Source organism: Pseudomonas sp. SWI36 (genome assembly GCF_002948105.1).
Lineage (GTDB): Bacteria > Pseudomonadota > Gammaproteobacteria > Pseudomonadales > Pseudomonadaceae > Aquipseudomonas > Aquipseudomonas alloputida.
In genome coordinates, this window is record NZ_CP026675.1 from 1 (window position 1) to 107765 (window position 107765).

115 protein-coding genes, 1 tRNA gene and 10 pseudogenes (1 of these 126 running past the window's edge) are annotated in these 107765 nt (G+C 61.1%); 76 read left to right on the forward strand and 50 right to left on the reverse strand.

What is annotated here, in order from left to right; genetic code table 11:
* Positions 1 to 79 precede the first annotated feature (79 nt).
* Both C4Q27_RS29910 and C4Q27_RS29915 read right to left on the reverse strand, forming a co-directional pair.
* Positions 80 to 466, reverse strand: a pseudogene (locus tag C4Q27_RS29910) (MFS transporter); the annotation flags it as partial.
* 8 nt (positions 467 to 474) lie between these two features.
* The gene (locus C4Q27_RS29915; protein ID WP_371919361.1) at positions 475 to 858 is read right to left on the reverse strand and encodes an MFS transporter; all 384 of its coding nucleotides are present in this window, start codon (positions 856 to 858) and stop codon (positions 475 to 477) included.
* A gap of 553 nt (positions 859 to 1411) precedes the next feature.
* On the opposite strand from C4Q27_RS29915, the gene C4Q27_RS29540 reads away from it, so the two are divergent.
* From C4Q27_RS29540 to C4Q27_RS29560, 5 genes are all read left to right on the forward strand, one after another.
* Positions 1412 to 1621, forward strand: coding sequence for a hypothetical protein (locus C4Q27_RS29540; RefSeq protein ID WP_256600137.1), 210 nt, complete (start codon positions 1412 to 1414; stop codon positions 1619 to 1621).
* Positions 1621 to 1680: a hypothetical protein gene (locus C4Q27_RS29545; protein ID WP_256600132.1), complete on the forward strand. Its 60-nt coding sequence runs from the start codon at positions 1621 to 1623 to the stop codon at positions 1678 to 1680. Before C4Q27_RS29540 ends, C4Q27_RS29545 begins: the two co-directional genes overlap by 1 nt.
* A gap of 267 nt (positions 1681 to 1947) precedes the next feature.
* Positions 1948 to 2151 carry a hypothetical protein gene (locus tag C4Q27_RS29550; protein ID WP_256599911.1) on the forward strand — a complete coding sequence of 68 codons (204 nt, stop codon included), beginning with the start codon at positions 1948 to 1950 and terminating at the stop codon, positions 2149 to 2151.
* Positions 2152 to 2171: 20 nt separating this feature from the next.
* A complete protein-coding gene (locus C4Q27_RS29555) occupies positions 2172 to 2828 on the forward strand; it encodes a penicillin-binding transpeptidase domain-containing protein (protein ID WP_256599912.1) in 657 nt (218 codons plus the stop codon).
* Positions 2803 to 3099 (forward strand): hypothetical protein, encoded by a 297-nt coding sequence (locus tag C4Q27_RS29560; protein WP_256599913.1) that lies wholly within the window; start codon positions 2803 to 2805, stop codon positions 3097 to 3099. Before C4Q27_RS29555 ends, C4Q27_RS29560 begins: the two co-directional genes overlap by 26 nt.
* A 221-nt stretch (positions 3100 to 3320) precedes the next feature.
* On the opposite strand, the pseudogene C4Q27_RS00020 reads toward C4Q27_RS29560, so the two are convergent.
* A pseudogene (locus C4Q27_RS00020) lies at positions 3321 to 3900 on the reverse strand (glutathione S-transferase family protein); the annotation flags it as partial.
* A gap of 287 nt (positions 3901 to 4187) precedes the next feature.
* Between C4Q27_RS00020 and C4Q27_RS00025 the strand changes: the two are divergent.
* Positions 4188 to 4499, forward strand: a pseudogene (locus tag C4Q27_RS00025) (DUF2388 domain-containing protein).
* Positions 4500 to 4559: 60 nt separating this feature from the next.
* Here C4Q27_RS00025 and glcC read toward each other — a convergent pair.
* A pseudogene (glcC, locus tag C4Q27_RS29565) lies at positions 4560 to 5317 on the reverse strand (transcriptional regulator GlcC); the annotation flags it as partial.
* Positions 5318 to 5511: 194 nt separating this feature from the next.
* Between glcC and glcD the strand changes: the two are divergent.
* The 6 genes and pseudogenes from glcD (at position 5512) to C4Q27_RS00060 (ending at position 11700) form a co-directional block, all read left to right on the forward strand.
* Positions 5512 to 7009 (forward strand): annotated as a pseudogene (gene glcD, locus C4Q27_RS00035) (glycolate oxidase subunit GlcD).
* Positions 7009 to 8061, forward strand: a complete 1053-nt coding sequence (gene glcE, locus C4Q27_RS00040) for a glycolate oxidase subunit GlcE (RefSeq protein WP_104886199.1) — start codon at positions 7009 to 7011, stop codon at positions 8059 to 8061. Before glcD ends, glcE begins: the two are co-directional and overlap by 1 nt.
* 9 nt (positions 8062 to 8070) lie before the next feature.
* Positions 8071 to 9306, forward strand: coding sequence for a glycolate oxidase subunit GlcF (gene glcF, locus C4Q27_RS00045; RefSeq protein ID WP_104886200.1), 1236 nt, complete (start codon positions 8071 to 8073; stop codon positions 9304 to 9306).
* Positions 9299 to 9697: a heme-binding protein gene (locus C4Q27_RS00050; RefSeq protein WP_064493040.1), complete on the forward strand. Its 399-nt coding sequence runs from the start codon at positions 9299 to 9301 to the stop codon at positions 9695 to 9697. Before glcF ends, C4Q27_RS00050 begins: the two co-directional genes overlap by 8 nt.
* A 139-nt stretch (positions 9698 to 9836) precedes the next feature.
* Complete coding sequence (locus C4Q27_RS00055; protein ID WP_012051955.1) at positions 9837 to 10175, forward strand: hypothetical protein; 339 nt, start codon at positions 9837 to 9839, stop codon at positions 10173 to 10175.
* 91 nt (positions 10176 to 10266) lie between these two features.
* Positions 10267 to 11700, forward strand: coding sequence for a PLP-dependent aminotransferase family protein (locus C4Q27_RS00060; RefSeq protein ID WP_104886201.1), 1434 nt, complete (start codon positions 10267 to 10269; stop codon positions 11698 to 11700).
* Here the strand turns inward: C4Q27_RS00060 and C4Q27_RS00065 are convergent.
* Complete coding sequence (locus C4Q27_RS00065; RefSeq protein WP_104886202.1) at positions 11693 to 12889, reverse strand: CynX/NimT family MFS transporter; 1197 nt, start codon at positions 12887 to 12889, stop codon at positions 11693 to 11695. The two genes, C4Q27_RS00060 and C4Q27_RS00065, sit on opposite strands and share 8 nt — an antisense overlap.
* A gap of 200 nt (positions 12890 to 13089) precedes the next feature.
* Here C4Q27_RS00065 and C4Q27_RS00070 point away from each other — a divergent pair, with 200 nt between their 5' ends.
* A complete protein-coding gene (locus C4Q27_RS00070; protein WP_064493037.1) occupies positions 13090 to 13527 on the forward strand; it encodes a carboxymuconolactone decarboxylase family protein in 438 nt (145 codons plus the stop codon).
* A gap of 280 nt (positions 13528 to 13807) precedes the next feature.
* Here C4Q27_RS00070 and C4Q27_RS00080 read toward each other — a convergent pair whose 3' ends face one another.
* A complete protein-coding gene (locus C4Q27_RS00080; RefSeq protein WP_104886204.1) occupies positions 13808 to 14896 on the reverse strand; it encodes an AraC family transcriptional regulator in 1089 nt (362 codons plus the stop codon).
* Between the two features lie 168 nt (positions 14897 to 15064).
* Here C4Q27_RS00080 and C4Q27_RS00085 point away from each other — a divergent pair, with 168 nt between their 5' ends.
* Genes C4Q27_RS00085 through C4Q27_RS00095 form a run of 3 tightly spaced genes read left to right on the forward strand, consistent with a single transcriptional unit; the run spans position 15065 to position 17705 of the window.
* A complete protein-coding gene (locus tag C4Q27_RS00085) occupies positions 15065 to 16249 on the forward strand; it encodes an acetyl-CoA C-acyltransferase family protein (protein ID WP_064493035.1) in 1185 nt (394 codons plus the stop codon).
* Between the two features lie 13 nt (positions 16250 to 16262).
* A complete protein-coding gene (locus C4Q27_RS00090) occupies positions 16263 to 17111 on the forward strand; it encodes a 3-hydroxybutyryl-CoA dehydrogenase (protein WP_104886205.1) in 849 nt (282 codons plus the stop codon).
* 12 nt (positions 17112 to 17123) lie between these two features.
* Positions 17124 to 17705, forward strand: a complete 582-nt coding sequence (locus tag C4Q27_RS00095; protein WP_010954588.1) for a TetR/AcrR family transcriptional regulator — start codon at positions 17124 to 17126, stop codon at positions 17703 to 17705.
* A 48-nt stretch (positions 17706 to 17753) separates the two neighbouring features.
* Here the strand turns inward: C4Q27_RS00095 and C4Q27_RS00100 are convergent, their stop codons facing one another.
* The 5 genes from C4Q27_RS00100 to C4Q27_RS00120 are packed head-to-tail and all read right to left on the reverse strand — an operon-like array spanning position 17754 to position 24253.
* Complete coding sequence (locus C4Q27_RS00100) at positions 17754 to 18131, reverse strand: response regulator (protein ID WP_003256176.1); 378 nt, start codon at positions 18129 to 18131, stop codon at positions 17754 to 17756.
* 44 nt (positions 18132 to 18175) lie between these two features.
* The gene (locus tag C4Q27_RS00105) at positions 18176 to 19402 is read right to left on the reverse strand and encodes a hybrid sensor histidine kinase/response regulator (protein WP_010954589.1); all 1227 of its coding nucleotides are present in this window, start codon (positions 19400 to 19402) and stop codon (positions 18176 to 18178) included.
* Positions 19396 to 19971, reverse strand: coding sequence for a chemotaxis protein CheB (locus C4Q27_RS00110; RefSeq protein ID WP_014590523.1), 576 nt, complete (start codon positions 19969 to 19971; stop codon positions 19396 to 19398). Before C4Q27_RS00110 ends, C4Q27_RS00105 begins: the two co-directional genes overlap by 7 nt.
* Positions 19968 to 20789, reverse strand: a complete 822-nt coding sequence (locus C4Q27_RS00115; protein WP_010954591.1) for a protein-glutamate O-methyltransferase CheR — start codon at positions 20787 to 20789, stop codon at positions 19968 to 19970. Before C4Q27_RS00115 ends, C4Q27_RS00110 begins: the two co-directional genes overlap by 4 nt.
* Complete coding sequence (locus tag C4Q27_RS00120; RefSeq protein ID WP_104886206.1) at positions 20786 to 24253, reverse strand: response regulator; 3468 nt, start codon at positions 24251 to 24253, stop codon at positions 20786 to 20788. The genes C4Q27_RS00115 and C4Q27_RS00120 overlap by 4 nt, the downstream gene beginning before the upstream one ends.
* Before the next feature lie 247 nt (positions 24254 to 24500).
* Here C4Q27_RS00120 and C4Q27_RS00125 point away from each other — a divergent pair, with 247 nt between their 5' ends.
* Positions 24501 to 24851 carry a response regulator gene (locus C4Q27_RS00125; protein ID WP_010954593.1) on the forward strand — a complete coding sequence of 117 codons (351 nt, stop codon included), beginning with the start codon at positions 24501 to 24503 and terminating at the stop codon, positions 24849 to 24851.
* Between the two features lie 69 nt (positions 24852 to 24920).
* Here C4Q27_RS00125 and cobF read toward each other — a convergent pair whose 3' ends face one another.
* Together cobF and C4Q27_RS00135 are read right to left on the reverse strand one after the other, a co-directional pair.
* Positions 24921 to 25670 carry a precorrin-6A synthase (deacetylating) gene (gene cobF / locus C4Q27_RS00130; protein WP_064493032.1) on the reverse strand — a complete coding sequence of 250 codons (750 nt, stop codon included), beginning with the start codon at positions 25668 to 25670 and terminating at the stop codon, positions 24921 to 24923.
* 67 nt (positions 25671 to 25737) lie between these two features.
* Positions 25738 to 27027 carry an OprD family porin gene (locus tag C4Q27_RS00135; protein ID WP_064493031.1) on the reverse strand — a complete coding sequence of 430 codons (1290 nt, stop codon included), beginning with the start codon at positions 27025 to 27027 and terminating at the stop codon, positions 25738 to 25740.
* 361 nt (positions 27028 to 27388) lie between these two features.
* Between C4Q27_RS00135 and C4Q27_RS00140 the strand changes: the two genes are divergently transcribed.
* The 3 genes from C4Q27_RS00140 (at position 27389) to C4Q27_RS00150 (ending at position 28840) form a co-directional block, all read left to right on the forward strand.
* On the forward strand, positions 27389 to 27748 hold the full coding sequence (locus C4Q27_RS00140) for a histone-like nucleoid-structuring protein, MvaT/MvaU family (RefSeq protein ID WP_010954596.1): 360 nt from the start codon (positions 27389 to 27391) through the stop codon (positions 27746 to 27748).
* A 224-nt stretch (positions 27749 to 27972) separates the two neighbouring features.
* A complete protein-coding gene (gloA, locus tag C4Q27_RS00145; protein WP_020192077.1) occupies positions 27973 to 28500 on the forward strand; it encodes a lactoylglutathione lyase in 528 nt (175 codons plus the stop codon).
* A 97-nt stretch (positions 28501 to 28597) separates the two neighbouring features.
* Positions 28598 to 28840 (forward strand): hypothetical protein, encoded by a 243-nt coding sequence (locus tag C4Q27_RS00150; RefSeq protein WP_003256190.1) that lies wholly within the window; start codon positions 28598 to 28600, stop codon positions 28838 to 28840.
* 62 nt (positions 28841 to 28902) lie between these two features.
* On the opposite strand, the gene C4Q27_RS00155 is transcribed toward C4Q27_RS00150, so the two are convergent.
* Positions 28903 to 29724 (reverse strand): shikimate 5-dehydrogenase, encoded by an 822-nt coding sequence (locus C4Q27_RS00155; RefSeq protein WP_064493030.1) that lies wholly within the window; start codon positions 29722 to 29724, stop codon positions 28903 to 28905.
* A 161-nt stretch (positions 29725 to 29885) separates the two neighbouring features.
* Here C4Q27_RS00155 and C4Q27_RS00160 point away from each other — a divergent pair, with 161 nt between their 5' ends.
* Together C4Q27_RS00160 and C4Q27_RS00165 are read left to right on the forward strand one after the other, a co-directional pair.
* A complete protein-coding gene (locus C4Q27_RS00160; RefSeq protein WP_003256193.1) occupies positions 29886 to 30239 on the forward strand; it encodes a hypothetical protein in 354 nt (117 codons plus the stop codon).
* 94 nt (positions 30240 to 30333) lie between these two features.
* Positions 30334 to 30516: a hypothetical protein gene (locus C4Q27_RS00165; RefSeq protein WP_010954600.1), complete on the forward strand. Its 183-nt coding sequence runs from the start codon at positions 30334 to 30336 to the stop codon at positions 30514 to 30516.
* A gap of 90 nt (positions 30517 to 30606) precedes the next feature.
* Here C4Q27_RS00165 and C4Q27_RS00170 read toward each other — a convergent pair whose 3' ends face one another.
* Positions 30607 to 30921 (reverse strand): hypothetical protein, encoded by a 315-nt coding sequence (locus C4Q27_RS00170; protein ID WP_014590512.1) that lies wholly within the window; start codon positions 30919 to 30921, stop codon positions 30607 to 30609.
* Between the two features lie 164 nt (positions 30922 to 31085).
* Here C4Q27_RS00170 and C4Q27_RS00175 point away from each other — a divergent pair, with 164 nt between their 5' ends.
* On the forward strand, positions 31086 to 31910 hold the full coding sequence (locus tag C4Q27_RS00175; protein ID WP_064493029.1) for a S24 family peptidase: 825 nt from the start codon (positions 31086 to 31088) through the stop codon (positions 31908 to 31910).
* Positions 31911 to 31948: 38 nt separating this feature from the next.
* Here the strand turns inward: C4Q27_RS00175 and C4Q27_RS00180 are convergent, their stop codons facing one another.
* A complete protein-coding gene (locus C4Q27_RS00180) occupies positions 31949 to 32272 on the reverse strand; it encodes a DUF1654 domain-containing protein (RefSeq protein WP_064493028.1) in 324 nt (107 codons plus the stop codon).
* 234 nt (positions 32273 to 32506) lie between these two features.
* Between C4Q27_RS00180 and C4Q27_RS00185 the strand changes: the two genes are divergently transcribed.
* Positions 32507 to 33181, forward strand: coding sequence for a polysaccharide lyase family 7 protein (locus C4Q27_RS00185; RefSeq protein ID WP_064493027.1), 675 nt, complete (start codon positions 32507 to 32509; stop codon positions 33179 to 33181).
* 860 nt (positions 33182 to 34041) lie between these two features.
* On the opposite strand, the gene C4Q27_RS00195 is transcribed toward C4Q27_RS00185, so the two are convergent.
* Entirely contained in the window at positions 34042 to 34485 is a 444-nt protein-coding gene (locus C4Q27_RS00195; RefSeq protein ID WP_064493026.1) for a MarR family winged helix-turn-helix transcriptional regulator, read from the reverse strand.
* An 80-nt stretch (positions 34486 to 34565) separates the two neighbouring features.
* Here C4Q27_RS00195 and C4Q27_RS00200 point away from each other — a divergent pair, with 80 nt between their 5' ends.
* The 7 genes and pseudogenes from C4Q27_RS00200 to C4Q27_RS29570 all read left to right on the forward strand — a co-directional run.
* On the forward strand, positions 34566 to 35732 hold the full coding sequence (locus C4Q27_RS00200; protein ID WP_012051938.1) for a PLP-dependent aminotransferase family protein: 1167 nt from the start codon (positions 34566 to 34568) through the stop codon (positions 35730 to 35732).
* A 355-nt stretch (positions 35733 to 36087) separates the two neighbouring features.
* Positions 36088 to 37104 (forward strand): IS30 family transposase, encoded by a 1017-nt coding sequence (locus C4Q27_RS00205; RefSeq protein WP_008435491.1) that lies wholly within the window; start codon positions 36088 to 36090, stop codon positions 37102 to 37104.
* A 639-nt stretch (positions 37105 to 37743) separates the two neighbouring features.
* Positions 37744 to 38286, forward strand: coding sequence for a redoxin domain-containing protein (locus tag C4Q27_RS00210; RefSeq protein WP_019751018.1), 543 nt, complete (start codon positions 37744 to 37746; stop codon positions 38284 to 38286).
* 11 nt (positions 38287 to 38297) lie between these two features.
* Complete coding sequence (locus C4Q27_RS00215) at positions 38298 to 38837, forward strand: DsbA family protein (protein WP_019751019.1); 540 nt, start codon at positions 38298 to 38300, stop codon at positions 38835 to 38837.
* A gap of 98 nt (positions 38838 to 38935) precedes the next feature.
* Positions 38936 to 40036, forward strand: coding sequence for a low temperature requirement protein A (locus tag C4Q27_RS00220; RefSeq protein WP_064493025.1), 1101 nt, complete (start codon positions 38936 to 38938; stop codon positions 40034 to 40036).
* A 228-nt stretch (positions 40037 to 40264) separates the two neighbouring features.
* Positions 40265 to 40567, forward strand: coding sequence for a putative quinol monooxygenase (locus tag C4Q27_RS00225; RefSeq protein WP_104886207.1), 303 nt, complete (start codon positions 40265 to 40267; stop codon positions 40565 to 40567).
* A gap of 194 nt (positions 40568 to 40761) precedes the next feature.
* Positions 40762 to 40944 (forward strand): annotated as a pseudogene (locus tag C4Q27_RS29570) (potassium transporter); the annotation flags it as partial.
* A gap of 38 nt (positions 40945 to 40982) precedes the next feature.
* Here the strand turns inward: C4Q27_RS29570 and C4Q27_RS00235 are convergent.
* The 3 genes from C4Q27_RS00235 to C4Q27_RS00245 all read right to left on the reverse strand — a co-directional run bounded on the left by C4Q27_RS00235 (position 40983) and on the right by C4Q27_RS00245 (position 44101).
* Positions 40983 to 41966 (reverse strand): LLM class oxidoreductase, encoded by a 984-nt coding sequence (locus tag C4Q27_RS00235; protein ID WP_064493024.1) that lies wholly within the window; start codon positions 41964 to 41966, stop codon positions 40983 to 40985.
* Between the two features lie 516 nt (positions 41967 to 42482).
* Positions 42483 to 43403: a helix-turn-helix domain-containing GNAT family N-acetyltransferase gene (locus C4Q27_RS00240; protein ID WP_064493023.1), complete on the reverse strand. Its 921-nt coding sequence runs from the start codon at positions 43401 to 43403 to the stop codon at positions 42483 to 42485.
* Between the two features lie 266 nt (positions 43404 to 43669).
* Complete coding sequence (locus C4Q27_RS00245) at positions 43670 to 44101, reverse strand: GFA family protein (protein ID WP_012051932.1); 432 nt, start codon at positions 44099 to 44101, stop codon at positions 43670 to 43672.
* Positions 44102 to 44142: 41 nt separating this feature from the next.
* Between C4Q27_RS00245 and C4Q27_RS00250 the strand changes: the two genes are divergently transcribed.
* Complete coding sequence (locus C4Q27_RS00250) at positions 44143 to 45099, forward strand: LysR family transcriptional regulator (RefSeq protein WP_104886208.1); 957 nt, start codon at positions 44143 to 44145, stop codon at positions 45097 to 45099.
* A gap of 90 nt (positions 45100 to 45189) precedes the next feature.
* Here the strand turns inward: C4Q27_RS00250 and C4Q27_RS00255 are convergent, their stop codons facing one another.
* A complete protein-coding gene (locus C4Q27_RS00255) occupies positions 45190 to 45810 on the reverse strand; it encodes a tyrosine-type recombinase/integrase (RefSeq protein ID WP_104886209.1) in 621 nt (206 codons plus the stop codon).
* 417 nt (positions 45811 to 46227) lie between these two features.
* On the opposite strand from C4Q27_RS00255, the gene C4Q27_RS00260 reads away from it, so the two are divergent.
* Positions 46228 to 46797 carry a DJ-1/PfpI family protein gene (locus tag C4Q27_RS00260; protein ID WP_081273290.1) on the forward strand — a complete coding sequence of 190 codons (570 nt, stop codon included), beginning with the start codon at positions 46228 to 46230 and terminating at the stop codon, positions 46795 to 46797.
* A 107-nt stretch (positions 46798 to 46904) separates the two neighbouring features.
* On the opposite strand, the pseudogene C4Q27_RS29575 reads toward C4Q27_RS00260, so the two are convergent.
* Positions 46905 to 47060, reverse strand: a pseudogene (locus C4Q27_RS29575) (DNA polymerase V subunit UmuC); the annotation flags it as partial.
* 17 nt (positions 47061 to 47077) lie between these two features.
* Here C4Q27_RS29575 and C4Q27_RS29580 point away from each other — a divergent pair.
* Both C4Q27_RS29580 and pbpG read left to right on the forward strand, forming a co-directional pair.
* Positions 47078 to 47392, forward strand: coding sequence for a hypothetical protein (locus C4Q27_RS29580; protein WP_231114308.1), 315 nt, complete (start codon positions 47078 to 47080; stop codon positions 47390 to 47392).
* Positions 47393 to 47585: 193 nt separating this feature from the next.
* Positions 47586 to 48512 (forward strand): D-alanyl-D-alanine endopeptidase, encoded by a 927-nt coding sequence (pbpG, locus tag C4Q27_RS00270; RefSeq protein ID WP_010954624.1) that lies wholly within the window; start codon positions 47586 to 47588, stop codon positions 48510 to 48512.
* Between the two features lie 384 nt (positions 48513 to 48896).
* Here the strand turns inward: pbpG and C4Q27_RS00280 are convergent, their stop codons facing one another.
* Positions 48897 to 49343 carry a hypothetical protein gene (locus C4Q27_RS00280; RefSeq protein ID WP_020192949.1) on the reverse strand — a complete coding sequence of 149 codons (447 nt, stop codon included), beginning with the start codon at positions 49341 to 49343 and terminating at the stop codon, positions 48897 to 48899.
* A gap of 174 nt (positions 49344 to 49517) precedes the next feature.
* On the opposite strand from C4Q27_RS00280, the gene C4Q27_RS00285 reads away from it, so the two are divergent.
* From C4Q27_RS00285 to C4Q27_RS00325, 9 genes are all read left to right on the forward strand, one after another.
* The gene (locus tag C4Q27_RS00285) at positions 49518 to 50852 is read left to right on the forward strand and encodes a lysine N(6)-hydroxylase/L-ornithine N(5)-oxygenase family protein (protein WP_010954626.1); all 1335 of its coding nucleotides are present in this window, start codon (positions 49518 to 49520) and stop codon (positions 50850 to 50852) included.
* Between the two features lie 175 nt (positions 50853 to 51027).
* Positions 51028 to 52221 carry a PepSY domain-containing protein gene (locus C4Q27_RS00290; protein WP_064491483.1) on the forward strand — a complete coding sequence of 398 codons (1194 nt, stop codon included), beginning with the start codon at positions 51028 to 51030 and terminating at the stop codon, positions 52219 to 52221.
* Positions 52218 to 52751: a hypothetical protein gene (locus C4Q27_RS00295; RefSeq protein WP_014590504.1), complete on the forward strand. Its 534-nt coding sequence runs from the start codon at positions 52218 to 52220 to the stop codon at positions 52749 to 52751. The genes C4Q27_RS00290 and C4Q27_RS00295 overlap by 4 nt, the downstream gene beginning before the upstream one ends.
* Positions 52748 to 53068 (forward strand): hypothetical protein, encoded by a 321-nt coding sequence (locus C4Q27_RS00300; protein ID WP_020192951.1) that lies wholly within the window; start codon positions 52748 to 52750, stop codon positions 53066 to 53068. The genes C4Q27_RS00295 and C4Q27_RS00300 overlap by 4 nt, the downstream gene beginning before the upstream one ends.
* On the forward strand, positions 53065 to 53634 hold the full coding sequence (locus C4Q27_RS00305) for a DUF6162 family protein (RefSeq protein WP_064491485.1): 570 nt from the start codon (positions 53065 to 53067) through the stop codon (positions 53632 to 53634). The genes C4Q27_RS00300 and C4Q27_RS00305 overlap by 4 nt, the downstream gene beginning before the upstream one ends.
* Before the next feature lie 16 nt (positions 53635 to 53650).
* Entirely contained in the window at positions 53651 to 54553 is a 903-nt protein-coding gene (locus C4Q27_RS00310; RefSeq protein ID WP_020192953.1) for a metal ABC transporter substrate-binding protein, read from the forward strand.
* Positions 54550 to 55296: a metal ABC transporter ATP-binding protein gene (locus C4Q27_RS00315; protein ID WP_020192954.1), complete on the forward strand. Its 747-nt coding sequence runs from the start codon at positions 54550 to 54552 to the stop codon at positions 55294 to 55296. The genes C4Q27_RS00310 and C4Q27_RS00315 overlap by 4 nt, the downstream gene beginning before the upstream one ends.
* Entirely contained in the window at positions 55296 to 56195 is a 900-nt protein-coding gene (locus C4Q27_RS00320; RefSeq protein WP_064491487.1) for a metal ABC transporter permease, read from the forward strand. The genes C4Q27_RS00315 and C4Q27_RS00320 overlap by 1 nt, the downstream gene beginning before the upstream one ends.
* Positions 56192 to 57055 carry a metal ABC transporter solute-binding protein, Zn/Mn family gene (locus tag C4Q27_RS00325; protein ID WP_104886210.1) on the forward strand — a complete coding sequence of 288 codons (864 nt, stop codon included), beginning with the start codon at positions 56192 to 56194 and terminating at the stop codon, positions 57053 to 57055. The genes C4Q27_RS00320 and C4Q27_RS00325 overlap by 4 nt, the downstream gene beginning before the upstream one ends.
* Before the next feature lie 400 nt (positions 57056 to 57455).
* On the opposite strand, the gene C4Q27_RS00330 is transcribed toward C4Q27_RS00325, so the two are convergent.
* The 7 genes from C4Q27_RS00330 to C4Q27_RS00370 form a co-directional block, all read right to left on the reverse strand.
* Positions 57456 to 58514 carry an IS110-like element ISPpu11 family transposase gene (locus C4Q27_RS00330; RefSeq protein ID WP_104887826.1) on the reverse strand — a complete coding sequence of 353 codons (1059 nt, stop codon included), beginning with the start codon at positions 58512 to 58514 and terminating at the stop codon, positions 57456 to 57458.
* A gap of 502 nt (positions 58515 to 59016) precedes the next feature.
* On the reverse strand, positions 59017 to 60069 hold the full coding sequence (locus tag C4Q27_RS00345) for a DUF1615 domain-containing protein (protein ID WP_104886212.1): 1053 nt from the start codon (positions 60067 to 60069) through the stop codon (positions 59017 to 59019).
* A 26-nt stretch (positions 60070 to 60095) separates the two neighbouring features.
* Positions 60096 to 60647, reverse strand: a complete 552-nt coding sequence (locus C4Q27_RS00350) for a hydrolase (protein WP_064490969.1) — start codon at positions 60645 to 60647, stop codon at positions 60096 to 60098.
* 56 nt (positions 60648 to 60703) lie between these two features.
* Complete coding sequence (locus C4Q27_RS00355) at positions 60704 to 61423, reverse strand: thioesterase II family protein (RefSeq protein WP_104886213.1); 720 nt, start codon at positions 61421 to 61423, stop codon at positions 60704 to 60706.
* Positions 61420 to 61641 carry an MbtH family protein gene (locus tag C4Q27_RS00360; protein ID WP_016711157.1) on the reverse strand — a complete coding sequence of 74 codons (222 nt, stop codon included), beginning with the start codon at positions 61639 to 61641 and terminating at the stop codon, positions 61420 to 61422. Before C4Q27_RS00360 ends, C4Q27_RS00355 begins: the two co-directional genes overlap by 4 nt.
* A gap of 133 nt (positions 61642 to 61774) precedes the next feature.
* Entirely contained in the window at positions 61775 to 62176 is a 402-nt protein-coding gene (locus tag C4Q27_RS00365; protein ID WP_010954639.1) for a hypothetical protein, read from the reverse strand.
* Between the two features lie 26 nt (positions 62177 to 62202).
* Positions 62203 to 63087, reverse strand: coding sequence for a LysR family transcriptional regulator (locus C4Q27_RS00370; protein WP_010954640.1), 885 nt, complete (start codon positions 63085 to 63087; stop codon positions 62203 to 62205).
* 146 nt (positions 63088 to 63233) lie between these two features.
* Between C4Q27_RS00370 and C4Q27_RS00375 the strand changes: the two genes are divergently transcribed.
* On the forward strand, positions 63234 to 64253 hold the full coding sequence (locus C4Q27_RS00375; protein WP_104886214.1) for an alpha/beta hydrolase: 1020 nt from the start codon (positions 63234 to 63236) through the stop codon (positions 64251 to 64253).
* 204 nt (positions 64254 to 64457) lie between these two features.
* On the opposite strand, the gene C4Q27_RS00380 is transcribed toward C4Q27_RS00375, so the two are convergent.
* Positions 64458 to 64751: a DUF1330 domain-containing protein gene (locus C4Q27_RS00380; protein ID WP_104886215.1), complete on the reverse strand. Its 294-nt coding sequence runs from the start codon at positions 64749 to 64751 to the stop codon at positions 64458 to 64460.
* A 78-nt stretch (positions 64752 to 64829) separates the two neighbouring features.
* Between C4Q27_RS00380 and ribBA the strand changes: the two genes are divergently transcribed.
* From ribBA to C4Q27_RS00410, 6 genes are all read left to right on the forward strand, one after another.
* Positions 64830 to 65951 (forward strand): bifunctional 3,4-dihydroxy-2-butanone-4-phosphate synthase/GTP cyclohydrolase II, encoded by a 1122-nt coding sequence (gene ribBA, locus C4Q27_RS00385; protein WP_020193491.1) that lies wholly within the window; start codon positions 64830 to 64832, stop codon positions 65949 to 65951.
* A gap of 331 nt (positions 65952 to 66282) precedes the next feature.
* A complete protein-coding gene (locus tag C4Q27_RS00390) occupies positions 66283 to 67308 on the forward strand; it encodes a polyamine ABC transporter substrate-binding protein (protein WP_020190567.1) in 1026 nt (341 codons plus the stop codon).
* Entirely contained in the window at positions 67305 to 68222 is a 918-nt protein-coding gene (locus C4Q27_RS00395) for an ABC transporter permease (protein ID WP_010954644.1), read from the forward strand. Before C4Q27_RS00390 ends, C4Q27_RS00395 begins: the two co-directional genes overlap by 4 nt.
* Positions 68223 to 68228: 6 nt before the next feature.
* Positions 68229 to 69035, forward strand: coding sequence for an ABC transporter permease (locus tag C4Q27_RS00400; protein WP_003256236.1), 807 nt, complete (start codon positions 68229 to 68231; stop codon positions 69033 to 69035).
* A 17-nt stretch (positions 69036 to 69052) separates the two neighbouring features.
* Positions 69053 to 70201: an ABC transporter ATP-binding protein gene (locus C4Q27_RS00405; protein WP_064490966.1), complete on the forward strand. Its 1149-nt coding sequence runs from the start codon at positions 69053 to 69055 to the stop codon at positions 70199 to 70201.
* 155 nt (positions 70202 to 70356) lie between these two features.
* Entirely contained in the window at positions 70357 to 71664 is a 1308-nt protein-coding gene (locus C4Q27_RS00410) for a substrate-binding domain-containing protein (protein ID WP_064490965.1), read from the forward strand.
* A gap of 132 nt (positions 71665 to 71796) precedes the next feature.
* Here the strand turns inward: C4Q27_RS00410 and gorA are convergent, their stop codons facing one another.
* The 5 genes from gorA to C4Q27_RS00435 form a co-directional block, all read right to left on the reverse strand.
* Entirely contained in the window at positions 71797 to 73152 is a 1356-nt protein-coding gene (gene gorA, locus C4Q27_RS00415; RefSeq protein WP_064490964.1) for a glutathione-disulfide reductase, read from the reverse strand.
* A gap of 97 nt (positions 73153 to 73249) precedes the next feature.
* Entirely contained in the window at positions 73250 to 74089 is an 840-nt protein-coding gene (galU, locus tag C4Q27_RS00420) for a UTP--glucose-1-phosphate uridylyltransferase GalU (protein WP_010954649.1), read from the reverse strand.
* A 236-nt stretch (positions 74090 to 74325) separates the two neighbouring features.
* Positions 74326 to 75240, reverse strand: coding sequence for a c-type cytochrome (locus C4Q27_RS00425; RefSeq protein WP_012051913.1), 915 nt, complete (start codon positions 75238 to 75240; stop codon positions 74326 to 74328).
* A complete protein-coding gene (locus C4Q27_RS00430) occupies positions 75237 to 75887 on the reverse strand; it encodes a cytochrome c (RefSeq protein WP_004576587.1) in 651 nt (216 codons plus the stop codon). The genes C4Q27_RS00425 and C4Q27_RS00430 overlap by 4 nt, the downstream gene beginning before the upstream one ends.
* A gap of 77 nt (positions 75888 to 75964) precedes the next feature.
* The gene (locus C4Q27_RS00435) at positions 75965 to 76324 is read right to left on the reverse strand and encodes a hypothetical protein (RefSeq protein ID WP_019438771.1); all 360 of its coding nucleotides are present in this window, start codon (positions 76322 to 76324) and stop codon (positions 75965 to 75967) included.
* Between the two features lie 159 nt (positions 76325 to 76483).
* On the opposite strand from C4Q27_RS00435, the gene C4Q27_RS00440 reads away from it, so the two are divergent.
* From C4Q27_RS00440 to csrA, 8 genes are all read left to right on the forward strand, one after another.
* Entirely contained in the window at positions 76484 to 76786 is a 303-nt protein-coding gene (locus C4Q27_RS00440; protein ID WP_003250918.1) for a DUF1883 domain-containing protein, read from the forward strand.
* Positions 76787 to 76793: 7 nt separating this feature from the next.
* On the forward strand, positions 76794 to 76964 hold the full coding sequence (locus C4Q27_RS29360) for a hypothetical protein (RefSeq protein ID WP_012051910.1): 171 nt from the start codon (positions 76794 to 76796) through the stop codon (positions 76962 to 76964).
* Between the two features lie 51 nt (positions 76965 to 77015).
* Entirely contained in the window at positions 77016 to 78101 is a 1086-nt protein-coding gene (locus C4Q27_RS00445; protein ID WP_104886216.1) for a nitronate monooxygenase family protein, read from the forward strand.
* Positions 78102 to 78183: 82 nt separating this feature from the next.
* On the forward strand, positions 78184 to 78942 hold the full coding sequence (modA, locus tag C4Q27_RS00450; protein ID WP_064492598.1) for a molybdate ABC transporter substrate-binding protein: 759 nt from the start codon (positions 78184 to 78186) through the stop codon (positions 78940 to 78942).
* Positions 78942 to 79622: a molybdate ABC transporter permease subunit gene (gene modB, locus C4Q27_RS00455; protein WP_010954656.1), complete on the forward strand. Its 681-nt coding sequence runs from the start codon at positions 78942 to 78944 to the stop codon at positions 79620 to 79622. Before modA ends, modB begins: the two co-directional genes overlap by 1 nt.
* A 1-nt stretch (position 79623) precedes the next feature.
* Positions 79624 to 80715 carry a molybdenum ABC transporter ATP-binding protein gene (modC, locus tag C4Q27_RS00460; protein WP_104886217.1) on the forward strand — a complete coding sequence of 364 codons (1092 nt, stop codon included), beginning with the start codon at positions 79624 to 79626 and terminating at the stop codon, positions 80713 to 80715.
* A 57-nt stretch (positions 80716 to 80772) separates the two neighbouring features.
* Positions 80773 to 81795: a DNA topoisomerase IB gene (locus tag C4Q27_RS00465; RefSeq protein WP_104886218.1), complete on the forward strand. Its 1023-nt coding sequence runs from the start codon at positions 80773 to 80775 to the stop codon at positions 81793 to 81795.
* A gap of 253 nt (positions 81796 to 82048) precedes the next feature.
* Positions 82049 to 82246 carry a carbon storage regulator CsrA gene (gene csrA / locus C4Q27_RS00470; RefSeq protein ID WP_012051904.1) on the forward strand — a complete coding sequence of 66 codons (198 nt, stop codon included), beginning with the start codon at positions 82049 to 82051 and terminating at the stop codon, positions 82244 to 82246.
* 39 nt (positions 82247 to 82285) lie between these two features.
* On the opposite strand, the gene C4Q27_RS00475 is transcribed toward csrA, so the two are convergent.
* The 4 genes from C4Q27_RS00475 to C4Q27_RS00490 form a co-directional block, all read right to left on the reverse strand.
* On the reverse strand, positions 82286 to 82639 hold the full coding sequence (locus C4Q27_RS00475) for a response regulator (RefSeq protein WP_010954660.1): 354 nt from the start codon (positions 82637 to 82639) through the stop codon (positions 82286 to 82288).
* An 11-nt stretch (positions 82640 to 82650) separates the two neighbouring features.
* Complete coding sequence (locus tag C4Q27_RS00480; RefSeq protein ID WP_064492601.1) at positions 82651 to 84096, reverse strand: ATPase domain-containing protein; 1446 nt, start codon at positions 84094 to 84096, stop codon at positions 82651 to 82653.
* A 5-nt stretch (positions 84097 to 84101) separates the two neighbouring features.
* Positions 84102 to 85262, reverse strand: a complete 1161-nt coding sequence (locus tag C4Q27_RS00485) for a nitrogen regulation protein NR(II) (RefSeq protein WP_104886219.1) — start codon at positions 85260 to 85262, stop codon at positions 84102 to 84104.
* An 84-nt stretch (positions 85263 to 85346) separates the two neighbouring features.
* Positions 85347 to 85622, reverse strand: coding sequence for a hypothetical protein (locus tag C4Q27_RS00490; protein ID WP_064492603.1), 276 nt, complete (start codon positions 85620 to 85622; stop codon positions 85347 to 85349).
* Between the two features lie 199 nt (positions 85623 to 85821).
* On the opposite strand from C4Q27_RS00490, the gene C4Q27_RS00495 reads away from it, so the two are divergent.
* Both C4Q27_RS00495 and C4Q27_RS00500 read left to right on the forward strand, forming a co-directional pair.
* Positions 85822 to 85906: transfer RNA gene (locus C4Q27_RS00495), tRNA-Leu, on the forward strand.
* Positions 85907 to 86010: 104 nt separating this feature from the next.
* Positions 86011 to 86424 (forward strand): DoxX family protein, encoded by a 414-nt coding sequence (locus C4Q27_RS00500; RefSeq protein ID WP_010954664.1) that lies wholly within the window; start codon positions 86011 to 86013, stop codon positions 86422 to 86424.
* A gap of 1 nt (position 86425) precedes the next feature.
* On the opposite strand, the gene C4Q27_RS00505 is transcribed toward C4Q27_RS00500, so the two are convergent.
* Entirely contained in the window at positions 86426 to 86620 is a 195-nt protein-coding gene (locus C4Q27_RS00505) for a hypothetical protein (RefSeq protein ID WP_020191346.1), read from the reverse strand.
* Positions 86621 to 87055: 435 nt separating this feature from the next.
* Here C4Q27_RS00505 and adhP point away from each other — a divergent pair, with 435 nt between their 5' ends.
* The 3 genes from adhP (at position 87056) to C4Q27_RS00520 (ending at position 88877) form a co-directional block, all read left to right on the forward strand.
* Positions 87056 to 88066 (forward strand): alcohol dehydrogenase AdhP, encoded by a 1011-nt coding sequence (gene adhP, locus C4Q27_RS00510; RefSeq protein WP_064492604.1) that lies wholly within the window; start codon positions 87056 to 87058, stop codon positions 88064 to 88066.
* A gap of 91 nt (positions 88067 to 88157) precedes the next feature.
* Entirely contained in the window at positions 88158 to 88364 is a 207-nt protein-coding gene (locus C4Q27_RS00515) for a DUF6434 domain-containing protein (RefSeq protein WP_104886220.1), read from the forward strand.
* 276 nt (positions 88365 to 88640) lie between these two features.
* On the forward strand, positions 88641 to 88877 hold the full coding sequence (locus C4Q27_RS00520) for a hypothetical protein (RefSeq protein ID WP_104886221.1): 237 nt from the start codon (positions 88641 to 88643) through the stop codon (positions 88875 to 88877).
* A 31-nt stretch (positions 88878 to 88908) separates the two neighbouring features.
* Here the strand turns inward: C4Q27_RS00520 and C4Q27_RS00525 are convergent, their stop codons facing one another.
* Positions 88909 to 89280: a MerR family transcriptional regulator gene (locus tag C4Q27_RS00525; RefSeq protein ID WP_104886222.1), complete on the reverse strand. Its 372-nt coding sequence runs from the start codon at positions 89278 to 89280 to the stop codon at positions 88909 to 88911.
* Positions 89281 to 89352: 72 nt separating this feature from the next.
* Between C4Q27_RS00525 and C4Q27_RS00530 the strand changes: the two genes are divergently transcribed.
* Positions 89353 to 90450 carry an SDR family oxidoreductase gene (locus C4Q27_RS00530; RefSeq protein WP_104886223.1) on the forward strand — a complete coding sequence of 366 codons (1098 nt, stop codon included), beginning with the start codon at positions 89353 to 89355 and terminating at the stop codon, positions 90448 to 90450.
* 125 nt (positions 90451 to 90575) lie between these two features.
* On the opposite strand, the gene C4Q27_RS29585 is transcribed toward C4Q27_RS00530, so the two are convergent.
* The 3 genes and pseudogenes from C4Q27_RS29585 to C4Q27_RS00550 all read right to left on the reverse strand — a co-directional run.
* The gene (locus tag C4Q27_RS29585; RefSeq protein WP_010954670.1) at positions 90576 to 90875 is read right to left on the reverse strand and encodes a hypothetical protein; all 300 of its coding nucleotides are present in this window, start codon (positions 90873 to 90875) and stop codon (positions 90576 to 90578) included.
* Positions 90876 to 91594: 719 nt separating this feature from the next.
* A complete protein-coding gene (locus C4Q27_RS00545) occupies positions 91595 to 92113 on the reverse strand; it encodes a cysteine hydrolase family protein (RefSeq protein WP_104886224.1) in 519 nt (172 codons plus the stop codon).
* Between the two features lie 472 nt (positions 92114 to 92585).
* Positions 92586 to 92867: pseudogene (locus tag C4Q27_RS00550) on the reverse strand (IS5/IS1182 family transposase); the annotation flags it as partial.
* Positions 92868 to 93344: 477 nt separating this feature from the next.
* Between C4Q27_RS00550 and C4Q27_RS29920 the strand changes: the two are divergent.
* Together C4Q27_RS29920 and C4Q27_RS29925 are read left to right on the forward strand one after the other, a co-directional pair.
* Positions 93345 to 94214 (forward strand): annotated as a pseudogene (locus C4Q27_RS29920) (chemotaxis protein); the annotation flags it as partial.
* Positions 94215 to 94526: 312 nt separating this feature from the next.
* Positions 94527 to 95120 (forward strand): annotated as a pseudogene (locus tag C4Q27_RS29925) (methyl-accepting chemotaxis protein); the annotation flags it as partial.
* A 9-nt stretch (positions 95121 to 95129) separates the two neighbouring features.
* On the opposite strand, the gene C4Q27_RS00560 reads toward C4Q27_RS29925, so the two are convergent.
* Positions 95130 to 96332, reverse strand: a complete 1203-nt coding sequence (locus tag C4Q27_RS00560; RefSeq protein ID WP_104886226.1) for a Bcr/CflA family multidrug efflux MFS transporter — start codon at positions 96330 to 96332, stop codon at positions 95130 to 95132.
* Positions 96333 to 96344: 12 nt separating this feature from the next.
* On the opposite strand from C4Q27_RS00560, the gene C4Q27_RS00565 reads away from it, so the two are divergent.
* Positions 96345 to 97445 (forward strand): MsnO8 family LLM class oxidoreductase, encoded by a 1101-nt coding sequence (locus tag C4Q27_RS00565; RefSeq protein WP_198748039.1) that lies wholly within the window; start codon positions 96345 to 96347, stop codon positions 97443 to 97445.
* Positions 97446 to 97473: 28 nt separating this feature from the next.
* Here the strand turns inward: C4Q27_RS00565 and hpaR are convergent, their stop codons facing one another.
* Together hpaR and hpaA are read right to left on the reverse strand one after the other, a co-directional pair.
* Positions 97474 to 97896 (reverse strand): homoprotocatechuate degradation operon regulator HpaR, encoded by a 423-nt coding sequence (gene hpaR, locus C4Q27_RS00570; protein WP_104886228.1) that lies wholly within the window; start codon positions 97894 to 97896, stop codon positions 97474 to 97476.
* Positions 97897 to 98080: 184 nt separating this feature from the next.
* Positions 98081 to 98986 (reverse strand): 4-hydroxyphenylacetate catabolism regulatory protein HpaA, encoded by a 906-nt coding sequence (gene hpaA, locus C4Q27_RS00575; protein WP_104886229.1) that lies wholly within the window; start codon positions 98984 to 98986, stop codon positions 98081 to 98083.
* A gap of 169 nt (positions 98987 to 99155) precedes the next feature.
* Between hpaA and C4Q27_RS00580 the strand changes: the two genes are divergently transcribed.
* From C4Q27_RS00580 to hpaI, 8 genes are all read left to right on the forward strand, one after another.
* Positions 99156 to 99827 (forward strand): fumarylacetoacetate hydrolase family protein, encoded by a 672-nt coding sequence (locus tag C4Q27_RS00580; RefSeq protein WP_104886230.1) that lies wholly within the window; start codon positions 99156 to 99158, stop codon positions 99825 to 99827.
* Entirely contained in the window at positions 99824 to 100591 is a 768-nt protein-coding gene (locus C4Q27_RS00585; RefSeq protein ID WP_104886231.1) for a fumarylacetoacetate hydrolase family protein, read from the forward strand. The genes C4Q27_RS00580 and C4Q27_RS00585 overlap by 4 nt, the downstream gene beginning before the upstream one ends.
* A gap of 5 nt (positions 100592 to 100596) precedes the next feature.
* Positions 100597 to 102057 carry a 5-carboxymethyl-2-hydroxymuconate semialdehyde dehydrogenase gene (hpaE, locus tag C4Q27_RS00590; RefSeq protein ID WP_104887828.1) on the forward strand — a complete coding sequence of 487 codons (1461 nt, stop codon included), beginning with the start codon at positions 100597 to 100599 and terminating at the stop codon, positions 102055 to 102057.
* A gap of 91 nt (positions 102058 to 102148) precedes the next feature.
* Positions 102149 to 103072 carry a 3,4-dihydroxyphenylacetate 2,3-dioxygenase gene (gene hpaD, locus C4Q27_RS00595; RefSeq protein ID WP_104886232.1) on the forward strand — a complete coding sequence of 308 codons (924 nt, stop codon included), beginning with the start codon at positions 102149 to 102151 and terminating at the stop codon, positions 103070 to 103072.
* Between the two features lie 57 nt (positions 103073 to 103129).
* Complete coding sequence (locus tag C4Q27_RS00600; protein WP_104886233.1) at positions 103130 to 103540, forward strand: 5-carboxymethyl-2-hydroxymuconate Delta-isomerase; 411 nt, start codon at positions 103130 to 103132, stop codon at positions 103538 to 103540.
* 44 nt (positions 103541 to 103584) lie between these two features.
* On the forward strand, positions 103585 to 104892 hold the full coding sequence (locus tag C4Q27_RS00605; protein ID WP_104886234.1) for an MFS transporter: 1308 nt from the start codon (positions 103585 to 103587) through the stop codon (positions 104890 to 104892).
* A 17-nt stretch (positions 104893 to 104909) separates the two neighbouring features.
* Positions 104910 to 105713, forward strand: coding sequence for a 2-oxo-hept-4-ene-1,7-dioate hydratase (gene hpaH, locus C4Q27_RS00610; protein ID WP_104886235.1), 804 nt, complete (start codon positions 104910 to 104912; stop codon positions 105711 to 105713).
* A gap of 9 nt (positions 105714 to 105722) precedes the next feature.
* Positions 105723 to 106526, forward strand: coding sequence for a 4-hydroxy-2-oxoheptanedioate aldolase (gene hpaI, locus C4Q27_RS00615; RefSeq protein ID WP_104886236.1), 804 nt, complete (start codon positions 105723 to 105725; stop codon positions 106524 to 106526).
* A 64-nt stretch (positions 106527 to 106590) separates the two neighbouring features.
* Here the strand turns inward: hpaI and C4Q27_RS00620 are convergent, their stop codons facing one another.
* Both C4Q27_RS00620 and C4Q27_RS00625 read right to left on the reverse strand, forming a co-directional pair.
* Positions 106591 to 107532: a p-hydroxyphenylacetate 3-hydroxylase reductase component gene (locus C4Q27_RS00620; RefSeq protein WP_104886237.1), complete on the reverse strand. Its 942-nt coding sequence runs from the start codon at positions 107530 to 107532 to the stop codon at positions 106591 to 106593.
* A 78-nt stretch (positions 107533 to 107610) separates the two neighbouring features.
* A protein-coding gene (locus tag C4Q27_RS00625) for a p-hydroxyphenylacetate 3-hydroxylase oxygenase component (RefSeq protein WP_104886238.1) crosses the window boundary here: on the reverse strand, positions 107611 to 107765 show its 3' end. It continues 1015 nt past the right edge of the window; 155 of the gene's 1170 nt are visible here — the last part of the coding sequence; its start codon lies off the right edge, out of view; the stop codon is at positions 107611 to 107613.

Sequence of the window (107765 nt, forward strand, 5' to 3'; positions counted from 1 at the left end):
CGGTGATGCCTTGCTGGGCCGACAAGCCGGCGGCCACCAACAGTTTCGGCGTCCAGCTCATCACGAAGTAGAAGCCGAACATGACCAGGAAGAACAGCAACCAGATCACCAGCGTGGTGCGACGCATGGCCGGCGCCAGCAGCTGCCTGAACCCGGTTTTGGCACCCTCTGCCCTTGCGGCAAACAGCCGGCAGTTGCGCCAATGCCGGCTGGCCGAGGCGCACGGCCAGGCGGTTGACCCGGGCCAGAGCATTGGCCGGCCGGCGCGTGCCAGCAGAAAGTCCAGCGACTCTGGCAACCACAGCAGTACCAGCGGGATCACCAGTACGGTGACGATGCCGCCAAACAGAAATACCGAGCGCCAGCCCCAATGCCCAGCAGCCATACCGCCAGCAAACCGCCCAGGGTCGCACCCAGCGCATAGCCAGTGGACTGCACACCGCCAAGCCGCGCCGTTTGCTGGCATTCTGGCAATCACATTGCTGCTGGCCAGGATGCCACCGATGCCCAGCCCGTCAGGCCACAGCCAGCAGCCAGCCAACGGGCTGGCTCAGAGAGCAGCATGCCGATACCGGACAGCGCCAGGCACAGCAGGATCAGCGGGCGTCGGCCAAAACGGTCAGCCCACGGCGCGATAAACAGTGACCCGGCCGCCATACCGAACAAGCCGGCACTGAGCAGAAGCCCTACCTGCGCCCCGTTCAGGTTCCACTCGGCAGACACCGAGGCAGCGGTGAAGGCCATGACCAGCACGTCGAAGCCATCGATCATGTTGAGGATGATGCAAATACCAATGGCCAGGCACTGAAAGCGACCCATCGGGTCGTTGTCCAGACGTTGCTTGAGATCGGTATTCATGGGTCACCTGCCGGCCAGGCTTGGCCAAAGGCGAGAGGAACGATGCGCACGCGCAGGCGCAACGGGAGGAACCCTGACGGTTCAGTGCCGCTGGATAGCCATTCATGACTGGACCCTTTTTGTAATTGTTATCGCATACGGCAGGAGGGCTCCGGCCGTTGTCAGACGCTAATCAACCAGATAATGGATCCACAGACAACGTGACGAAACCACTGCCTATCAATCAGGCGCGAGCAATTTCAGTTCATCGCTAGCAAAAAGCAATTTTTTATAATAAATTCAATAGCTTATAAATTACAACCAACGAAACTTGATTTCGGTTACCGAACAGAATCGATTGTGGATCCACAAATCATCAAAAACCACCCCTGACTCGCCATTATGACTCCGCAATGAACAAATCTTCATATTCCCCCTCAGCGCCCTGATCATGGGGCACAACAGCCGATGCCAGCCAGCGGGCAGCCGGGGCTCGTCTTGAGGGGGCAGTACGGGTTGCGTAGCATCCGCGGCCCGATCGCGCGTATTGCCACCCCTCAGGATCGATTCACAGATGCCGCAACCCATCCCACTAAAGGACCACGAAAAGGAAAAGCACCTGGTCAACCGTCGGCTTCTGGCCTGCGCTGCCATGGTGTTCGGCCTGTGTGCTGTCCTGGTAGGCCGGCTCTATGTGCTGCAAGTGCTGCAGCACGACCAACAAACGGCCGTGTCGGAAAACAACCGCGTGCACGTGCTGCCCATCGCCCCGAACGCGGGCTGATCTACGACCGCAACGGCGTGGTACTGGCCGACAACAAGCCCAGCTTCGACCTGACATGACCCGGGAGCGGGCCGGCGCGACTCGGCCAAGGTGCTCGACACCCTGACGCAGGTGCTGGGCCTGACCGAAGACGACCGTAAGCAGTTCGACAAGGACCTGCGCCGTGGCCGCAAACCGTTCGAGCCCGTGACCCTTATGGTGGGCCTGAGCGAGGAGCAGATCGCCCTGGTAGCGGTGAACCAGTTCCGCCTGCCGGGCCTGGAGGTGGAGCCGCAGTTCATCGCGAGTACCCACTGGCCGGGCATTTCGCGCATTCAGTGGGCTATGTGGGGCGCATCAACGAGAAAGAAGCCAAGACGCTCGACAGCACTGAGTACCGCGGCACCCAATCGATTGGCAAAACCGGCATCGAGCGCTTCTACGAAAGCCAGCTGCATGGCCACGTGGGCTACGAAGAGGTCGAGACCAACGCTCAGGGGCGGGTGATGCGCGTGCTCAACCACAAGGACCCGACCCTGGGCAGGATATAGTCCTCACCCTGGACGCCCATTTGCAGATAGCCGCAGAAAAAGCGCTGGGTGACCGCCGTGGCTCGGTGGTGGTATTGGACCCGGCCAATGGGGTACTGGGCGATGGTCAGCCCAGCTTCCCCAACTGTTCGTCAAGGCATCAGCTTCAAGCAGTATGCCGCGCTGCGCCTCCATCGACCCCACTGTTCAACCGTCCTGCGCGCCTGTATGCGCCCGGCTCGACCGTGAAGCCTGAAGTGGCCATCGCTGGCCTCGACAGCGGGGTGATCACCCCTGGCAGCCGGGTGTTCGACCCGGGCTACTACGAACTGCCCAACTATGACCACAAGTACCGCAACTGGAACCGCAGCGGCGACGGCTGGGTGGACATGTACACCGCCATCATGCGCTCCAACGACACCTACTTCTACGACCTGGCGCACAAGCTGGGCATCGACCGCCTGCACGACTACATGGCCGAGTTCGCTGGGCCAGAAGGTGTCGCTGGACATGTTCGAGGAAGCTCCGGGCTGATGCCTCGGCCGAGTGGAAGCGCGCCACACACGCCAGGCTGGTTCCCGGGCGAGACGCTGATCCTTGGCATTGGCCAGGGTTACATCAGGTCACCCCCCTGCAGCTGGCCAGCCACCAGCTGCTGGCAAGCAAGGGCGTGTGGCACCGCCCGCACCTGGCCATGACCGTGGTGGCGATACGCCGATCGACCCAAACCCCATGCCCGACATCGTGCTGCACGACAAGCATGCCTGGGACAGGTCAGCCAGGGCATGCAGATGGTCATGCACGACCCGCGCCATTGCCCGCGCCGCAGCAGCAGGCGCGCAGTATCGGATCGCCGGCAAGAGTTGGTACGCGCAGGTGGTGGCGATCAAACAGGGTGAGCGTTACAACCGCAACAAGACCCTGGAGCGCCACCGCGACAACGCCCTGTTGTCGGCTTTGCTCCGCTGAGCACCCCAGTGTGGTGGTGGCGTCATGATCGAGAACGTGAGGCTGGAGGCCGGGTCGGCAGGGCCGGTGGTGCGGGAAGTGATGGATGCTTATCTGCTGGACGAGCAGGGCACTGAGCCGGAGTATGCGGGCGGCGCCCACTCGGGGTGTGCCACACACATGATTTCGCCGGGCCCGGTGGTGGCGGTTTTAGCCGCGAATGGGTCAGGATGCCGTGCGCGCATCAGCTCATACGGGTGTTTCCACCCCGGCAGCGCCTGGATACGGGCTTTCCAGGCCTCGATGTGCGTGAACGCTGCCAACGGATACCGGTGTCTTCCGGATGAACACATACCCGGCCAACGACAGGTCGGCGATGGTCAACCGGCCACCGACCATGAATGGCGTCTTCGCCAGGTGCGCGTCGACAATACGGTAAGCCGCCGTGGCACGCTCGCGCAGGAACCGCGTCACATCGGTTTCGCCGGGTGTTCCAGGCAGAACAGAAGCGCAGCGCAGCGTAATAGCTGGTGAACTTATGTTGTCGAACAGCATCCAGCGCCAGATCTCACGCTTTCATCTTCATCGCGAGGCCCGAACTGGCCGGTCTGTTCGGCAAGTATTCGAGGATCAGCGCAGACTGGTGATGCGCTTGCCAGCGTGTTCATCACCGGCACCTCGCCTGCTCGTTCACCTCATCGCGCAGGTTTGCTCACGCGTCGGCCATGGAAGAAGTCGACGAACACCGGCTGCCAGTTCTGCCGGTGAGTTCAAGCATGAGCGCAGCCTTGTAGGCGTTACCGGATTCGGCAAGCAGTGCAGCTTGTAGTCGACATGGGCGAACCTTCAGTTTCCTTTGAATGATCGGCAGGGCCTCTGCGGATTTGCCCGCGAAGCACCATCCACCCAAGCAAATCACGCGCGTCCCGACGCGGTCAATCCATGACACGCTCCGTCGCCAGCTTGAAAACCGCCAGTTCAGCCACATCGTCAGCGGCAGGTGCACCTTATCCCGACACCCTCCAGCCAGGATAAGGAACTACCCAACGCCTCCGCCTCTAGACACTGAGTGTTTATTCCCTGTGCTTCACGTTACTGGAGAACACGACATGCGCCACCTACTCCTCGCCCTGCGCTGCTGCTCCTGATGCCTGCCGGTGCTGCCCTGGCCCGCGTCGATGCGGGCGACGTCGCCACCTCGGCCGGTATCTCCGCTTCGCTGTATTCGACCTTCAAGGACGACAACGGATCATCCCGGCCGTGACGAACTTTCAGCGTTCGTCGCCAGCGGCGGTGCCATCCGCGGCCCTATGTGGAGTCGGCGCTTGAACAGGCCGCAAGGACCATCCAGGGCTGCAGGCCAATGATGAAGAGCTGGCCGGGCCATCCTGTCGCAAGATGACCCTGTGGCTGACCATTGAGTAGACCTTTACCGGCCCTCTCGCGGCGCCCAGACGCGAGAGGCCGCTACAGGCCGCTTCACCCCAGCCATCCATACGCATGGTCGCCCTGACCAGGCGCTGCTCTTCCTGCTCGATCTCCCGCAACTGTCGCGTATGCCATTGATATGCTCACGCGCTGCCCGCTGCGCCTGCTCGGGCAGTTGCTCCATGACCGCGCGATACAAGCGCGCATGCTGCCGATCAATCTGGCGTTTCTGCGCTGGCCGGCAATACAGGTTGTTGACCGAAGCAAACACAGTGCCACGTCAGGTCACTGAGCGATTGCAGGGTATGCACCAGCACCGGGTTATGCGACGCCTCACTGATCGCCCGGTGAAAGGCATGGTCACGGCGGGCATGCTCACGGGCATCGAGCGCCTGCGCAGCCTCGTGCGCAGCCAGCATTTCTTCGTAGCGCCGGCGGATCAGCAGGCGGTCGACGTCGGTAGCCCGCAACGCCGCCAGCCGCGCCGACTCAGCCTCCAGCAACGCCCGGACCTCCAGCAGGTCGAACAGCGTGCGCGGTTGCGAACTGAACAGGTGCATCAAAGGCGTAGCACCCGCCTGCCCGGTGAGATCGGCGACGAACGAACCCCGCCCCTGTTCGGTGTCGATGATGCCGCGCCCACGCAGAACGCGCAGGCCCTCGCGCAAGGCCGAACGTGAACAGCCAAGCTTTTCCACCAGCCGCCGCTCCGACGGCAGTGCCTGGCCACCTTGAGCACGCCTTCGACGATAAGCCGCTCGACCCGTTCGGCCACCTGGTCGGCGACCTTGGCCTTGCCTTCAGTACCCACTGCGCACACTCCTGCTGGTAGGACCACTTTGACTTATAGCGCCAATCTAGCCAGACAGAACCGTGAATAGACAGTACTGCCCGAAGAAACTGGTAGGACCAGTCAACATCTCACTCGACCCCGAACGCTAGCACGCGCACGCTGCATCGGTGACCGCTTCGCCAACAACAACAAAAACCGTTGCGAGTGAGCCAATGAATATCCTGTATGACGAACGCGTCGATGGCGCGCTGCCCAACGTGGACCTGGCCGCCCTGTTGCAGGCGCTGCGCGATGCACTGCCGGACCTTGAAATCCTGCACCGCGACGAAGACCTCAAACCGTACGAATGCGACGGCCTGTCGGCCTACCGCACCGTGCCACTGCTGGTGGTACTGCCCGAGCGCCTGGAACAGGTGCAGACGCTGCTGAAGCTTTGCCACCAGCGCGGCGTACCGGTGGTTGCGCGTGGCGCCGGTACCGGCCTGTCCGGTGGTGCCCTGCCGCTGGCCAAGGGCATCCTGCTGGTGATGGCGCGCTTCAACCGTATCCTCGAGGTCAACCCGCAGGGGCGCTACGCCCGCGTGCAGCCGGGCGTACGCAACCTGGCCATTTCCCAGGCCGCCGCACCCCATGGCATGTACTACGCACCAGACCCTTCCTCGCAAATTGCCTGCTCAATCGGTGGCAATGTCGCCGAAAACGCCGGTGGCGTGCACTGCCTCAAGTACGGCCTGACCGTACACAATGTGCTCAAGGTGGACATCCTTACGGTCGAGGCGAACGCCTGAGCCTGGGCAGCGATGCGTTGGACAGCCCCGGCTTCGACCTGCTGGCATTGTTCACCGGCTCCGAAGGCATGCTCGGTATCGTCACCGAAGTCACCGTCAAACTGCTGCCCAAGCCCCAGGTGGCGCGGGTGATACTGGCCAGTTTCGACAGCGTCGAGGACGCCGGCCGGGCAGTCGCCGACATCATCGCTGCCGGCATCATTCCCGGCGGCCTGGAGATGATGGACAACCTGGCGATCCGCGCCGCTGAAGACTTCATCCATGCCGGCTACCCGGTGGACGCGGCGGCGATCCTGCTGTGCGAACTGGATGGCGTGGAAGCCGATGTTCACGACGACTGCGAGCGCGTCGCCGCCGTGCTGACGCAAGCCGGGGCCCGCGAGGTGCGCCTGGCCTGTGACGAAGCCGAGCGCGTTCGCTTCTGGGCCGGGCGCAAGAACGCCTTCCCGGCCGTGGGCGCATCTCCCCGGACTACTACTGCATGGACGGCACTATTCCGCGCCGCGAGTTACCACGGGTGCTCAAGGGCATCAGCGACCTGTCCGCAGAGTATGGACTGCGGGTGGCCAACGTGTTCCATGCCGGCGACGGCAACATGCACCCGTTGATCCTGTTCGATGCCAACCTGCCCGGCGAGCTGGCGCGTGCCGAAGCGATCGGCGGCAAGATTCTGGAGCTGTGTGTGAAGGTGGGCGGCAGCATCACCGGTGAACACGGCGTGGGGCGCGAGAAGATCAACCAGATGTGCGCGCAGTTCAACAGCGACGAAATTACCCTGTTCCACGCGGTGAAGGCCGCCTTCGACCCCCAGGGCCTGCTCAACCCCGGCAAGAACATTCCCACCCTGCACCGCTGCGCCGAATTCGGCGCCCTGCACGTGCACCAGGGGCAACTGCCCTTCCCCGAGCTGGAGCGCTTCTGATGAGCATGGACCGCGACATGAGCCAGACGCTGTTGGAGCAGGTCAACCAGGCGCTGAACGAAGGTACGCCGCTGCGTATCCAGGGCAGCAACAGCAAAGCGATGCTCGGCAACCCGGTGGCCGGCGAAGTACTCGACACCCGCAACCACCGCGGCATTGTCAGCTACGACCCCACCGAGCTGGTACTCACGGCCCGCGCCGGTACCCCCCTGCGCGAGATCGAGGCAGCCCTGCACGAGGCCGGCCAGATGCTGCCCTGCGAACCTCCCCACCTGGGCCCCGAGGCCACCTTGGGCGGCATGGTTGCGGCCGGGTTGTCTGGCCCGCGACGGCCGTGGGCCGGGTCGGTGCGCGACTTTGTACTGGGTACACGGGTAATCACCGGCCACGGCAAGCTGCTGCGCTTTGGTGGCGAGGTGATGAAGAACGTCGCCGGCTACGATGTGTCACGCCTGATGGCGGGCAGCTTCGGATGCTTGGGGCTGCTGACCGAGGTTTCGCTGAAAGTGCTGCCACGGCCTCGCCTATGCCTGAGCCTGCGCCTGGCGATGGGCCGCAATGAAGCGCTGGCCGAGCTGGCCGAATGGGGCCAGCAACCGCTGCCGATCAGCGCCGCCTGCCATGAAGGCGAAACGCTGTACCTGCGCCTGGAAGGCGGCGAAGGGTCGGTGCAGTCGGCACGCCAGCGGCTGGGGGGCGACACGCTCGATAACCGCTTCTGGAGCGACCTGCGCGAACAGCGCCTGGCGTTCTTTGCCGACGCCGCCCCCCTGTGGCGCCTGTCCGTACCCACCGTCACCGGCGAGCTGGACCTGCCCGGCCAGCAACTGATCGACTGGGGGGGTGCCCAGCGCTGGCTCAAGACCTGCGCACCGGCGCAGGCCATTCGCGACCAGGTCGCCAAGGTGGGCGGCCACGCCACCTGCTACGCCCCCGGTGCAGCCAGCAGCCCGCCGCTGCCGGTTGCACTGATGCGCTATCACCGCGCCCTCAAGCAGCAGCTCGATCCCCAGGGGGTGTTCAACCCTGGTCGCCTGTACCCGGACCTGTGAGGCCAGCCCATGCAAGCCAACCTTAGCGAAACATCGCGCCGCCTGGCCCGCGCCGACGAAGCCGAGCGCATCCTGCGCACTTGTGTACATTGCGGTTTCTGCACCGCCACCTGCCCCACTTACCAGTTGCTGGGCGACGAACTGGACGGCCCGCGCGGGCGCATCTACCTGATCAAGCAGATGCTCGAAGGCGAGCCGGTCACCGCCAGCACCCAATTGCACCTGGACCGCTGCCTGACCTGCCGCAACTGCGAAACCACCTGCCCATCGGGGGTGAAGTACCACGATCTGCTGGACATCGGCCGCGCAGTGGTCGAGCAGCAGGTGCCACGCCCACTCGGCCAGCGCCTGTTGCGCCTGGGCCTGCGTGCGGTGGTGCCGCGCCCGGCACTGTTCAAGGCCCTGACCCGCAGCGGCCAGGCGCTGCGCCCGCTGCTACCGGCCTCGGTCAAACGCAAGTTGCCGGCGCAGGTCACCACACCCGGCCAGCGTCCGGCAGTGCGCCATGCGCGCCGGGTACTGATGCTGGAAGGCTGCGTGCAGCCGGCCCTGTCACCCAATACCAATGCCGCGGCTGCGCGGCTGCTCGACCGCCTGGGCATCAGTGTGCAACCAATCCTGCAGGCCGGATGCTGTGGCGCGGTGGACTATCACCTGAATGCCCAGGAGCAAGGCCTGCAGCGGGCGCGGCGCAATATCGACGCCTGGTGGCCCGCCATCGAAGCGGGTGCCGAGGCTATCGTGCAGACCGCCAGCGGCTGCGGTGCGTTTGTCCGCGACTATGGCCACCTGCTGGAAAAAGACCCCCATTACGCTGCCAAGGCCGCCCGGGTCAGCGCCCTGTCCCGCGATCTGGTGGAAATCCTGCGCGATGAGCCGATCGAACAATTGGCCTTGTGCGCCAAACAGCGCCTGGCCTTCCACTGCCCATGCACCCTGCAGCACGCCCTGAAACTGGGCGGCGCGGTGGAAGCGTTGCTGACGCGGCTTGGCTTTACCCTGACCTCGGTGCCCGATGGCCACCTGTGCTGCGGCTCGGCGGGGACCTATTCGCTGACCCAGCCAGAACTGTCACTGCAACTTCGCGACAATCGTCTGAATGCGCTGGAAAGCGGTAAACCGCACCTCATTGCCACAGCCAACATAGGCTGCCAGGCCCACCTCGACGGAGCTGGACGCACGCCCGTGCGCCACTGGGTCGAAATCGTCGAAGCAGCCTTGAACCCGGAGCCCGCCCATGCTTAGCAAGTTCGTTATCGGCCAGACCGAAATCGCCCGCGTACTGACCGCCGCCCGCCAGGAAGCCCAGGCCCGACAATGGAGCGTGACCATCGCCGTGGTCGACGACGGCGGCCACCCGCTGGCCCTGGAACGCGTGGACGGCTGTGCGCCGGCCAGTGCCTACATCGCGCTGGAAAAGGCCCGCACCGCCGCACTGGGGCGCAAAGAGACGCGGGATTATGAAGAGATGGTCAATGGCGGCCGTACGGCATTCGTGACCGCCCCCCTGCTGACCAGCCTTGAAGGTGGCGTGCCGCTGCGGGTGGAAGGCCAGGTGGTGGGCGCCATTGGTGTATCCGGCGTCAAATCCGAACAGGATGCCCAGGTGGCCAAGGCGGGGGCTGCTGCCTTGTAGACCCTGAGGTTCGACCACCTCCCAGCATCTTAAGACGTTTCCTACGCCGCCCTCAGAAGCGCCCTACTTGCTGCCTCTGCCCACAGAAAACATGATCGGCACTGGAGGACACAAGGTCGCGATCCAGAGGAGGCTCCGCATGCACCCGTACGCCCGCCCCATCGCCGAACTGCGCAGCAGCCTGCGCGAAATGCTGGCCCATGACATGACCAACCCCGACAACGACCCGCACTTGTCGGGGGTCATGTTCTTCTGCGCCACCGATGAACATTCCCGGCAATTGATCGAACGCATCGAGTTGCTGGCCAGCGAGGTGTTCTTCGACGCGAACGGGCGGGCCATTTCAGAGCATATGAAAGCTTCGACGGTTGAAGGCGTGCGCATCAAGCGCAACCGCAACGCGCCGGAAGATGAAACCGTGATACGCATTGCCCTGGCAGAAAAAGGCTATATCACCGTCAGCACCGCTCGGCTCTGAGCGGTTGGCTCGGCCTCTTCGTAGCCTGTGACAAGCACCTGAGTCGCAGCCAATCCGCTATCCTGAGCAATCCTCCGCTCCGGACCCGCCCATGGAACTGCACATTCGCCTGGAGGGCCGCAAAGGCCTGGCCGATCAGCTTTACCAGCAACTGCGCGACGGTATCGATAGCGGCCACCTGGCCGCCGGCTCCCAACTGCCGCCTACCCGTCTGCTGGCTGAACAACTGGGCGTATCGCGCAAGACTGTGGCCGAGGCCTATTCGCGGCTGACCTACGATAACCTGCTCAGCGGCGTGGTCGGCCGTGGCACATTCGTCACCCCACGCCATCCGCTGCGCAGTAACGAATCAGCCACCATACCCCTGGCCGGCGCCGCCTCACTCGAGCGCTGGCAGCAGCGCGCCACCGTGCTCAGCCAACGCCAGTTGCAGGCGCCATCGCGCTATGACTTCGTCGGGGGTGCTTCGAGCAAGGCACAGTTCCCGTTCGACCAGTGGCGCAGTTGCCTGAACTACGCCCTGCGCCGTAGCCAGCGCCACCCCGAGCGACAATTCCCGGCCCAGGGCTTGCCGGAACTGCGCGAAGCCATTGCCCACCACATCGCCTACTCGCGCGGGGTGCACTGCAGCGCAGCCGACCTGCTGGTGTGCAACGGCGCCCAGCAGGCGCTGGACCTGATCGCCCGGGTGCTGGTCGAGCCGGGCTGCCAGGTGGCCATGGAAGATCCTGGCTACCCGCCGGCACGGCAATTGTTCCTGGCCCTGGGGGCACGCCTGCAATCGGTGCCGGTGGATGATGAGGGCCTGTGCGTGGAACAGATCGCCGACGGCACCCGGCTGATCTACGTAACACCCTCGCACCAGTTCCCGCTGGGCATGCCGATGAGCGAGCCACGCCGGCATGCCCTGCTTGCGCGGGCCGCCGAGCTGGGTGCACTGATCATCGAAGACGACTACGACTGTGAGTTCCGCTACCACGGGCCAGCCTCGGACGCGCTGCAGCGTCTGGACCGACATGGGCTGGTCGCCTACGTCGGGACCTTTTCCAAGACCTTGCTGCCCGAGCTGCGCCTGGGCTATGCCGTATTACCGCCTGCCGTACTGCAGGCCGCTTGCGTGGCCAAGCACCTCAGCGACTGGCACAGCCCTACCCTGCTGCAGTGGGCGCTGGCGCGCTTCCTTGGCGAAGGCCACCTGAACAAGCACATCCGCCGCTGCCACGAGGTCTACAGCGCACGCCGCGAGCGCATCCTGGCGCGCCTGGGCGGCGATCTGGCACCGTGGTTCAGCGCCATCCCCGCCAGCGCAGGCTTCCACCTCAGTGCCTTGGCCAAACCCGGGGTGGATGTGGAGTTGTTGGCCAACCTCGCGCGCAAGGTAGAGGTAGGCCTGTATTCCCTGGCACCCTTCTTCAGCGAGGCACCGGTACGGCCGGGGCTATTGATGGGCTTCGGCGCCATCGAACTGCTGGATATCGACCCGGCGCTGGACCGGGTACGCGATACCCTGCAACGCCTCAGTTGACCGGTGCGGCCTTGCCGGTGGCGGCCGGCCGGGCGATAGCCGCCGCATAGCTGCGCGGGTTGAAGCACGCGGTCACCAGCAGCATTGCCATCACGGTCACGGTCAACAGCGTCCACGAAGCCTGGAAGTCGCCACTGACATCCCGCAGCCAACCCGTGATATACGGCACGATGCCGGTGATGATGAAGCCGATACCCTGTACGAACGCCGCCAGGCTGCCGGCTTCGGCAGGCGTTTTCAGGTGTTCCAGGGTCAACGTCAGGCACTGGCTGAAGCAGGCACCCAAGCCAAAGCCGATCATGGCGACCCAAAGCCCGGAAGCCGCCGCAGGTACCAGCAAAAGCCCCAGGAAGCCCGCCAGCTGGATCGCCAGCGCCAGCCACAAACCCGGGCGCCTGTCTGCCCAACGTCGCAGCAGCAGCGGCAGGCCGAGCGCACCGAGCACCTGGAAGACGGTCATCAGGCCCACCAGGTCGGCACCGCCCTGAGCGCTGCCGCCATGCTCGATGTGGTAAGCCGGCAACCAGGCCACCATGCTGGTGTAGCCGCCGTTGATCAGGCCGAAGTACAGGGCCAGCAACCATGCCCGGCGGGTGCCGAACCAGTGCCCGCCCGTGACCGTTCCCAGCTTCGGCGCCTCCTGCCTTGGCCGCAGCAAGGCCCAGGCCAGCACCGCCAGCACGGCCGGGACCGCCCATACGCCCAGGCCCGCCTGCCAGTAGCCGAAATGGCCGCTGATGTGTGGCCCGAGTACTGCAGCCAGGCCGCCGCCGCTCATCAGCGCTGCCGAGTACAGCCCCATCGCCCCGGCCAGACGCCTGGGGAACCAGCGGTTGACCAGCCCCGGCATCATGCCCTGCACCACCGCCACGCCCAGGCCGGCGACCAGCGCACTGGCGATCAGCGCCCAGGCACTGTCCAGCTGCAGGCGCCACAGGCAGGCCAGGGCAATCGCGGCCAGGCCCCCCAGCATGCCGCCATGCTCGCTGACCCAGCGTCGCAGCCACGGTTGCAACAGGGGCACCAGGCCCATGCACAGCACCGGTAGCGCCGTCAGCAAGGCCGCCTGCTGGTAACCCAGGCCGGTGCTGGCGCGCATGGGTTCGAGTAACGGGCCGATACTGGTCAGGATCGGCCGCAGGTTCAACGCCAGCAGGATCACCAGCAACAGGTTCAGTACAGCGCTCATTGTGAGTCGGTTCTCTTGTAACAGGAACTGGCCATTATCCCGGCTCGGCTGGCCTGGCAGAAATGAAGAGATTGGATGCAGGTCAGTGGCCACCTGAATGGACGATTGGCCTCCCGCTTATGCGCAAAATTGGCTATCGGGGTGGCCAATGAGCGGCGCTACAGTAGCGCCATGTCCACCCCACACTTCTGGAGACTGCCATGCACAACCGTATCGAATGGGCCAAACACGCGCCGCAAGCCTACAAAGCCATGGTCGGCCTGGAGCAGGCGCTGGCCAACAGCGGCCTTGAACACTCGCTGCTGGAGCTGATACGCCTGCGCGCTTCGCAGATCAACGGCTGCGCCTACTGCGTCAACCTTCACGCCAACGATGCGCGCAAGGCGGGTGAGACCGAAGCACGCCTGCAGACCTTGTGCGTGTGGCAGGACACCAGCTATTTCACGCCGCGTGAACGTGCTGCCCTGGCCTGGGTCGAGAGCCTGACCCGCTTGCCTGAACGGGGTGCGCCGCAAGAGCAATATGAAGCCCTGCAGGAACACTTCGAGCCGGGCGAGGTGGCCAACCTGACCTTGGCAATTGCCACCATCAATGCCTGGAACCGGTTCGGCGTCGGCTTTGCCATGGTGCCGGCCTGATCCTTTCGGGTGGCCTGTGCTGGCCTATTCGCGGGCAAGCCCGCTCCCACAAATTCTGTGCCCTGTAGGAGCGGGTTTACCCGCGAACACCGGCAGAGCCGGTGCCATCCACCGCGTTGGTTTCTTCGCGGGCATGCCCGCTCCCACAATTCTGTGTCCAGTGCCCTGTAGGAGCGGGTTTACCCGCGAACACCGGCAGAGCCGGTGCCATCCACCGCGTTGGATTTCTTCGCGGGCAAGCCCGCTCCTACAATTCTGTGCGTGCCCTGTAGGAGCGGGTTTACCCGCGAACACCGGCAGAGCCGGTGCCATCCACCGCGTTGGTTTCTTCGCGGGCATGCCCGCTCCTACAGGTAGAACGCAGGCCGGCCAGCCGCGCCCGGTAGCTCCCTGGGCTCTGCCCGGTCCACTTCTTGAACGCCCGGTGGAACGCACTCGGTTCCTGAAACCCCGCCTGCTCGGCAATTTCGGCAATGCTCAACGCACCGTCGCGCAGCCGTTCGAAGGCCATGGCCCGGCGCACTTCATCCTTGATCTGCTGGTACGAACGCCCCTCCCGCTCCAACTGCCGGCGAAAGGTACTGGCACTGATCCCCTGTTGCTGCGCCAGTGCGGCCAATGTCGGCCACTGTCCATAGCGCAATGCCCGCAGGTGCCGATACACCTCAGCCACCAGCCCGTTCTGATTGCGAAAGCGGATCACCAGCCCTTGAGGTGCACTGCGCAGAAAGGTCTTCAGGGCTGCACGGTCCTGCACCACCGGCAGGCGCAGGTAAGCGCTGTCGAACTCCACCTCGGTGCGTCCGCTGCCCAGGCGCAGGTCCGGCCCCCACAGCAGCAAGTCGTCCTCCTGGGCCGGGCGCGACACCGCGAGCTCCGTGCGGTCGATGGCAATCCGTCGCCCGGCCAGCCAGCACAGCATGCCGATCATCAGCACCAGGTAGGTTTCCTCGGCATAGACACGGGTCAAGGGGTCGGCAATGTTCGACTGCACGCTGATCAGCGCCCGGCCGCCACGTACTGTCAGGCTGCCACGCAGGTCACGCAGGAACAGGCCGAAGCCCCCCATGCACTGGCGCAAGGCCTTTTCCAGGTTTGGCTCGAGGATCAACCCCCGGCAGATCAGGGCAAAACTGCCCAGCGGCATGCCATGGCTGTCGAGGCCAAAGAACTCATCGTCCAGGCGCTGGATCAACGCCAGCCACAGCTGGGCGAACGCCTTGGCCGGCACCCGCGCCTGCGGCTGATCGAGCAGCTGCGGGGCGATGCCCACCGCACGCAGCTGGGCATCACGCTCGGCGGGGGTGTCGCGCAGGGCGTGGAGCATGGCGTTGAGGAAGTACACGGCGACTGAATCGCTTTCGCGCATGGCGGTTTTCGCTGTCTATGCTGAGTGGCAAAAAGTGCCAGGTTGTTTGAACAGATTCGGCATAGGCTGCAACAGAGCCTTTGCCTAGACTCGAACCCACTTCGGGGCCGCCAACCATTCTCGCAGAGCCTGGCCCGGTCCCGCCACGCCTTCGCAATCGGAGCCCTTATGAGCAGCGCAGAAATCTACGTCGTCAGTGCCGTCCGTTCAGCCATTGGTGGCTTTGGCGGTTCCCTCAAGGACCTGCCGCTGGCCGACCTGGCCAGCGCCGTGACCCGCGCCGCCATCGAGCGTTCGGGCCTGGCCGCCGAGCAAGTCGGCCACCTGGTGATGGGCACGGTAATCCCCACCGAACCGCGTGACGCCTACCTGGCACGGGTAGCGGCAATGAACGCTGGCATCCCCAAGGAAACGCCGGCATTCAACGTCAACCGCCTGTGCGGGTCTGGCCTGCAGGCTATTGTCTCTGCGGCCCAGGGCCTGTTGCTGGGCGACACCGATGTGGCCGTCGCGGCCGGCGCCGAGTCCATGAGCCGTGGCCCTTACCTGCTGCCACAAGCGCGCTGGGGTGCACGCATGGGTGACCTGCAAGGCATCGACTATACCGTCGGCGTGCTGCAGGACCCGTTCCAGCACTTCCACATGGGCATCACCGCCGAGAACGTTTCGGCCAAGTACGGCATTACCCGCGAAATGCAGGACGAACTGGCACTGACCAGCCAGCGCCGCGCCGCTCGTGCGATTGCCGAGGGCCGCTTCGCCAGCCAGATCGTTGCGCTGGAGCTGAAAACCCGCAAGGGCAGCGTGCAGTTCAGTGTCGACGAGCATGTGCGTGCTGATGTAACCGCCGAGCAACTGGCCGGTATGAAGCCGGTATTCAAGAAAGACGGTACCGTCACCGCCGGCAACGCCAGCGGTATCAACGATGGCGCCGCCGGCCTGGTGTTGGCCACCGGTGACGCGGTGCGCCGCCTGGGCCTGAAGCCACTGGCACGCCTGGTGGGCTACGCCCACGCCGGGGTGGAGCCCGAACTGATGGGCCTGGGGCCGATCCCGGCCACCCGCAAAGTGCTGGAAAAAACCGGCCTGAACCTGCAAGACCTGGATGTGATCGAGTCCAACGAGGCCTTCGCCGCCCAGGCCTGCGCCGTGGCCCGCGAGCTGGGCTTCGACCCGGAAAAGGTCAACCCCAACGGTTCGGGCATTTCCCTGGGCCACCCGGTGGGTGCCACCGGTGCAATCATCGCCACCAAGGCCATCCATGAGCTGCAGCGCATCCAGGGCCGCTACGCGCTGGCCACGATGTGTATCGGCGGTGGCCAAGGCATCGCCGTCGTGTTCGAGCGCGTCTGAGGGAGGCTGACACATGAGCATTGAACAGATCGCCGTGATCGGCGCGGGCACCATGGGCAACGGCATTGCCCAGGTGTGCGCCATTGCCGGCTACCAGGTGCTGCTGGTGGATGTTTCCGACGCAGCGCTTGAGCGCGGTGTGGCCACCTTGAGCAAGAACCTCGAGCGCCAGGTCAGCAAGGGCACCCTCGACGCCGACAAAGCCGCAGCCGCCAAAGCCCGCATCCGCACCAGCACCGACTACGCCCAGCTCAGCGCTGCACAGCTGGTGATCGAAGCGGCTACCGAGAACCTGCAGCTCAAGCAGCGCATCCTGCAGCAGGTGGCAGCCAACGTTGCCGCCGACTGCCTGATCGCCACCAACACCTCGTCGCTGTCGGTGACTCAACTGGCTGCCAGCATCGAGCACCCCGAGCGCTTCATTGGTGTGCACTTCTTCAACCCGGTACCGATGATGGCGCTGGTGGAGATCATTCGTGGCCTGCAGACCAGCGACCACACCTACGCCCAAGCGCTGGTGGTGACCGAAAAAGTCGGCAAGACCCCGATCACCGCCGGCAACCGCCCGGGCTTCGTGGTCAACCGCATCCTGGTGCCAATGATCAACGAGGCGATCTTCGTGCGCCAGGAAGGCCTGGCCAGTGCCGAGGACATCGACACCGGCATGCGCTTGGGCTGCAACCAGCCGATCGGCCCGCTGGCCTTGGCCGACCTGATCGGTCTGGACACCCTGCTGGCGATCATGGAGGCCTTCCATGAAGGCTTCAACGACAGCAAGTACCGCCCTGCTCCACTGCTCAAGGAAATGGTCGCGGCCGGCTGGCTGGGGCGCAAGAGCGGTCGTGGTTTCTTCACCTACTGAGGACCAAGCGCCATGCCCCCGGTCAATGCCGCAATGCGCTGTGCCAACTTTGAGGAGCGACGTGACCGGGCCATGGCATTGTTTGCCGAAAAGGGCTTTGGCCAGGTCAGCATGCGCGAGCTGGCGGCCCATGTGGGGCTGACCGCCGGCTCGCTGTACCATCACTTTCCCAGCAAGCAGGACCTGCTGTACGACTTGATCGAAGAGTTGTACGAAGAGCTGCAGGCCACCCTGGACCAGGCCCGCCGGGCCATGGCCCGTGGGGCATCGGCGTTGAGCTGCCTGATTGCTGCGCACTGGCAGCTGCATGCCGAGCGGCCGCTGCAGTTCCGGCTGGCCGAACGGGATTTGTGTTGTTTGAGTGAGGCGCAACAGGCGCACCTGGCCTCGTTGCGCAAGCGCTATGAGGCAGGTTTGCTGCGCCTGATCGCACCGCAAGCAAAACTGCCGGGGCAAGCGTTGGACGCCACAGCGCATGTACTGGCGACGCTTCTCAACCAGCTGCCGGGGTTGCTCAAAGCAATGCCTGAAGAGCAGGGCTTGGAGCTGATGGAAAACTTGCTGGTCGGGGGGATTGAGCGGACGCTGCGATAGCCTGCCAGGGCCTCTGCACGGGCTTGCCCCGCGAAGAGGCCGGATGCCTCAGCGTAACAGCGACTGGATCTGCTCGTGCAAGGTATCCAGGTCAAACGGCTTGGCCAGGATAGGGGCCTTGCGGGTGATCGGGCTGCCAGATTCGAGAATCTCCGCCGGGTAGCCGCTGATGAAAATCACCTTCAGGTCGGGCCGCAGCTTCACCGCGGGCTCGGCAATATCCACCCCCGAGATCCCCCCCGGCAAACGGAAGTCCGTCACCATCAGGTCCAGGTGCGGCTTGCTGGCCAGGATGGCAAACGCCTGCTCGCCATCCTCAGCCACCAGGACGTGGTACCCCTCACCCGCCAGGTAGTCGCGCAAAATCATGCGAATCGCCGGTTCATCCTCGACGACCAGAACCACATCTTGTGCATCTTCACTCATGTTAACGCCTTGAAATACTTACAGTTGGCCATCAGACCCCAGGCTTACACAGAGGTTGCCCGCGCCTGGTCGTTTTGTTCTTTGAATGTTGCCAGCGGCAATTGCAGGGTGAATGTGGCACCCTTGCCCTCCTCGCTTTCAACCTGTATCCGGCCACCGTGCGCCTGGACGATCTGCTCGGAGATGTACAGCCCCAAGCCCAGACCTCCGCTGGCCTGCTGGGCAGCGACCCGCTCGAACTGCTGGAAGATCCGCTGCTGGTTGGCGGCGCTGATACCGATACCGTGATCCTGCACCTGCACCCAGGCCATGCCGCCCTGCTCGAACACCCGCACCTGCACCGGATTGCGCTCGCCGTAACGCATTGCATTGGACAACAGGTTGGCCACTACTTGTTCAATCCGGAATTCGTCCCACTCACCCTTCAGCGCTTCGCAACGCTGCAATTCGATGTGTGTTTCCAGGGCCATGGCCTGCGCCGTGAAGTTTTCCACCAGCCCACGCACCAGCTGGCCCAGGTCAAACAGTTTGGGCCGCAGCGACAGTTTACCGGTCCGGATGCGCGAAACATCGAGCATGTCCTCGACCAACCGGATCAGACTGTTGATCTGCCGTTCGTCGCGCTCGACCATGGCCTGCAGCTTGTCGACACTGAACGCGTCCAGGTTGCCCCGAGCCAGGTGCATCTTGCGCAACTGGGTTTCCAGGATCAGGCCATTGAGCGGCGTACGCACCTCGTGGGAGACGATCGACATGAAGTCGTCACGCATGCGCACGGCGTGCTCCAGCTCACACCGTGCCACCTGCAGCTGGCTGAGCAGCAGCTCCTGTTCCTGGCGGCTCTGCTCCAGGGCTTCCAGCTGCCGGCCAAGCACCTTGCGCTGGCGGAACAGGTCGACGAACACCGAGACCTTGCTTTTTACCGCCAGGGTGTCGAGCGGCTTGTGCAGAAAGTCCACGGCCCCGCTCTCGTAGCCCTTGAAGGCATAATTCATCTCGCGGCCCGCCGCGCTGACGAAGACGATCGGGATGTGCTTGGTCTTGTCGGTACCGCGCATCAGCTCGGCCAGTTCGAAACCGTTCATGCCCGGCATCTGCACATCGAGAATGGCCAGTGCGAACTCGTGCTCGAGCAGCAACGACAAGGCAGCCTCGGCAGACTGTGCCTGGTGCACCTCGCGGTCCTCGCCCTGGATCAGGGCATCGAGCGCCAGCAGGTTTTCCGGCAAGTCGTCGACAATCAGCAGTTTGGCGGTGGTGTGGCTTAGCATGCGCTGTATTCCAGGGTCGCGAGCAACTGCCCGATACCGCTCAGAGTAAGGATATGGTCGGGCTGGTGCTGGGCCAGGGCGGCCTCCGGCATCAGGGCAACCTGTGCGTCACGAGGGTCCTGGACGATCGTGCGCCCCCCATTGTTCTTGATGTAGGCAAGGCCCCTGGCGCCGTCTTCGTTGGCCCCGGTGAGCAGCACACCCAGCAGGCCATCGCCATAGGCATCGGCCGCCGAGATGAACAGGAAGTCGATCGCCGGGCGCGAGAAGTGCACGGGTTCTTCCTGGCTCAGCGACAGCGTCAGGTCGCGTTCCACCGACAGGTGGTAACCCGGCCCCGCCACATAGATCTGCCCGCTGCTGATGCTCTCCTTGTCACGTGCCTCGCATACCGGCCGATGCAGCCGCCGCTGCAGCACGCCAGCCAGTTGGCTGTGGCGGTCGTCTGGCAGGTGCAGCACGCAGAGCACCGGTATGGCGAACGCCGATGGCAGCGTGCCGAGCACCTGGAACAATGCCGCCACGCCACCGGCCGAGGCGCCGATCACCACTGCGCGTACGCCGCTCATGATTTACGGAAGATCCGTTGGGGCTTGACCAGCGGCTCGAAACGGTCGCTGTAGGCCGAAAAGTCCACCGACTCCTTGCTACCCAACACCAGGAAACCGCGGTGGCAGAGCGACTCATGGAACAGGCCCAGCGCCCGATCCTGCAGGTCCTTGTTGAAGTAGATCAGCACATTGCGGCACGACACCAGTTGGGTCTCGGAGAACACGCTATCGGTGGCCAGGCTGTGGTCGGCGAAGGTCACGTTGTCGCGCAGGCTGCTGTCCATGATGGCGTTGCCATAGGCGGCGGTGTAGTACTCGGCGAAGTCACGGCGGCCACCGGCCAGGCGGTAGTTTTCCTCGTACTCGCGCATGCTCTGCATCGAGTAGATGCCCTGCTTGGCCCTGTCCAGCGAATGCGGGTTGATGTCGGTGGCGTAGATGATGGTGCGTTCAAGCAGCCCTTCCTCACGCAACAGGATGGCCATGGAATACACCTCCTCCCCCGTGCTGCAGCCCGCGATCCAGACTTTGATCGACGGCCAGGTGCGCAGCAGCGGCACCACTTCGTTGCGCACGGCAAGGAAGTGGTCAGGGTCACGGAACATCTCGCTGACCGGGATCGTCAGGTACTGCAGCAACTGCATGAACATGCCCGGGTCGTGCAGGACGCGCTCCTGCAGCGCAGACACCGTCAGGCAATCGAACTGACGCAGCGCGTGGAGAATCCGGCGCTTGATCGAAGCGCCGGAATAATTGCGGAAATCGTAGCTGTACTTGAGGTAGATCGCCTCGATCAGCAGTCGGATCTCGATGTCGGTGTTGCGTTCGCTAGTCAAATTCGCTCCAGTTGCGGCAGCCAGACACGGATCAACGAGAACAGGCGGTCCAGGTCGATCGGCTTGGCCAGGTAATCATTGGCACCGGCTTGCAGGCAACGCTGCTGGTCATCCTTCATGGCCTTGGCGGTCACGGCGATGATCGGCAGTTTGCGCCAGCGCGGTTGCTGGCGGATCAGGCGGGTGGCCTCGAAGCCGTCCATCTCCGGCATCATCACGTCCATCAGCACCAGGTCGATGTCGTCGTGCTGCTCCAGGCGCTCGATGGCTTCGCGCCCGTTGCGGCCGATTTCGACAATGGCGCCCTTGTGCTCCAGGGCGCTGGTCAGGGCGAAGATATTACGCACATCGTCGTCCACCAGCAGCACCTTGCGGCCCTCGAACACCTTGTCGCGGCTGCGCGCGGTCTTGAGCATGCGCTGACGCTCGTTGGACAGCTGCGATTCGACCTTGTGCAGGAACAGCGTTACCTCGTCCAGCAGGCGCTCCGGCGAACGTGCGCCCTTGATGATGATCGAGCGTGAATACTTGAGCAGGTCGGCTTCTTCCTCGCGGGTGAGGTTGCGGCCGGTATACACGATCACCGGCGGGAAGGCGCGGATATCCTCGGCGGTCATGCGCTTGAGCAGCTCGTTGCCGAGCATGTCTGGCAGCTTGAGGTCGATGATCATGCAGTCGTAGATGTTCTGGCGCAACAGCGCCAGTGCATCCTGGGCCATGGCGACGGCCGTGATCTCGACATCGTCGTCGCCGATCAGCCGGGCGATGCTCTCGCGCTGCAGGTCGTCGTCTTCCACCAGCAGGATGTGCTTGAGCTTTTGCGTGAGCTTGGCTTCCAGGCGAGCGAACACCTCCTTGAGCTCCTCGCGGCTGGTGGGTTTGACCGCATACCCCACCGCCCCCATGTGCATGGCCGCCTCGACGCGGTCTTCCACCGAAATGATGTGCACCGGGATATGGCGGGTGCTGGCCTGCTCCTTGAGGCGCTGCAGGACGGTCAGGCCTGAGTGGTCGGGCAGGCGCATGTCCAGCAGGATCGCATCCGGAATGTACTGGGCCGCCAGCTCGAAGCCTTCGTCGGCGCCATGGGCCACCAGGCAGCTATAGCCCAGCTCATGGGCCAGGTCGAAGAGGATGCGGGCAAAGTTGGGCTCGTCTTCGATCACCAGAATGCAGCGGGTATCGAAAGGGGCCCGCTCGCGGTCGTCGGCAAAGGCCGGCGCCGGGCGCGTGACAGCGGCGGCCAGCGGCGCTTGCGGTGCAGGCGGCAACGCATCGACGGCCGGGCGCAGGCTTTGCGGCTCGACGTCTTCGGACTCGGCGGCATAGCGCTCCGGCAGAATCAGGCTGAACACGCTGCCTTGCCCGGGGCTGCTGTCGACATTGATCTGGCCTCCGAGCAAATGCGCCAGGTCACGGGAGATCGACAGACCCAGGCCAGTGCCACCATAACGGCGATTGCTGGTGCCATCGACCTGGTGGAAGGCGCCGAAGATCGCCTGCTGCTGATCGGCCGCAATGCCGATGCCGGTGTCACGGACTGCGAACACGATACCGCTGTCAGCGTGGAAGCTGACGTTCATGCTGACCTGGCCACGCTCGGTGAACTTGATGGCGTTGGACAACAGGTTCTTGAGGATCTGCTCCAGGCGCTGACGGTCGGTGAACAGCGTGACCGGTACATGCGGCTCGACCTTGACCTCGAAGGCAAGCCCCTTGTGACCGGCAAGCGGCTGGAACATGCCGCGCAAGCCTTCGACCAGGCGCTCGACCTGGGTGGTTTCGGGCCGTACTTCAAGCTTGCCGGCCTCGACCTTGGCGATATCGAGAATGTCGTTGATCAGGTTGAGCAGATCGTTGCCGGCCGAGTAGATGGATTCGGCGAACTTGACCTGCTCCTCGCTGAGATTGCCTTCAGCGTTTTCTGCCAACAGCTTGGCCAGGATCAGCGAGCTGTTTAGCGGCGTGCGCAGCTCATGGGACATGTTGGCGAGGAATTCGGACTTGTACTTGCTCGATCGCTGCAGGTCGTCGGCACGGGCCTGCAGCTCCAGCTGCGCCTGGCTCAGTTCATCGTTCTTGCGGTCCAGCGCTTCGGTGCGTTCCGACAACTGCTCGTTGGTCTGCTCAAGTTCGGCCTGTTGGGTTTCCAGATGGGCCTGAGACTCCTTGAGCACCCGTGACTGCTCTTCGAGCTCTTCGTTGGCAGTCTTGAGCTCTTCCTGCTGCACCTGCAGCTCTTCATTGAGTTGCTGGGTTTCGGCCAGCACTTCCTGCAGGCGCTGGCGATAACGGGCACTCTCGATCGACATGCCCAGGTTGCCGCCGACCCGCTCCAGCAGCTCTTCATCCCGTTCTTGCAAGGGGCGCAGGAAGCCCAGCTCGATCACCCCGTTGATCTGCCCGTCTTCGGTCGCCGGCATCAGCAGTGCGCTGCGCGGCAAGCCGCTGCCCAGGCCGGAACTGAGGCGATAGAAATCTTCGGGCAGTTCCTCCAGGCGCAGCAAGCGGCCTTCACGGACCGCCTGGGCCAACAGGCCATGGTGGTCCGACTCGATCTGCTCTCGGGCCTGCTCTTCGGTACTCAGGCCATAACAGGCCACACGCACCAGCCGGCCATGCTCGTCGCGCACGTACACGGCGCCCACCACGCTGCCCAGATAAGAGGCAAAGAAGCGCAGGATGTTCTCGCCAAGCATGGGCAAGGTCAGCTGCCCGAGTACCTGCTGCGCCAGTTGGGTCTGGCCGGTGCGCAACCAGGCCTGGTGCTCCAGGCGCTGCGCCGAGCGTTGCTGGGCTTGCAGGTTTTCAGCGTAGTTGGCCGAAAGTGCCAGCAGGTCACGACGGCCCAGGTAGGCCAGCAATGCACTGAGGCCGACAATGAACAGCACGAACGCCGAAATCGCCGTCACGGTGACGGTACTGACTTTTTCGTTACGGGCCATGCGCAATTGTTGTTCGGTAATGATCAGGTCATCGAACTCCTTGCGGATTTCATCGGTGATGCGCTTGCCCCGGCCATTGCCGATCGAGGCCTGGTAATCGCCCTGGCTGCGGCGCAGGCTGATCATCTCGTTACCGAAGTCGTTCCAGGCCTGCTGCAAGGCCATCAGCCGGTCAATACGGTCAACCTGCTGCGGGTTGTCCTCGACCATGCTGCGCAGGCTTTGCAGGCTGCCGAGAATACGTGGCTTGGCCACCTCGTAGGGGTCAAGGAAGCGCTCGTCGCCCGTGATCAGGAAGCCGCGCATGCCCGTTTCCATGTCGATCGACAGCTTGACCGCTTCGTTGGCATTGCCGATCACCCGGTCGGTGTGCTCGACCCACTGCATGGCCGAAAGCAGGTAATTGATCACCGCAACGAAGGCCACGGCCCCCAGCAGGCCAACCCCCAGGGGGAGGCCGATGTTGCGGCTCAACAGCTTGCGAAAGCTTCGCTGGTCCATCGAGGCTGCTTGAATCATGAGAAAACGCCCGAGCTAGAAAAGTCCATTGAAAAGAGTGGCCGATCCGTCGTTGTTGTTATCTGCCACTGCCTGTCCTGATATGCGAGTCTAACCAGCTTTGACGGGTCTGGCAGGGCATTGAGCCAGTATTTGAAGGTTGCGTTCTGCAATCGTTCCATCTATTTGCATGGAGCGGTATCCTCGGGAACTTCTGATGCCGCGCGGTACACAGATTAAAGACACTCATTTGTACAGGATTTGAACCATGCACCTTCTGGTAGTCGAAGACGACGACATCGTACGCATGCTGATGGTCGAAGTGCTCGACGACTTGGGCTACAAGGTCATCGAGGCAGAAGACGCCACAGCCGCCCTGCGTGTACTTGAAGACCCCAGCCAGGCACTGGCACTGATGATGACCGACGTGGGTCTACCGGACATGCGAGGTGAGGAGCTGGCGGGAAAAGCGCGCGAACTGCGGCCACTGTTACCGGTGCTGTTCGCCAGCGGCTACGCCGACAGTTTCAATGTGCCGGAGGGCATGCACCTGATCGGCAAGCCGTTCAGCATCGACCAGTTGCGGGACACGGTGGTGGGTATTCTGGGTACCCCTTGAGCACGGCGGAGCCTGTTTCGCTCGTAGGCGCGGGCGTGCCCGCGAAGAGGCCGATACAGGCAACCCACCTCACAGCTCTCTGCGCAGCAGATAGGTATCCATGATCCACCCCTTGCGCGCCCGCTCCCGCTCGCGCACTTCCAGTATCTGCGCCTTCACCGCCTGCAACGGCCCGGCAATCAGCACTTCATCCTCGGTCCCCAGGTACGCGCCCCAGTAGATGGTCAACGCCGGGTCATCGAGCCCGGCAAAGGCGCACTGCCCGTCGAGCATCACCACCACATTGTCGACAGCCCCCTGCTCGGCCAGGCGTCGCCCCGGCAGCACGGTCAGGGGCTCGCCGATGCGGTTGAGCGGCACCTGATGCCGCGCCGCCAGCGCCTGCACACTGCTGATGCCAGGGATGACCTGCAAGCGCAGCGTCACGCCCTGTTCGCGAACCAGGTCGAGTATGCGCAGGGTGCTGTCGTACAGGGTGGGCTCGCCCCACAGCAGGAAGGCACCTGTTTCCCCGTCGCCAATTTCCTCCTCGATAAGGCGCGCATACAGCGCAGCACGCTGCCGGTGCCAGTTCTGCACCGCGCCCAGGTAGTCTTGCGCCTGCGCATCGCGCAACGGGTCGACCACCGGCACCAGGCGATAACCACCTTCGGGGCGATAGCGCTGCAGAATGGCCTTGCGCAGGCGCACCAGTTCATTTTTGTCGTCGCCCTTGTCGAGCACGAAGAACACGCTGGCACTGCGCAGCGCATCGACCGCTTCATAGGTGACCTGGCGCGGGTCACCCGCGCCGATACCGATCAACAACAGGTCTTTCATTGCCCTGCCCTTTGCGGGAACCCGCCACCATTGTCAGGCGGTTACCGGTATTTGGCAAAGCAGCTGCTTAGAAGATCGAGAAGTTGTAGCTGACAATGACCCGCGTCTCATCCATGTCTCGCGCCCACCGTTCATAGTTGCTGCGGTAAGTGGAATTACGCAGGCGTACGCTGACATCCTTGAAGGTGCCACTTTGCACCTGGTATTTGAACTCGGTGTCGCGTTCCCATTCCTTGCCTTCGACACTGCTACCCGGCACCTTGATATTGTCGCCGTTGATATAACGGGTGAAGAAGGTCAGGCCGGGTACACCCAGCGCCTTGAAGTCGTAGTCATAGCGCACTTGCCAGGAGCGCTCCTGTGCAGCGGCAAAATCATTGACCTGGGCGTAGTTGACCAAGTACGGGTTGCTGCCATCCAGGTACGGCATGGCACTGTTGCCATACATGCGCTGCCAGCCGGCGCTGAGCTTGTGGCCTCCGAGGCTGTAGCCAAGCATGCCGCTGAAGGCGCGATGGTCGATTTCGCCCGCACGGGCATTGCCGATGTCATCACTCTTGATCAGGCGCATGTCAGCCGACAGGCTGCCCACCGACAGCGGCTGACTGGCCACCAGGCCGAGGAAGTGCTGGCGGTAGATATTCTCCAGCTTGGCCACTTGGTACTGCGCGCTGAAACGCTCGTTGAAACGGTAGTCGACACCGGCCAGGTCGAAGTGGTCGGCTTCTGTATCGCAGGCATAACGCTTGTTCTTGCAGTGCACGCGGATGTCCTGGCGGTCGGTGGAATCCCGAGCGGTGTATTTGTCCAGGCGAGCCAGGGTGAACTTCAGGTCGTGCAGTTCTTCAGAGGTGAGCATGGCCCCATGGAACAGGGTCGGCAGCAGACGGCCATCGTTGTACTTGAGCAACGGCACATCCGGCATCATCGAACCGTACTTGAGCACGGTATTGGACACCTTGACCTTGGCCGCCAGGCCCATCTTCGCATACTGGTCGGCCGAGTGCCGGGGGTCGTGGCCAGACGAGGGCAGCAATCCACTGTTGCTGTCGGCCGGGCTGGAATCCAGTTTGAAGCCGAACATGCCCAGCGCATCCACACCAACACCTACCGGGCCTTGCGTATAACCGGATTGCACATTGAGGATAAAGCCTTGTGCCCACTCTTCGCGCTTGGATGCGCCCTGGCTGGAACTGCTGTAACCGTCCCGGAAGTCGCGGTTGAAATAGACATTGCGTGCTTCGATCTTGGCACTGGCGTCTTCAAGAAACCCGGCAGCCTGGGCGTTGACACCGGCACACAATAGAAACAGGCCGGTAACACGGTGCCCAGGGGCGAGGGGGAAAGGGGAAAACATGCGAGGAAACATCCAGAATGAAGACGAGTTAACAACCTGTGGCACCTGTTGGCCACGGTACTGCGGCAGGTCCGAACATGAGTCGACCATCATCTGAAATGATCGCGCAAAGGCTCTGGCACGGGCCATTGGACCATGGTCTAGGCCCTCTGTCGTGCAACCGCAGAAAAACCGGAGAATACCGCGCGCAAAACTAGGAAAGTTCCCGCCTTACTTGCAAAAAGTTAGCAGTTTACCCAGTAGCCATGAATGACTACACTCGATATCAGCGAACAGTGAAACCCAACTGCGTGGCCGGCGTTTTTACGCGTCTTCAATGTTCGTCACGCCCTGCCACGACTGACGTACAGGAGTGATTACAGTGTCCAGACTTGCAGAGTTTCGTGCTGCCGAAAAAGCGCTCCAGGAACAGATGGCGCAACTGGAAGCGTTGAAAAAGGATGCCGGCCTCAAACGCGAAATCGAATTCGAGCAGAAACTAGTCGGCCTGATGAAAAGCTATGACAAGAGCCTGCGCGATATCATCGCCATCCTCGACCCGAAGGCTGTGGCCCGCGCTTCCAGCACACCCCCCAAGCAACAACGCCGCCCGCGGGTGGTCAAGGTCTATCAGAACCCTCACACCGGCGAGCGAATCGAGACCAAAGGCGGCAACCACCGTGGCCTCAAGGCCTGGAAAGAACAGTATGGGGCCGCCACGGTAGAAAGCTGGGTACGCTGATGAAATGCCCACACAGGCTTCACACTTTTTTCACAAGGGCTGGCTCAGTATCGAAACAGCTAAAGGACTAGCGACCCCATCACGCGCCCGCACATGCGGGCCTCTAATTTCAGCGCCCTGCCTTTGCAGGGCGCTTTCATTTGCGCAATCGGCGCACTGCCGTATCATGGCCAGCCTGTCTGTTTTGCCGGCGCCCTGCGCCCGGCCCCGTCTCAGGAGTTCCCATGAGCCTGCACGATCTGCAAACCCTGCCTGGCGTCACCGCGCAACCTGACGCCGCCACCGCCCAGTTCGTCTTCAACCACACCATGCTGCGGGTCAAGGACATCGAGAAGTCGCTGGACTTCTACACCCGCGTGCTGGGCTTCCGCCTGGTGGACAAGCGTGACTTCCCTGAAGCCGCTTTCAGCCTGTACTTCCTGGCCCTGGTCGACCCTGCCCAGATCCCCGCTGATGACACCGCCCGCCACCAGTGGATGAAGTCGATCCCTGGCGTGCTGGAGCTGACCCACAACCATGGCACCGAAAACGATGCCGATTTCGCCTACCACAATGGCAACACCGACCCACGCGGCTTTGGCCACATCTGCATTTCGGTACCCGACGTCCGCGCCGCTTGCGCGCGCTTCGAGGAACTGGAAGTGCCGTTTCAGAAACGCCTGCAGGACGGCCGCATGAACCATCTGGCCTTCGTCAAGGACCCGGACGGTTATTGGATCGAAGTGATCCAGCCAACCGAGCTCGAAGGCTAAGCGTTCGTCGCGGCGCGCTCGTCAGGCCGGGAACTCCCGGCCTCTTGCTGTGGTATATGAAGGTAACTGCTTCACATACCACAGCGAGGTAAGGACGATGCAATCTCTTCACTGTGAATACCGCGAGCACACCATCACTGCCAGCGTGATGCCCCATCCCGACTCACCCCTGCCCTATGCCGCCGGCTGCCTGATCACGGCACCTGACGGGCACACCAGCAAGCGTATGTCGATGCCCATGCAATTCTTCTCCGACCTTGAAAATGCGCAGCGTGTGTCGCTGGCCCATGGCCGCGCACTGGTCGACAAACAGCTGGATAACGGGCACGAGGTGTTCTGATCAATCCGGTTTTCGCCTGTACCCCCCTTCGCCGCCGGAGCTGCGAAGGGGGGTAGTATTAACTAGGTAGCCCGCGCGTATGCCACCGCCGCATCCACCTGCTCCTGCGTCGGCCTTACCCCGGTGTACAACACGAACTGTTCCAGCGCCTGCAGCGCAATGACCTCCAGCCCAGTGATCACTGGCTTGCCCAACGCCTGAGCCCGGCGAATCAACGGCGTCTGCACCGGCATCGCCACCACATCGAACACCCGTTCCGCCGCCGCGATGGCGTGCTCGGGAAACGCCAGCTCTTCTGCCTCCAGCCCGCCTGCCATACCGATCGGCGTGACGTTCACCAGCATGGGGGGGCAGATGTCGCCTGTCTCAGGCACCCAGCGATAACCACAGACATCCGCCAACTGACGCCCGGCCTGCTCGTTGCGTGCAACGATGATGCCTTCGGCAAACCCGGCATCGCGCAAGGCGCTGGCCACGGCCTTGGCCATGCCCCCGCTGCCTCGCAGGGCAAAGGCCGTGCCCGGATCGACCTGATGCTGAGCCAGCAATTGGCGCACGGCAAGGTAATCGGTGTTGTAAGCCTTGAGGTGGCCATTGCAATTGACAAGGGTATTGACCGACTCGATGGCCGCCGCCGAGGGATCGATTTCGTCGACCAAGGCCATGCAGGCTTCCTTGTACGGCATCGACACCCCGCAGCCGCGAATACCCAAGGCGCGGATCCCTGCCACCGCCGCCGGCAGGTCATCGGTGCGCATGGCCTTGTAGTAGAAATCCAGGCCCAACTGCTGGTACAGGTGGTTGTGAAAGCGCACGCCGAACGTGCCGGGGCGACCGGCCAGAGAGATGCAAAGCACGGTGTCCCGGCTGGGAGTTGTCGGCATAACAGGCTCCTTGGTCATGACTGAAACGTTTATTCAGCGTAACAGAGTCAGCCACTGGTCGTCCCTTACACAACCTTTACCGTTCCCCTGTGCTCAGCTGACAGAGACCGGAGTCATAGTAACAGGGCCCCGGACGTGGGGTTTTCCTGCGAGGTTGTTTTATGAACCGTCTCATTCCCGGAATCGTCCTGCTGGTCGGTGCCCTGGCCATCAGCGGGCCTGCAGCAGCTCACGGCGGCTATGGCGGCCATGGGCACGGTGGTTGGTATGGGCCGGGGCCCCTGCTGGGTGCGGCAGTGGTCGGCGCCGTGGTGGGGGCGACGGTTTATGGCGGCCATGACCGTACGGTGTATGTCGAGCGCCAGCCGGTCTATTACGCGCCGCCGCCGGTATACGTACAACCGCCTCCACAGCCGGTGTACTACCAGCCCTACTACGCGCCTCCCCCGCCGCCACCGGGCTACCGCACCTATTATGGGCCGCCACCGGTGTATTACGGGCCACCGCGCTGGTAAAGGTTGACAGGACCAATGATCACTATCGAGGAAGTTGATTTCAAACAGATCCGGCTGCTGCGTATGGTAGAGCCATGTTTTAAAGGAGGTCCCCATGGCCACTATCCAGATCATGTCCGTTGTCGGTAGCGCCGTTCCCGCCTCACTGCGTGAGCAGGGCCTGCTGGCGTGCTGGTACCTGGTTCGCAACGGCGAAGCCGTGAGCGGCCCGATGCCGACCCGCGCCTCAGCCCAGGCACTGGCCGAACAGTTGCAACCAGGCACTTTGGTTGCCTGAACCGAATTTGTTGTGCGTTGCTCCCTACGCCCTTGTTGCCCGCCAATTTGGCGGGCTTTTTTTTCTTCACGGATTGCCCGGGCTGCCACCTCATGTTTGCCCGCTACTGCCCAGCTTACTGGTCAGCACCATGACCTTGCCTTGCAGCCGGCCTACGGTCATCACCAGCTCGTTTCGCTCCTTGGTGAGCAGATCAGCTTTTGCCTGCGCCTCCCTTCGAGCATCCCGTTCGATGTCCAGCAGCTCTGTCAGGTGGCGGATGACGGCAATTTCTGCGGTGTCCATCGCGCGGTCGACTGCATCCCTCGACAACCATTTACGCAGCCACAGAAACGCACCCAGCAATACAGTCCCCGTACCGCCCAGCCAAGTGACGGTACCCGGGCCGAGGTCGGTCGGATCCATGTGAACCTCATTACAGATGATGATGTGATCAGCCCTGGAGAAAAATGTCTCGTCAGCTTTCCTTGTTTGTGCGCTTAATTTAGCCTGCAGCTAACATCACGACAAGAGCAGATTTAGCCATGCGCACATTTAGCAGCAAGCTAAACACTGGCATGCTTCACCCCATGGACATCTACCAAATTCGCAAGCACAACCTGGTGAAACTGATCGGCAGCCAGAGAAAGGGGACCTGCGCAGAGCGCTGGGGGATGGCGCCTGCACACCTGAGCCAGATCCTTTCAGACAAGACCGTGAAAAACCTGGGCGATGACGTGGCCCGTCGCATCGAGGGCATCGAAGGCTTGCCACGGGGCTGGTTCGACGCGCTGTCGTCAGGCGAACACATGCAAGCGGCTGTCGAGCCAGGAGACAACAAGCTCTCTGCAGCCGACCTGGTCAAACAGATGCTTGCCCGAAGCGGCAAAGGTATCTCCGAAGAAACCCGGCAAAGGCTGCTGGCAGCGGCGCAAGAGCCTGCAGATGCCACGCTGCTGGAAGCCGAGCCGCTGCGCCCCGGCCTGGTCGGTGACGAAGTGTGGATCGCCCACTATGACGTGCGGGCAGCCATGGGTGGCGGCCAGATCCCCCACGACTACCCCGAGATGTTCAAGGACGTTCGCGTCAGCCCCAGCCACCTGCGCGAACTGGGCGTGACGTTCAGCGAGCACCATCACCTGAAGATGGTGACCGGCTGGGGCCAGTCGATGGAGCCGACCATCAGGCACCGCGACCCGCTGATCGTCGACGTCAGCATCCGCGAATTCGTCGGCGATGGTATCTACTTCTTTTCCTGGGGCGACCACATCTACATCAAGCGGCTACAGATCGCGGACGAGGACCACTTCGAGATGATCTCCGACAACTCGCGGCACAAAGACCGCATGATTCGTCGGGAAGAGACCTACATACAGGCCAGGGTCCTGCTGGTGTGGAATGCCCACCTTGTATAAACCGAAGCCCACCCTGACCAGCGGGCTTTTGCTGAAGCTCAGAACGGTGCAGCCTCCTCGACCTGAGCCTCGCAGTCGCGCTCGACGATAAAATCATCACGCTCTTCCACGCTACTGCGCGCCCATCGCACCGTCACGCTAGCGTCATCATTGAACGTCAGCTGCAACTCGGGCATTTCCAGCAGCTGGCCGATCACCTCCTCCCATTCCGCTTCACCGTCGCTATCCAGACGGTGCACCACTACCCAGCGCTGCGTCTGTGCGAGCGGGTGGTTGATCATTGACGATACCCGCAGGCTAAGCCGCTCTAATCCGGTCATTTCCTGGCGCTGATGGGGTTCCGACTTCATGTGGCTTGCCATATTCTCATCCTGATAGCTGTATATTCGTACAGTGCTCAGCAAAAGCTTATCTCACCGCCAAATCCTGCGTAAAGCCCCCCACTGCGGAAAATTTCGCCAGTAGGTAATTTTCCGTGAAGCGAGATTAATTTAGCCACAAGCTATTGACCATGATTTAGCTTAAGGCTAAGTTTGTGTTCAGCCGTCGCTTGTACGGCGGCTATGCCACTCAAACCTTTTCTCCAGGAGTTCCCCATGGCCGTAGATATCAGCCACCTCACCATCGCCACGCCGGTAGCCGTCTCCTCAACCAACCCCGTTGCTCTGGAGCTGAACGGTGCTGAAGCGATTGCCCGCTTTCCCAGCATCGTGACGGTGCTCAGCGATGGCTCGATCCAGTTCTCAGCCCCAACCAAAGGGGCTTCGAGCAAAAGCACCCGCAGGACACGCTGCGAATGGACGGAAACGCAAGACTGGACGCTGGCCAGCGCCCAGGATCACTGGAATCGCCAGACAATGACGCTGACCAAGGTCAACTCGGCGCAGAAGGTGGTCATCGCCCAGATGCACGTACGCGGGGACGACGGCCCGCCGGTAAAGGTGTTCTGGAACAAGGGCAACATCACCCTGGGGTTTCGGCGCACCTTCAACCAGACCGACCCGGTGAATTCCACAGTCCTGAAGGGGGTGCCACTGGGTGCGACGTTCCACATCAGCATTCACACCACGTCTGAAGGCGTGGTAACCGTGACGGCCGAATGCAACGGGGTATCCGCTTCGTCGGGCGATTTGCAGCTCGACAGTACCTGGGCTTCACGCCTGTTCGAGTTCCACGGCGGGGTCTACAACCAGGTCGACTACACCGACGCAACGCCCGCCGAGGACGGCTCGATCTGCATCATCAGCGAGCTCTCGCTCATCCATCGCTGAACGTCGATGCCCAGCCCTGCTATCAAAATCCCTCAGGGCGTCGCATGAATGCAAAAAGCCCAGCGCGGGGCTGGGCTTCTATCAGCTGGGCTGAACAGTACTTCCGCCAGCCTTTAAACACTGTACTGGCAGTTACTCCAGTGGGCGCTTGTGATAACTATAACGCTCGGCATTGGATGCCCGCGATGGGTCCGGCGGGCCTGATCTCTGCCTGCCTCGAAAGGGCCGATTATGTGCGGAATCGTCGCGATCCTCGGGCTGCTCCCGTTTACCTTCCGAGTCTTGACCGCCTGGCGGACCATTGTTTTCAGCCGGCCTGCTAACCTGCTGATCACAATCCATTCCATCCCTATCTATGGTCATACGCACCTCTCAATGCTCAGAAGCTCTGAGCTACATCAAGTGTGCGCTTACCCTGTCCAGAAAGGTTTTATATCAGATCACCGGACACGGGCGAGAACCTCAATACCGGGACCTTTCGCTGAACTGCATCCCACTATTGGTACAAAAATTGGTACGCGCCGGCTGTACGTCCATCCAGCACATCCCGGCAATGCAGCAGTAGCGTGGGAATCTAGCCTCAGACCGCACCGCAAGCGGCCTGAGCATCTGGCCTGTCTAATAGGGTTCAGCCAGTTTCAGCGACTTTGGCCCAATAAAACCGAGACGCTTTCGGGCGGTTTTAGACAGCTTTATTCCCCCATCCAAGCGTTCAGCCAACCAAGATCCGTCCTGGGTCGTCAGCTACACCCACCTCCCACAGTCCGCTGTCGACCCATTGCGGACAATCAAATCTGCTCAGCATACGCATGTTCCTAATGAAACCGCGTCTACAGAGGCCTTCTTCCGGGTATCCGGGTTCACGCTGAATTTTGTATCTTCCCCAATGCCGCATTGACAGCCAGCCATCCCTCTACCGCCGGCGCTCCGGCCTCACCGAATGCCCGTTCAAGCAGCTTTACTTGTTCACGTCGCAGCATTTCCTCAAGTCGCGAGCCTTCTTTGGTCAACTGAAGCAAACGCATCCGTTTGTCGGTATGCGATGCCACGCTGTCCACTAAGCCCATCTCTGCCAATTGCCGGAGCGGTATGTTCAGCGCCTGCTTGGTCACGCCGAGCAGAGCCAGCAGTTGCTTGACGCTGAGGTGCGGGTGCCGGGCTATGAAAAAAACGATCCTCTGATGCACACGGCCCAAGCCCCTGCGCTCAAGCATCTCGTCGGCCTTGGTGGTGAACGCCTGATAGCCAAAGAAAAACGCCTCCATGGCCTGCTGCTGTGCTTCCTGGTTTTTTAGGTCAATCATATTGACTTATTCTCGACGAGCGCTCTACTTTAGGTAAAGGAGTTTGACCTATATTGTTCGCGCTTGGCCAGAGGTGATCCATGGCATTTTCTGAACGTGTTTCGCGCCTTAAAAGCTCTTTGATTCGTGAAATTCTGGCCGCCGCGCAGCGCCCAGGGATGATGTCTTTTGCAGGGGGGCTGCCGGCAGAGGAGATGCTGCCCTCTGTGGACTGGGCTGAAATGCCCACCAGCATGGGCCAGTACGGGATGAGCGAGGGTGAGCCGATGTTGCGTGAGGCGCTGGCCAGGGAAGCCCGTGCCTTGGGAATCACGTGCGAGGCTAGCCAAGTGCTCATTCTCAGCGGCTCGCAGCAGGCTCTGGACCTGACATCAAAACTGTATATCGACAAAGGAACGCCGGTACTGCTGGAAGCCCCTACCTATCTGGCTGCATTGCAAAGCTTCCAGTTCTTCGGCGCGCACTGCCTTTCGCTGCCGATGGAGCGGGATGGCCCGGACCTGGAGTCGCTGCGCGAACTGCTGAGCCTGAACCGCCCCGCGTTCATCTATCTGATTCCAACGTTCCAGAACCCGTCGGGGCTGCGCTACAGCGACAGGAAAAGGGACGAAGTCGCGGCGCTTCTCGATGAGTTCAACGTCACATTGATCGAAGATGAGCCTTATCGAGAGCTGAGCTTCGACAGCGTCGCGGCCATGCCGGTTGTCAGCCGTCTGAACACCACCAGCTGGATTTATACCGGTACTGTGTCCAAGACCTTGCTGCCCGGCTTGCGGATTGGGTATCTGATTGCCAGCCCCGACCTGTTCCCGCACTTGCTGCGGCTCAAACAGTCGGCGGACCTGCACACCAGTCGGGTTGGCCAATGGCAGGTGCTTCAATGGCTGGGGACAGAAAGGCTTGACCGTCATCTTGAAGAGTTACGCAGCTACTACCGAGGTCGTCGAGACGCTTTCCAGGCGGCATTGGAGACGCACTTCGCCGACCTGGCCGAGTGGCAGATGCCAGAGGGAGGGTTGTTCTTCTGGTTGACGCTCAAGCACCCCATCGATACCCGGGCATTGCTCGAGCCGGCACTGGCGGCCAATGTGGCTTTCATGCCAGGAGAGCCCTTCTTCCCAGAGCCTGACAAACATCCAGGGCACCTGAGGCTGAACTTCAGCCATGTTGATCCCGACAAGCTGGATGAAGGTCTGAAGCGTTTGTCGGATGTCCTGCGTCGGGCTCTGAGCCAGCAGGCGGCCTGACTATCTCTAATGGGTCGAAATCTGCGATTCACGACAGGCCGCTTTCGACCCATAGCTGCCCTTCGCGAAAGGCAGCTACCGGCCAAAAGCGGTCAGTGACAATATTCGCAAAGTCTACCGCTCAGCTTCCCGAAGACCGATCTCGACTATTCGTTAGGTACAGCACCATCGCTGCGCGAGCCGCATTTTTGACTGCTGCTCCGCGCAGTGCTGCAATGGGGTCACGTTATCCGTATAGGATGTTGCTCCATGCGAGTGAATCTCCAAACACTCCCGACGCGATACCTTCAGCCTCAACCAAGGGGCGGCGGCAAAAACTGAGTGCAACACCTGACCTTTCCGGTAGGGTGTTGCCATGTCTTATCACGAACTCAGCGTTGAAGAACGCTCCGATATCCAGGTCAGTCTGCTGCGTGGCATGAGCCAGCGCGCCATTGCCCGAATGCTCAACCGCAGCCCCTCAACGATCAGTCGCGAGATCCGTCGCAATCGTGATGCCCGGGGTGAGTACACCACCCAGCATGCCCAACAAGCCATGCGCGATCGTCGATTGCCCTGCCGGCCCCGGCAAAAGCTGGTGCCCGGCAACGAATTGTTCGAGCTGGTCGCCCACCTGCTGCGACAGCGCTTTTCTCCCGAGCAGATTGCCGGCAAGCTGCGAACCATGAAATCCCCAAGCTTCGAAGACGCCTACGTCTGCCGCGAGACGATCTACAACGCGATCTATGCCCTGCCGGTCGGCGAACTGCGCAAGGAGCTGATCATCTGCCTGCGGCAAGGCAAAACCTCCCGCCGTCCGCGTTCTGGCGGCGTAGATCGCCGTGGCCAGATCCCGGACATGGTCAGCATCCATGTGCGTCCGCCGGAGATCGAGGATCGCGTGATGCCGGGACATTGGGAGGGCGACTTGATCAAGGGCAAAGCCAACGCATCGGCCGTGGGTACGCTAGTCGAACGCACCAGCGGCTACCTGATGCTGGTGAAGATGCAAGACGCGACGGCGACCTCGGCCGTGGAAGGCTTCAGTTCGGCGCTGAACCATATGCCGCTGGCGGCCCGCAAGAGCATGACCTACGACCAAGGGCGGGAGATGGCGCGTCACGCGGAAATCACCCAGAAGACCGGGGTGGCAATTTACTTCTGCGACCCGCACAGCCCCTGGCAGCGCGGCAGCAATGAGAACATCAACGGACTGATCCGCCAGTACCTGCCCAAGGGCACGGATCTGTCGGTGTGCAGCCAAGAGCAGTTGGATGCGATTGCCTACGAGTTGAACATCCGACCGCGTAAGCGCTTCGGTTTCAAGTGCCCCATCGAGGTCATGACCGAGCTGATGGCCAAGCATCACGAGGCTCCCGCCTCAATCCAGTAACTGTGTTGCACTCAGCTCCTGCAACCGCCAGGTGATATTCGCGCCTTTATCAGCCAGGTGTTACGCCAGCGAAGCGCCCACGATGCCGGCACTAATGACAACGACTCGTTTGTCCAGAGCATTTCCCATATCAACCTTCATTCTGTAGACCTGAAGGTGGTCTCAGTGTCTGCCTCTGGTCGATTTCTGCTTGTCGTAAGGGGCAGCAGTTGTCGTCTAGAAAGCAGATGTAAATTTGTCTGAAGTGGCGAAATAGCTGCCAAAATCATCGTGTTAAAACGCCGCCTGAAATGGCAGCAAGATAAGCGCGTGAGTGTTGTTGGCACTGGAGGGTAGCGAAAAATCGTTCAGCTACTACGGTAAGCGTCATCAACGACTATAGTCATTGGTGAGCCAGAGCGAATCTGACCATTCCCCTGCCAACCTGGCCTAATCCAATTCCGCGATTACACGGCGGATCTTCTTGTGTTCCTTGATGCGGAACGTGAACGTTTCGCTGCCGAAATCACTCAGGCTCAGGCTGAGATCGAGGCAGCGTTGTCTTTTTTTGAACCCCTTGATGGTGGATGGAGTTATCCCACCGGGCACGTCGCATCCCACTGAGCACGTCCCAACCACCCATCTATCAAGGTTCAAGCAATGAATACTTTAGAGTTCGATGATGCACAAAAAACCAATGGCGACCTGGTTCAGGGGCCGCTGCCGGCCGGCACTGTCGCGCCCGACTTCACTCTTCACGCAACCCCTGATCAACAGTTGTCGCTGCGTGAGCTAAAGGGAAATCCCGTGATATTGGCGTTTTATCCCGCTGACTGGACTTCGGTGTGTGGTGACCAACTGACTTTGTACAACCAGCTGCTACCCACATTCAGAGAATACGGTGCGGCGCTACTGGGTATCTCGGTTGACAGCGCCTGGTGTCATCAGGCCTTTGCCAAAGATCGGAATTTTCACTTCAGCCTGCTGGCCGATTTCGAGCCCAAAGGGGCTGTGGCACGACAGTATGGAGCGTACCAGTCCCAGCTCGGGGTTTGTAAGCGTGCGCTGTTCGTGATTGACAAGGACGGGGTGGTTGCCTGGAGCTACGTCTCCCCGATGGCAATCAACCCTGGTGCGGACGGTATTCTGGATGCGCTGGATGCTTTGGCGAATTCGCCACAAAGCACGCCAACCAAAAATTAACAGGTGATTAGATGGCCACTCTCAAAGTCCCGGTAAGTGCCAACGACCATCGCCAGGGAAGTGCGCATGCCAAGGTCACCTTGGTCGAATTTGGCGACTATGAATGTCCCTATTGCGGTGAAGCTTATTGGATGGTCAAGAATCTGCAACAGCATTTTCGCGATGACTTGCTGTTTGTGTTCCGTAACTTCCCTCTGACCACCGCTCACCCCCATGCATTGGGTGCAGCGGTCACCGCTGAGTATGCCGGGAGTCGAGGATTATTCTGGGAGGCCCACGACGAATTGTACGAAAATCAGGATCGATTGGGCCTGCCGCTGTATCGCGCCATCGTTCTCAAACACGGCCTTTCCAGGGAGGAATTCGATCTTGCAATGCAAGAGGATACTTACATTCCCAAAATACAAGCCGATTTCAATGGCGGTGTACGCAGCGGCGTGAATGGCACCCCAGCGTTTTACATTGACGGGCTTCGCTATGACGGAGTTCCAGAGTTCATCGGGATGAGTCAGATGATTGAGCTTTTGTTAGTGCGTGGACGAAATCGCTAGAGAGCCAAATCGGCTTGGCATCACCCACATCGGAGCCGAGGAAAAACCAACGTTAGCTTCCTTTTACATTAAAGAGGTGGGCACGGAGCCGGCAACTAATGAAATCTTTGAAGTATTATGAAGAAAATCGACACGCCACATGGTTAGAGTTGTTTTTTGACCTGACTTTCGTTGTTACGATAGGCCAAGTTACGCACACTCTCGGACATGTTCATGATGGGCACTTTGAACATAAGCAATTATGGACATTCTTACTGCTTTTTGTGCCGTTGTGGTGGATCTGGTCCAGTCACACGATTTACTCCAACAGGTTCGATACAGACAGCAATCTTCACCGTTTGGCAACATTATTCATAATGCTCCTGCTCATTGTGCTATCGGCACGGATCGGGGAAGACTTGGAAGTGAACTACCCGCTCATTATTGCCTGCTATTTTGGTATACGTGCAATCATCAGTGTTATGTATATTTCATCCATTAGTAAACTCGATTCTCGCGGCGAACTTTCCTCAAGGCTTGGCTTCGCCCTATTAGTTAGCGCAGTTATTAGCCTTTCATCCGTTATTTTTGACCCGCCCTTGCGTTACCTTGTTGCTTATATTGGGATTGTTCTTGATATTCTGTTTCCTGTATTTTTCTGGACTAAACTAAAACCGTTGCCAGCACACACAGAGCACTTGGTTGAGCGCATAGGCCTACTCACCCTAATCTTATTGGGGGAGTCAATTATTAGCCTTTCCGGAGGCTTATCTAACATTCAATGGGGTTATTATAATGTGATGGCAGCCATCACCGGATTTATCATGATTTGCAGTATCTGGTGGATCTATTTTGATAGTTTTTACTTGCTGAACAAACATCAAAGCAGTATGAGTGGACACGCCTTAATCTACTCGCACCTTTTTCTTTTTATGGGGCTGGCACTTCTGGCAAATTTGATTAGGCATGCGATCCTGAACGACATTGCGATACGCGATTTCCAGATTATGTCGATCACCGGCATGGCCTTGTTTTTCCTAGGTAAGCAATATGGCTATTTCATAGCCGTGAGTAGAATAAGAAAATACATCCTACAAAACACGTTGATAGTGTTTTCTTTGGGCGGGTTAGTCGTGTTTTTACCCCGCGTCGAGTACATATTGGTCGGCCTGACAGCAACCATGATCTCTTATGTTTTTCTAAATTTCAGATATCGTTGAATCATCATTATCAGACCAGAGGGTGGGACCAAGTGAGCAAGTGGCTGACTTGCGGTTACATGCTGCCCACTACGTCGGTCTCACTGCTCGTGCGCTACTCGCCGCTACCCTTGGTCTATTTGGGTTTGTAATCCTGGTATCGTCGACCATAGTTAAGAGTCTCGGATGCCCCTCTTAGCTATCGCGATCTGATAGCGCCAGCCGCATCGTAACAACAGGAGCCACATCATGGTCAAAGTAGCGTTGTTCGTTCGCCTAGAAGCAAAACCCGGGAAAGAAAAGGATGTAGAGAGCTTTCTTTTGGGTGGCCTTCCGTTAGTGGAGGAGGAGCCAGCCACTACAGCCTGGTTTAGAATCCGCTTGGGGCCGTCCACCTTTGGCATCTTTGACGCATTCCCGGATGAAGCGGGCCGGCAGGCTCATCTTTCGGGCAAGGTCGCGGCGGCGCTTATGGCAAACGCTGCCGAGCTATTTGCCGAACCGCCATCAATCGAGAAGGTTGACGTCCTTGCGGCCAAGCTACCCAGCTAAGCAAACCCAATAGGAAGCTCCAGTCAGTACTGGGAGGCCCACGATGTATTTTGTGAAAATCAGGATAGCTTGGGCCTGCTGCTGTTCCGGGCGGTGATCAATCAAAACACTTGTATTGAAGATAAATGTCATGGCTAAAGTGCCGTGTCCAGGATTCATGCCATGCTTGCGCGCTCGGTATAAGTGAAAGGATACGCGCGCAAATCGTGTCCAGGGACGGCGTGGAAGCCGCACAGAATCTGCAAGGCAACGTGCTCATCACGGGTTTAGGCTGGGTAGGGTAGATTGTTTGCCGGGCACCGATCGCTCATGGCGCGAAGATCTCCATCATTGATATAGAACCGGAGGTCATCCGCGCCGTGACACCTTATGGTTTCGTCAAGTGAGCATTCGTCGGCGTAGCAGTGACCGATGTTCAATGAGCTGCCTGACGCGGCTGCACTCCGAACTGCGCAACGATGTGCGTACCCAATTCCTCAATAACTTCCACCGCAGGGCGCTTGCCGTATTTGAGATTGAGAATGACGTGGTCCACGCCGATTTCCTCAAGCGACTCCAGCAAAAAACGTAGATGGTAACGTCCAAGTCTGAACCCCAAATGGATACGTGTGGGTGGCGTTGACGGATTCTCATCGAGATCGATGTACAGCGACTGAGTAAAGGGCTTATACACAGAACCACATTGTTTCGTGACCTCCAGTCGCCAATCTTCCACGACCAGCCGCTGCATGTTCGGAATGCGTGGATAGTTGATCCATCCGTTGCTCTCACGCGCGATCCAATCCAGTGACTGGCGACTGTTGCCGGTCACGAGCATTGGAATGAATTGGGTGGTCGGTTTCGGAATCAGGTCTGCGCCTTGCATTTCACCAGTGCTCCAGTGGATGGGCTCAAAACTGGTGCTGTGGGCGCGGCGAATCACTTCGTAGTGTTCTCGAAAGATCTCTCCACGCCTTTCTGGATCGACGCCAAACGCCGAAAACTCCACTGGCCGATCTCCCGAAGCAACCCCCAGAATCAAGCGACCAGTGCTCAACTGATCTAAGCTGGCTGACGCCTTGGCCGTGTGCAGGGGATGGTGCAGCGGGATGGCGATGGAGGCGGTGCCAAGTGCAATCTCCGAGGTATGGGCGGCCATATAACCCAGGTAAACCCAGGGGTCGAAGACTTGGCCGACATCGCCGAAGCCAGGGTCGCGAAGCGGCACGTCGCGAAACCAGAGCGCGCAGAAGCCCAGCGCCTCGGCTTGTTTAGCCAGTGTGACCTGGTTGAGCATGCTCGGAGTGTCCCCGTCGAACGCCTCCATGGGAAAGAATAATCCAAGGCTCAAATGCCCCTGAGTGAAGGTTCGGCTGAACCCTCGATGCTTCTGGTAAGGAATCGTGCTCGGCCGATACATACGGATTGACCTCATGGCAGAACGTGAACAGCGCCCCCGTTTCCAGAGGTGCTGCGGCATCGGTCGCTTTTGAACGGCAGTGGGGGGACTGGGTCTGGCTTTTACCCGTTGCGCCGTACTGCTGGTCGTGTGGACCGGACTCAGGGGGCAGTTGCTGGCGATAGGCGCGGGTTGGTCCGGGTGGGTGTTAAGCGGACGGTCAAAGGAAGTCAGATCTCTCGGTTCTATACCACCAGATGGGCAAGGCGTTCGAGGAATCATTCTATAAGCGTAGGCGGTTTTGCAGCTCTCCGCCATATTCTTACAATCGAGCCGCTGGCGGGCGAAAGTCGCGTATCGAAGGCCGTTATCGGTCGTTTCCTGCCATTCCAGAACGGCCGCTATTGGCCGGTAGCTGCCCTCCGCCAAGGGCAGCTATTGGGTCGAAAGCTGCCGGTCGCGCCTAACCGCTATCGACCCATTGCAGCCGTTCAGCACTGGCAGAATTCGATCCCTCGCGGCCAGTGCTCCCGACACTTACAGTTCCCGAGCCCAAGTCTGGCTGACGAGGTCTTTTCCGAAGCTGTGTACCTGTTCTTCTTCGACCAAATGGAAACCTGCTCTCTGATAGAGCTTTCGGGCATCGACAAGCACACTGGTTGTCCAGAGGATCATGTGCTTGTAGCCCGCGAGCCGCGCAAACCGAATACTCTCTTCCAGCAACCGATTGCCGATTCCCATGCCCCTGGCGCTCGCGTCAACGTAGAGCATCCGCAGCTTGGCGGTCGTCTGGTCATGTTTGACGACAAAGACCGAACCGATAACTGTGCCCTCTTTTTCCGCGATCCAGCATCGCTCGCAGGACGGGTCGAACTCACGAAGGTAGTTGGCGACGATTTCCGCCACCAGCGCTTCGAACTCCATATTCCAACCGTATTCGCGGGCATAGAGTTGCGCTTGTTGCTGAACAACGATACCCATATCGCCCGCTTGTGGATCGCGCAAGATGTAGGAATGATCACCGTCGCCCAATTGAGTCTGGATCTGTCTCATGGCTTGGATCAATTGCTCTTGCTGGCGCTCAGGCAAGCCTTGCAACATCAACACGACTTCTTCACGAGCGGCTTGCTCCAGCGAGGCCAGCACCTGACGACCTGGCTCGGTGAGCTGGATTTGAGAGGCTCGGGCGTCGATTGCCGACCGAGCTTTGCTGATCAGCCCTTTTTTCTCGAAGCCACCGATGACTCGGCTGAGGTAGCCGGCGTCCAGGCCGAGCAAATGGCAGAGATCTGAACTCTTCAGGCCAGCACTGGCCGCCCCTAATTCAAAGAGGATACGTGCCTCGGTCAAGGAAAATTCAGCCTGAAGCAGGTGCTCTTGCAGTGCGCCGATCTGCCGGGTGTAGAAACGGTTGAAGCGGCGGACCGCGTCAGCGCGCTCCCTGATGGTTGCTGTCATGAAAACTCTCAATTAGTTGCTTTTGGCAAGCATAATATTGCCCAAGGCAACTATGTCAATCCTCCGATACTCACGTGCGCAGTGTACGGTGAACAAAGGTCCTGGCTGGCCGACCGCTTTTGGCCGGCTGCCGCTCCATCCGAAGGGCAGCTATGGGTCGATAGCGGTCAGTCGTGAGCGGCTGCAATCGACCCAAAGCGGACGTAGTCAACCCTGATAATTTGCCGCTCGGCGAGCGACATCTTCACTTATGGAAGAGCAAGCTCTTACCCTAATGCGGCGGCAAATGCTTCTGGCGTGGGGCTCTCCTGCCATTGTGCGATTGCTCCCGGCAGCACCAGCCATGGCTGCTTGCGCCGAGTCCAGATATGCGCAACCGGCTCGAAGCGCTCAGCCCCTTCCAGGATGCCGGCCCGTACCACTCGCATGCCGGGTGCTGCCGTCGTCTCGTTGAACAGCCGGGTATGACATGTACCGCAGGCATGTTGGGTAGACGTTTGACCTTGGTGTTCATGCTCAAAGATCGCCGTTTCGCCAGACACCTGAACAGCCGAAGCCGCGCTCAGCATGTGCAGACCAAACGCACTGCCGCTCCAGCGCTGGCAGTTCAAACAGTGGCAGGCATACAGCGGCGGCAATTGCCGCGCCACGATCTCAAGGGTGACTTGCCCACATCGGCACTGACCGGTGATTCTCATGCGTTAGTTCCTTACAATGACGCCCGGAAAAATGTGGGCGAATGATCGCTTTTCACGGGCTCGGGCAGAAGATCAAATTAGGAGCAACTGTTGGCCAAGAATGTATGAGCGGTATTGAATGGGAAAGCCAGCGTGTATTTCTCGCCGTGTTGCGCTCTGGTAGCCTGAGCGGCGCGGCGAAGCTGCTGGGTATCGCCCAGGCCACTGCGCGCCGGCGCCTCGACTGTCTTGAACACGCTCTCGGTGTGAGTCTGTTCACCCGCACACCTCAAGGACTGACGCCTACTGCCGGAGCGCAGCGCCTGATCGAACATGTGGAGGCCATGGATCTGGCCGCGCAAACCTTCAACCGCATGGCCAGCTCTGAAGCGTCGATGGATCACGGTACAGTCCGGCTGACCTGTGGCGAGTTGCTTGGCGTCGAAGTCTTGCCCGACCTGCTGCGCCCTTTCCATTACGAACACGTCGGACTCAAACTTGAGCTGAGCATAAGCGATGCCCTTGAAGACATCGCCAGGCTGCAATCGGATATTGCGGTGCGGCTGATGCGGCCCAATGAAGCGGATATCACGGTGCGGCGTGTCGGCAGTTTGCAGATTGGCATCCATGCCAGTGCCGGGTGCCTGGAGCGCTACGGTAACCCAACCTCCCTGCTGTCGCTGCGCCAGCGACCGCTGATCGGGCCAGACAGACGCTCAGCGGATTTGCGTCGGTATATCGACTCTGGTCTGTGCGATGCCGACCAGCATTTCGCCATTGCCTCTGATCATCACCTTGCTCAGCTGGCCGCTCTGAGAGCGGGCTTAGGCTTCGGGCTCTGCCCGACTCAAATCGCAAAATCGCACGGACTGGTACATGTGCTACCACACGATTTTGGCTTTGAGGTTGAGGTGTGGATCGCAATGCACAATGACCTGCGCAAAATTAACAGGATCGCTCAGGCGTTCGAGGTTCTTGGAGAGCAGTTACATCAGTATCTATGCTTAGCCGATCAGTGAGCAGCGTAGGTCGTGGCATCCACTGCTTTGTCTAAACGGCTGCAATGGGTCGAATCGCGACGGTCATACCTCGACCGTCGCTGGACGCTGTCAGACCTCCGTCTGCTCTGCCATCTCCAATGCGTCATCGACTTCAATGCCCAGGTATCGCACCGTGCTTTCAAGCTTTGTATGGCCGAGCAGGAGCTGAACTGCTCTCAAGTTCTTTGTCCTGCGATAGATCAGCGATGCCTTTGTACGTCTCATCGTGTGGGTGCCGTACATAGCAGGATCTAGCCCAATAGACTTTATCCACGCTTTGACGATTCGGGCGTACTGCCGGGTGGAGAGATGCACTGAGGCGTGTAGCCGGCTTGGGAAAAGACAATCCTCGCTGTGGAGTTGGGCTTGATGTATCCAGGCCTGTAGGGCCAGCCGCATTTGCTCTGTAATTTCAAACTGTACGGGACATTGGGTTTTCTGCTGCATCACTATCGCCCGCGATGACACGTGCTCCCCATGAGCAACGTCGCGTACGCGAAGCTTGGTCAGATCGCAGGCTCGTAGTTTGCTATCGATGGCCAGATCGAAAAGGGCTAAATCACGAGTTTCCTCCGCGATTTGGAGCCTTACCCGAATGGCCCAGATATCTTTCAGTCGGAGCGGAGCTTTCTGCCCGACCAATTTTCCTTTGTTCCAAGGCTGATGGCTGCTGGTCGTAATGGCGTTCATGGCTTGTCCTCCATGTGAGGTAGGACAAGGATGGTCAACCCAATCCAGAGGCGCTAACCGACCCATTGTTGTCCTTCGTGGAGAACAGTTATCGGCCAAAAGCAGTCACTTACTGAAGACAAAGTCTGAGGGGCTCACTAAATGCCCCCGACGGTCTGGAGTCAATTGCGTGTTATCTAAGATGCGTCAGCTTCGCTTTCGCCCTCATAATCGTAGTCAATCAAGCTTGCCGACACTTGACAAATTTCAAATTGCTCTAAGGCCCTGGTGCCAGCAGCACAGTATTCTTAATTTCGATATTGAATCCAATATCGCGACCGGGAACATCATCCTTCCTTCTATGAGCACCGCTAGCTGAACCTTGATGTCTGTTTGAAGCCGCCGTACGCTATCGGCATTCATGGAGGAATCTGGCTGATGGCACGCGTGGGTTTGATACTGACACCGGGTTTTGCTGACTGGGAATACGCATTCATTGCTGGAACTGCGTCTCCATTTTATGGGATCGACGTCAGGTTTTTCGCACCTGTTACAGGGCCGCTCCACTCGCAGGGCGGATTGGCTGTAACTGTCGATAGTGGCTTGCAACAATGCCTGGACTGGAAACCGGACGTTGTTGTCGTGATTGGAGGAATGGTCTGGGAGCGTACAGATGCTCCGGATATTCGAGACTTTCTTCATGCTAGTCGTTCAAGTGGAGCGACAATTGCTGGCATCTGTGGTGGAACGCTGGCACTTGCGAGAGCTGGGCTACTCGACACGGTTCCTCATACCTCGAACAGCGCTGACTTTCTGCAAAAAAATGCCGTAGGTTATGACGGGCGCACACGCTATCGAAGCAGTGCAGTAGCTGTGGTTGCAGACCGCATCATAACTGCTCCAGGCCCTGCACCCGTTAGCTTCACCTGCGCAGTGTTCGAAGGTGCCGGATTATCTTCAGCGCTCATCTCTCAGTTCAGATCAATGCTAGCAGCGGAACATGGATGACCGCCTCGTTCCACAAATCAGCCCATCAGGTAATGTCTTCGACGGTCCTCTTCTGGCCGTTAGCTGTCCTTTTTTAAAGGCAGATGTAGGTCGAATGCAGCCACTCATTGCTTGAGCGCAAACAAGTCCTCTGCCAACTCACCGGGTTGCCGCAAGTCCATCAGCAGCACCTCTGCCTTGCTGTACCGAAAACCGGGCCTGAAGATACGGTCGACCGCCTCTGAGGCAAATCGGGTCATCAGCAGCGTGTCGCAGGGTGGGTATGCGCACAGGCGAGATTATGTCGCTGCGCTGGGATGAGGTCGACGTCGAGAAAAAGACGGCTCACATCTGCCGGATCGTGGTTGAAAAGCAGGCAGTGGAGCGGACCAAGACGAAATACACCCGCACCGTAATGTTGAACAGCCGGGCTCTTGGCGCACTGGCAAGGGCCAGAGAGATCGCGCAATACCGCTCGAAGCAGAAGCGCCGCGTCTCGACGGAGTCGCCATTCATCTTCCAACCTTCTGGCTCGTCACCACGAATCCAGCGTTCATTGCTTGGCAGCTTGGGCGCTCGGTGCAGGTGCTTCTCTCGACCTACGCCAAGTGGTTGAATTCTGCCAACGATTGGACGGAACTGGCGAAGCTGGAAAAGAACGTAATGGGTACAGGATTAAATATCGTTCACCTTGCGCCCTTTAGTCATAAGGCATTCGACAGCAATTCAGCCATACTCCAAAATGCATCGGTTTTAGGGGGAAAACCCTTGCACAGCCAACGACATACCAACTTTTAGTGAGCCTCAACGTGAAAACATCCCTGTCCATCCTCAGCCTGCTGCTGTTGCTCACAGGTACCGCGACCCTTCCGTCGACTGCTGCTGCACAACCCCCGGCCCAGGTTCAACGTGACCCATCCAAACTGCATCTGGCTTCGGGCAGCGCTCTGCTGATAGACCTGAACAGCAATCAGGAGCTGTATTCAAGCCATGCCGACCGCGTGGTGCCGATCGCTTCGGTGACCAAACTGATGACGGCGATGGTGGTACTGGATGCCAAGCTGCCCATGGATGAAATGCTCACCATGACCATTGCCAACAACCCGGAAATGAAAGGTGTGTACTCGCGCGTGCGCCTGGGCAGCCAGCTGGACCGCCGCGAAACCCTGCTGATTACCCTGATGTCGTCGGAAAACCGTGCGGCCAACAGCCTGGCCAACGCCTACCCCGGCGGCTATCCGGCGTTCATCAAGGCAATGAATGCCAAAGCCCGCAGCCTGGGAATGGCCCATACCCGCTATGTTGAGCCGACCGGCCTGTCGACGCAGAACGTATCCACTGCCCGCGACCTGGCCAAGCTGCTGATGGCCTCGCGCAAGTACCCCATGCTGAGCGAGCTGTCGACCACCCGCGAAAAGACCGTCGCCTTCCGCAAGCCCAACTACACCCTGGGCTTCCGTAACACCGACCACCTGGTGAACAAAAGCAACTGGGATATCAAGCTGACCAAGACCGGCTTCACCAACGAGGCCGGGCACTGCCTGGTACTGCTGACCCGCATGGACAACCGCCCGGTGGCCATGGTCATTCTCGATGCCTTTGGCAAGTACACCCACTTCGCCGATGCCAGCCGCATGCGTCAATGGCTGGAAACCGGTAGCGCCAAGCCGGCACCGGCGGTGGCCATGCAATACAAGGCCGACCGGCAGAACAAGGGGCGGTTGGCGGCCGAATGACCGCCATTTCCTGGAACGTGCGGGCTTGTTGGCGAAACAGACCACGCGGTGGATAGCACGGGCTTCGCCCGTGTTCGCGGGTAAACCCGCTCCTACACGACGGCCTGCGCCCAATCACCAATGTGTGTCCACCCTCGATAGGTGTAGGAGCGGGTTTACCCGCGAATAGTCGCGGCGGCAACGGTGAACGGCGGGTGGAAATTGGCCCGCAGGGCCGGCCCATTCGCGGGTAAACCCGCTCCTACAGCGGCCTGTGCATGTGTAGGAGCGGGTTTACCCGCGAATACGGTCGCGGCGGCAACCGTGAACGGCGGGTGGAAATTGGCCAGCAGGGCGGCCCATTCGCGGGTAAACCCGCTCCTACAGCGGCCTGTGCATGTCCAATCAGGCCGTAGCGCTGACCATACCGCCCGCACTGCTGCCGCCCTCTTGCTGCAACAGCTCCAGCAACTGCGCCGTGGCCGCCATGATCTGCCCGTTGAGGGTGGCAATGCTCGCCTGCTTGGCACCTATCGCTGCCGCCTTGGCAGCCTCGTCCATCTTGCTGTTCTGCAATGCCGCCAATTGTTTCTGCTCTTCTGCCAGTTGCTTCTGCAGATCCTTGATCAACTGACGCAGCTCGCTCACAGCCCCCGATTCGCCACTGCCTTCAGCGTCGGTGGATTGCGCCTGGCTACCCACCGACACCTTCATGCTGTCACTGCTGACGCTCAACGGCCCCACCGCCTCACCGGCCTGTTTCGCCTGTTCGCGTTCGGTTGCTGCATTCGCGCTCAGCGTCTGCGCTGAAACACCATTGATCATCAGGTTGCTTGCCGTGATGCCGCTCATGTCGATTCCCTGCCTGAAAGATTGGTCCTTGCCGTAACCAACACATCGGCCGCCTCACGCTGTTCTTTAGCCCGCTTAAATTCCCCCTCGGCTGGCTCGTTCCAACTCATGTACTTGCGCAGGAGCCGGAGCCCCGGCGGGCGTCCATATTCGACCATTCAGGGAATCGCAGCCATGAGCCAGTCCTCACAGCAGGAAACCATCAAAGACATGATCGGCGTGGGCTTCGGCCCCTCCAACCTGGCCTTGGCCATCGCCCTGGAAGAACTCGCCGAATCCCGGGGCCATGCGCTCGACGCACTGTTCATCGACAAGCAGCAAGACTACCACTGGCACGGCGAGACCTTGGCTACCCAGAGCGAGTTGCAGATCTCGTTCCTCAAGGACCTGGTGTCGCTGCGCACCCCGACCAGCCCGTACAGCTTCGTCAACTACCTGCACCAGAAGCAGCGCCTGGCCGACTTCATCAACCTCGGCACCTTTTACCCCTGCCGCCTGGAGTACAACGACTACCTGCGCTGGGCCGCCGAGCATTTCACCTCCCAGGCGGTGTATGGGCAGGAAGTGTTGCGCATCGAACCGCACGTGCATGCAGGCCGGGTCCAACACCTGTGCGTAATCACGCGTGACAGACAAGGCCGCGAATACAGCCGCCCCACCCGCTCGGTGGTGGTGGGCAGCGGTGGCACACCGAAAATTCCGGAAAACTTCGGCGCCTTCAAGGACGACCCGCGAGTGTTCCACCACTCGCAGTACCTGAGCAGCCTGACCAAACTGCCGTGCACGGCTGGCAAGCCCATGCGCATTGCCGTGATCGGCTCAGGCCAGAGCGCCGCCGAGGCATTCATCGACCTCAACGACAGCTATCCGTCAGTCAAGGTCGACATGATTCTGCGCGGCTCGGCCCTCAAGCCCGCCGACGACAGCCCCTTCGTCAATGAGATCTTCTCGCCCGACTATACCGACCTGGTCTACAACGAACCGGCCGACCAGCGCAGCAAGCTGCTGGGCGAATACCACAACACCAACTACTCGGTGGTCGACCTCAACCTGATCGAGCGCATCTACGGCATCCTCTACCGGCAGAAGGTTGCCCATCAGCACCGCCACAATGTGCTGTGCCGGCGCCAGGTGGAAGCGGTGGTGGCCACCCGCGAAGGCCTGGAACTGACTCTGCGCGACCTCGCCACCGGCCAGCAGCAAACCCACCGCTACGATGCCGTTATCCTCGCCACCGGTTACGAGCGCCGCTCGCACCGTGAATTGCTGGCGCCGCTGGCCGATTACCTGGAGGACTTCAGCGTCGACCGCAACTACCGCGTACTGGCCAGCCCCGACCTGCAAGCCTCGGTGTACCTGCAGGGCTTCTGCGAAAGCAGCCACGGCCTGAGTGACACCCTGCTTTCGGTCCTGCCAACCCGCGCTGCGGAAATTGGCCGAGCGCTGTACCAGGATCTGGAGCAGCTGCACGAAAAACCCCAAGCAGCAGTGGCGCTGACCCGCGCCTGACCCCTCTGCAACCCGCCATCAAGGCCGGACTGATGCCTCGTGCGCAGTCCGGTTTTTGTGCTTTGAAACATTTAGTTTCATTTTAACCTGCAGGTTTTCAATTCTCATTCGTCCTTATCAGTACAGCACTCTTTGGTTGGCACACGCTCGACCACCAATAGCAGAAGACCGTCTGATGGCCAAATCACCGAAAAAATCCAAATCCAGGCTGTGGTTCCTGGTCCACAGCTGGCTCGCCTTGCCGATCTGGTTCTTTGTCCTGATCGTCTGCTTCACCGGCATGCTCGCCGTGGTCAGTCAGGAAATCGTCTGGCTCGCCGATCCGGCGGTGCGCGCCAACAAGCCAGACGCGGACACCGAGCGCATGAGCTTTCAGCAGGTACTGGAGGCCTTGAACAAGGCCGAGCCGGACATGGTGGTGGAGCGCCTGAGCCAGCCGGATGGTTCGCACTTCGCGGTAAAAGCCAATGTCACGCTGCCTGACGGCACCAGCCCGACGCTGTATGTAAACCCCTACACCGGAACCATTCAGGGCAGGACCCCAGACTTCAACTTCGAAGCCTTCACCCGCGCCCTGCACGGCTGGTGGCTGGTGCCGTTCACCAACGGTTTCAGCTGGGGCTGGTATCTGGTATCGCTGCTCGGCCTGCCGATGCTGGCCTCGTTGGTCACCGGCCTGGTGGTTTACAAGAAGTTCTGGAAAGGCTTTTTCAAACCCGTGCGTACCGGCCATGGTTCGCGAATTTTCTGGGGTGACCTGCACCGTCTGTCCGGGGTGTGGTCAATCTGGTTCATTGCGGTCATTTCCGTCACCGGCACCTGGTTCCTGATCCAGGCGATCCTGTCTGACAACCACATCACCCTTTCCAGCCAGCCCATCGTGCCGGTGATCGCCCGTGAGGAAGTGCCACAAACGCCAGATGGCAGCCCCGCCTCGCGCATCGACCTGGATGAGGCGGCACGCCTTGCCGGTCTGGCGATCCCAGGGCTGGAAGTGACCTCCATCTCGCTCCCCGCCACTGCCTACAGCCACGTCACGCTGTCTGGCCCGGGCTGGTACCCGTTGATGTTCCAGAGTGCTTCGGTGAATCCGTACACACGCAATGTCGACAGCCAGTTCCTGATCAGCGACCGTTCGGCGCTGGAGTTCGTCACCGAGTCCATGCGCCCGCTGCACACCGGCGACTTTGGCGGTTTGCCGATCAAGCTGGTGTGGTTCTTCTTCGGCCTGATCCTGACCCTGATGGTGCTCAGCGGCCTGCTGATCTGGACCAAACGCACCGCCCAGGCCACCGCCGCGGCCCTCAAGCGCAGCGAGCGCGCTCCACGTGCGGCACACAGTGAAACCACCGTGGAGATCCACTCATGAGCCAGGCCCTGCCCGCCAGCCCGCTGAAGCAGCTTTGGCTGAAGTGGCGTTTTCATCTGAACATCCTGCTGATCCTCATCCCGCTGGGCTTCATGCCCAAGTACTTCGCCGACGCCAGGCTGTTCCGCGGCGAGGCGGGCCTTGGCGCCAACGTGATCAGTGACATCCAGGTCGGCCCCTACAGCCTCGACCTTGCCGAACTGCGTGACGAGGCGCCACGCGCCGACGGCCCGGCCGGCTACTTCAAATCGTTCAATGCAGCGTTGTGCAAGGCCTGCATAAAGGACGTCAAGGCCGCCTACCTGCGCATCGGCAAGCCACGCAGCCTGCGCGCCGCCGGCACCATTTTCTTCGGTGCACCGTACAACATGGGCACCTCGTTGCCGATCCCGCCGCGCACCAAACCCGATGCGCACATCTGGATCACCCTGGAAGGCTGGGACGGCAGCATGCACCAGGCGTCGATCCCCCTGGCCAAGGCATCGCCAGCCACCGTTGCATGGCTCGAGAAACAAGGAGGCAACAAATGAAATACCTGATGCGCACCCTGACGCTGCCCTTCCTGATACTGGCTGCCAGCCCGGCGCTGGCGCACAACCCGATGTGCGAATGCGAGGAGCTGGCCAACGGCCAGGTCAAGTGCACCGGCGGTTTCTCGGACGGCAGCGGTGCCCCCGGGGTGACCCTGGACGTGATCGGTTATGACGAACAGGTGCTGGTCGGCGGCAAGCTTGGCGACGACTCGACGCTGACCTTCAAGCGCCCGGACGGCGAATTCTATGTGCTGTTCGATGCCGGCCCCGGGCACGTGGTGGAAGTGGACTACGCCGATATCGCCCAACCATGAGCCGCGCCCAAGTCATTCGCCCGGCTGGTGCCGGGCACGAAACCCTGTACGTGCTGCTGGCAAGCCTGCTGATCGTGGTGCTCGCCGCCAGCGTGGTGCTGCTGCGCGGTGAGCGCGAGGACGAACAGGCCATCGCCAGCCACCAGATCGACGCCCGCCGCGACCTCACCGCCGCCGAACAAGGCCTGTACACCGACCTGCGGGTAGCCTTCGACGAGATCCAGCTACTGCGCGAAGAAAACGCCGTCACGCCCAGCGTAAAGGCCCTGGCCGAAGAAGGCCTGCCGCCGTTCGTGGTCGATGCCGGCAGCCAGAGCCGTGGCGGCCACCAATGGTCATGGCTGGAACCCGGCGCCTACCTGGGTCGCAGCCAGGCCCCGGAAGTTGCCGGCAGCCTGCTGCTGATCCTGCCACCCGACAGCACAGGCCAAGCCGATGTCTGGCTGCGCCGCGACAGCGCCGCCGTGATCCCGGACGACCTCGGCCAGGCCGCCCTGATCGCCGCTGGCTGGCAGCAGGTGGTCAGCCACTACGACGCCGGTGTTACCCGCGAACACCGTCACTGAACCCAAGGACCCGCCCATGTTTCGCTCCGCCCTCGCCCTGCTCCTGTCCCTTGCCCTGCCGGCAATGGCCCTGGCCGATAACAGCAAGCCGCTGCGAATCGGCATCACCCTGCACCCCTACTACAGCTACGTGAGCAATATTGTCGGCGACAAGGCCGAGGTGGTTCCCCTGATTCCGGCGGGCTTCAACCCGCACGCCTACGAGCCGCGGGCCGAGGACATCAAGCGCATCGGCACGCTGGACGTGGTGGTGCTCAACGGTGTTGGCCATGACGATTTCGCAGACCGCATGATCGCCACCAGCGAAAAACCCGACATCGCCACTATCGAAGCCAATCAGAACGTGCCGCTGCTGGCGGCCACTGGCATCGCCGCGCGCGGTGCCGGCAAGGTGGTCAACCCGCACACCTTTCTGTCGATCAGCACCACCATCGCCCAGGTGAACAACATCGCCCGTGAACTGGGCAAGCTCGACCCGGACAACGCCAAGCTTTACACGCAGAACGCCCGTGCCTACGCCAAGCGCCTACGTGCCCTGCGTGCCGAGGCCCTGGCCAAGGTCACCGAAGCCCCTGGCGCAACGTTCCGGGTCGCTACCATTCATGCCGCCTATGACTACCTGGTGCGCGACTTCGGCCTGGAGGTGACCGCTGTCGTCGAGCCGGCCCATGGCATCGAGCCCAGCCCGGCGCAGCTGAAAAAGACCATCGACCAGCTCAAGGCGCTGGACGTGCGGGTGATTTTCTCGGAAATGGACTTCCCGTCGGCCTATGTCGAAACCATTCAGCGTGAGTCCGGTGTGCGCTTGTATCCGTTGACGCATATCTCCTACGGCGAGTACACCAAGGACAAGTACGAGGTGGAAATGAAGCGCAACCTCGACACGGTGGTCCGCGCCATTCAGGAGAACCGCGCATGACCGCTGCCGCCAAGCTGGCGACAGCCTGCGGGCCGCGCATCGAGTTCACTGGCATCGATCTGACCTTGGGGCGCACGCGCATCCTCGAACAGGTCAGTTTCAGCGTGGCAGCAGGCAGCGTGCACGCCATCGTCGGCCCCAACGGCGGTGGCAAGAGCTCGTTGATCAAAACCCTGCTCGGGCAGATGCCACACCAGGGCCAGCTGACCTTGCATTGGCCAGGTGAGCGCGAAGTGATTGGCTACGTGCCGCAGGCACTGGAGTTCGACCGCGGCCTGCCCATGACCGTGGACGATTTCATGGCCGCCATGTGCCAGCGCCGCCCGGCCTTCCTCGGCTTGTCGCGGCGCGTGAAGCCGGCCATTGATGCAGCCCTGGTAAAGGTTGGCATGCTCGACAAGCGCACGCGGCGCATGGGGGCACTGTCCGGCGGTGAGCGCCAGCGCGTGCTGCTGGCCCAGGGCCTGATCCCCGAGCCGCAATTGCTGGTGCTGGACGAACCGATGTCGGCCCTCGATGAAGCCGGAATCCAGGTGTTCGAACAGTTATTGCAGGGCTGGCGCCAGGCCGGCACTACCGTTCTATGGATCGAGCATGACCTGGAAGCCGTGTTGCGCCTGGCGGACCGGGTAACAGGCCTGAACCGCCAGGTGCTGTTCGATGCGCCGCCTGCCCAGGCCCTGACCCCGGAGCGCCTGCTCGGCCTGTTCTCCGTTCACCCGCGTAGCGAGAGCCTTGCCTGATGAGTTTTGAAATCTTTCGCCAAACGGTCCAGGACTGGGCCACTGCCGGCTATCTGCCCGAGGCGTTGGCCTACGGCTTCGTGGTCAACGCCCTGTTGGCCGGCCTGATGATCGGCCCGGTGTTGGGTGGCCTGGGCACCTTGGTGGTGGTCAAGCGCTTTGCGTTCTTCTCCGAAGCGGTGGGCCATGCGGCGCTGACCGGCGTGGCCATCGGTATCCTGCTGGGTGAGCCCTATACCGGCCCTTACGGCAGCCTGTTCGGCTACTGCCTGCTGTTCGGCATCCTGCTCAACTTCCTGCGCAACCGTACCGGGCTGTCGCCGGACACACTGATTGGCGTGTTCCTGTCGGTGTCGCTGGCGCTGGGCGCCAGCCTGCTGCTGATGCTGGCGGGCAAGATCAACGTGCACATCCTCGAAAACGTGCTGTTCGGCTCGGTGCTGACCGTTAGCGCCCAGGACCTGGTCGTGCTGGGCATCGTCGCAGTGCTGGTGCTGGCCTTGGCGCTGCCGCTGTACAACCGCATCATGCTGGCCAGTTTCAATCCGCAGCTGGCGGCTGTGCGCGGGGTGGCGGTTAAGACCCTGGACTATCTGTTCGTTGTGCTGGTGACATTGGTGACCGTGGCTGCGGTGAAGGTGATCGGGGCCATCCTGGTCGGTGCACTGCTGGTCATCCCGGCCGCCGCCGCTCGCCTGGTCAGCCAGTCGCTCAAGGGCTTTTTCTTCCTGTCGGTGCTGATTGCCACCATCAGTACCCTGTTCGGCATCCTGCTACCGATCGTTTTCGATCTGCCGGTGCCGTCAGGGGCCGCGATCATCCTGGTCGCCGGCATCTGCTTTGCCCTGGCCGCCCTGGCCCGCGCGCTCGTTCCCCGCCTGCAAGGAAATCCGGCATGAACTTCAAACACCTGACTCTGGCGCTGGCACTGGCCGGCCTACCGTCCCTGTCTTTCGCCACGCAAGTGCTGACGACCCTGCCGGTCACCCACAGCCTGGCCAGCGCCTTGCTCGAAGGCACTGCGGTGCAGCTCCAGCGGGCGGCACCGGCCAACCTGCCTGCCAGCCGCCAGCCGTCGTATTTCAGTGGGCGTGGCGGCGCAGGCCTGCACAAGGCCGCCCAGCAGGCAGATGCGGTGATCGCCGTGCGTTCGATCTGGCGTGACGACCCGCTGTACCCGATGGCTCGGCGCAGCAATATCCGCATTGTCGAGATCGATGCCGCACGACCGGTGGATGGTGCCCTGCCGGGCATTGCGGTGAGCGGTGACGATGCCTATGACGCTTACCCCTGGCTCAACCCGACCAACCTCGGGCGCATGGCTGACGTGGTGGCCAATGACCTGGAGCGCCTGGCGCCGGACGACAAGGCAAAGATCCAGGGCAACCTGGCAGGGCTCAAGCGCCAATTGCTGGAGCTTTCGGCCAGCAGCCAGACGCGGCTGGCCAAAGTCGACAACCTGACGGTGGTGAGCCTGTCGGAGCGGCTGGGCTATCTGGTCAACGGGTTGAACCTCGATGCGGTCGAGCAGCCACTGCCGGCCGATTGGGATGCGGCCGCACTAAAGGCGCTGGGGGATAACCTGAAGGCGCAGGACGTGGCGCTGGTGCTGGACCATCGTCAGCCGGACGCGGCAGTGGCCGAGGTGATCAAGGCGGCCGGGGCCAGGCTGGTGGTGGTGGAGAGTGACCCTGAGGATGCAATTGCGGGGCTCGAGGCCAGCGTTGACCAGGTGGTTGGGGCACTGGGCGAGCGCTGATCGGACAGGCCCGAGCGGCTGCAGTGGACACGCACCGGTGGTTCGTAGGAGCGGGTTAACCCGCGAATGGGCCGGACCTGCTGGCCAATCTCCACCCGCCGTTCACCGTTGCCGCCGCCACCATATTCGCGGGTAAACCCGCTCCTATGTATGGACTCGCCCACACTGTCTAGCTGCTTTTTTGAACATAGGAACCCGGTTGCATCTATGTATCAGGCCTGTTCGAGGAAGCTTTTTGCTTCTGGCCAACATCGTGGTGAGCTCGCAGTGTGCCGTTTACATGGAGGCCACTATCAGGCCTGTAGGAGCGGAGGCATCGGTCTGCGACGGTCTTACCTAGGGTCAATGTTCACTAGCAGGGGTTGGAGCGCCTAGCGCCCCGGTGGCATTACCCGGTTGGTCAGAGGCTCATAGCCGCCTCCGGTTTTTCGTTCGGTTTGCGTTGGTAAACCTGATCGCTCTGTAACAGGGCCCAGATAATCCGCAGATTTCGATTAGCCAGCCTGATCGCCGCCTCCTTGCGCCCAAGGCGGGATAGCCAGCGCAAGAGGCGGCGATCATCTGGCTGATCGGAATCAGGCCTTAACTGACTCAAGACAGCATGCGCGCCCTGGATCATCAGGCTGCGTATGTAGCCGTCACCGCGCTTGCTCATCTTGCCCAATCTGATTTTGTTTCCGCTGCTGTGCTGATCGGGCACGATACCGAAGAAGGCGGAATACATTCGGCCACTGGCGAAGCGGCTGGGGTCGGTCTGTTTCGCCACGATCGCCGTGGCAATGATAGGGCCGACGCCACGAATGGTGATCAGTCGCTGAGCGACTTTATCCTCTTGGGCAGTCGCTTCGAGCCGGCGGCTCAGCGCCGTTATGCGTTCACCTAGAGACAACCAGTCCATCAGCAACTCATCGAGCAACTCGCGCAACAGGTCGGGTAGAGGCAAGGAAGCATCCTCAAGCGCCTGAGGCACATGCTTATTGATCGCGGCATCGCCCTGGGGCATGGATACGCCATGCTCGAGTAGCAAACCACGGATCTGATTACCCAGCGCGGTATGTCGCTTGATGTTACCGCGCCGGATACGGTGCAGCGCTTGAATAGCCAGTGCTGTGGTGCTCTTGATCGGTATCGAAGCGATGCTCGTATCGCGACCGGCACGCAAAATGGCATAGCAGTCGTTACGATCGTTCTTAGCACCGCTGCGATGTTCGGCGACACGTTGCGCCGGCAGGATGCGAACCGGATTACCTTTGGCCTGCAGCAGTCTGGCCCAGGCTTGTGCACCTGGACCGCACTCCATCAAGACGGCCACGGTCGTTGGCAGCCTGAGCAGGAAATCGTGGAACGCTTGGCGGGATTTGATGCGATCTTCGTAGATCACCCGACCAGTAGCGTCCTCGCCTGCTAATTGGAAGACCTGTTTGGCCAGGTCTACGCAGATGGTTGTGCAAAGCTCCACATCAGTGGAAGACAGGGAATCGTGTTTCGAACTATGCTTTTTCATGGTCTCGCCCTCGCTGCCGTTGGCTTCTTCGAACACCACCGTGGCACTGTGATGCCTCGGCGGGGGCGAGTCCATCGATTACACACGCATCGGGGGCTCGTAGGAGCGGGTTCACCCGCGAAAGGGCCGGACCTGCTGGCCAATTTCCACCCGCCGTTCACCGTTGCCGCCGCCACCATATTCGCGGGTAAACCTGCTCCTACACACGCATCAGGGGCTCGTAGGAGCGGGTTCACCCGCGAAAGGGCCGGGCCTGCTGGCCAATCTCCACCCGCCGTTCACCGTTGCCGCCGCCACCGTATTCGCGGGTAAACCCGCTCCTACACACGCATCGGGGGCTCGTAGGAGCGGGTTCACCCGCGAAAGGGCCGGGCCTGCTGGCCAATCTCCACCCGCCGATCACCGTTGCCGCTGCCACCGTATTCGCGGGTAAACCCGTTTAACGGTTGCTGCCAGGCTAACGCTTCATGCACCGCTGATAACGCTCATCCACCCGCCCGGCAAACCAGGCCGTGGTCAGCTTGCGGGTAATCTTCGGGCTCTTCAGCTCGATGCCCGGTAGCACTGCGCGGGGCACCGGTTTGCCGGCTTTGGCATCTGCCAGGGCAAACACCCCGCTGTACAGCTTGCTGTCCTCGAACGCCAGGCTGTCAGCCTCCTCCAGCTGGCTTCGGATCTGCGGGTTACGCAGCCCCAGCTTCACCCCCAGCTTGCGCGCGGCCAGTTCGGTGGTCCCCGGCATGATCGCCCCCGGCGCCACCAGGTCGCCGTCCAGTGCCAACTTCACCCCCGTGACCTTGCTCAACGCCGCCTGGAATGCCGCATTGCGGCTGGCGTACCAGCCCGCGTTGAAATCGGCGAAACGGTAAAGCTGGCGCTCGTAGTTGGCCGGGTAGCCCAACAGGTGGGCAATACCAAAGTACATGCCGCCGCGCCGGCTGAACACTTCCTGGCGAATTGTGCCTTCATGGCTGTAGGGGTAATCCCTTGCATGCTTTTCGGCGAAGTCGATGCTGACCTGCATCGGCCCGCCGGTCTGCACCGGATTCAGCCCGTCCAGCAAGGTCTTGCCCAGCGGCACGCGTTCAACGACTTCGTCGTACAGTTCACTCAACTGCTTTTCGCTGCGCACCGTCTGCAACCGCTGCTGGTAGCTCTTGCCGTTGCCCGACGGCGTCTTCAGCGCACCGTCGACCAGCAGTTTGGGAATATGCAGGCGCGCAGCGCGGCGGTCGATCTCCTGGCGGGCGATGCGCCCAAGGTTGGGCACCTGTGGGTCCGCAGTGAAGGTCGACTCCTGTTCGGTCACCGCCAGCACTGCGCACAGGTTGCTTTTACTGGGCGCTATGCGCTGGGCTTCGAAGGCTGCCTGGATATCCTTGGCCCAACCCTCGCGGTCCTTGACCTGGGCGGGTAACAGCCGCAACAGCTGCGCACGGACTTTCGCCGGGTCCGCTTCGGGCGCTTCTTCGCGGCGCCCGGCACAGCCTTGCAACAGCACCAGGGCCATCACCGAAATGGCCAGTAACCGGCCGTTCAGGGCTGTTCACCGACCAGATAGGTTTTGCTGATGTGGCGGAACTGCGGGTGCCCGGCACTGCCCATCAACTCGAACAACACCATCTCGCGGGTCACCAACTGCGCGCCGGCGGCACGCATGCGCGCCAGGCCTGCGGCCTTGCTGGCCGGGCTGCGGCTGTCGCAGGCATCCTCGACCACGAACACTTGCTTGCCCAGCGCCAACAGGCCGAGCACGGTCTGCAGCACGCAAACATGGGTTTCCATGCCGCAGACGATCACTTGCTCACGCGCCATCAAACTGGCTGGCAGGCACTCGGCAGCCACGCAGGAAAAGTGACTTTTTTCCACCACTTCGGCTGCCGGCGCTGCGGCCAGCAGTTCGGCCAGGGTATGACCCAGGCCTTTGGGGTACTGCTCGGAAATTACCGTCGGCAGCGCCAGCTCGGCAGTCGCCGCCAGCAACCAACGGGCCCGTGCCCGAGTGCCTTCGGGGTCGCTCATGGCACCGATCAGCTTTTCCTGGATGTCGACGACCAGTAGCGTGGCCTTGAGTGGATCGATCAGCATTGTCTGCCTCTTGCCTGGGAAAACCCTAGCCTCCCCCAGGCAAGCGGTGTCGTCAATCAGGCAGACAGCCGAAGCGGCTGCAGCGACGCGGTCAGCGCAGCGAGCACACGGTCTTCCTGCTCATGGATGAAGAAATGGCCACCCGGGAACATCTGCAGCGAGAACGCGCCGTGAGTTTCACAGCGCCATGCCTGCAGTTGCTCATCGCTGGCCCGGTCATCCACGCCACCCAGCACATGCAGTGGGCACTGCAACGCCGGCCGCTGCCGGTATGTGTAAGTGCCGCACAACAGAAAATCCGCGCGCAAGGTCGGAAGGGTCAGGCTCATCAGCTCAGCGTTGGCCAGCACTTCCTCAGGCGTGCCTTGTAGCGCGCGCAACTCGCTGATCAGCTCGGCGTCGCTCTTGGGCTCGCGCCAGTTGTTGCCGTCGTAGTCCTCACGCCGGGTAGGTGCCGCGGTGCCGCAGGCGAACAAGGCCAGCGGCGCCGGGCAGCCCAATGCCTGCAGCTCATGGGCCAGCTCGAAGGCCAGCAGTGCACCCAGGCTGTGGCCGAGCAGCGCATAAGGAGCGCTTGCCGCCAGTCGCTGCTCGCTGGCCAGTTGCCGAGCCAGCACTTGCATGTCGGTGTGCAGCGACTCGGCCATGCGCGCGCCCCGCCCAGGCAACTCTACCGGGCGCACCTGCAACCATGCCGGCAGCTTGCGCCGCCAGCGGCTGTAGACCATGGCGCTGGCCCCGGAGTACGGCAGGCACAGCAGGTTCAGCACGGTCACTGGGCGGCAGCTTCGGCCATTTTCTGGCGCAGGCTCAGCGGGCGCATGTCGGTCCAGACTTCATCGATGTAGGCCAGGCATTCCTTCTTCAGGCCGCTTTTGCCCACGGCACGCCAGCCATTGGGGATGGCTTTGTAGTCGGGCCAGATCGAGTATTGCTCTTCGTGGTTGACCACTACCTGGAACTGGATATCGTCGCGGTCGAAAACGGAAGTCATTGCCTGTCTCCTTAAATGATGATGCCGCTGCGCGCCTGGCGCAGGGTGGCTTTCAAGTAGACGTAGCAAGCGCTGTAAAAATTAACGGAATTGACGCGCCCCATGTGGCCACGGCCGATGCCGGTATTAACCCTCAGGTATCACGCAACAGGTCGTGCGTATCGAGCAACCGGAACGCAACCTGCGGATTACGCTCCAGCCCGCGCCGGATCGCCGCCGGGATAGACTGCCGGGTCTTGCGGCACAGCCCGGGCTGATCGTCCAGTTCGATGACGATGCCGCGCATGGTCCGTACCTCGTTGTAACCGGGGGCGATGTGCACGCGGATGCCGAGGTTTTCGTACAGGCGCTGCTGCAGACGTTGAAGGTCTTCCAGGTCCTTCAGGTTTTCCAGGCGTTCGAGCAGGCGTTTTTCTTCCTGCCGGGTCAGCAAGAGGATGCGCTGGGCGGCCTGCGGATGGTCGGCCAGTTGCTCGCGGCCGCAGACGCAGGCGCCAGGGGGGCAAGGTTGGCGTAAAGGAACGGGTGTACTCATAGGGCAAGCATAGCCTGTACCGACGGTCAGAGCTGCGCCAGCCGCGCGCGCAGGAAGCTGACAAAACCCTGCACCGGCCGCGCGACCTGCCGGTGCTGCGGATACACCGCCGACAGCTGCAGCGCGGGCGGGCGCCACTCATCCAGAACCGTCACCAGTTGCCCCTCCGCCAACGCCTGCCCAACGATAAAGGTCGGCAGATAAGTGACCCCCATCCCGGCAATCGCAGCCCCCCGCAGCAACTCGCCATTGTTCGCCCGCATGCGTCCGGTCACCTGAATTGCCTGGGTTTTGCCACCTTTGTGAAATTGCCACTGCACCTGCCGCGAATGCCCATAAGGCAGGCAATCATGCGCGGCGAGCTCATCCGGTTTTCCCGGCACTCCCCGTGCTTGCAAATACGCCGGGCTCGCACAGTAGACCCGCTCGACACTGGCGATACGCCGGGCGATCAGGCTGGAGTCCTCCAGTGCACCAATCCGCAGCGCCAGGTCATAGCCTTCACCAATCAGGTCCACAGCGCGGTCGCTCAGGTCTACCTCCACATCAACCTGGGGGTGCAGCTGCAGAAACTCGGTCAGCAGGCAGCCCAGGTGCGCCATGGCAAACGACAGCGGCGCGCTGAGGCGCAAGGTGCCGCGCAAGACCTGGGCCTGGCCGCTGATGTCGTGTTCGACCTGCTGCACTTCACCCAGCAGGCGCAGGGCCGACTGGTAGTAGTGCTGCCCCAGTGGCGTGGCATCGAGGCGCCGGGTGGAGCGGTTGAGCAGGCGCACGCCCAGGCGCTCTTCAAGCTGCATCAGACGCCGACTGACCGATTGCTTGGACATGCCCAGTCGGTCGGCGGCAGCGGTGAAACTACCGGCCTCCATCACCTGGGCAAAGATCCGCATGTCTTCGTAAGGGTTCATTGTCTCGCTCTAGCTGACAGTCAAACACTTTATAGCGGCTTTTTCCCACAAGTGCATCTGCCTAATCTACGCACAAGTCGCAGCGATGGCCCCTCAGGCCAGGCAAGACGCCCACTACCAACACTTGCACAGAAAAGGATTCGCCCATGAACATTGTCCACAAAGCCCTCACCACCTCCCTCTTGGCCCTGTCCGTTTCCAGTGCCTTCGCCGCAGGCAGCCCTGGTGTCGAACAACACACCCAGGCCTTCCTCGAAGCCCTGGAGAAAGGGGGTGGCAAGCCGCTGGAACAGCTCACACCAAAAGACGCCCGCGCGGTACTGACCGGCGCCCAGGCTTCGGTGAAGGTCGACCTCTCGGGGGTCGAGGTGAAGGAACGCACGATTCAGGCCAATGGCCAATCGATCAAGCTGCAAGTGGTGCGCCCGACTAATGTCAAAGGTGATCTGCCGGTGTTCATGTTCTTCCACGGCGGCGGTTGGGTGCTGGGCGACTTCCCGACCCACCAGCGACTGATCCGCGACCTGGTAGTCGGCTCGGGTGCGGTGGCGGTCTATGTGGACTACACCCCCTCACCGGAAGCGCACTACCCGACGGCGATCAACCAGGCCTACGCCGCGACTCGCTGGGTGGCCGAGCATGGCAAGGAGATCGGCGTGGATGGCAAGCGCCTGGCTGTAGCCGGCAACAGCGTTGGCGGCAACATGGCGGCGGTGGTTGCACTCAAGGCCAAAGAGGCCGGCACCCCTGCCCTGCGCTTCCAGCTGCTGCTGTGGCCGGTGACCGATGCCAGCTTCGAGACAGCGTCGTACAAGCAGTTTGCCGAAGGACACTTCCTGACCACCGGGATGATGAAGTGGTTCTGGAACAACTACACCGTTGATGCAAAGGCGCGGGCGCAGATCTACGCCTCGCCGCTGCGGGCGTCCGCCGAACAGCTGAAGGGCTTGCCACCGGCCCTGGTGCAAACGGCTGAGTTCGATGTGCTTCGGGATGAAGGTGAGGCGTATGCCCGCAAGTTGAATGCGGCGGGCGTGACAGTAACCTCGGTGCGCTACAACGGAATGATTCATGACTATGGGCTGCTCAACCCGTTGAGCCAAGTGCCGGCAGTAAAGGCGGCGCTGCGGCAGGCGGGCAACGAACTTAAAGTGCATCTGCAGTGAGGCAATGAGCAATAGACCCGCCTGGGCGGGTCTTTTGCTTCTATTTGCGGAAACGGCCCGCAGGCTTCAATGAATCTGCCATCGGTGCGGCAGGTCCGGCCCTTTCGCGGGTAAACCCGCTCCTACACAGCCACCACAACCGTCAAATTCTGTGGTGGCCTGTGTAGGAGCGGGTTTACCCGCGAAAGGGCCGGCAAATCCTGCTCAGGGCTCAAACCCCTCCACAATGATCACCTCAGCCTTCGCCACTCCTTGGCGATGGCTGCATGCCTCCTGATACAGCGCGGAGCGGTAACAGGCGACGGCCTGCTCGTACGAATCGAACTCGATCACCACACTACGCTGAGGCGTAGCCCTCCCTTCCATCGCCTCGCTACGCCCGCCACGGGCCAGGAAGCGACCGCCGAATGCCTTGAAGGCTGCCGGGGCGCGCTGGGTGTACTGCTGGTATTGCTCGGGGTCGGTCACGTCCACATGGGCTATCCAGTAGGCCTTCATGTGCAGCTCTCCTGTTACGGTGATATTTGTGTATGATGGTATACCATAAAATTCACCCCACCACAGTGAGCGTGCACCATGGCTTTCAACACCATCGAGGAACTTCTCGAGGACTACCGGCAAGGCAAGATGGTCCTGCTGGTGGATGACGAGGACCGGGAAAACGAAGGCGATCTGCTGATCGCTGCCGAGCGCTGCGACGCCCAGGCCATCAACTTCATGGCTCGCGAGGCGCGCGGGCTGATCTGCCTGACCTTGACCGACGATCACTGCCAGCGCCTGGGCCTGGAGCAGATGGTTCCGGCCAACGGTAGCGTGTTCAGCACCGCGTTCACCGTGTCGATCGAGGCAGCCACCGGGGTCACCACCGGCATTTCTGCCGCTGACCGGGCACGCACCGTGGCAGCGGCCATGGCCCCCAACGCCCGCCCCGAAGACCTGGTGCAACCTGGCCACATCTTCCCCCTGCGCGCCCGCGAAGGCGGCGTGCTGACCCGTGCCGGCCACACCGAAGCAGGCTGCGACCTGGCACGCCTGGCCGGCTTCAGCCCGGCCTCGGTCATCGTTGAAGTGCTGAACGACGACGGCACCATGGCTCGACGCCCCGACCTGGAAGTGTTTGCCGCCCGGCATGGCATCAAGATTGGCACCATCGCCGACCTGATCCACTACCGCCTGAGCACCGAGCAGACCATCAAGCGCATCGGCGAGCGCGAGCTGCCGACGGTGCATGGCACCTTCCGCCTGGTCACCTATGAAGACCGCATCGAAGGTGGTGTGCACATGGCCATGGTCATGGGCGACATTCGCCGCGAACAGCCGACCCTGGTGCGGGTGCATGTGATCGACCCGCTGCGCGACCTCGTGGGTGCCGAATACGCCGGCCCCGCCAACTGGACGCTGTGGGCGGCGCTGCAGAAGGTGGCCGATGAAGGTACTGGCGTGGTGGTGATCCTGGCCAACCACGAATCCTCCCAGGCCCTGCTTGAGCGCGTGCCACAACTGACCCACCCTGTGCGGCCCTATCAACGTGGCCAGTCCAAGGTGTATTCCGAAGTGGGCACCGGGGCGCAGATCCTCCAGGACCTTGGCGTGGGCAAGCTGCGTCACCTGGGGCCACCGCTGAAATACGCGGGGCTGGCGGGCTATGAGCTGGAGGTGGTGCAGAGCATCCCCTTCGAACCCGGGATTGCAAGCTAAAAGCAACATCAGCAACTGATTTATCGAGGCTCTGTAGGAGCGGGTTCACCCGCGAATGCGTCGGTGGCGTCACCATCGCATTCGCGGGTGAACCCGCTCCTACAGGGCCCTTGGTGCTTTTGACAGGGCGGAGTGATGGCCGGTCGCCCCATACCTCTTGCCAAAATCTTGGAATACCATAATATGATATCCCGTAGACCTTGAATCTACAGGCCGGCACCTACAATTAAAAACGGCCACCAGAACACTTTGTTTTAGCTGCTCCCCGAACACTGTTGGCGGGCGCACCAAAAGCCCCGCCTCGAATAACAAAAGCAACGAGGGCGTAACCATGCTGTTAAGCAAACGTGTAACCGCAGTGCTGTCTGCCAGCCTGCTGACCCTGGCATGTCAGGCCGCCCAGGCCGCCGACAGCCTCAACTTCGTCAGCTGGGGCGGTACGACCCAGGACGCCCAGAAAGAAGCGTGGGCAGTACCGTTCACCAAAGCCACGAACATCAAGGTTGTGCAGGACGGTCCCACCGACTACGGCAAGCTCAAGGCCATGGTCGAGAGCGGTAACGTGCAGTGGGACGTGGTCGACGTCGAAGCCGACTTTGCCCTGCGTGCCGCCAGCGAAGGCCTGCTCGAACCCCTCGACTTCAACCAGATCAAGCGCGACAAGATCGACCCACGCTTCGTCTCCGACCATGGCGTCGGTTCATTCTTCTTCTCCTTCGTGCTCGGCTACAACGAAGGCAAGCTCGGGGCCAACAAGCCGGTGGACTGGACCGCGCTGTTCGACACCAAGGCCTACCCCGGCAAGCGAGCCCTGTACAAATGGCCCAGCCCCGGCGTGCTGGAACTGGCCCTGCTGGCCGACGGCGTAGCCCCCGACAAGCTGTACCCGCTGGACCTGGACCGCGCCTTCAAGAAGCTCGACACCATCAAGCAAGACATCGTCTGGTGGGGCGGTGGCGCCCAGTCGCAGCAGTTGCTGGCCTCGGGTGAAGCCTCGCTCGGCCAGTTCTGGAATGGCCGTGTCTACGCCCTGCAGCAAGACGGTGCACCGGTGGGCGTGAGCTGGAAGCAGAACCTGGTCATGGCCGACTTCCTGGTCATCCCCAAAGGCGCCAAGAACAAGGAAGCGGCCATGAAATTCCTGGCCAACGCCAGCAGCGCCGAGGGCCAGGCCGAATTCGCCAACAAGACCGCCTACGCGCCGGTCAACGTCGACAGCGTGGCCAAACTGGACAAAGACCTCGCGCCAAACCTGCCAACTGCCTACGCCCAGGACCAGGTCACCCTCGACTTCGCCTACTGGGCCAAGAACGGTCAAGCCATCGCGGCCCGCTGGAATGAGTGGTTGGTCAAATGAAAGTCGCCATCAACGCCCTGCACAATGCGCAAGGTACCCCCACGGGTGCCGGCGCCCCGGGCACCACCCCGCGCCGCGCAAGCCTGAGCCAGCGCTGGAAAGGCAGCCGCAACCTGCTACCCGCCTTGCTGTTCCTTGGCGTGTTCTTCTTCGCCCCGCTGGTCGGCCTGCTGCTGCGCGGGGTGCTGGAACCCACCCCTGGGCTGGGTAACTACGAGCAGCTGTTTGCCAACTCGGCCTACGCACGTGTGCTGTTCAACACCTTTTCCGTGGCCGGCGTGGTGACCCTGATCAGCGTGCTGCTGGGCTTCCCGCTGGCCTGGGCGATCACCCTGGTGCCCAAGGGCTGGGGCCGTTGGCTGTTGAACATCGTGCTGCTGTCGATGTGGACCAGCCTGCTGGCGCGCACCTACTCGTGGCTGGTGCTGCTGCAGAGCTCGGGCGTGATCAATAAGGCGTTGATGGCCATGGGCATCATCGATGCCCCGCTGGAAATGGTGCACAACCTCACCGGCGTGGTAATCGGCATGAGCTACATCATGATCCCGTTCATCGTGCTGCCACTGCAGGCGACCATGCACGCCATCGACCCGATGGTGCTGCAGGCAGGTTCGATCTGTGGCGCCAGCCCGTGGACCAACTTCTGGAAGGTGTTCCTGCCGCTGTGCCGCTCGGGGCTGTTCTCCGGTGCGCTGATGGTGTTCGTGATGTCGCTCGGTTACTACGTCACCCCGGCGCTGCTGGGGGGCGCGCAGAACATGATGCTGCCTGAATTCATCATCCAGCAGGTGCAGTCGTTCCTCAACTGGGGCCTGGCCAGCGCCGCTGCCGCACTGCTGGTGGCGATCACCCTGGTGCTCTTCTACCTGTACCTGAAGCTGCAGCCGGAATCCCCGGTTGGCAACGCGAGGTAAACCGCCATGCTCCTGTCTCCCAATGCCATGGGCCGCCCGCTGCGCACGGGCCTGTACCTGACCACCGGGGTCATCGCGGCCTTCCTGCTGCTGCCGGTGGTGTTCATCGTGTTGCTGTCATTCGGCTCGTCACAGTGGCTGGTGTTCCCGCCACCGGGCTGGACCTTCAAGTGGTACGGCCAGTTCTTCTCCAACCCGGAGTGGATGGACGCCGCACTGGCCAGCCTGAAGGTGGCCGTGCTGACCACCATCGCCGCTGTGCTGCTGGGCCTGCCCAGCGCATTCGCCCTGGTGCGTGGCCGCTTCCCGGGCCGCGAGCTGCTGTACGGGCTGTTTACCATGCCGATGATCGTGCCGCTGGTGATCATTGCCGTGGCGGTATACGCACTGTTCCTCAAGCTAGGTTACACCGGCACGCTGTTCGCCTTCGTGGTCAGCCACGTGATAGTCGCCCTGCCGTTCACCATCATCTCGATCATCAACTCGCTGAAACTGTTCGACCAGTCGATCGAAGATGCCGCGGTGATCTGCGGTGCCTCGCGCCTGCAGGCGATTTTCAAGGTCACGTTCCCGGCCATCCGCCCCGGCATGATCGCCGGTGGCCTGTTCGCTTTCCTGGTGTCCTGGGATGAAGTGGTGCTGAGCGTGATGATGGCCAGCCCCGACCTGCAGACCCTGCCAGTGAAGATGTGGACCACCTTGCGCCAGGACCTGAGCCCGGTCATCGCCGTGGCTTCGACCTTGCTGATCGGCCTGTCGTTGCTGGTCATGTTCATTGCCGCCGCCTTGCGCCGGCGCACCGAAAACGCCTGAGCGCGGAGAAAACAACAATGAGTGCAGTGATCAAAGACAACGCGCACGGCAAAACCCTGGTCAGCCTGCGCGGCCTGAACAAGCACTACGGCGACTTCACCGCCGTGGACAACCTCGACCTGGAGATCCAGGACGGCGAGTTCCTGACCTTCCTCGGTTCCAGCGGCTCGGGCAAGTCCACCACCCTGTCGATGCTGGCCGGCTTCGAAACACCGAGCAGCGGCGAGATCCTGGTCGACGGCCAGTCGCTGGTCAACGTGCCGCCGCACAAGCGTGACATTGGCATGGTGTTCCAGCGGTATTCGCTGTTCCCGCACCTGAATGTGCGTGACAACATCGCCTTCCCACTGGCCATTCGCAAACTCGGCGCTGCCGAAACCGCCAAGCGCGTCGACGCCATGCTCAAGCTGGTGCAACTGGAACAGTTCGCGCACCGCAAACCCTCGCAAATGTCGGGCGGCCAGCAGCAGCGCGTGGCGATCGCCCGGGCGCTGGTGTACGAGCCGCGCATCCTGCTGATGGACGAGCCGCTCGGCGCGCTGGACAAGAAGCTGCGTGAAGACCTGCAGGACGAACTGCGCCAGTTGCACCGCCGCCTGGGCATCACCATCGTCTACGTCACCCACGACCAGGAAGAAGCCATGCGCCTGTCCCAGCGCATCGCCATTTTCAGCCACGGCAAGATCGTCGGCCTGGGCACCGGTTACGACCTGTACCAGAACCCACCGAATGCCTTTGTCGCATCGTTCCTGGGCAACTCCAACTTCCTGCGGATCAAGGCCAGCAGCAACGGCGCGGGCAGCTTCGAGGGCCAGCCAGTGGCCATTCGCTTGACCCCGGGGCTGGCCGCCTCGCAGGATGCACTGATCATGGTGCGCCCGGAAAAGGCCGTGGCCCTGAGCGCCGAACAGGCCATGCGTGAACCGCTGCCGGCGGGTTGGAACGAGGTCACTGCCAAGGTTGGCGAAGTGCTGTTCCTGGGTGAAAGTCAGACCTGCCATGTGGTGACTGCAGGGGGTACCGAGCTGACCGTGAAGGCACTGTCGGCGGCGGGCATGCCGATGCAGCCGGGCGACAGCGTGAAGGTGCGTTGGGCAGTGGCAGACGCTTGCATTTATACCGAATGGGCCGAGAGCGACCTGAGCAAGTCGGCCGGGGCGCATTAACGCTCTTGTGCGTTGCAGCGCCTGCCAGATCGAGCACCGCCCGCGCGGCACACGATCTGGCAGGCGCTGCACTATTGGAGGCGTACGCCCCGTCACATTATCATCACGCCACTGTCGTAATCTGCCGGCCAACTCTATGCCACAGGTCACCCGGCATGCTCCGCCTGCTTGTCTTGCTGCTCACCCTGCTACCACTCGCGACCCTGGCTGAGCCCCTGCACCTGCGCGTGCAAGGCTCCAACACCATCGGCGCGGCCTTGCTGCCGGCGCTGGTACAGGGGCAATTGCGCGCACAGCAGGCCAACGCCATCGAACAACAGCCGGGCAAGGTGGCCAACGAATGGGTGATCACCGCCCGCGACGGGCACGGCCAGCCCTTGCGCATCGACATTGCAGCCCACGGCTCGAGCACCGGCTTTGTCGCGCTGGGCCGTGGCGACGCGGACCTGGCCGCCGCCTCGCGGCCGATCAACGACAGTGAAGTGCGCCAGTTGCAGGCGCTGGGCGACCTTCGCGCAGCCGGCGCCGAACAAGTGATCGGCCTCGACGGCGTCGCGGTCATCGTCCACCCCGACAACCCAATACCCCAACTGAACATCCGGCAACTGGCGCACATTTTCTCTGGGCAGATCCAGCGCTGGGAACAACTGGGCATACCTGGCGGGGCCATTCATCTGTATGCCCGTGACGACCGTTCCGGCACTTTCGAGACCTTCAAGGCGCTGGTGCTGGAACCTCAGCATGGCGAGCTTTCGGCCAAGGCCAGGCGTTTCGAGTCCAGTGACGAATTGGCGGCACGCGTGGGTACCGACCGCCAGGCCATCGGTTTCAGCAGCCTGGCCGCCGTACACGGGGCCAAGGTGCTGGCGGTGGCCGAAGGCGACGCGCCGGCCCTGCTGCCGGAGCGCGCACGGGTGGCCAGCGAGGACTACCCACTTTCACGGCGCCTGTACTTTTACCTGCCGGCCAACCCCAAGCCCCAGGCCAAGGCCCTGGTCGATTTTGCCCAGAGCCCGGCCGGCCAGGCGATCATCGCCCAGCAGGGTTTCGTTTCGCAGCAGATCAAGGCCCTGTCTGTCGCCCCCCAAAGCGACATGCCACCGCCCTATCGTACCCTAGCCCGGCAGGCGCAGCGGCTGAGTGTGAACTTCCGCTTTCAGGAAGGAAGCGCCAGCCTGGATAACAAGGCCCTGCGCGACGTACAGCGGGTGACAGAGTACCTGCGCCAGGCCGGGAAGCTGCAGGGCAAGGCAGTGCTGGTGGGGTTCGGCGACCCCAAGGAAACCCCTGGGCGCGCAGCCCTGCTCTCCCGCCTACGTGCGCAAGCGGTGCGCCGCGAACTGGCGCGCGGTGGCGTGGAGGTGCTGCAGGTGACCGGGATGGGCGATGAACTGCCAGTGGCCGGGAATGAACTGGAGCAAGGCCGGCTGCGCAACCGGCGGGTCGAGGTGTGGGTGTATTGACCCGGCCTTGCCCCCCCCTGAAGCAGCCTTGTGCTGCAACGAGGCCCGAATGACAGAAACATTCCGGTGTCAGCAAGGACCTCGTAGCAGCGCAAGGCTGCGTCTACAGGCTGTACAGCAGGCTCCGCGTCATCAGCGGGTGACGGTGCGCATGGTCACGAACTCTTCAGCCGCCGTCGGGTGCACGCCGATGGTTTCGTCGAACTGCTGCTTGGTGGCACCGGCTTTAAGCGCAATGCCCAGGCCCTGAATGATTTCGCCAGCGTCAGGCCCGACCATGTGGCAGCCCAGCACCTTGTCGGTCTCGGCATCGACCACCAACTTCATCAGGGTCTTTTCCTGAATGTCGGTCAGGGTCAGCTTCATGGCCCGGAAGCGGCTTTCGAATACCTGCACCTTGTGCCCGGCCTGCAGCGCCTGCTCTTCGGTCAAGCCTACGGTACCGATGGGTGGCTGGCTGAACACCGCAGTGGGGATGTTCTGGTAATCCACCGGGCGGTACTGCTCGGGTTTGAACAGGCGCCGCGCCACGGCCATGCCTTCAGCCAAGGCCACTGGGGTCAACTGCACACGGCCGATCACATCGCCAATGGCGAGAATCGAGGGCGCGGTGGTCTGGTACTGCTCATCGACCCGGATGTAACCGCGCTCATCCAGCTCGACGCCGGTGTTCTCCAGGCCCAGATTGTCCAGCATCGGGCGCCGGCCGGTGGCATAGAACACACAGTCGGCTACCAGCTCGCGGCCGTCCTTGAGCGTGGCTTTCAGGCGACCATCTTCAAGCTTGTCGATGCGCTGGATGTCGGCGTTGAACTGCAGGTCGAGGCCGCGTTTTTCCAGCTCTTCCTTCAGGTGGGTGCGCACCGAGCCGTCGAAGCCGCGCAGGAACAGGTCGCCACGGTACAGCAGTGTGGTGTCGGCCCCCAGGCCCTGGAAGATGCCGGCGAATTCGACGGCGATATAACCCCCACCCACCACCAGCACGCGGCGCGGCAGGCCCTTGAGGTAGAAGGCTTCGTTGGAGGTGATGGCCAGTTCCTTGCCAGGAATGTCCGGAACCTGCGGCCAGCCACCGGTAGCGATGAGGATATGCTCGGCGGTGTAGCGCTGACCGTCCACTTCCACTTCGTTGGCACCCGTCAGACGCGCGTGGCCCTGCAACAGGGTCACCCCGCTGTTGACCAGCAGGTTACGGTAGATGCCGTTAAGGCGCTCGATTTCCCGATTCTTGTTGGCAATCAGGGTACCCCAGTCGAAATGCCCCTCTTCCAACGTCCAGCCGAAACCCGCGGCTTGCTCCAGCTCATCGGCAACGTGCGCGCCGTATACCAGCAGTTTTTTCGGCACACAACCGACGTTGACGCAGGTCCCCCCCAGGTAGCGGCTTTCAGCCACTGCCACTTTTGCGCCAAAACCGGCAGCAAAACGCGCTGCGCGCACACCACCGGACCCGGCGCCAATCACAAACAGATCAAAATCGAAGGCCATGTATTCACTCTCCCAGGCAGGCGTCCAGCATACCGCCGTTGGCCGCCGCAAACAAAAAAGCCACCCCGAAGGATGGCTTTGAGGCCAGCAGGGCTTATCAGTAAGCCTTGCCAGTCTTGTAGTAGTTCTCGAAGCAGAAGTTGGTCGCGTCGATGTAGCCTTCGGCGCCACCGCAGTCGAAACGCTTGCCCTTGAACTTATAGGCAATCACGCAGCCATCCTTCGCCTGCTGCAGCAGGGCATCGGTGATCTGGATTTCACCGCCTTTGCCTGGCTTGGTGTTGGCGATGATGTCGAAGATATCCGGGGTCAGGATGTAACGGCCGATGATCGCCAGGTTCGAAGGCGCGTCTTCCGGGGCCGGTTTTTCGACCATATTGGTCACACGGAAGATGTCGTCGCGGATCATCTCACCGGCGATCACACCATACTTGTTGGTTTCCTGCGGGTCGACTTCCTGGATGGCGACGATCGAGCAGCGGTACTGTTTGTACAGCTTGACCATCTGAGTCAGTACGCCGTCACCTTCCGGGTTGACGCACAGGTCGTCCGCCAGCACCACCGCGAACGGCTCGTCGCCGATCAGTGGGCGGCCAGTGAGAATGGCGTGGCCGAGGCCCTTCATTTCGGTCTGGCGCGTGTACGAGAAGGAGCACTCGTTGAGCAGACGACGAATACCGACCAGGTATTTTTCCTTGTCGGTGCCCTTGATCTGGTTTTCCAGCTCGTAGCTGATGTCGAAGTGGTCTTCCAGGGCGCGCTTGCCGCGCCCGGTAACGATGGAGATCTCGTTCAGACCCGCATCCAATGCTTCTTCAACGCCATACTGGATCAGTGGCTTGTTGACCACCGGCAGCATTTCCTTGGGCATGGCTTTGGTAGCAGGCAAGAAGCGCGTGCCGTAGCCGGCTGCCGGGAACAAGCATTTTTTGATCATATACGTCCTTACAAAAGGCTAGGCCTGTGGAATTCGGCGCAGTCTAATCAGGCGGCAGTCACCTTACAATGCCCCCGATAACGACCGTTGCCATCATAGAGATATCCCAGTGTAGATAGTTCCGGGGGATCGTAAATATTGCTGTCATACATGACCGTTGGATGACAGGGAAATCAGCGTGCCGGTGGCGGCCTCTCCGACGGGCTCACGCGCCAAGAGGCCGCCACCGGCTTACCTCAGCTACCCGTCCCTTGTCCGATCAGCACCCCATCAACCTGCTGACCATACAGGTTAACCCCATCATTGGCATGAAACTTCACCCGCGTCTTCTCGATGGATCCCTCTACCAACCGCGGGTCCTGTGGCCGCTCATGGCGGTTGATCCACGCCGCCACATCCCAGGCCTGCTGATCGCTGAGGCTGCCCGGCTTGCCAAGCGGCATGTTGTACTTGATGAACGACGCCGCGGTATTGATGCGGTGCATGCCGGCCCCCCAGTTGTAGGAGTCCTTGCCCCAAAGCGGCGGCATTACGTACTCGCCTGCGACCTTTTGCCCTTCACCGTTATCGCCATGGCAAATCGCGCATTGTTCACGGTAAACCTGCTGGCCGCGCTTGAAGTCATAACCGCCCTTGGGTTGTGCCACCTCCGGATAACCACGTCCGGCAATCTCCACACCGGTCGGCGCCTTGGTCGACAGCCAGTATGAATACACCGCCAATGCCGTCATCTGCGGGCTGTCAGCGGCCGGCGGCTTGCCGTTCATGCTGAACTGAAAACACCCTTGGATACGCTCGGCGAAGGTGTTGACCTTGTCATTCTTCTTGCGATAGGCCGGGTACATCGGGTAGGCCCCCCACAGCGGCGCCGAGTGCGCCAACCGCCCCTGATCGAGGTGGCAGTTACTGCAGTTCATACCGTTGCCCACCGCCTCGGGCATCAGTCGGCGGGTGTCGACGAACAAGGCGTGGCCTTCACGCACCATTTTGCCAAAGGCATTATCGGGCAACTCACGCTCAGCAGGCGGCACAAACTGCGGTGCAGCCTGCACACCGGGCACCTTCAACTGCGACTGGTCTTCCATGGCGATCGGCGTGGCCTGGGCGCTGCCCACGGCCAGCAGCAACAAGACGGGAATCAAGGTTTTCATGGCGTGACCTCCTGACTGGCGGGGCGGGCGAAGAACTCGGCAACGGCCTTGATCTCCTCATCGGTCATGGCCTTGGCCACGCCGACCATCAGCTGGTTGGGGTCATTGCTGCGGCTGCCGTCGCGCCAGGCATTGAGCTGTGCCACCAGGTAACTGGCGGGCTGGCCGGCCAAGGGCGGGAAGTGTTCGCCCACCCCGCCGCCACCCGGCCCGTGGCATTGCACGCAACCTGGAATCTGCCGGCTCCAGTCGCCGTACAGGGCCATGCGGGTAGTCGGGTCATCGGCAATCTGCTGGCGGTGCAGGTCGCCAGCGGGCGCTGCCGGCAGGCTGGCCAGGTAGGTACTGACGGCCTTGATTTCGTCGTCGCTCAGGGCCTTGGCCAAAGGTTCCATCACTGGCTGCTTGCGGCTGCCGTTGCGCCAGTCCTGCAACTGCTTGGCAAGATAACCGGCCGGTAGCCCAGCCAAACGTGGAAAGCCGGCAGCCGCAATGCCATTGCCGTCCGGGCCATGGCAACCCAGGCAGGCCATGGCGGCGGGGTTGGCCCCACCCTGGGTGAAGACCTTCTGACCCTCAGCGGCATGTGCCGTGGGCCAGATCAGGATCAGCAAGCTGCCGATCATCACGCGTCTCAACGGTGTCATCACGAATCTCCTTTTCTTTTGTTATATGTTTAGGCTTAAAACATATAAGCAGAGAAAGGATGACCCGTTGCTTCAGATCAACTTCCGGAGATGCATTGCGTTGCCGCAGTGCGCACATCGCCAAGGCGCAGCGGGAAGTTATTCAGCCGCTCGTGCAGTTTGATGCTGCTGCCGCTGCCGCGCTTGTCGATATCCACCAACGCCGCCGGGCCGGCACCTGAGGTGATTTTCTGCGGTACGATCAGCCGCAGGCCATCGCCACGCTGCTCTTCGGTCAGCGGGTCACGCGTATCGGCAAGCTTCTCCTTTACGCAGTCGGCATAGGCGCGTGGGCTCTTGCCAGAGATCACATCCATCGTTTCACGCGATTGCTCCAGCTCCGCGACGCTCACGCAGCCACCGAGCGTCACCGACAACGCCGCCACCATCCACTTCATTTGCTGCACCTCTGCCTTCAAGAATTCGCTTCGACCACATCCAGGCGGTTTTGCTCCCTGCTTTGGCAGAATTATCTACACCCGGCGATCAACGCGGCAGTGTAACGGCACATCGTGGTATCTTTTGCTTTTGCAGATCCAAACCTTGCGGAGCATCACATGAAATTCGTACACCAGCGCGAGCACCTCAACGAGGACGATATTGTCGTCATCGAGTGCTCCCAGCGCTGCAATATCCGCCTGATGAACGACGCCAACTTCCGCAGCTTCAAGAACGGCGGCCGTCATACCTACCACGGCGGCCATTTCGAGAAGTTTCCGGCGAAGATCACCGTACCCAGCACCGGCTTCTGGAACATCACCATCGATACCGTCACCACTCGCCCGATCTCGGTCACCCGCAAGCCAACGCTGACCCACAAGATCAAGATCATCCGTCGCTCGTCGTCGAAACTCAGATAAGGCCACCATGACCCAGACCATCAAGTACGTCATCAAATACAAGCTCGACGGCCAGCGTCGCTGGGATTTCGCGCTGATGCCCGATGCCTCGCAAGAGCAAGCCCTCGAGGCCCTGCGCAAGATCCACGGCGAAGACGCCGAGAAAATCAGCGACATCCAGGTCAGCAAGGCCCTGTAAGACTCGCCGCAAGCCCCCGCCGCAGCGCTCGCCCCACGCAAGGAGAATCGCATGAGCCATTGGCCCGACCGCCGTATCCTCGACCTGCTGGGCATCGAGCTGCCCATTCTGCAGGCACCCATGGCGGGGGCGACCGGCTCGGCCATGGCCATTGCCGTGGGCCTGGCAGGTGGCTTGGGCGCCCTGCCCTGCGCCATGCTCAGCGGCGAACAAGTGCGCGCCGAGATCGCTGCATTCCGCGCCGGCTGCCCGGGGCGCCCGCTGAACCTGAACTTCTTCTGCCATCAGCCGCCAGCGCCCGATGCCGAGCGCGATGCGCGCTGGAAGCAGGCACTTGAGCCTTATTACAGCGAAGTGGGCGCCGATTTCACGGCGCCCACGCCGGTGTCAAACCGTGCGCCTTTCGACGAGCAGAGCTGCCTGCTGGTCGAAGCGTTGCGCCCGGAGGTGGTGAGCTTCCACTTCGGCCTGCCGCAGGCCGAACTGCTGCAGCGGGTAAAGGCCAGCGGTGCCAAGGTACTGTCCAGCGCCACGACCGTGGAAGAAGCGGTCTGGCTGGAGCGCCATGGCTGCGATGCGATCATCGCCATGGGTTATGAAGCCGGTGGCCATCGCGGCATGTTCCTCAGCGATGACATCACCAGCCAGATAGGCACCTTCGCGCTCGTACCGCAGGTGGCCGATGCCGTCGGCGTGCCGGTGATTGCTGCCGGTGGTATCAGCGACCACCGCGGGCTGTTGGCGGCACTGGCCCTGGGTGCCTCGGCAGTGCAGATCGGCACGGCTTACCTGTTCTGCCCCGAGGCCAAGGTGTCGCCAGCGCATCGCCGGGCGCTGGACAGCGCGCCTGCCAGCGACACCGCCCTGACCAACCTGTTCACCGGCCGCCCGGCGCGCGGCATCAACAATCGCCTCATGCGCGAGCTGGGGCCGATGAGCGAGCTTGCACCGCGCTTCCCGCTGGCGGGCGGGGCACTGATGCCTTTACGGGCAATCACCGATCCGCAGGGTAAGAGTGATTTCAGCAATCTGTGGTCGGGGCAGGCGTTACGGCTGGGCCGGCACATGCCGGCGGGTGAGCTGACCCGGGAGATTGCCGGTAAGGCATTGGCAGTGATCGGTCACCAGGCACTCTGACAGGCAGGCATGGCCTCTTCACGGCCAATGGTTTATCGCTATATAGTTAAGGCTATAACGATAATCTCAAGGAGCTGTCTTCATGCGTATCCGCTCGCCCCAGCTGGTCATCACTGCCCTGGCCAGCCTGCTCGGCTTCAACACTGCCTGGGCCGACGAAGTCCAGGTCGCGGTCGCAGCCAACTTCACAGCCCCTGTCCAGGCCATCGCCAAGGACTTCGAAAAAGACACCGGCCACAAACTGATCGCGGCCTACGGCGCCACCGGGCAGTTCTACGCGCAGATCAAGAACGGTGCACCGTTCGAAGTGTTCCTCGCCGCTGACGACACCACCCCCAAGAAGCTGGAAGCAGAAAAGGAAACCGTACCTGGCTCACGCTTTACCTACGCCATCGGCACTCTGGCCTTGTGGTCTGCGAAGGAAGGCTACGTAGATGCCAAGGGTGAAGTGCTGAAAAAGAACGAATACAAACACCTGTCCATCGCCAACCCGAAAGCGGCACCTTACGGCCTGGCCGCCACCCAGGTACTGGACGGGCTGAAGCTCACCGAGGCCACCAAAGGCAAGATCGTCGAAGGCCAGAACATCACCCAGGCCTTCCAGTTCGTCTCCACCGGCAACGCCGAGCTGGGCTTCGTCGCTCTTTCGCAGATCTACAAGGACGGCAAAGTAACCCATGGCTCGGCCTGGATCGTGCCGTCCAACCTGCACGACCCGATCCGCCAGGACGCCGTCATCCTCAACAAAGGCAAGGACAATGCGGCCGCCAAGGCACTGGTCGAATACCTCAAGGGCCCAAAAGCCGCAGCGGTGATCAAATCCTATGGTTATGAACGCTGATGCCACTCGATGCCAGTGACCTGGGCGCCATCTGGCTGACCGTAAAACTGGCCAGCCTGACCACCCTGATCCTGCTGATCATCGGCACACCGGTCGCCTGGTGGCTCGCGCGCACGCGCTCTTGGCTGCGCGGGCCGGTGGGTGCGGTGGTGGCACTGCCGCTGGTACTGCCACCGACGGTGATCGGCTTTTACCTGTTGATCGCCCTTGGCCCGCACGGCTGGCTTGGTCAGGCCACCCAGGCGCTAGGCCTGGGCAGTGTGGTGTTCAGCTTCACAGGCCTGGTGATTGGCTCGACGGTGTACTCCATGCCGTTCGTGGTGCAACCCCTGCAGAATGCCTTTGGCGCGATCGGCCAGCGCCCCCTGGAAGTCGCCGCTACCCTGCGCGCCAGCCCATGGGATACCTTCGTTCATGTGGTGCTGCCGCTGGCCCGCCCTGGCTTCGTCACTGCCAGCATCCTCGGCTTTGCCCACACGGTGGGCGAGTTTGGCGTCGTACTGATGATCGGTGGCAACATCCCCGACAAGACTCGCGTGGTTTCGGTGCAGATTTTCGATCACGTCGAAGCCATGGAGTATTCGCAAGCTCACTGGCTGGCCGGGGCCATGCTGGTGTTCTCTTTCCTGGTGCTGCTCCTGCTGTACGCTGGACGCCGCGGCAAAGCTGGCTGGAGCTGAAATGACCGCATCGATTGTGGCGCACCTGAAACTGGCACGCGACGACTTTACCCTGGACGTCAACCTGCAACTGCCCGGGCGCGGCATCAGCGCGCTGTTCGGCCACTCTGGCTCCGGCAAGACCAGTTGCCTGCGCTGCCTGGCCGGGCTGGAACGGGCCGCCAGCGCCTATATCGAAGTCAACGGCGAAGTCTGGGAAGACAGCACCCGAGGCTACTTCCAGGCACCGCACCTGCGCCCGGTGGGCTACGTGTTCCAGGAAGCCAGCCTGTTCCCGCACCTGTCGGTGCGCGGCAACCTGACGTTCGGCTGGCGCCGGGTAGCGCCCGCTGAACGCAAGGTCAGCCTCGACCAGGCGTGCCAACTGCTGGGTATCGGCCACTTGCTGGACCGCCGCCCGGCAACCCTGTCGGGTGGCGAGGCGCAGCGGGTGGGTATTGCCCGCGCCCTGCTCAGCAGCCCGCGGCTGTTGTTGATGGACGAGCCGCTGGCAGCCCTCGACGGCCCGCGCAAGCGCGAGATACTGCCCTTCCTGGAGCGCCTGCACGACGAACTGGACATCCCTCTGATATATGTCAGCCACGCCCAGGATGAAGTCGCGCGGCTGGCCGACCACCTGGTGTTGCTGGAACAAGGCCGGGCGATCGCCAGCGGCCCGATCGGCGAAACCCTGGCTCGCCTTGACCTGTCGCTGGCCCAAGGCGACGACGCCGGCGTCGTGTTCGAAGGTAGGGTGGTTGGGCACGACCCGCATTACGGCCTGCTGGACCTGCGCCTGCCCGGCAGCAGCGGGCCGCTGCTGCGCATCACCCACGCGGCGCAGGTGATGGGCAGCACCCTGCGCGTCAAGGTGCAGGCCCGGGATGTCAGCCTGGCACTGGCGGCGGACAGCGCATCGAGCATCCTAAACCGCCTGCCGGTGCGTGTGCGCGAGAGCTGCCCGGCAGCCAACCCGGCGCATGTGCTGGTCAGCCTGGATGCTGGCGGCAATGCCCTGCTTGCACGCATCACCCGCTTCTCGGCAGACCAGCTCGGTTTGCACACGGGGCAGATACTGTTCGCCCAGATCAAGTCGGTGGCCCTTTTGGGTTGAGCATCCTTAGCGCGCGTATTGTCCATTGATCAGTGACCTGATCGAGGCCCGCCGCCCATGCTTGACTGCCCCCTGCCGCGCACCCTGCACTACGTTGACGACAGTCAGCCGGGCCTGACCCGTCGGCGCTGGCGCGACCGTTTCATCTACCTGGATGCCGATGGCCAACGGGTACGCGACAGCGAAACCCTTGCGCGCATCGCCGCATTGGTGATCCCCCCGGCCTACACGGATGTGTGGATCTGCGCCGATCCGCAAGGCCACCTGCAAGCCACCGGCCGCGATGCCCGTGGCCGCAAGCAGTACCGCTACCACGCACAGTGGCGCGAACTGCGCGACCAGCACAAATACGGGCGCATGCTTGCGTTCGCCCAAGCCCTGCCAAAGCTGCGCACACAGCTGGAAGCCCACCTGGCGCGGCCAGGGCTGGACCGGGAAAAAGTCATGGCGCTGGTGGTGAGCCTGCTGGACCACACCCTGATCCGCATCGGCAACGAGCGCTACCTGCGCGATAACCGGTCGTACGGATTGACCACCCTGCGCAATCGCCATGTGCAGGTCAAAGGCAGCACTATTCGCTTCCAGTTCCGCGGCAAGCGCGGCGTCGAACACAACGTCACCCTCAACGACCGGCGCTTGGCCAACCTGCTCAAGCGCTGCATGGAACTGCCTGGGCAGGCACTGTTTCAGTACCTGGATGAAGATGGCCAGCGCCATAGTGTCGGCTCCAGCGAGGTCAATCAGTTTCTGCGGCAGTTGACCGGTGCCGACTTTACTGCCAAGGACTATCGCACCTGGGCCGGCAGCAGCCTGGCATTGAACCTGCTGAAGCCCTTGTCCTGGGAGCCGGAGAGTGAAGCCAAACGTCAGGTCGCCGCAATAGTCCGCCAGGTAGCCACGCGCCTGGGCAATACGCCGGCAGTGTGCCGGCGCTGCTACATCCACCCGGCAGTTCTGGAGCACTATGCCTTGGGGCGCCTGGCCAATTTGCCGAAAAACCGTGTGCGCAAAGGCCTGGACCCGGAGGAAGTGGCCTTGCTGTTGTTTCTTCAGGCACTCGAGGAACAGGAGGACCATTGAGCTTGTCTATTCAGCCCATGATGCGAAGAAATTTCCCATTAGCCGCCAACCCCCCTATTCTTGCCAGCGAGCACCTTGGCCGACAAACCGTTGACGGTTTGATTTGGCACCTGCAACTGAAGACACGCAACAGAATTTGTCTGTCGGGGAATTACTATCCGCCGAAAGCGTCTTTAATGAGAAGGAAGAGGGACAAGCTCCCGCCGCCGCGGCAACTAGCCCAGCGGACTTATACATCACCAAGGAGAACTACATGCTGATACTCACCCGTAAGGTTGGCGAAAGCATCGTCATCAACGATGACATCAAAGTCACCATTCTGGGCGTCAAAGGGATGCAGGTGAGGATCGGTATCGATGCACCGAAAGATGTACAGGTCCATCGAGAAGAGATCTTCAAACGCATCCAGGCCGGCAGCCCGGCTCCGGAGAAACACGAAGACTCACACTGAGCGTCACCCGAGGGGCATGGATGCGCTCGACCGCCAGCCTCAGGTGCCTATTAACTGATGCACCGTGGCGATCATCTCATCCATGTCGAACGGTTTGTCGAATATTGCGGCAAACAGGGCCGGGCATCCTTGGCTGGCCTGTGCGCCGCTCATGAGGATGACCGGCAACTCGCTTAACGCCGGGTCCTCGCGGATGGCACGCGCCAACTCCTCACCGTTGAGTAGCGGCATCATGTAGTCGGTAATCACCAGCTGCACGCGTTTTTCCTTCAAAGCCTCCAGTGCTTTACAGCCATTGCTCGCCTTTTCCACCAGGAAACCTTCGTCCTCCAGGGCAAACCCGAGGATATCGGCGATCAGGTATTCGTCATCGACAATCAGGATGGTGTTCATCGGCTCGTCCGTCACCCGCTCTCCTGCGGCGTCGGCGTTCCCGAAAGCACACCGCAGGCACCTTCGAACGCCTTGCGCAAGGTAATGCCTTGCGGCCCGATCAGCAGCTCGTGCAAGGCCGGGTCATGGTGACTGTCACGCACCTTTAGGACCGACAGCATGCGCCGTAGTTGCGAGTCCAGTTCGACAAAGCGCATCAGCATAAGGTTGTCGACGATACTCGACAGGTCCGGCGCGGGGGCGCTGATTTCCGCGCCGAAGATGTCGCGCATCTCCCAGGTCAGCATCACGCTGACATCGCGCGCGCGCAACTCACCCGCCAGCGCGCGGAAAAACGCATTTAGCCGCGTCGGGTCAATAGCCAGGCGGCTGAATGCGCCAAGGCTGTCGATCACCACGCGCTTGCTGCCCTGCGCCGCTACACGCTCCAGTAGTCGCGCGCCAACCTGGTCCAGCAAGCCCTCGGTGGTCGGCTGCCAGCACAGCTGCAAGCTACCGCCCTGCTCCATCGCGGCAAAATCGTAACCGAGCGAAGCGGCCTTGCTGCGCAGGCGTTCGGGTGTTTCGTAAAAACCGAAATGCAACCCCGGCGCCTGCGGGGTGCTGGCACCCAGAAAGGCCAGGGCCAATGATGTCTTGCCAATCCCCGAAGGCCCCATCAACAGGCTGACTGACCCGGTGGCCAAGCCACCGCCAAGCATTTCATCGAAGGTTGGTACGCCGCTGCTGATACGCGCCAAAGTGCCACTGCCCAATTGGCTGGGGTGGCTGAACAACGCTTCCAGGCGAGGATAGACCTGCATGCCGGACTCATCGATAAGGCATTCGTGACGCCCCGACAACGCACCACTGCCGCGGGTCTTGCGCAATTGGACATGGCGCACGGCGCGGCTGCCGACCAGTTGCTCACCCAGTTCGATCACGCCATCGACCATGGTGTGTTCCGGGCTGCCCTCGTCGAGCCGGGCACTGGTCAGCAACAGTACGGTGCACCCGGCGAAGGCCGCATGCCCCTGCAGCTCAGAGACGAACTTCTTGGTGTCCAGTGCGGTTTCCGCACGTACCCGGGCATTGAGCACACCGTCGACGATCAGCAGGCTGGCCTGTTGCCGGGCAATTTCCTGGCGCAGCAACCGCACCACCGCATCCAGCCCGTCCTGCTCAAGGGTATCAAAGGCGCTGACGAACTGGATTTTGTCACCGACCAGCGCCGGGTCGAAGAAGTCCAGCGTGGACAGGTACTGGAACAAGCGTTCGTGCGACTCGCTCAGCAAAGTGGCCACCAGCACGCGACCACCGCCACGCACGTGGCCGCAGGCCAGCTGATTGGCGAGGATGGTCTTACCGGCCCCCGGCGGCCCCTGGATAATGTAGGAGGCGCCAGCTATCAGGCCACCCTTGAGCAACGCGTCGAGCCCGTCGATCCCCGTTACCAGCCGCTTCAGTGCCTGTGCCATGTTGTCTACCTGTCGAGTGGGCTATCCGTCTGGTCCTGATACATTGGCAAGTACAGTCGCATGCAAGTTCCCCGGCCAGGCTTGCTGTCGACACAAATGGCACCGCCACTTTGCCGGGCGAACCCATAGACCTGGCTGAGCCCCAGGCCGGTACCCTTGCCGAAAGGCTTGGTGGTGAAAAACGGCTCGAAGATACGCGGCAGTATCTCTGTGGGTATGCCTTCGCCGCTGTCTTCCACCTCGAAGCGCACGAAGCTGCCCTTCAGCCCTTCAACTTCGCCGAACAGCTCGACCACATCGACAGTCAGGCTGATGCGGCCATGCCCGTCGATGGCATCACGGGCATTGAACAACAGGTTGAGCAACACCATCTGCAGTTGCCCGGCATCCACCTCGATCAACGGCAGGTCCGGTTGCAGCAACACCTTCAAGTCAATCGAGCCTGGCAATGCATGTTCAAGCAGGCCACGCGTAGCGTTAACCAGGTCTGCCGGGGCAACGCTGGCCACATCGAACTTGCGGTGACGGGCAAAACTGAGCAGTTGCTGGGTCAGTTCGGTGCCGCGTTGGCTGGCATCAAGGATGTGCTGCAACATGCGCTGGGTGCGTGCCGGGTCCTGGGTGGCCAGCGCCAGACGCGCCGAGCTGATGATGATGGTCAACATGTTGTTGAAGTCGTGCGCCAGACCACCGGTCAACTGGCCGAGGGCTTCAAGCTTCTGCGCCTGGAACAGCTGGGCGCGCACTGCGTCGAGCTGCAGCGCCGTCTCGCGACGGTCAGTGATATCGCGTGTCACCTTGGCCAGGCCAATGATCTGGCCATTTTCATCACGGATCACATCCAGTGCCGCCAAGGCCCAGAACTGCGTGCCGTCCTTGCGCACCCGCCAGCCTTCGTCCTGCGCCACACCCTGCTCCAGCGCCTGGCACAGCAGGCGCTCAGGGCGGCCATCCGCACAATCCTGCGGCGTGAAAAACAACGAAAAGTGCTTACCGATCACTTCATCTCTACGGTAACCCTTGATCCGTTGCGCGCCGGCATTCCACGACACCACATGGCCAGAAGGGTCGAGCATGTAGATGGCATAATCCACCACCGACTGAACCAGCTGTTCGTAACGATGGGCGGGCATGACGGAAGCGTCGAGGCAGTCAGCTGAAACCATGCAAACTCCACTGGCACAGCAGGAGGGAGAAAATGAGCGTAGCCCGGAGTGTCTGCCAGTAGACAGCTGAACGACTACAGGCAGTCAGCGTTCCGGCTCGGCCAGTGTCGGGCTGATGCATCGCGGCATGGCCACTTTCAGCAACCACAGGCTGAGCAGCATGATCATACCACCGCCGGCCAGGGCCAACATACGCTGCTGCTGTGAGTGCTCCGCATCGAAGCCCAGCAACAACAGATAACTGCCCAGGCTGATCAGGCTGATGTAAAGAAATGCAGCCAGCACGAGCACCTGCGCGAACAACAGCCGCCAGAATAACCGTGGACGCACCACACCTTCGCCAACTCGGCCCTGAGTCATTACGCTACACTCTTGGATCCAATGATGGGCAACAGTGGCGTAACGACAGCACGGTGTCAATTGCCGGTTCGATCACCCTTCTACCTGTTGATCATAGGCGCTGCAGTTGACTCAACTATAACAATGGGTTATAAAGCGCGCTTGATTGCGAAGCCCTTCTGCTTAGAAGCGAGCTGGTCGTTGCGACCCCTTCAAGCGTGCGAGTGTGGTGGAATTGGTATACACAGCAGACTTAAAATCTGTCGGCGTGAGCCTTGCGGGTTCGAGTCCCGCCACTCGCACCAAACTTCGTTGAAAAGGCGCCCTCGCGGCGCCTTTTTGCTGCCTGACAGCAATGTCTGGCGCAGCTGCTAAAGTGGAGCTTGTCCCCGTCCACTGGAACGCCGCCATGCGCTACTCCCTGTTCGATGGTCAACGCGACATCATTATCCTGATCGCCCGCGTACTGCTGATGGTCCTCTTCGTCTTGTCTGGGTGGGCCAAGCTGACCGGCTTCGATGGCACGGTAGGCTACATGACCTCGCTCGGCGCCCCCGCCCCGATGCTGGCAGCTGGGATTGCCGTCATCATGGAGTTCCTCGTCGCAATCCTGTTGATCCTCGGTTTCTACACACGGCCGTTAGCCTTTCTGTTCGCGCTGTTCGTGCTGGGCACAGCGCTGCTGGGCCACCCATTCTGGAACATGGTCGACCCCGAGCGCAGCGCCAACATGACCCAGTTTCTGAAAAACCTCAGCATCATGGGCGGCCTGCTGTTGCTCGCGGTAAGCGGGCCCGGGCGGTTCTCGGTGGATGGTCGCTGAGTCAGTCGTCGCAGTCGTCGAACCAGGCTGGGTGATCGCGCTCTTCGTCATCGAGGTCATCCAGCGTTTCCTCGTCTTCCTCCACTTCATCCTCGGCGCCTTGGGCATCTGCCTCGGGCTCCATGTCGTCATAGAGAAATTCGTGGTCAAGCAGGTGATCGTGCTCGGGTTCGTGCAGGTCGTCTTCGTCGCGCATGCTGGCTCCTGGGATAATGGCAGGCCTGTATAGGCTGATCAGGGTGCCGGGTCAATGCGTGGTCGCTTAATCCTGGGTTAACCGGACCGGCGCAACCTGCAGGCTCTCCCTTCAAACGTCTTTTGCCCGCCTTCCATGGCGGGCTTTTTTATGACCCTGCGCACTTCGTTGCAGATGATGACAGCCTCATGACCTGACCTTCACAAAATGTCGACATCCGGATGGGCACACTGGCCCTGCTCCGTATGTTCTTGCAGCCCGCCGCATCCTTGCCGCGGGCTTTTCTTTTTTCCGCAAAGGCCAGCCAGGCATACGCAGGTATTTTGTGGAAGCGCCCACCTTGACCATGACCTGAAGCAGTTTTGCCTGGCCCGGCAAGGTCTATGCTGTCCCGACGATAACCCAAGCTCACATCGGATAGACACGGAGGCTCTCATGAAAGCTGCTGTCGTTGCACCAGGCCGTCGCGTGGACGTGATAGAGAAAACCCTGCGCCCTCTCGAACACGGCGAAGCGCTGCTGAAGATGCAGTGCTGCGGTGTGTGCCACACCGACCTGCACGTCAAAAATGGCGACTTTGGTGACAAGACCGGGGTAGTACTGGGCCACGAAGGTATTGGCGTGGTCCAGGAAGTTGGCCCGGGCGTCACCTCGCTCAAGCCAGGCGACCGAGCCAGCGTTGCCTGGTTCTACCAGGGTTGCGGACATTGCGAATACTGCAACAGCGGCAACGAGACCCTGTGCCGCGACGTGAAGAATTCCGGTTACACCGTGGACGGCGGCATGGCGGAGGCCTGCATCGTCAAGGCCGACTACTCGGTTAAAGTGCCCGACGGCCTCGACTCCGCTGCCGCCAGCAGCATTACCTGCGCCGGCGTCACGACCTACAAGGCAGTGAAAATCTCCAACGTTCGCCCCGGCCAATGGATCGCCATCTACGGGCTCGGCGGCCTGGGCAACCTGGCCCTGCAATATGCCAAGAATGTGTTCAACGCCAAAGTCATCGCCATCGACGTCAACGAAGAGCAACTGCGCTTCGCCAGCGAGATGGGCGCGGACCTGGTCGTCAACCCGCTCAACGAAGACGCCGCGAAGGTCATCCAGGCCAAGACCGGTGGCGCACATGCTGCCGTCGTTACTGCCGTGGCCAAAGGCGCGTTCAACTCAGCCGTCGATGCCTTGCGCGCTGGCGGGCGACTGGTGGCCGTCGGGCTTCCGTCGGAGTCCATGGACCTGAATATTCCCCGCCTGGTGCTTGATGGGATCGAAGTGGTGGGCTCGCTCGTAGGTACACGCCAGGACCTGCAGGAAGCCTTCCAGTTTGCCGCTGAAGGCAAAGTGGTGCCCAAGGTGACGCTGCGACCGATCGAGGATATCAACCAGATCTTTGACGAGATGCTGGAGGGCAAGATCAAAGGCCGGATGGTGATACAGTTCGAAGGCTGACAGGCCGAGCCAGGCCGTTTGGAACTACAGCAGAGCCCGTAGATGAACATCTTCGGGCTTTCTGCTTTCTCAATTGTCAAAGGAACAGACCATGACCGTAGACTGGCACGCCGGGCCGATCACCCGTACAACTCCACTGGACAAGCATTACCGCAACACGCAGAAGGTTCGTCAGTTTCTACTCAGCGAGCGCGGGGCAGCATTCAAGTTCGACCGAGGATTCATGCTTTGGATCAAGAGTGGCACCCCATCAACCATGGGTGACGTCGCGGACGAATGGCTACGGAGGTATGGTTGACGCTCTGTCTCTGACGGCTGCAGGCAGGCCTTGGCTGCAGCCGTTGCTTTCAGCATCTTGTCCAACGATTCAACCATGCTGGAATAATCCATTTCCTGACTCCCTCGATGGTGGAATTGGCTTGAGTTCAATCCTAGACTGCGAACATTTCAATATTTGATGAGGAAACCTGAAAATATCACTCATCCTTCATGCTGAAGACCGACGCCCGCTAGGTGTGGTTCAAGAAAAGTGCTCAACCTGCAAGGGCGAGCCTGTGCATATGAGGAGATCGGTATGTCCATTCGAAGCTTGGCGAAGCACCTGCCGCCGGACCCTTCGCGGGAAGGCTGGGTCATCGGATGGGGGGTCCTGAGAGACCGACATCCATGGCATTTTGTCGACGTTTATGCCGACCAGAAAACGGCCATGGCAGAGGCGCAGCGCAGAGGAGACGCCTACGTGGTGGAATTCGGCTCGCACCGCTTGGGGACGCATGAATTTATCTGCGGTGTAACCTTACCTGAAGGCTGACGCTCGATCGAAAAGGGTCATGGACAGGACTTCAGGGAATTATCTGCCCATTGGCAATAGCACTGGCTTCGAGCTTGGCACGCTCCGCGTCCAGAAAAACATAAGCGGCTTGTAGCGTGTTGATCTTCGTTTGAATCTCGGCCATCTTGGCGGCGACCAAGACGGCGCCTTGCGCGCAATCGATCGTGTTACCCCGCCTGGCCACAAGAATGTCCCCAATCTCAGCAAGTGAAAAGCCCCCGCCCTGGGCGCTCTGTATGAAGGCCAAGTCAGCTACGGTCTGTTCACTGTAACTGCGATAGTTGTTGGCTTGTCGGTGTGGCTCGATAAGCCCGAGCTGTTCGTAATAGCGCAATGCATGGCGGCTGAGCCCACTCCGGCGCTCCAACTCTCCAATATTCACGTTAAAAATCCTTGACTGTAGAGCAGGCTCTACACCTTAGCCTGCGCCCATCATCCAAACAAGGGTTCAAACATGAGTGTGGAATGCTTTGTCACCGGCGGCAGCGGCTTTGTGGGGCAACATTTGCTGGCCGCTCTTACTGCGCAGGGGCACAAGACCTGGGTGCTGATGCGCAGCCCCGGTAACATCGAACGCCTCAAGGAGCAGGTAGGCCAACTAGGGGGTAACCCTGAGTATATCCATGCCGTTGAAGGCGATATCAGCCAGGAGGGGCTTGGCCTCAGCGAAGCAGACAAAGAACGCGTCACTTCGGCCGCTGTATTTTTCCATCTCGCGGCGCAATTTTCCTGGGGGCTGACACCGGAGCGCGCCCGCACAGTCAATGTCCAAGGTGCTCTGAGAGTGGCCAGGCTTGCGGCCAGCCAGCGCATCCGATTGCTCATAGTAGGCGGCTTCATGCTGCAAAACCTCAACCACCTTGCCAGTATCGGGGTGGATATTCAGTGCCCTGAAAACACAAACTGGCCCGCAGTCTACGCCCGCGTAGGTGGCTACGAAGGCAGCAAACTCGAGTCCCATTTTGCAGTCATCCGCTATATGCAAGACGCGGATGCGGATTACACGATTGTTCACCCTGCTACGGTGTGCGGCCACAGCGAGAACGGGCATATCCTGGACGGACAACCGCTTGCCGAACTCATTCGCAATCTGGCACAAGGCCGATTTAAAGCTATTCCCGGTTCCGCCAGTCACTGGTTGCCATTGGTCAGCGTCGATTATCTGGTGAACATGATAACTTGCGTGGCGTTCGACCCCTCCATGGCCAACCGGCAAGTTCTGGCGCTGTATGAGCGAACACCGAACTTGCAGGGAATGCTTGGGCAGATCGCAGACACGCTAAAGGTCAAGGCACCCCGCCTCCATATACCCATAGGGTTGCTCAGGTCGATATTGACGATTCCGGGACTGGCGACCCGCTTGGCGATCAGCGCCGAGTCATTGAACTTTATTCAGACGCAGCGCTTCGACATGGGAAACAGCAGGCAATTGGAGCGCAAGTACCAGTTTACGCATCCCGACATGACACAAGCCCTGGAAAACACGGTGCGCTATGTCAACGGCTCCTTGATGAAAAAATCCAAAAGTGAGGGCGCTGGCCAGCGAGGATGACGGGCCAGGCTGATGATGCCCACTCTGTCGGATAGCTGGAAGTGTGGCGACGCAGGCATTTCACGCACTGCGTCTTCGCTGATGACAGTAAGTCGCCGCTCGACCTCCGGCGCTGCGCGCCTCTGCTATTTCGAGGCAGCCAGAAAGCCTGCCGCAGGCGCACCTTCAGCGGCGACACGTCGGGCTCGGCCAACGCCCCACGCCAGCGCCCTGGTCATCGACTCGCCAGGGCGAGAATCGAAGGCCTCTTCAAGGATAGCCATGCCACCAGGGGCGTACACCCCGATGAACATCTGCGTTTTGCCTGTCCGCGACAGCCGCGTCTGAACGTCAATGTATGTCCCATCGTCGAGTGTCTCGTCGTGAGTTCGGTGATGAAGCGTCGGGTCAGCCCAGGCCCAGAAAACATCACCGCGTATTCTCATGAGACGCTCCTACGACTTTAGTTGTAGTCAGGTGGTTTATTGCCACCATAGCGAACGTGCAGTTTTACGCAAATTCGTCTGACTCATCTGTGAGCTGAATCGGACAATCGGCTATTCAGCAGCCCCGCCAAAGACTCAACGCTTGTTGTGAAGCTCCGGGGGCCATGCGCTAAAGAACCACATGATTCCTGGCACCAATACATAGATCCAGTGCTGGCCAGGGTAGATGAAGATGCCGACAGCCCAGATGGCGAGTAAGGTTCCGCCCGCTCGCCTACGCCGCCTCGGCGTGAACCATTCCTGAAACGCCTTGTGCCCCTCCCGCAGTTTCATTACCACCCTCCCTGTTTGGTAAGCGGCGAAGCATATCACCTCTAATTCAACGATAACGCGTTCCCGGCAAGGGCGGCGCCTAAACGCAAGAACCACGACATGACCGAACAACAGCACGACGAGCGCAAGCTGGTCATCCGCCAACATCTACGAGCTCAAGCAGCTGCGCTTAGTGTTTGACTAGACATCAATGGCCCCCAGCACGCCGGCCCTGATCGCGCAGTACCGCGACTCAAGGTTGGCCAAGAGGTTTCGGAACTCCATGCCAGAAGTTACCGAACTCGTGGCTTTTGTGGACTCATAAAGAAAAGCCCCGCAAACGTTAATCTGCGGGGCTTTCGAATGGTGGAGGCCGAGGTCGGAATCGAACCGTCTGGCGATGGCAGTTAGAAACACCAGTCCTCGGCGCGTACGACACGACAGAATGGTCCCGCGAGGGTCGCATTGTGATGAGCGACAATCTCTTCGGCCTTCAGGGCAGGGGTGTCGGTGCAGGTATGGCCATCGGCGATCAGCACTGCATCGAATCCAAGATCTCGTGCGGCGCGGCAGGTGCTATCCACACAGTATTGGGTTTTCATTCCGGTAATGACCACACCCTGAGTTCCACAATCCCGTAACCGATCGGCCAGGGCGGTCTTGGAGAACGCGTTAGGTCGGCTTTTCTCGAAAATCACTTCGTCGCCTTGTAACACCAGCGCCTGCACCAGTTGCGTCAACGGGCTTCCAGGCTCGATTGGCGACCCAGGTGGACCAATATGGCGGGCGAGAAAAATGGGTGCTCCTGCACTTCGGGCTTTACTCAATAAATTATTCAATGTGTCTAGCAGCGCTTCGCCAGCCCATGGCTTATCCGGGCCGTAAAACAATCCAGCCTGCATATCAAGAATCAACAGTGCATACATAATGCTTTCCCTTGCATATTGGCCAGCGACACAAGGGCAAAAGAAAAGGCCCTTTCCATCACTGGCGGGCCTTTGAAGTTCGTGCGTTATTGGCTCACGCAACCCCTCACGACCAGCCTCTGGCGGTCGTGACGGTCGTGGTCAAGGCAATTCGTGGTTGATTCATAGAGCTGACAGTAGCTGCACTTTACCGGGTTGGCAAGTGAGCGCCGTGAGGGTGAAGGCTGATTGAAGTATCGAGCGTTGAGGTCCGCTTCTAGCCGGTAGCTGTCTTACGCAAGAGGCCGTCATGAGTCCAGGCTGAGTGAAAACGCAAGTCAGTACGTCGAGTTGCGAAAGAAGCTGGAGCACCCTGTCAATTCAGCAGATCTAAGTGCTGATCTACCTGAGTCGGGCACCAGACGCGGCCTGCGCTATTTGGGCCGCGGCAGCGGCCCGAATAGCCGTATACGGACGCAAAAAATGCTTGGCCTCAAGTCCTGATCGCTTCAATCAGTCCAGCGATGCCAAAGAGGCTCATCATTCGTTTGAGATTGTAGGCAAGCACGTGATGGCTCATTTCGGTGCTTCCCCTTGTTAGGGTTTTGGTCAGGAAGTGAGTGCTTCCCATCCAATATTTGAGCGTTCCGAACGGATGCTCCATCGTCTGCCGACGAACCTTCATCTTTCCTGGATCATGCTCCAATCGGATCTGCACCGCTTCGACTACCGCTTCATGCTCCCAGCGCTTTAACCGGCGTTCCTTACCCGTAGTCATGCCAACTCCAATCAGGCCAGATGAGTTGTAGCCACTTTTGATACACCGAACGGCGACTTGTCCACGCCTGCCGTACATTTGAGCGCCCCTGCCATAGGGTATGAGCCTATAGGGTTTGGTTGTCAGTCCCGGTACCTTTCACTGAGCGGTTCGGCTTAGGTGGCAAGAGAAACTATGAATTTAAGTATTCGGATCAAGATCACGTTATTGAGCAGCATCTGTCTGGTGTCCGTCGTGGGAATACTAGCTTGGCTATCACAGGAGCAGCGCCGTAGCGACGTACAAAGCATCGCCAGCACGTCGGGCGATCTTTTGCGTACGGCGGCCCAAGACACGTTGCAGGCCGAAGGGCAAGTGCAAGCGCTGAAGATCCAACAGCGATTTGGCCAGAGCTTCGAATTTGCGCAAGGCGTAGCTCGGCATCTCCTCCATCTGCGTGCGCAGACCACAAGCGATTCTGCCGCCGCCATTGTCATGCGTCAGGAGCTCTCCAGGTTGCTGCATGATGCCATTGGCGAACGCAGGGACGTGCTTGGCCTGTTCGTAATATTCGAACCGAACGCGCTGGACGGACATGACGCAGATTTCGCAGGTCAGACGGCGCTAGGCGGAAACGACCGTGGCCGCTTTACCCAATATTGGCTACAACCAACACCTGGGCAGCTTCAAGCGGTTTCGGCCGACGAATCCCTATTGGCCGATACATCAATCGGTCCTACCGGAGCCTCCGCTAACGCCTTCTACGTCTGCTCGCGCAAAAGTTTGCAGCCGTGCGTATTGGAACCCTACCTGGACGACTCAAGCGGCACTCGTCGACTGGTGACCAGTGTGACCGTACCGCTCATCGTCAGCGGGCAATTGCTTGGCGTGTTAGGGCTGGATATTGCGCTGGACAAGCTTCAGGAGGAAGCCGCGGCGGCCAGTGCAGGCCTTTACGAAGGGCGAGGCATGTTGTCGATTCTGAGCCCTGCGGGCGTGGTAGCGGCCGACACCGGCCAGCCGCAGCGTCTCGGCACGCTGAAGGCTTTGCAAGCCCACTCAGGCTACCTCAACGTTACCGTCCCCTTCGCGCCGATTGCCGACGCCCTCCCCTGGCTAATCCAAGTATCAGTACCCTCACGGGTTCTTGAGGCCCCGCTGCAACGTTTGAATGAGCAAATGCAGGCGCAACAGGTGAAAAGCCTCGGTGTTGCAGTCGGCCTAGGTTTGCTGCTGACGCTGACAGGGGTATTGATTATGGGATGGGCTTCTCGCAGCGTGACCCGCCCGATTTCACGCGTCGCCGAGCTGCTGCATGCCATCGCCGATGGCGACGGAGATCTCACGCGACGTCTGGCGTACAGCGGCCGTGATGAGCTAGGCCATTTATGCGGTGCCTTTGACCTCTTCCTTAATCGACTTCAACCCGTCATCGCCCAGGCCCAGCAGGCCGTCCACGATACTCGCAGTACTGCCGACAAATCGCAGACTATCGCGGTTGAAACCAGCCGTGGCATGCACCAACAAGCCACGGAAATCGAGCAAATGGCTACTGCTATTCAGGAAATGTCAGCAACCGCTCAGGCTGCGGCTGAAGGTGCGGCACGCGCGGCAGATGCTGCACGTTATGCCGAGCAAGCCACGGGGACTGGCGCGCAGGTGATCGAGCAGTCGGTTCAGAATATAAATGCGCTCGCCGTCGGGATGGCCGAAGCCATGGAGCGTTTGCGCAGCCTGGCGGTGAGCAGCGAGCGGATCGGGTCAGTGCTCGACGTGATTCTATCCATCGCCCAGCAAACCAACCTGCTTGCGCTTAATGCCGCCATTGAGGCAGCCCGGGCAGGCGATGCCGGGCGCGGCTTCGCTGTCGTAGCGGACGAGGTCAGAGCATTGGCAATGCGTACACAAGCCTCTGTGGGTGAGATCGCGGGCTTCATCGAGAACCTCCGCGAAGGTACCCATGACCTCAGTCAATCCATGCAGCAGAGCAATGACCAAGCGCACCGTAATGTTGAACAAACGCGCCAGGCGCTCCAGGCGCTTGATCAAATTCGCAAGGCAGTCGGTACCATCACCGATATGAACACCCAGATCGCCTGCGCTGCTGAAGAGCAAAGTAGCGTTGCCGAGGAGATCAGCCGTAACGTCGAAGCCGTCAACGAAGTAGTGAGCGAATTGTCGGAGCAGGCCGAGCAATCATCGGCCATCAGCCAGCAACTGAATGTTCTTGCTGTTGGCCAGCAGACACTGCTCGGACGCTTTAAAGTCTGAGTCTGGCGATCAGGCTGCTCGCCTCTGCTTAGCTGTCCTTGAGCGCGCTCTGAGCCACACATAACAGAGCACCGAACCCGCCCCTGCTGCTGCAATCACCCAGCACATCGGGCGGGGCGAGCCATCAGCCAAACTACCCACCCATGCGCTGAATGCCGCACCGAGGGCGAACTGGCTGGATACCGCCAGCCCGGCGGCGGCGCCAGCATTGTTGGGGAACAGCTTCAGCAAGCTAGCCACACAGTTGGCGCCCATCAAGCCAGTGACACTCACAAACAACACCACCGGCAGCACGATCCCGATCAGACCAGGCGCCTCAGTACTTGCCACCACACCGAGTCCAAGCACCGCAACGCTGACGATCGCCGCACCAGCGCCCAGCATTGCCAGTGGTCCGAAACGCGTCACCAGACGCGCATTAATGAGCGTCACGATGATCACTCCGAAAATGTTCAGTCCGAAGAGCCAGCCGTAGCCTTGAGGCGAAATCTGAAAGTATTCGATGTACACATAGGGAGACGCGGTGATGAATGCGAACATACCGCCGAACGACAAGCCCATGCACAAGATGTAAGCGAGCGCCTGGGCGTTGCACGCGATCTGCCAGTATCCGGCCAGTGCTGTACCGAGCGAACCGACGCGCCGCTCGGCAGGATGAGTCTCAGGTATATAGCGAAGGCTAGCGAGCAGGCATACCGCGGCGAAAGCGAACAATGCGGCAAAGATGCTTCGCCAGCTGTGCAATTGCATCAATAAACCACCTGCCAAGGGTGCGACGAGCGTCGCCAACATGGTGACCAGGTGCATGAGCGATAGCGTACGCGCCGCCTGACCGATCGAGAAAACGTCACGCACGATCGTTCGAGCCAACACTGACGCAGCAGCACCACCCAACGCCTGCAAGAAGCGCCAGCCAATCAGTGCTTCGATATTGTCTGCCAGCAGACAACCGACTGTTGCCCCCAGATACAGCACCATGCCCCACACCAAAACCGGCCGCCGACCGAAGCGGTCGGAACATGGGCCATGAAAGAGCATGCCAACGCACAATCCGGCGAGAAACGCGCCGATGGTGAGTTGCACACTGCTGGAGCTTGCACCTAGGTCAGCCGCAATGGTCGGCAGACTCGGCAGGTAAGTGTCGATTGACAGGGGGGCGAACGCCACAAGAGCGGCGAGCAGGACGATCAGACGACTAGGGTTACTCAACATCAGTGCTCCGTCATGCGAGATGAATTCGATAACTTCTTAACATTCTGCCTTCAAAGCGGCAAAATAGTTAACAATTTAATGATCTCCCGACGAGTATCGCCTGTGACTCTGCTCCTGTCCGTAATTGACCAATCACCGGTTCATCAGCACCACACCCTTCTCACTGCACCTGGGCTGTCGCTGGAGCTGGCCATCGAATGCGAACGGCTCGGCTACCACCGCTACTGGTTGGCAGAGCACCATAACAGTATCCAGTTCAGCGGCACGGCGCCGGAGATCCTCATCACCCGTATCGCCAGCGCTACTCGCAGCATGCGCGTTGGCAGCGGCGGAGTAATGCTGAGCCACTACAGCCCCTATAAAGTGGCGGAGACCTTTGCATTGCTCGGCGGACTTTTTCCTGGTCGGATAGATCTTGGCATCGGACGCGCGCCCGGCGGCAGCGCCTTGAGCAGCCACGCGCTGGCCGTGCCAAGCTTCGTGCCGGATGTCGATCAGTTCCCTACTCAGGCCGCCATGCTGTGTGCATTTCTGCGAGACGGCCTCCCCACCGGTCACGCTTATGACGTCCTCACCTTCGATTTGCCGACCGAGTCGATGCCCTCGCTTTGGATGCTGGGTTCTGGCGGTGGCAGTTCCCAACTGGCCGGTCAACTGGGGATGGGCTTGGCCCTGGCGCAGTTCATCACCCCAAGCGCCTGCATGCCGCGGATTTTTGACGATCACAGAGGGGCATGGCAGCGTGCTGCACGGGTCAGCCCTCCCCCCCGTCTTCTAGCGGTCGCGGCTATCTGCGCGAGTACGGATGAGGAGGCCCGTTACATCGCCGGCACTGCGGTGTACCGGAAACTTAGCGCCGGCAGGACGCCACGCGAGGTTCTCCTCAGTCCAGCCGAGGTGCAGCAACGCTACATGCAGATGAACCACGTTGAACGTGCCAACTACGATGAAACCCTGGCGGGTATGGTGGTGGGCTCCGCGCAGACCTGCCGACGCAGGATTGCCGAATTTGCGCGAGACTTCGAATGCAATGAAATCGGCATCGTCACCGTTACCCATCGCTTCGAAGACCGACTGCGCAGTTATCAATTGCTCGCAGGTGATCAGCCCTGACCTCTGGATTGATCAACCCAGGCCGGGCTCACGGCTCAACGCGCTTGAGCTCGTTAAGCAACTGCAACAGTTGCTGAAGTTTATCTTCACCGAACTGCGCCTGGATTTTGCGGTAGTTGGCTTCCATTCCTTCACGCATGGCATCGAAACTCGCGCGGCCGGAGTCGGTCAGCGTCACGAACACTCGACGTTGATCTTCGGTGCCCTTGCGTCGGCACACCAGCCCATCCCGCTCCAGGCGGCTGAGAACCCCGGTCATGCTCGGCTTGAGAATGCAAGCCAAGTGCGCCAGCTGGTGGCTTTCCAACTCGCCCTGCTGCTGCAGGATGCGAATAACCCGCCATTGCTGCTCTGTCAGATCGTGCTCATTGAGCAGCGGCCTGAAAAATGCCATTGCGGCTTCGCGGGCCTGTAGCAAGCTCAGCGTCAGTGAAGGGCGAGTCTCGGTCATGAGTAAAGCCTGTGCTATTTGATCCAGGTGCCAAGATTAGGGACATATGACGAGTGCGACAACTGCCCCAGCCTATGGAAAGTGCAATCTCTTCCACGGAAAACCCATTCAAGCCCGCCCTGCAAGCTGCGAGCATCGCTCTCAAACAACGACAATTCCTTGCAGGTATCGCCACGTGGCCACCTCACTGCAACTCCGCCTGCCGCTGCCGATACTCGCCCGGTGTGACTCCCGCATACCGATTGAAGAAACGGCTGAAATAGGCCGGGTCCTTGAACCCGAGCTGATAGCAGACTTCATTCACCGAACTGCCGGAGAAAAGCAGCAAGCGTCTGGCCTCCTGCATCAGCCGTTCCAGCACCAGGCGTTTGGATGGCAGATCGGCGATTCGCCTGCAAATGTCGTTGAGCCGCGCTTCAGTCACCCCGATCTCTGCGGCATAGCTCGCCAGCGGCCAATGCTCAAGATAGTGCGCCTCGATCAGCGCGTTGAAGCGATGGAATATCTTCAAGTCTTCATGACGGGCCGGAGTCGCCTCACGCGAGTTGGGGCAAAGCCGCAACAAGCTGATCATGATCAGCCGCGTGAGCGATTGCAGCGCCGCATCACGTCCCGGATTAGAGCTGGCGAATTCATCGCTGAGCGCCTCCAGCCAGGTTTCCAGGCGCCGTGCCTCGGCCTGATCCGCCACCGGCACGTTGGCCAGCGCCACACAAGCCGGCCGCACCTGCATTCCCGTCGGCAACAGGCTGGCATCTGCCTCGATCAATTGCCAAACCAACTGCTGGCGTACCGTGAGTACATGCCCGTCGCTGTCCGGATCGGTGACGAAAGAGTGAGTCACGGTCGGTGGCGTAAGGAAGAACATCGGCCCCGATTCGATGAACTGCTGGTCGTCCAGATAAACCCGCACAGTGCCGGACTTCACGTAGTGCACTTGAAAGAAGCGATCGTGGCGGTGCACCGGCATGTTGCGTCCGAAAAATCCGGCGAGGTTGCCCAGCCGGTCGTGGTGCACCTCGCTCTCACTGTAGCGCTGGTCGTAGACCTGACCGATGTTGATGTTCGGAATGGGATGCCGATTGCTCATTGCTGGTTGTCCGCCAGTGACTTGACCCAAATTGCCAAGGCTCATGGTGCACCCGCCAAGCGGGAGCTACAAGGGAAGCCTTGACCATCGTTAACATATTAACTATAACATTAACACATTAATGATTTTGCGGAGCAGCATGCTGCTCCACCACCGCCAGGAGAAAAGCATGAGCCATGCGTTGCATGACGTTGCGAACGGTACCGTGTTCGGCGTAGCGCTGAACTACAACGGTCTGCTACAGCAGCGTCTGGCCGAATTCGAGAAGCCGCCATACAAACAGGCGCCGGTCAAGCCGGTGCTCTTCATCAAGACGCCCAACACCCGTAATGCCCACGGTCGCGACGTAATCCACCCAGCCGGTGAACGCTTGCAACCAGGCCCGGCCTTGGGCGTGGTGATCGGCAAAGACGCCACCCGGGTGAGTGCCGACGATGCGATGACCCACGTGGCCGGCTTCACCATCGTCAATGAGTACAGCCTGCCGGAAGACAGCTACTACCGCCCTGCGGTCAAGGCCAAGTGCCGCGACGGCTTCTGCTCCATTGGTCCCGACCTGATCCCGGTTTCCGCAGTCGCTGACCCGCACCAACTGACCCTCAAGCTCTATGTGAACGGCGCTGTAGTGCAGGAAAACACTACCGCCAACCTGGTGCGTAGCATCCCGCAGCTGATCGCCGAATTGAGCGAGTTCATGACCTTGCACGCGGGCGATGTACTGATCACCGGCACTCCGGAGGGGCGTGTCGACGTCCATCCTGGTGACCTCGTCGAAGTCGAGATCACTGGCCTTGGCCGCCTGGCCAACACCATCATTGCCGAGCCGGGGGAGCCAGCATGAAACACGCGCGTATCCGTTTTGAAGGCAGCGTTCATGCTGTCACCGTCGAAGCCGACAACACCGTTCGTCTGGCCGACGGCCGAGTGCTTGGTGAGCGGCAGGTCGAGTGGCTGCCACCGGCAAATGGAAGCATGTTCGCACTCGGATTGAACTACGCCGACCACGCCAAAGAACTCGCCTTCGCTCCACCCACCGAGCCGCTGGCGTTTATCAAGTCCCCCGGCACCTACACCGGACATAACCAGGTCACCTGGCGCCCGGACAACGTCGAGTACATGCACTACGAGTGTGAACTGGTGGCTGTCATCGGCAAGCCGGCGAAGAACGTCAAGCGTGAGAACGCCATGGAGTACGTGGCCGGGTACACCGTGTGCAACGACTACGCCATCCGCGACTACCTGGAAAACTACTACCGCCCCAACCTGCGGGTGAAAAACCGCGACGCCACCACCCCGGTTGGCCCGTGGATCGTCGACGCAGCCGAAGTGCCAGATGTGAGCAACCTGAAGCTACGCACCTGGATCAACGGTGAGCTGAAGCAGGAAGGCACCACCGCGGACATGATTTTCGACATTCCGTACCTGATCGAATACTTCTCCAGCTTCATGACCCTGCAACCGGGCGACATGATCGCCACTGGTACGCCAGAAGGCCTGGCCGACGTGGTGCCGGGCGATGAAGTGGTGGTGGAAGTGGAAGGCGTCGGACGCCTGGTCAACCGCATCGTCAGCGAAGCTGACTTCTTCAAGAACAACAAGGCATGAGCAGCATGATCAAACATTGGATCAACGGCCGTGAGGTCGAGAGCAAAGACACCTTCGTCAACTACAACCCTGCCACTGGCGAGGCCATCGGCGAAGTCGCCAGTGGCGGCGCCGAGGAAGTTGCCCAGGCCGTAGCTGCGGCGAAGGATGCCTTCCCGAAGTGGGCCAACACGCCGGCGAAGGAACGCGCCCGCCTGATGCACAAGCTGGGTGAACTGATTGACCAGAACGTGCCGAAACTGGCCGAACTGGAGACGCTGGACACCGGCCTGCCGATCCACCAGACCAAGAACGTGCTGATCCCGCGTGCCTCGCACAACTTCGACTTCTTCGCCGAAGTGTGCACGCGCATGGACGGCCACACCTACCCGGTCGACGACCAGATGCTCAACTACACCCTGTACCAGCCTGTGGGTGTGTGTGGCCTGGTGTCGCCCTGGAACGTACCGTTCATGACCGCCACCTGGAAAACCGCGCCGTGCCTGGCATTGGGCAACACTGCGGTACTGAAGATGAGCGAACTGTCGCCGCTGACGGCGAATGAGCTGGGCCGCCTGGCAGTAGAAGCCGGCATTCCGAATGGCGTGTTGAACGTGATCCAGGGCTACGGCGCCACCGCCGGTGACGCGCTGGTCCGCCACCCGGACGTACGCGCCATCTCCTTCACCGGCGGTACCGCCACCGGTCGGAAGATCATGCAGACCGCGGGCTTGAAGAAGTACTCGATGGAACTGGGCGGCAAATCGCCCGTGCTGATTTTCGAAGATGCCGATCTTGAGCGCGCGCTGGACGCAGCCTTGTTCACCATCTTCTCGCTGAACGGCGAACGCTGCACTGCCGGCAGCCGCATCTTCATCCAGGAAAGCGTGTACCCGCAGTTCGTCGCCGAGTTCGCAGCCCGCGCCAAACGCCTGATTGTCGGCGACCCAACCGACCCGAAAACCCAGGTTGGCTCGATGATCACGCAAGCGCACTACGACAAGGTCACGGGCTACATCAAGATCGGCATGGAAGAAGGCGCACGCCTGGTTGCAGGCGGCCTTGAGCGTCCAGCCAACCTGCCCGCACATCTGGCTAAAGGGCAGTTCGTCCAGCCGACCGTGTTCGCCGACGTGAACAACAAGATGCGCATCGCCCAGGAAGAGATCTTTGGCCCAGTGGTCTGCCTGATCCCGTTCAAGGACGAAGCCGAAGCACTGCAACTGGCCAACGACACCGAGTACGGCCTGGCCTCCTATATCTGGACCCAGGACATTGGCAAGGCTCACCGCCTGGCCCGCGGCATTGAGGCCGGCATGGTGTTCATCAACAGCCAGAACGTGCGCGATCTTCGTCAGCCGTTCGGTGGTGTGAAAGGCTCGGGCACCGGCCGCGAAGGCGGACAGTACAGTTTCGAAGTGTTCGCCGAAATCAAGAACGTGTGCATTTCCATGGGTAGCCACCACATCCCGCGCTGGGGCGTGTGACTGTCAACCCAACGCGCCGGGCGGGCCAATGTTCTGACGACAGCCTGATCCGCCCGGCGTCGTGGGGTCTACAACAATAAGGAGTCTGATCATGGGTAAAGTGGCCCTAGCGGCAAAGATCACTCACGTGCCCAGCATGTACCTATCGGAAATGCCTGGCCCTCGCCAGGGATTTCGCCAGGCCGCGATCGACGGGCATTACGAGATCAGCCGCCGTTGCCGTGAGCTGGGTGTGGACACCATCGTCGTGTTCGACACCCACTGGCTAGTCAATGCCAACTACCACATCCTCTGCGGCGAGCATTTCGAGGGGGTATACACCTCTAACGAACTGCCGCACTTCATCAGCAACATGGCCTATGAGTTCCCCGGCAACAAGGAACTGGGCCTGATCCTGAGCGATGCCTGCAATCGCCTCGGCGTCGAGACCATGGCCCACCACGCCACTACCTTGGGCCCTGAATACGGCACCCTGGTTCCGATGCGCTACATGAACCAGGACCAGCACTTCAAAGTGATTTCAGTCTCGGCGCTGTGCACGTCGCACTATCTGGCCGACAGCGCCCGCCTCGGCTGGGCCATGCGCAAGGCAGTGGAAGACCACTACGACGGCACCGTGGCGTTCCTTGCCAGTGGCTCGCTGTCCCACCGCTTCGCCCAGAACGGCCAGGCGCCAGACTTTGCCACCAAAGTCTGGAGCCCGTTCCTCGAAACCCTGGATCACCGTGTGGTGAAAATGTGGGAGAACGCCGAATGGGAGGAATTCTGCGGGATGCTTCCTGAATACGCGGCCAAGGGCCACGGCGAAGGGTTCATGCACGACACGGCGATGCTGTTGGGTGTACTCGGCTGGTCGAAGTACGACGGCAAGGCCGAGGTTGTGACCCCGTACTTCGGATCATCCGGTACCGGGCAGATCAACGCTATCTTCCCGATCACGCCTCAGGACGGCTCGACCATACCGCCTGCGCAAGCAGCGAATCCGGCGACTGTGGTTTCCACCAGCCGACTCTGACCCACCTGCCAGGCCACCGCTTGGCGGCCTGGTGCCCTCGCCACAAGGAGGCACCTCATGCCACACCTGGTTCTGCTCTACACCCCTGACCTGGAAGCCGATGCCGACATCCCCGGTCTGTGCCGCGCCCTGGCCGACTGCATGCTCGAACAGCACGACGCAGCCGGCAAGGCGGTCTTCCCAACCGGTGGCACCCGCGTACTCGCCTACCCTGCCGCCCATTGCGCAGTGGCAGACGGCAACGGCGACTACGGCTTCTTGTACGCCAACCTGCGCATGGGCAGTGGCCGAAGCCCCGCTGTACATAAAGCGGTCGGCGACAACTTGCTGCAGGTGTTGAAGCAACGTCTGGATGAGCTGCTGCGCCAACGCCCGATCGGCATCACCCTGCAGATCGATGAAAGCACCCAGCAGATCTACGACGCCAAACACAGCACCTTGCACCCCCTGTTCAACCGCCCGGCCTGAGTCCAGGTCGCCCGCTGCCTCATCACACAACAAGTACAAAAAACATGAGCACACTCGAACATGCCTCGCCGGCCCAGACTCAGACCGAACTGGCCGACGCGACCCACCGCGCGGTCACCTGGCGACTGATGCCGTTACTGCTGATCTGCTACCTGTTCGCCCACCTCGACCGCATCAACATCGGCTTTGCCAAGATGCAGATGAGCCAGGACCTGCAGCTGTCCGACACGGTCTACGGGCTGGGCGCCGGGCTGTTTTTCATTGCCTATGCCTTGTTCGGGGTGCCTAGCAACCTGATGCTTGAACGCTTCGGCCCACGCCGCTGGATCGCCACATTGATGGTGGTATGGGGCGCGCTGTCGGCCAGCATGCTGCTGATCGAGAGCAGCAGCGCGTTCTACCTGCTGCGCTTCGCGCTGGGGGCTGCCGAGGCAGGGTTCTTTCCGGGCATCCTGGTCTACCTCAATCGCTGGTACCCCGCTGGGCGCCGGGCTCAGGTCACCGCGTTGTTCGCGATCGCCGTGCCACTGGCCGGGGTGGTTGGCGGGCCGTTGTCAGGGGCGATCCTGGCATTCATGCACGAGGCAGCTGGCCTGCGCGGCTGGCAGTGGATGTTTTTACTGGAAGGCGCGCCAGTGATGCTGCTGGGGCTGGTGGTACTGGCTGCACTGCCTGAACACTTCGAGCGGGTGCACTGGCTCGACGACCGGCAGAAGGCTGCATTGCGCGCCCAGTTCGGCCGCGAAGAGCAGCGCAAAACCGTGACATCTTTGGGCGGCATCCTCTCCAGCCCAGCGATCTGGCTGCTGGTGGCGGTGTACTGCGCAGTGATGCTGGCGGTCAACACATTGGCCTTCTGGATGCCCAGCCTGATTCATGGCGCTGGCATCGACAGCGACGCGAGCGTCGGCCTGCTCAGCGCTATCCCTTACCTGGCCGGCTGCGTGTTCATGCTCGCGTGCGGCCGTTCCAGCGACCGCCAGCGCGAGCGCCGCTGGCACCTGTGCGTGCCACTGCTGATGGCCGCAGCCGGCATCGCCATCAGCGGTTTGGCGCCTCAGCAACCGTGGCCAGTACTGGGCGGGCTGGTGTTAGCGGGCATGGGAGCCAGCGCGGCCTTGCCGATGTTCTGGCAATTACCGCCAGCGTTCCTCAATGCCCGCACCCAAGCTGCCGGTATTGCCCTGATCAGTTCACTGGGCAGCATCGCCTCGTTCGCGGCGCCCTATTTCATCGGGTGGGTGCGCGACACCACGCAAAGCGCAAGTCTCGCACTCTACGCGCTCGCCTGCTTCATCACCCTCGGTGGCCTGCTGGTGCTGCGCACCCGGGCCGCCATCGTCAACCCTTGAACACAGAGATTGTCATCATGCTTGATAACGCTTTCATCCAGCAGGCCGCCGAACGCCTCGACCAAGCCGAGCGCTCTCGTGAGCAGGTCCGCCAGTTCTCTCTTGAGCAGCCAGCGATTACCATCGAAGACGCCTACGCCATCCAGCGCGCCTGGGTAGCCAAGAAGATCGCCGCTGGCCGCAAGCTGGTCGGCCACAAGATTGGCCTGACCTCGCGCGCCATGCAGGTGTCGTCGAACATCACTGAACCCGACTACGGTGCCTTGCTCGACGACATGCTGTTCGACGAAGGCAGCGACATTCCCTTCGATCGCTTCATCGTGCCGCGAGTCGAGGTGGAGCTGGCGTTCATCCTGGGCAAGCCGCTTAAGGGCCCCAACGTCACCGTGTTCGATGTACTGGAAGCCACTGAGTGGGTGATCCCGGCACTGGAGATTATCGACGCCCGTATCCAACAGGTCGACCCGCAGACCCAGGTAACCCGCAAGGTGTTCGACACCATTTCCGACAACGCCGCCAATGCTGGCGTGGTCATGGGCGGGCGGGCCGTGCGCCCTACCGACATTGACCTGCGCAAGGTTCCGGCGGTGCTGTACCGCAATGGTGTGATCGAGGAGTCCGGTGTGAGTGCCGCTGTGCTCAATCACCCCGCCAAAGGTGTCGCCTGGCTGGCCAACAAGCTGGCGCCGTACGACGTCACCCTGCAGCCTGGCCAGATCATCCTCGGCGGCTCCTTCACTCGCCCGGTCGCCGCTCGTCCTGGGGACACCTTCCACGTCGACTACGACATGCTCGGCTCGATCGCCTGCCGCTTCGTCTGAGGACTGACCATGGACATGCCTATCAACCATTTCAAACAACGCCTGCGCAGCGGCCAGGCCCAGATCGGCCTGTGGCTCGGCCTGGCCGATGCCTACTGCGCAGAACTGGCCGCCAATGCTGGCTTCGACTGGCTGCTGATCGATGGTGAACATGCACCCAACGACCTGCGCGGCATGCTCGCGCAGTTACAGGCAGTGGCCCCCTACCCTAGCCAGGCCGTGATACGCCCGGTGATCGGCAATACCGCACTGATCAAGCAAGTGCTGGATATCGGTGCTCAAACCCTCCTGGTACCGATGGTCGAAACTGCCGAGCAGGCGCGACAACTGGTCAAGGCCGTGCATTACCCGCCGACCGGCGTACGTGGTGTGGGCAGTGCACTGGCGCGGGCGTCGCGCTGGAACAGCATCGCCGGCTACCTGGACCACGCGGACGCGCAGATGTGCCTGCTGGTTCAAATCGAGAACAAGGAGGGTCTGGCCAATCTGGAGGAAATCGTCGCAGTGGACGGTGTCGACGGCGTGTTTATCGGCCCAGCCGACCTCAGCGCGGCCATGGGCCATCGTGGCAATCCGGGGCACCCTGAAGTGCAGGCAGCAATCGAAAATGCCATTGTGCGAATCAGTAAGGCCGGCAAGGCGGCGGGCATTCTCAGTGCCGATGAGAAGCTGGCACGTCGTTACATCGAACTGGGTGCCGCCTTTGTCGCAGTCGGCGTCGATACCACCGTGCTAATGCGCGGGCTGCGGGACCTGGCGGGCAAGTTCAAGGATACGCCGGTGTTCAACAGTGTCGGAGGCGGTGTGTACTGAACCTTCGCTATCGCTAGAAACGAAAACGGCGCCCGATGGGCGCCGTTTTCGTTCAAGGCCATGGTTACATCTGGATAATGGCTTTGAGTACGGTCTTGAAGGTCTCCAGTTGCTCAGCACCGAACTGCCCGAACACCTTGTCCTGCTGCTCCTGAGCGATGCCCCACAGTGCTTCGGTTTCATCCACCCCTTTTACAGACAGCCGCACACGACCGTCGTCGTCAGCGATCAAACCCTTGCGCTTGAGGTTGGCTACGGCCTCCTCAATCTCACGCGCGGGCATCGCGACTTCGCGCTGCAAGTCGTTCAAGCTGAGGCCAGCATCGTTCTCCAGCACCATCAACATGCGGGCTTCGCTGGTGCGCAGGCCAGTGCACAATTGCCGTGGCTGATAGTCGGCCTGGTAGGCACGCAGGGCCTGAGTCATCAAGTAGTACAGGTTGTGCTGCAGACGGCCCTGGAAGTTACTGCTCGGCGCCTGCCCGTCGGCCCGTTGGGTCATGCGGGTGTGCGGCAGTACCATCGAGTAAGCACCTTGATGGTAAAGCAGCGGAGAGCGGCCAAAGTCATCGAAGGCTACGACCTTGCCGACCAGGATCCAGTGATCGCCGCCGTCCAGTTGCTGGAACTTCTCACACTGGAAACGCGCCGCACAGTCGGCGAACAGCGGCGCACCACCGGCCCCTTCCTCGTACTCGATGCCGGCGAAACGATCTTCCTTGGGACGTGCGAAATTGTTGGACAGGTCAATCTGATCAGCCGCGAGGATGTTCACTGCAAAGTGCGAAGCCTCCTCGAAAACCTCATGGCTGGTGGAGCGTTTATCGATACTCCAGAGGATCAATGCGGGGTCCAGTGACACCGAGTTGAAGCTGTTGGCGGTGACACCGACCTTGCGGCCACTCGGCCCGGCTGCGGTAACCACGGTCACGCCAGTCGCGAAATTACCCAAGGCACGGCGGAAGGCACGGGTATCGAAATCGGTCACAGAGGTTGAATTGGACATGCAAGACTCCCGGGCAGGCCGAACGGGCCTGCCACTGTTTGTTGTTGTGGTTGTTGCGGGGGATTAGCCGGGCGGCGGTCAAACCATCGCCGGGTCAGGCTCCAGGCCCATCAGTTCGCGGCCAAGGATCTGTGCGCAGACGTCATAGTCGGTGTAGGCATGGGCACCGGTCATGTGCGAATCACGGAACAGTCGCTGCAGTTCATTGGTCTCGAACCAAGCGCCACCACCGG

Excerpts from the sequence above, each read along its gene's own strand:
- C4Q27_RS29915 (WP_371919361.1), bottom strand. The coding sequence starts at position 858 with ATGAATACCGATCTCAAGCAACGTCTGGACAACGACCCGATGGGTCGC.
- C4Q27_RS29540 (WP_256600137.1), top strand. The coding sequence starts at position 1,412 with ATGCCGCAACCCATCCCACTAAAGGACCACGAAAAGGAAAAGCACCTG.
- glcE (WP_104886199.1), top strand. The coding sequence starts at position 7,009 with ATGAGCATGGACCGCGACATGAGCCAGACGCTGTTGGAGCAGGTCAAC.
- glcF (WP_104886200.1), top strand. The coding sequence starts at position 8,071 with ATGCAAGCCAACCTTAGCGAAACATCGCGCCGCCTGGCCCGCGCCGAC.
- C4Q27_RS00050 (WP_064493040.1), top strand. The coding sequence starts at position 9,299 with ATGCTTAGCAAGTTCGTTATCGGCCAGACCGAAATCGCCCGCGTACTG.
- C4Q27_RS00055 (WP_012051955.1), top strand. The coding sequence starts at position 9,837 with ATGCACCCGTACGCCCGCCCCATCGCCGAACTGCGCAGCAGCCTGCGC.
- C4Q27_RS00060 (WP_104886201.1), top strand. The coding sequence starts at position 10,267 with ATGGAACTGCACATTCGCCTGGAGGGCCGCAAAGGCCTGGCCGATCAG.
- C4Q27_RS00065 (WP_104886202.1), bottom strand. The coding sequence starts at position 12,889 with ATGAGCGCTGTACTGAACCTGTTGCTGGTGATCCTGCTGGCGTTGAAC.
- C4Q27_RS00070 (WP_064493037.1), top strand. The coding sequence starts at position 13,090 with ATGCACAACCGTATCGAATGGGCCAAACACGCGCCGCAAGCCTACAAA.
- C4Q27_RS00080 (WP_104886204.1), bottom strand. The coding sequence starts at position 14,896 with ATGCGCGAAAGCGATTCAGTCGCCGTGTACTTCCTCAACGCCATGCTC.
- C4Q27_RS00085 (WP_064493035.1), top strand. The coding sequence starts at position 15,065 with ATGAGCAGCGCAGAAATCTACGTCGTCAGTGCCGTCCGTTCAGCCATT.
- C4Q27_RS00090 (WP_104886205.1), top strand. The coding sequence starts at position 16,263 with ATGAGCATTGAACAGATCGCCGTGATCGGCGCGGGCACCATGGGCAAC.
- C4Q27_RS00095 (WP_010954588.1), top strand. The coding sequence starts at position 17,124 with ATGCCCCCGGTCAATGCCGCAATGCGCTGTGCCAACTTTGAGGAGCGA.
- C4Q27_RS00100 (WP_003256176.1), bottom strand. The coding sequence starts at position 18,131 with ATGAGTGAAGATGCACAAGATGTGGTTCTGGTCGTCGAGGATGAACCG.
- C4Q27_RS00105 (WP_010954589.1), bottom strand. The coding sequence starts at position 19,402 with ATGCTAAGCCACACCACCGCCAAACTGCTGATTGTCGACGACTTGCCG.
- C4Q27_RS00110 (WP_014590523.1), bottom strand. The coding sequence starts at position 19,971 with ATGAGCGGCGTACGCGCAGTGGTGATCGGCGCCTCGGCCGGTGGCGTG.
- C4Q27_RS00120 (WP_104886206.1), bottom strand. The coding sequence starts at position 24,253 with ATGATTCAAGCAGCCTCGATGGACCAGCGAAGCTTTCGCAAGCTGTTG.
- C4Q27_RS00125 (WP_010954593.1), top strand. The coding sequence starts at position 24,501 with ATGCACCTTCTGGTAGTCGAAGACGACGACATCGTACGCATGCTGATG.
- cobF (WP_064493032.1), bottom strand. The coding sequence starts at position 25,670 with ATGAAAGACCTGTTGTTGATCGGTATCGGCGCGGGTGACCCGCGCCAG.
- C4Q27_RS00135 (WP_064493031.1), bottom strand. The coding sequence starts at position 27,027 with ATGTTTTCCCCTTTCCCCCTCGCCCCTGGGCACCGTGTTACCGGCCTG.
- gloA (WP_020192077.1), top strand. The coding sequence starts at position 27,973 with ATGAGCCTGCACGATCTGCAAACCCTGCCTGGCGTCACCGCGCAACCT.
- C4Q27_RS00150 (WP_003256190.1), top strand. The coding sequence starts at position 28,598 with ATGCAATCTCTTCACTGTGAATACCGCGAGCACACCATCACTGCCAGC.
- C4Q27_RS00155 (WP_064493030.1), bottom strand. The coding sequence starts at position 29,724 with ATGCCGACAACTCCCAGCCGGGACACCGTGCTTTGCATCTCTCTGGCC.
- C4Q27_RS00160 (WP_003256193.1), top strand. The coding sequence starts at position 29,886 with ATGAACCGTCTCATTCCCGGAATCGTCCTGCTGGTCGGTGCCCTGGCC.
- C4Q27_RS00165 (WP_010954600.1), top strand. The coding sequence starts at position 30,334 with ATGGCCACTATCCAGATCATGTCCGTTGTCGGTAGCGCCGTTCCCGCC.
- C4Q27_RS00170 (WP_014590512.1), bottom strand. The coding sequence starts at position 30,921 with ATGGATCCGACCGACCTCGGCCCGGGTACCGTCACTTGGCTGGGCGGT.
- C4Q27_RS00175 (WP_064493029.1), top strand. The coding sequence starts at position 31,086 with ATGGACATCTACCAAATTCGCAAGCACAACCTGGTGAAACTGATCGGC.
- C4Q27_RS00180 (WP_064493028.1), bottom strand. The coding sequence starts at position 32,272 with ATGGCAAGCCACATGAAGTCGGAACCCCATCAGCGCCAGGAAATGACC.
- C4Q27_RS00185 (WP_064493027.1), top strand. The coding sequence starts at position 32,507 with ATGGCCGTAGATATCAGCCACCTCACCATCGCCACGCCGGTAGCCGTC.
- C4Q27_RS00195 (WP_064493026.1), bottom strand. The coding sequence starts at position 34,485 with ATGATTGACCTAAAAAACCAGGAAGCACAGCAGCAGGCCATGGAGGCG.
- C4Q27_RS00200 (WP_012051938.1), top strand. The coding sequence starts at position 34,566 with ATGGCATTTTCTGAACGTGTTTCGCGCCTTAAAAGCTCTTTGATTCGT.
- C4Q27_RS00205 (WP_008435491.1), top strand. The coding sequence starts at position 36,088 with ATGTCTTATCACGAACTCAGCGTTGAAGAACGCTCCGATATCCAGGTC.
- C4Q27_RS00210 (WP_019751018.1), top strand. The coding sequence starts at position 37,744 with ATGAATACTTTAGAGTTCGATGATGCACAAAAAACCAATGGCGACCTG.
- C4Q27_RS00215 (WP_019751019.1), top strand. The coding sequence starts at position 38,298 with ATGGCCACTCTCAAAGTCCCGGTAAGTGCCAACGACCATCGCCAGGGA.
- C4Q27_RS00220 (WP_064493025.1), top strand. The coding sequence starts at position 38,936 with ATGAAATCTTTGAAGTATTATGAAGAAAATCGACACGCCACATGGTTA.
- C4Q27_RS00225 (WP_104886207.1), top strand. The coding sequence starts at position 40,265 with ATGGTCAAAGTAGCGTTGTTCGTTCGCCTAGAAGCAAAACCCGGGAAA.
- C4Q27_RS00235 (WP_064493024.1), bottom strand. The coding sequence starts at position 41,966 with ATGTATCGGCCGAGCACGATTCCTTACCAGAAGCATCGAGGGTTCAGC.
- C4Q27_RS00240 (WP_064493023.1), bottom strand. The coding sequence starts at position 43,403 with ATGACAGCAACCATCAGGGAGCGCGCTGACGCGGTCCGCCGCTTCAAC.
- C4Q27_RS00245 (WP_012051932.1), bottom strand. The coding sequence starts at position 44,101 with ATGAGAATCACCGGTCAGTGCCGATGTGGGCAAGTCACCCTTGAGATC.
- C4Q27_RS00250 (WP_104886208.1), top strand. The coding sequence starts at position 44,143 with ATGATCGCTTTTCACGGGCTCGGGCAGAAGATCAAATTAGGAGCAACT.
- C4Q27_RS00255 (WP_104886209.1), bottom strand. The coding sequence starts at position 45,810 with ATGAACGCCATTACGACCAGCAGCCATCAGCCTTGGAACAAAGGAAAA.
- C4Q27_RS00260 (WP_081273290.1), top strand. The coding sequence starts at position 46,228 with ATGGCACGCGTGGGTTTGATACTGACACCGGGTTTTGCTGACTGGGAA.
- C4Q27_RS29580 (WP_231114308.1), top strand. The coding sequence starts at position 47,078 with ATGTCGCTGCGCTGGGATGAGGTCGACGTCGAGAAAAAGACGGCTCAC.
- C4Q27_RS00280 (WP_020192949.1), bottom strand. The coding sequence starts at position 49,343 with ATGAGCGGCATCACGGCAAGCAACCTGATGATCAATGGTGTTTCAGCG.
- C4Q27_RS00285 (WP_010954626.1), top strand. The coding sequence starts at position 49,518 with ATGAGCCAGTCCTCACAGCAGGAAACCATCAAAGACATGATCGGCGTG.
- C4Q27_RS00290 (WP_064491483.1), top strand. The coding sequence starts at position 51,028 with ATGGCCAAATCACCGAAAAAATCCAAATCCAGGCTGTGGTTCCTGGTC.
- C4Q27_RS00295 (WP_014590504.1), top strand. The coding sequence starts at position 52,218 with ATGAGCCAGGCCCTGCCCGCCAGCCCGCTGAAGCAGCTTTGGCTGAAG.
- C4Q27_RS00300 (WP_020192951.1), top strand. The coding sequence starts at position 52,748 with ATGAAATACCTGATGCGCACCCTGACGCTGCCCTTCCTGATACTGGCT.
- C4Q27_RS00305 (WP_064491485.1), top strand. The coding sequence starts at position 53,065 with ATGAGCCGCGCCCAAGTCATTCGCCCGGCTGGTGCCGGGCACGAAACC.
- C4Q27_RS00310 (WP_020192953.1), top strand. The coding sequence starts at position 53,651 with ATGTTTCGCTCCGCCCTCGCCCTGCTCCTGTCCCTTGCCCTGCCGGCA.
- C4Q27_RS00315 (WP_020192954.1), top strand. The coding sequence starts at position 54,550 with ATGACCGCTGCCGCCAAGCTGGCGACAGCCTGCGGGCCGCGCATCGAG.
- C4Q27_RS00320 (WP_064491487.1), top strand. The coding sequence starts at position 55,296 with ATGAGTTTTGAAATCTTTCGCCAAACGGTCCAGGACTGGGCCACTGCC.
- C4Q27_RS00325 (WP_104886210.1), top strand. The coding sequence starts at position 56,192 with ATGAACTTCAAACACCTGACTCTGGCGCTGGCACTGGCCGGCCTACCG.
- C4Q27_RS00345 (WP_104886212.1), bottom strand. The coding sequence starts at position 60,069 with ATGGCCCTGGTGCTGTTGCAAGGCTGTGCCGGGCGCCGCGAAGAAGCG.
- C4Q27_RS00350 (WP_064490969.1), bottom strand. The coding sequence starts at position 60,647 with ATGCTGATCGATCCACTCAAGGCCACGCTACTGGTCGTCGACATCCAG.
- C4Q27_RS00360 (WP_016711157.1), bottom strand. The coding sequence starts at position 61,641 with ATGACTTCCGTTTTCGACCGCGACGATATCCAGTTCCAGGTAGTGGTC.
- C4Q27_RS00365 (WP_010954639.1), bottom strand. The coding sequence starts at position 62,176 with ATGAGTACACCCGTTCCTTTACGCCAACCTTGCCCCCCTGGCGCCTGC.
- C4Q27_RS00370 (WP_010954640.1), bottom strand. The coding sequence starts at position 63,087 with ATGAACCCTTACGAAGACATGCGGATCTTTGCCCAGGTGATGGAGGCC.
- C4Q27_RS00375 (WP_104886214.1), top strand. The coding sequence starts at position 63,234 with ATGAACATTGTCCACAAAGCCCTCACCACCTCCCTCTTGGCCCTGTCC.
- C4Q27_RS00380 (WP_104886215.1), bottom strand. The coding sequence starts at position 64,751 with ATGAAGGCCTACTGGATAGCCCATGTGGACGTGACCGACCCCGAGCAA.
- ribBA (WP_020193491.1), top strand. The coding sequence starts at position 64,830 with ATGGCTTTCAACACCATCGAGGAACTTCTCGAGGACTACCGGCAAGGC.
- C4Q27_RS00390 (WP_020190567.1), top strand. The coding sequence starts at position 66,283 with ATGCTGTTAAGCAAACGTGTAACCGCAGTGCTGTCTGCCAGCCTGCTG.
- C4Q27_RS00395 (WP_010954644.1), top strand. The coding sequence starts at position 67,305 with ATGAAAGTCGCCATCAACGCCCTGCACAATGCGCAAGGTACCCCCACG.
- C4Q27_RS00400 (WP_003256236.1), top strand. The coding sequence starts at position 68,229 with ATGCTCCTGTCTCCCAATGCCATGGGCCGCCCGCTGCGCACGGGCCTG.
- C4Q27_RS00405 (WP_064490966.1), top strand. The coding sequence starts at position 69,053 with ATGAGTGCAGTGATCAAAGACAACGCGCACGGCAAAACCCTGGTCAGC.
- C4Q27_RS00410 (WP_064490965.1), top strand. The coding sequence starts at position 70,357 with ATGCTCCGCCTGCTTGTCTTGCTGCTCACCCTGCTACCACTCGCGACC.
- gorA (WP_064490964.1), bottom strand. The coding sequence starts at position 73,152 with ATGGCCTTCGATTTTGATCTGTTTGTGATTGGCGCCGGGTCCGGTGGT.
- galU (WP_010954649.1), bottom strand. The coding sequence starts at position 74,089 with ATGATCAAAAAATGCTTGTTCCCGGCAGCCGGCTACGGCACGCGCTTC.
- C4Q27_RS00425 (WP_012051913.1), bottom strand. The coding sequence starts at position 75,240 with ATGAAAACCTTGATTCCCGTCTTGTTGCTGCTGGCCGTGGGCAGCGCC.
- C4Q27_RS00430 (WP_004576587.1), bottom strand. The coding sequence starts at position 75,887 with ATGACACCGTTGAGACGCGTGATGATCGGCAGCTTGCTGATCCTGATC.
- C4Q27_RS00435 (WP_019438771.1), bottom strand. The coding sequence starts at position 76,324 with ATGAAGTGGATGGTGGCGGCGTTGTCGGTGACGCTCGGTGGCTGCGTG.
- C4Q27_RS00440 (WP_003250918.1), top strand. The coding sequence starts at position 76,484 with ATGAAATTCGTACACCAGCGCGAGCACCTCAACGAGGACGATATTGTC.
- C4Q27_RS29360 (WP_012051910.1), top strand. The coding sequence starts at position 76,794 with ATGACCCAGACCATCAAGTACGTCATCAAATACAAGCTCGACGGCCAG.
- C4Q27_RS00445 (WP_104886216.1), top strand. The coding sequence starts at position 77,016 with ATGAGCCATTGGCCCGACCGCCGTATCCTCGACCTGCTGGGCATCGAG.
- modA (WP_064492598.1), top strand. The coding sequence starts at position 78,184 with ATGCGTATCCGCTCGCCCCAGCTGGTCATCACTGCCCTGGCCAGCCTG.
- modB (WP_010954656.1), top strand. The coding sequence starts at position 78,942 with ATGCCACTCGATGCCAGTGACCTGGGCGCCATCTGGCTGACCGTAAAA.
- modC (WP_104886217.1), top strand. The coding sequence starts at position 79,624 with ATGACCGCATCGATTGTGGCGCACCTGAAACTGGCACGCGACGACTTT.
- C4Q27_RS00465 (WP_104886218.1), top strand. The coding sequence starts at position 80,773 with ATGCTTGACTGCCCCCTGCCGCGCACCCTGCACTACGTTGACGACAGT.
- csrA (WP_012051904.1), top strand. The coding sequence starts at position 82,049 with ATGCTGATACTCACCCGTAAGGTTGGCGAAAGCATCGTCATCAACGAT.
- C4Q27_RS00475 (WP_010954660.1), bottom strand. The coding sequence starts at position 82,639 with ATGAACACCATCCTGATTGTCGATGACGAATACCTGATCGCCGATATC.
- C4Q27_RS00480 (WP_064492601.1), bottom strand. The coding sequence starts at position 84,096 with ATGGCACAGGCACTGAAGCGGCTGGTAACGGGGATCGACGGGCTCGAC.
- C4Q27_RS00485 (WP_104886219.1), bottom strand. The coding sequence starts at position 85,262 with ATGGTTTCAGCTGACTGCCTCGACGCTTCCGTCATGCCCGCCCATCGT.
- C4Q27_RS00490 (WP_064492603.1), bottom strand. The coding sequence starts at position 85,622 with ATGACTCAGGGCCGAGTTGGCGAAGGTGTGGTGCGTCCACGGTTATTC.
- C4Q27_RS00500 (WP_010954664.1), top strand. The coding sequence starts at position 86,011 with ATGCGCTACTCCCTGTTCGATGGTCAACGCGACATCATTATCCTGATC.
- C4Q27_RS00505 (WP_020191346.1), bottom strand. The coding sequence starts at position 86,620 with ATGCGCGACGAAGACGACCTGCACGAACCCGAGCACGATCACCTGCTT.
- adhP (WP_064492604.1), top strand. The coding sequence starts at position 87,056 with ATGAAAGCTGCTGTCGTTGCACCAGGCCGTCGCGTGGACGTGATAGAG.
- C4Q27_RS00515 (WP_104886220.1), top strand. The coding sequence starts at position 88,158 with ATGACCGTAGACTGGCACGCCGGGCCGATCACCCGTACAACTCCACTG.
- C4Q27_RS00520 (WP_104886221.1), top strand. The coding sequence starts at position 88,641 with ATGTCCATTCGAAGCTTGGCGAAGCACCTGCCGCCGGACCCTTCGCGG.
- C4Q27_RS00530 (WP_104886223.1), top strand. The coding sequence starts at position 89,353 with ATGAGTGTGGAATGCTTTGTCACCGGCGGCAGCGGCTTTGTGGGGCAA.
- C4Q27_RS29585 (WP_010954670.1), bottom strand. The coding sequence starts at position 90,875 with ATGAGAATACGCGGTGATGTTTTCTGGGCCTGGGCTGACCCGACGCTT.
- C4Q27_RS00545 (WP_104886224.1), bottom strand. The coding sequence starts at position 92,113 with ATGTATGCACTGTTGATTCTTGATATGCAGGCTGGATTGTTTTACGGC.
- C4Q27_RS00560 (WP_104886226.1), bottom strand. The coding sequence starts at position 96,332 with ATGTTGAGTAACCCTAGTCGTCTGATCGTCCTGCTCGCCGCTCTTGTG.
- C4Q27_RS00565 (WP_198748039.1), top strand. The coding sequence starts at position 96,345 with ATGCGAGATGAATTCGATAACTTCTTAACATTCTGCCTTCAAAGCGGC.
- hpaR (WP_104886228.1), bottom strand. The coding sequence starts at position 97,896 with ATGACCGAGACTCGCCCTTCACTGACGCTGAGCTTGCTACAGGCCCGC.
- hpaA (WP_104886229.1), bottom strand. The coding sequence starts at position 98,986 with ATGAGCAATCGGCATCCCATTCCGAACATCAACATCGGTCAGGTCTAC.
- C4Q27_RS00580 (WP_104886230.1), top strand. The coding sequence starts at position 99,156 with ATGAGCCATGCGTTGCATGACGTTGCGAACGGTACCGTGTTCGGCGTA.
- C4Q27_RS00585 (WP_104886231.1), top strand. The coding sequence starts at position 99,824 with ATGAAACACGCGCGTATCCGTTTTGAAGGCAGCGTTCATGCTGTCACC.
- hpaE (WP_104887828.1), top strand. The coding sequence starts at position 100,597 with ATGATCAAACATTGGATCAACGGCCGTGAGGTCGAGAGCAAAGACACC.
- hpaD (WP_104886232.1), top strand. The coding sequence starts at position 102,149 with ATGGGTAAAGTGGCCCTAGCGGCAAAGATCACTCACGTGCCCAGCATG.
- C4Q27_RS00600 (WP_104886233.1), top strand. The coding sequence starts at position 103,130 with ATGCCACACCTGGTTCTGCTCTACACCCCTGACCTGGAAGCCGATGCC.
- C4Q27_RS00605 (WP_104886234.1), top strand. The coding sequence starts at position 103,585 with ATGAGCACACTCGAACATGCCTCGCCGGCCCAGACTCAGACCGAACTG.
- hpaH (WP_104886235.1), top strand. The coding sequence starts at position 104,910 with ATGCTTGATAACGCTTTCATCCAGCAGGCCGCCGAACGCCTCGACCAA.
- hpaI (WP_104886236.1), top strand. The coding sequence starts at position 105,723 with ATGGACATGCCTATCAACCATTTCAAACAACGCCTGCGCAGCGGCCAG.
- C4Q27_RS00620 (WP_104886237.1), bottom strand. The coding sequence starts at position 107,532 with ATGTCCAATTCAACCTCTGTGACCGATTTCGATACCCGTGCCTTCCGC.